Genomic DNA, 111,352 nt, shown 5'->3' on the forward strand with positions numbered 1-111,352 from the left:
ACCGCCCAGATCAAGTAACACCCAGCACCACCAGCGGGACACCACCGCAGCACCACGACGCGAAGGCGCCGCCCCCGAACCCGGGGACGGCGCCTTCCGCCGTACCCCGACCCCGCCTCCCAGCGCCTCGACGACAGGATGGAGTGGTGACCGCACCCCAGGACGTGACCCCGAGGGTCAACACACTCGCCGTCGTCGCCTTCGTCCTCGTCTTCTTCGTCGCCTTCGTCGGGTCGATCGTCGGGTTCCTGGCCCTGCGCGACATCGACAGGACGGGGGAGGGCGGTCGTGCACTCGCTCTGTGGGCGATCGTCCTCGGCTTCGTCTTCACCGCGTTCAACATCGTCGTCGGGGCCCTCGTCCTCGTCTCGATCCTCCGCCAGGGTTGAGGGGTCCGGCCGCGATGATGGTGCTGTGAACACCGCCGAACTCGTCCGCGACGCCGTCGTCGCCGAGGTCGAGCGCACCGGCTTCCGGGCGCACGGCCTGCACGTCCTCGTCGGGGACGACACCGCCGAGCACCAGTGGAGCGCCGACGTCCGCCGCGACGTCCACTCGGTGGCGAAGGGCGTGGCCGTCCTGGCCGTCGGGGTCGCCGTCGGGGACGGTGTCGTCGCGCTCGACCAGCCCGTCGGCGCACTGCTGCCCGACGTGCGACTCGGTCCGGGCGTGCAGGACGTGACCCTCCGGCACCTCCTCACCATGACGAGCGGCATCGACATGCCGTGGTCACCGACCCAGGCGACGGACTGGCCCGACCTGGCGCGGGAGTTCCTCGGACGTCCCACCCCGGGTCGCCGGTTCCAGTACGCGAACGCCAGCACGTACACCGCCGTCCGGGCACTCGCCGAGCGGGTCGGGGACGTCGGCGCCTTCGTGCAGGACCGCCTGTTCACCCCGCTCGGCATCGCCGACGTCGTGTGGGACCGCGATCCGCTCGGTCACGTCGTCGCCGGTGGGGGGTTGTGGCTCCGGACCGCCGAGGTCGCGCGCATCGGTCGACTCCTCCGCGACCGGGGGACCCTCGACGGGCGACCGCTCGTGCCCGCGGCGATCGTGGACGCGATGCACGGCGACTGGGTGACGGCCGGGTCCTCGCCCGCCTACGACCGCTACGCCCTCGCCGGGTGGGGCGGGCCCGGACGGCTCTGGCGGCTGCACGGCGCGTACGGGCAGCTCGTGGTCCTCGATCCCCTGGCCGACGCGGTGGTGACGCTCACCGCCGACGACCACGAGCGGGCGGACACCGTCGCCGCGGCGGTGGCGCGGGTGCTCGCCGACGTCGCGTCCTCGCCCTCCGGGCGATGACGGGCTGGACTGCCGGGTCCCGGTCAGTCCTCTGGGTCCACGGGGCCGAGTGCGTCGAGGAGGCGGTGGGAGACGGACCGCAGGGTGTCCGCGTCGGTCCCCACGGGCCTCCAGAACAGCTGCTCGAGCGCCGCGGTGTGCGCGCGGATGCCGGCCAGCACCGCACGGCGGCCCTCGGTCGTCATCGTGACCCAGCTGCCCCGACCGTCGGTCGGGCAGTCGGCCCGCTCGACGAGGCCGCGACCGACCATCCGGGTGACCTGGTGGCTGACCCGGGACTTCTCCCAGCCGATGCCGGCGGCGACGTCACGTACCCGGAGTCGGCGGTCCGGAGCGCGCTGGAGACCGATGAGGATCTCGAACTCGGGGATCGAGATCCCGGCTCCCTCCTGCACCGCGTGGTCGAGCGCGCGGTCGAGTCGCCGCCAGACGTCGTGGAACGCGTCCCACGTCGCCCAGTCGTGCCCTGCGCCACCGTCGTCCGCCATGACCGCCAGCGTAGCCAGCAGCGGACGTCCCGAGCACACGCTCGATCCGTCCGGCTCGCTCCGAGTCGGCACCCGGCGTACTCAGAGGTCACGTCGGGGGGCCGGAATACGATCGCTCCATGCCCTCCCCGCACCTCCGTGACTGCACCGACGACGTGGTGGCACGGGCTCAGGGGTGGATCGACGCCGGCCGCGGTGTCCGGACGGACCCCGCTGCTGCCCGCCTGGCCGAGCTGCTCGCCGACCCGCGCGGGCGCGACTTCGCGCGGGAGTTCGTCGACGTCGTCGTCCGGCCGGAGGACCCGCGGGTCGTCGCGCGGAACCTCGAACGGGCGAGCCGCTCGGTGCCGGAGGACCTCGCGTGGTGGCTCCGTGGGGCGGTGACCGTCGGCGGCGGCTTCGCGACGATGGCGCCGTGGGCCGTCGTGCCCTCGGCGCGCCGCGTCCTCCGTCGACTCGCCGGACACCTCGTCGTCGACGCGACCGTCGCCAGGACCCCGGCGGCCCTGGCGCGGGTGGGCGGACCCGACACCCGGGTCGACGTCGACCTGCTCGGCCCGGCCGTCCTCGGACCCGCCGGGCGCGACCGGCGGCTCGCGGCGATCACCGAACTCGTGCAGCAGGACGTCGGCGCCGTCTCGGTCGACCTCGACGCGGTGCTGCCGTCGACCTCGCCGTGGGACCTCGACGCGGCCGTCGCCGACGCCGTCGAGCACCTCGCACCGCTCGTGCGCACCGCCGCGGGTCGTCCGACCCCGCCGGTGGTCACGCTGCAGAGCGGACGGGCGGACGACCTCGAGCGGACCGTCGGGGTGCTCTGCGCCCTGCTCCGGCTCGACGGCACCGCCGGGGTGACCCTCGGCGTGACCCTGCCGGCCGAGCTGCCCGAGTCGCTCGACGCGCTCGACGAGGTGACAGCCCGTGCGCAGGACCGCCGTGCCGCCGGGGGAGCGCCCGTCCGGGTCCGCCTCGGCACGGGCACGCTCCTCGCGACCGAACGGGTGGACGCCGTCCTGCAGAGCCGCCCGCTCGCGGTCACCGCCGACCGCCTGGCGACGGACACCGCGTTCCTGCGACTGCTCGACCGGGCGATCGACCGCGAGCGCACCGACGCCGTGCACGTCGGGGTCGCCACCTCCGACCCGTTCGCGCTGGCAGCCGCGTCCGTCCTCGCCGAACGACGCGGCGTGCTCGACGCGGTGGAACCCGAGGTCCTCCTCGGCACGACCCGCCTCGCGGACGCCATCCGCGGTTCCTTCGGCCGGGTCGTCGTCCGCGTCCCCCTCGTCCGCCCGGACGAGTACGACGCTGCCGTGCCGTTCCTCGCCCGGCGCCTGCGCGAGGTCGCGGACGGCGTCGCCAGCACGTCCGACGGTGACGACGCAGCCGCTGACGACCGCGGGCTGGCCGCGCACGTCGATGCCGTCGCCGCACTCGTCCGTCCGGCACCGACCTCCCGTCGCACCCAGGACCGTCGCCGGCCCCCCGGCGACCCGGTGCTGCTCGACCGGTCCGGCAGCACGCCCGACACCGATCCCTCGGCACCGGGGAACCGCGAGTGGGCGGCCGAGGTCCTCGCCCGCGTGCCGGGGTCCCAGCGCGGTGCCGCCACCATCCGCGCCGCGCGCACCACCGACCGCGGGCGGCTCGAGCGGATGATCGCCCGCACGGCCTCGGCCGGGGCGAACTGGGGCCGGCAGGAACCGGAGGACCGGGCGGAGCTCTTCGACCTGATCGCCCACGCCGTCGAGCGCCACCGTGCCGACCTGGTCGAGGTGGTCGTCTCCGAGCTCGGGTTCACCCTGGCCGAGGCCGACGGCGAGGTCAGCCGCGCCGTCGACGCGGCCGTGCACGCCGCCGACCGCACCCGGCACCTGGTCGACGTCACGGGTGCGCAGCCGGCACCACCGCGACTCACCGTGGTCGTGCCGTCGTGGAGCGCCCCGCTCGTCGACGCCGCCGACGGCGTCCTGACGGCACTCGCCGCCGGGAGCGGTGTGGTGCTGCAGCCCGCGACCGCCGCGCGCCGGGCCGGTGCCGTGTTCGCCGAGGTGCTCTGGGACGCCGGGGTGCCCCACTCCCTGCTCCAGCTCGTCGACCTCGACGGCAGCGACCTCGCACGGGACCTCATCGCTCACCCCGCCGTCGACCGGGTCGTGCTCACCGGGGCACCGGAGACGGCGCGGTCCTACCGGTGGTGGCGGGCCGACCTGCCCCTCGTCGCCGAGCTGACCGGGGTCGTGACGGCGGTGGTGACCCCGTCGGCCGACCTCGACCAGGCGGCGCGCGACGTCGTGGCGTCGGCGTTCGACCGTGCCGGGCAGTCGGCGGCCGCCGTGTCGTTGCTCGTGCTCGTCGGGTCCGTCGGCGAGAGCGACCACTTCCGCGACCAGCTCGCCGATGCGGTCCGTGGGTTGCGCACGGCGTGGCCCACGGACCCCTCCGCGCAGGTCGGGCCGCTCGTCGCCGAGCCGTCCGGTCCGGTCCGCACGGCGTTGACCGAGCTGCGGCCGGGGGAGTCGTGGCTCGTCGAACCCGCCGCCCTCGACGACTCTGGGCGACTGTGGTCCCCGGGCGTCCGGGAGGGCGTGCGTCCCACTGCCGACCACTCCCGGGCCGCCGTCCCCGCTCCCGTGCTGGACGTCGTCCGCGTCGACACGCTCGAGGACGCGCTCGCCCTGCAAGAAGCCGTCGACGGCGGCTCCGTCGCGGCCCTGCACACGCTCGACCCGGACGAGGTCGCCACCTGGTCGGACCGCACCCGGGCCGGCTTGCTCGTCGTCAACCGCCCGACCACCGGCGCCCGACCCGGGCGACAGCCGGTCGGCGGGTGGCGGCGGACCGCGGTCGGACCCACCGTGCACCGCGGTGGTCCGCTCGCCGTGCTCGGTGCGGACCGCTGGCGGCCGACGGCGCGCACCGCCCAGCGCAGCATCCAGCTGCAGGGACTCGGGAACCGCGTGACGGCGGTCATCGAAGCCGCGCGCGCCGGGCTGTCGTTCGAGGAGTTCGACCGGGTCCGTGCGGGTGCCGAGAGCGACGCGGCAGCGCGTGCGGCCCTCTACGGTCGCTCACGGGACACGGCCGACCTCGTCGTCGAGCGGAACGTCATCCGGTTCCGACCGCAGTCCGTGGTCGTCCGTCAGTCGACGGGCGTCGGTGCCGGCGACCTCGTCCGCGTGCTCGTCGCGGCGACCGCGGCACGGGCGCACGTGCTCCTCAGCACCGCCCGTCCGCTGCCGGCCGAGCTGCTGCCGCTGTTCTCCGCGGCGCGGTCCCCGCTCCACGTCGTCGACCAGCTGGTCGAGGACGACGCAGCGTTCCTGGCTCGTGCCGCGTCCGGCACCCTGCTGCAGGACGACTGGTCGGACGGTGCGGAACAGGACGTGGACCCGCTCGACCTCGTCCTCGCCCAGGGTGTCGAGCGTCGACGCCACACGGCGTTCGGCGGCCCCGGCTCCCGTGTGCGGCTGCTCGGCGGCGACCCGCGTGCGCTCGAGGCGGCGCTCGGAGCCGGGACGGACACGACGATCCACGACGACCCGGTGGTCGAGTCCGGCCTGGTCGAGATGCTGCACTTCCTGCGGGAGCAGACCGTGTCCGTCGCGGCGCACCGGCACGGCGACGTCTCGACGGCGTTCAGCCGGCTGCGGCTCTGAGCGGTCGCCGCGGTGAGCGGCGTACCGTCCGGGGCATGAACGCACGAGCAAACGACGACGAGGTCCAGACCGCCCCCGTGATGGACGGTGCCACCGAGGCCACCAACGAGGAGAAGCTCTCCGGCCTGGTGGAACAGGTCGAGCACGACCACGGCGACGAGGGTGCCGGGGCCATGGCCGACCACCTGCGGGACCGCATGGACGAGACCGGTGTCGAGGACGAGGGACCGGTCACCGAGGTCGAGTAGGGGTCGGGCCGCGGCCGGCTGTCCGCCGGCCGCGGCGACCGTGTGTCACCGTCGGCCGGGGCGACGCCGTCCCGTGCCGACGAGCCCGACCTCGAGCGCCGTCAGGACGATCGCGACCACGAGCTGCCGGACGGCGAACCCGCGGGTCTGCCGGTCGAGCGCGATGAGCGGCACCATCGAGACGCCGTGCGTGGCGTCCACGGCAGCGCTGAGCACGTGCGCCTCGGGGGAGCCCGCGCGGACGAGCAGTGCCGCCTGGGCGAGCTGCCGCACGCCGAGGACCCGACCGAAGACGGCGACCCGCCCCGTCGAACCGCGCGACGCGATCAGGTGAGCGATCCCGATGCCCGCGCGGAGTCCCTCGACCCAGCGCGCACGCTCGGTGCGTGCCCGGCGGCTGCGGCGGCTCATCGGCGCTTCCCCGCGGCGATCGCGAGCGCTCCGGCGGCACCGAGTGCAGCGCCGATTATGCCGTTGCCGAGTCGGCGGTGCTCCACCCACCAGGTCTGCGGTGACCACGCGTGCGCCGAGTCGTCGAAGACACCGTGCGCGCCGTGATCGCCCGCCACCGGCTCGTAGAGGTTGGTCGGCAGGGACTCGCCGTCCTTCTGCTCGGCCTGCTGCCCGCTGACCAGGGTCTTCGCGGCGTACCAGTCGGCGAAGCGACCGCTGATCCGGTTGCCGAGGATCGTGTAGACGGTCGACTCGCCGACCCAGGTGCGGCGACGGGGCCGCTCGGCGGTGGTGGCGATCGCGCGTGCGCCGACCTCGGGCTGGTAGATCGGGGCGACCGGCTGCGGGTGGTGCGGCAGCAGCGACTTCACCCAGTTGAACTGGACCGTGTTGAGTGCGGGCATGTCCACCCGGCTCACGGCGACCTTGCTGCCCTGCGCGGAGAGCTCCGACACGACCGACTCGGTGAAGCCCACGATGGCGTGCTTCGAGCTGCAGTAGGCGGACTGCAGCGGGATGCCGCGGAAGCCCAGTGCCGACCCGACCTGGATGACGTGACCGCGGTCGCGGGGGACCATGCGCGACAGTGCCGCGCGGGTGCCGTGCACGAAGCCGAGGAAGTTCACGTCGAGGGCCCGCTCGAAGTCGTCGGCCTCGGTGTCGAGGAACCGTCCGAAGACCCCGACCATCACGCAGTTGACCCACAGGTCGATCGGGCCGAGTTCCTGCTCGGCGCGGTCGGCAGCGGCCTCGACGGCCTGACGGTCGGCGACGTCCGCGACCAGCGCGAGCCCGCGACGTCCGGCAGCCTCGACCTCCGCGACGGCGGCCGTGACCCCGTCCTCACCGCGCGCGAGCACGGCGACGTCCCACCCCCGCGCGGCCAACTCGCGGACGGTCGCCCGTCCCAGTCCAGCCGAACCACCGGTCACCACTGCCACGCGCGTCATGCTGTCCGTTGTACGCGGGCGGCGGTCACCGCCGACTCAGCGGGTGTCCCCCGGCACGGCACCACGGGGAGCATGATGGCGCGATGGAGACGCGCGACGAGGACCCGGTCGATGAGGCACCGCCCGGCTGGGTGCTGCGCACGCCCACGCGGTGGCGAGAGGTCTGGGACATCCCGGTGCTCGCGCTCGTCCTGGCCGCGGTGAGCGTCGTGGTCGGGGTGGCCTTCGGCGACGGTCTCGCCTTCGTCGCCGGGATCGTCACGGGAGCGGTCTGCGCGTCGGGCGCGGTCGTCTTGTTCGTCGTCGCCCGGCGTGCCTACGAGGAACAGACCAGGGGCGCGTCCTGGGACCTGCATCGCGGTCGCATCGTCGTGGGGGTGACGATCGGTGCGGTGGTGATGGTGGCGAGCCTCGTGGTGGGACTGCCGTTGGGGACGTCGATCGGCATCATCGCCGGTTTCTCGCAGACCGCCCGCTTCGCCAGGACGGTTCCCCGGTTCGACCTCGCCACCGTGGCGTCGGCGTTCCTCGCCGTCGTCGCGGCTTGTGCGGTGCTCGTCGTGCTGGGCGTCCTGCAGCAGCCGGTGCTCCCCGCTTGGCGGGCGGCGATGTGGGTCGACGGCGGCATCGTGTTCGCACTCCTCGCCGCCGTGCTCGCGCTCGTCCACGCACAGCGGGCAGCACGGGCCCCGCTGGAGTGAGCCCGGAGGCCGACCGTCAGTCGGCCGCCGCCCGCCTCGCCGTCGCCAGGTGCGACCGCACGTGCAGCAGCACCGGCTCCTCGTCCGGTGCCTGCGGCAGCGCTCCGAGCGAGAACGACTCCACGACGTCCGGCCCGAACAGCACGCACACCGAGGACCCGCCGAACTGGAAGTACCCCAGCTCGTCGCCCTTGCCGACCCGGGCGCCCGGCTCGATGCCGTCGCCGATCACGCAGGACGACACGTCCGACATCCCGATGAACACGACCGCGACGGTGCCGATGCCCGGGTCGTCCGCGTCGACGAGCACGATCGCCCGTGTCGCGACGTGCGCCAGGTACCCCTGGGACAGCTGGGGTTCGGCGGCCTCGGATCCCTGCGACGACGCCTCGGAGTAGTAGGTCCCCGGTTCGACCCAGGCGCGGAGGACCGTCCCGCCCACCGGGCTGTGCCAGCGGTGGTACTCGAGCGCGCTCAGGAACGCCTGCCACACCGTCCCGTCCACGAACAGGTCGGTGGCCTCGTCGCCGGCGAGCAGTTCCTCGACCGAGTACGGCTCGGCCTTCGCCCAGAACGCGTCGCGCCGGTGCACGCGGGTCGCGATCCGGTACGGCGTGGCCTCGCAGGGACTGACCACCACGGCGTCGTCGTCCGGAGCGGCCACGGGCCGCTCGCCGTCCTGCAGGCGACGGGTGAAGAAGTCGTTCCAGGAGCCGAAGCCCCCGTGCTCGTCGTCCGGGTCGTGCACGAACTGGTCCAGGCCGACCGCACGACGAGCTGCGTCGCTCAGCCAGCCCGACGGCGCGTCGACGAGCACCCCGAGCGACTTGTCGCTCGACAGGAAGTCGCACCACCCCTGCAGGATCGCCCGGAGCGCGTCGTTCACACGGGGGTCCCGGTAGAACGCGAAGCCGGCCGGGGTGGCCTTCGTCCAGTCGAGCACACCGTCGAGCGGGGTCATCACCATCTGCTCGTCGCTGTACTCCGGTGCGGACGTGATCACCTCGTCGACGAGTTCGAGCAGCTCGTCGAACGACTCGAGGTGCCGGTCCTGGTACTCGCGACCGGTGGGGACCTGTTCGATCATCTGATGCGCGTGCATCCGCAGGACCGGGTCGCCCTCGACGAGGTCCCGGAGGGCGGACACCGCGGGGTGCAGCGCGCGGTCGGGGTCGCGGTGCTGGTGGCGGTCCCGGCGACCGCGGAGCCACGCCTCGAGGCCCGACTGGTCCTGCGGGAGCCATCCGGCTCGTCGACGGACGTCCTGCTGCTGCGATGCTCCGGTCACGTCACGGACGTTACTCACGCGCGGGGGAGCCGTCCCAGCGCCGGGACGGCGGGACCCCGCCGATCGCTGCGATCGGCGGGGTCCCGCGGAGGTGGTCAGGTCACCCTTCGACGGTGACCTCCGTGGTCGTGACCCGGTTCCACAGACTGCCGTGTGGCTTTTCCTTGGCGAGGAACGTGAGCTTGTACTTGCCGGGCGTCTGGTAGATCTTCGCGGCGAAGTGCCCGTCCTTGACGGCGAACTCGCCGGCGCGCTTCCCGTTCTCGAGGACCAGCACGGACTCGCCAGGTGCCGTGCCCGTGTACGTGACGAAACCGTCCCGGTCGAGCTGCACCGAGCCGGACTGGTCGACAGAGAGCTCGGTGGCCGGCATCTCGTTGCCGTCGCCGGGCTGCTGGCTGTCGTCGCGGACGACGTACCGGAGCGTGGTCCGGGCGACGGGTGCGCCCTGTTCGGTGCCGGAGAGGGCGATGGACGCGATCCGCCCGCCGGGCTTGGTGGCGGGGACGTCGATCGACCAGTGGCCGTCTCGGACCTCGGTGGTGGTCTGGGAGCCGTTGTCGAGGTCGCGGACGGTGATCCACCCGCCGGAGGCGCGGCCGGAGAGGGTGACCTTGCCGTCCTTCGGGGTGAGCTCGGCGCCCTGCTGCTGGTCGAGGCGCAGCGACGCGGGGTCGACCTGCTCGCCGCTGCCGGAGCCGCCACCAGAGCCGCCGTCGGAGCCACCGCCCGTACCCCCGTCCGAGCCACCGAACGTGTAGTGGTCGTCGGACTCGAGCGATCGCTTCTCCCCGAGCACCTGCGAGGCCCGCACCTGGTTCTCACCCCCGCGGAACTCGACGGACACCGTGGCGACCCCGTCGTCCGATGCCCGCGCGGCCGTCGAGTGCCCGTTCGCGACGACGGTCACCTCGGCACCCGGCACTGCTTCGTACCGCATCTCGTGGATCAGTTGACCGTGCTGCACCGCACGGGAGATCTCGGTCAGGCGCCCCTCCGAGCTGAGGTCGAGCGGCGCGGACAGGGGGAGGCCGCTGAAGTCCACGTCGACGGCGCGTTCCGTCGAGGACTGCCCGGTGTCCACCGCGTAGTGCGCCGAGTCCTGACCGTTCGGCTTCACCTGGAAGACGATCGGCTTCCGCGAGTCACCGCTCTTGGCATCGTCGATCTCGCCCGACGGATCGATGAGCCGCACCACCGTGGGTGCGTCGACCGTGACGCGCACGTCGACCCACTGCAGGTCACCGACCCGCATCGGGGCCTGCTGGACGTCGGTGATGCCGGCGCGGGCGGTCGACGCGGACGACGCGGCGGCACGCGCGTGCTGCCCGGGGGCCGCGAACGCGCTCGCGCTCGTGGCGCCGACGGCGAGGCAGCTCGCGAGGACCACGGCGGATCCGACGGCGAGGGGACGGAGGTTCATGCTGTTCCTTTCACGAGGACGGAAGTCCCCGAAAGGCTACGTATACGAAATACCTCTCCTTGTGATCATCCCGCGTGTGATGGTCACCGCCCGATCCCGAACCGCGTCGTCACCCCCGGCGAGTACAGCACCGAGTCCGGCTCGAGCCCCGACAGCCCGAACGGCAGCCCGGCGGCACCGAGCAGGTCGTCCTGCAGCCGTCGGACGGTGGCCCGGTGCAGCGGCCACGGCTCGTGCTCGTTCGGCCAGAAGCGCGTCGCGCCGAGCCGTCGCACGTGCATGCCCCACCGTGCCGTGAGGAAGGTCTCGAGCGGGGTCGGCGCCGTGACCTCGTCGCCGATCGCGACCTCGACGCGCGACCGCAGGCGGGTGCCGTGCCGCCGCATCGCGTAGGCGATCCGCCCGGCTCCGCGACGCCGCTGCGCGACCGCCCACCAGTAGGGCAGCCCGGTCGCGACGCGCGCCCCGACCGTCGGCGCGAGCTTCCCCGCGTCGAGCGACAGGAACACGACCCCGTGCCGTCCACGGTCGTCGACCGTGTAGACACGCACGTTGATCTCGACGAAGTCGCCGACCCGGCCGACGGACACGGGCGGGAACCGGGTGTCCTCGAACGAGAACGCGATGAGGCCCACCCACGTGGTCACCCCGTCGTCGACGCCGTCGGCCCCGAGCGTGTCCGGCCGTACGCCCTTCGGCAGCAGCGGCGCGACGGCGGATGCGTCGACCCGCCAGTGCACGAAGACGACGTCACGCCAGGCCTGCTCGATCCAGGGGCGGCCCGGCAGGCCGGGGGCGACGGACGGGAAGCCGGGCGCACCTCCGGCGGGCTGGCTCACGGTCACGAGTCACTCCTCTCCGCGGGCTCGCCCGCCTCCGACACGTCGTCCCACCCGGTCTGCGGGGTCGCGCAGGTCCCGCGGAACACGTACTGCGACGGGCGCTTCCGTTCGTTCGACACCCAGTCGATGGCGGGTCGTCGGCGCTCCGGCGGCAGGTACCCGATCCGGTACACGGCCATGAGTTCGAGCTCCGGCGGGACGGCCAGCAGGTCCTCGACCTCGGCCCACGCCTCCTCGATCTCCATCGGGAACGACACGAACTGGATCCCGAGGCCGAGCTCGGTCGTCGCGAGCCAGACGTTCTCCATCGCCGCGCCCATGCTGAAGACGGAGTAGAAGGCGTTGCGCGCCTCCTTCCGGTACTCGTCGCGGTCGAGCATCACGCCGAGCAGGAGCGGCGAGCCGGCGACGAGCTTCCGGTTCTCCTCGCCGAGGGTCTGCGGGACGCGCAGCGTGTTCATGAGCAGCTGGCCGCGACGGGTGAAGACCTGCTTCGTGAAGGGCCTGAGCGGTCCGGGGAGCTTGTCGAACAGCATGCCGTCGCGCCGCTCGTCCATCTCGGCCTGCGAGAACCGGAAGTACGGCCGGTAGCGGCTGAAGAACGACCCCTCGGCCATGGTCCGGGTCATCGATCGTCCGCTGATGTCCGCGATCCGGTCGATCGTGTCGCGCTCCTCGACGATGACGAACCGCCACGGCTGGCTGTTGAGCTGCGACGGTGCCCGCCCGGCGAGCTCCACGAGGAGCCGCTGGTGCTCCTCGGACACCGGGTCGGGCAGGAACGCCCCGTTGGTCGTCCGTCGTCGTCGGATCGCCTCGAACAGCTCCACGGATCACCCTCCTCGCCGGCCGCGTGCGAGCAGCGCCCCCAGGTAGGACGGTGCCGCGGCGACCGCGACCTTCCAGTGTGCTCCGGCACGGGGGTCGGTGCGTGGAGCGACCGCGAGGGGGACGAGCGCGGGCAGCAGGAACAGGGCGGTCCGGTCGCGCGTCCAGAGCGGGGTCGTCGCGGCGGCACCCGTCAGGGCGGCGGTGACGACGAACAGGCCGTGGTGCACGACACGGAGCTTCCTCGTCCGGATCACCCGGACCGCGACCGCGGTGCCCCAGAGGCAGTTCGCCAGGTAGGCACCGGTCGCCGCGGTGACCAGACGTCGGGCCGCCGGCGGACGCGTGGGAGCCGTGCCGTGCCTCCCGGCCGTCCTCCTGCGTCCCACGACCGCGACCCTACGCGCGCCGCGTCAGGCGGACTCGCGGCTCACGAGCTTCGACAGGACGATCGCGCTGCGCGTGTGGTCCACCTGCGGTGCGAGGCGCACCCGGTCGAGCGCGAGCTCCAGTGCCGACAGGTCCCGCGACCGCATGTGCACGACGGCGTCGGCGCTGCCCGTGACCGTGCCGGCGTCGACGACCTCGGGCACGGTGTCGAGCAGCGTGCGGAGCTCGTCGGGGGAGACGGTGCCGCGGCAGTACAGCTCGACCCAGGCCTCGGTGCCGCGGTCCTCGACGGCGGGGTCGACCTTGATCGTGAAGCCCTGGATCACGCCGTCGGCGACGAGCCGGTCGACGCGGCGCTTGACGGCGGAGGCCGAGAGTCCGACCACCGACCCGATGTCGCCGTACCCGGCGCGGGCGTTCTCCCGGAGCTGGTCCAGGATGCGGTGGTCGAGGGTGTCCATCGCCGAACATCGTACGCGGGCTTCTTGCGAGGCAGCCGGGTCCGACGCATGAATCGTGCGTCACCCGAACGGGTGCCAGCCGAGATCCAGTCGTGACCCGACGCGGGCGCCCATCCGTGCGAGGATCGCAACGGCGTCGACCTGGTCCGCTGCGGTGAGTGAGCCTGCATCTCGCCGGAGCTCTTCACGAGTGGTGGTTCCTGGCAGGCTCGGGCCCCGGTCCCTTCCAGGAGGAACTGATGTCGAACACCGCAACCGAACCGCAGGCAGCACCGGCCCGTGTCGCCACGAAGCGCACGATCCTGATGTGCAAGCCGACGCACTACACGGTGAGCTACCGGATCAACCCGTGGATGCACCCCGAGGAGCCGACCGACACGTCGAAGGCCGTCGAGCAGTGGCAGTCGCTCGTCGACGTCTACGAGCAGCTCGGCTTCGACATCTCGTACATCGAGCCGATCGAGGGTCTGCCGGACATGGTCTACGCGGCCAACGGCGGCTTCGTGCTCGACGGCGTCGCGTACGGCGCGAAGTTCCAGTACCCCGAGCGCCAGCCCGAGGGTCCCGCCTACATGGACTGGTTCCGCAGCGCCGGCCTCACCGTCGCCGAGCCCGAGGAGACCAACGAGGGCGAGGGCGACTTCCTGCTCATCGGCGACACGATCTTCGCCGGCACCGGGTTCCGCTCCGACAGCACCTCGCACGAGGAGCTCGCCCGCATCTACGGTCGCGAGGTCGTCACCCTCAAGCTGATCAACCCGAGCTTCTACCACCTCGACACCGCCATCGCCGTGCTCGACCCCGAGCCCGACGCGTCCGGCCGTTCGAACATCGCCTACCTGGAGAGCGCGTTCGACGAGCCCTCGCTGGCGATCCTGCGCGAGCGCTTCCCGGACGCGATCATCGCGACCGAGGAGGACGCCGCGATCCTCGGCCTCAACTCGTACTCCGACGGCTACAACGTCGTGATCGCCTCGCGTGCGACGACCTTCGCCGAGCAGCTGCGCGAGAAGGGCTACAACCCGATCGGCGTCGACCTGTCCGAGCTCCTGCTCGGCGGCGGCGGCGTGAAGTGCTGCACGCTCGACCTGCACCCCGTCGGCACCGGCACCTCGGTCGCGCGGTAGCCATGGGCACCACGACCGGAGCCGGCACCCACCAGGGTGTCGGCGCGTTCGGCGACGCCGGCGCACTCGGCGACGCCAGCTCGCTCGGTGGCGCCACCGCAGCCGCCCTCGCCGTCGAGGACCGCTCCCTCGCCCACAACTACAGCCCGCTGCCGGTCGTCATCGCGTCCGGTGAGGGGGCATGGGTGACGGACGTCGACGGCAGGCGCTACCTGGACGGACTCGCCGCGTACTCCGCGGTGAACTTCGGCCACGGCAACCCCCGCCTGCTCGACGCCGCACGCGCCCAGCTCGACCGGGTGACCCTGACGAGCCGCGCGTTCGTGAACGACCGGCTCGGCCCGTTCGCGTCGGCGCTCGCCGCGCTGACCGGCACCGACCTCGTGCTGCCGATGAACACCGGTGCCGAGGCCGTCGAGTCCGCGATCAAGGTCTCGCGTGCGTGGGGCTACCGCGTCAAGGGCGTCCCGGCGGGGCAGGCCACCATCGTGGTCGCGTCGGGGAACTTCCACGGCCGCACCACGACGATCGTGTCGTTCTCGGACGACCCCTCGGCCCGCGAGGACTTCGGCCCGTACACGCCGGGCTTCCGCACGGTGCCGTACGGCGACGCCGAGGCCCTCCGGGCGGCGATGGACGAGACCGTCGTCGCCGTGCTGCTCGAGCCGATCCAGGGCGAGGGCGGGGTCGTCATCCCGCCCGCCGACTACCTGCCGGCCGTCCGCGAGGTCTGCGACGAGTTCGGCGCGCTGTTCGTCGCCGACGAGATCCAGTCCGGGCTCGGCCGCACCGGGCACACCCTCGCGGTCGAACGCGTCGGCGTCCGGCCGGACCTCATCACGCTCGGCAAGGCCCTCGGCGGTGGCATCGTCCCGGTGTCCGCGGTCGTCGGTTCGCGCGAGGTGCTCGGCGTCCTCCGCCCGGGCGAGCACGGCTCGACCTTCGGCGGCAACCCGCTCGCCGCCGCCGTCGGGGCCGAGGTCGTCGCGATGCTCGACGAGGGCACGTTCCAGCAGCGCGCGCTCGAGGGCGAACCGCTCCTGCGCGGGCTGCTCGACGAGCTCGTCGGCAGGGGCGTCGTGGCGCACCGGGTCGCCGGCCTCTGGGCGGGGATCGACATCGACCCCGCGCTCGGCACCGGCAAGGAGATCGCGCACGACCTGGCCGACCGCGGCGTGCTCGTCAAGGACACGCACGGCTCGACGATCCGCTTCGCGCCGCCGCTCGTCGTCACCGACGACGAGGTCCGTCTCGCGATCGGGACCCTCGGCGAGGTGCTGGCCGCGCGCTAGGCGCGACCACAGGACGGACGGGAGGCGCGGTGCCAGCCGGCACCGCGCCTCCCGTCCGTTGCGCTCCCCGTCAGCGCACCTGCCACCGCTCCACGAGCTGGTCCATCAGCCCGTCGAGGTGCTCGTCCGTCACCTGGCGGGACGGATCGGCGTCGAACCACGCCACGATCTCCCGCGCGCCCTGCCGGATCGACGTCGACTGCGCGAACTCCGGCACGAGCGTCTGCACCTTCGTGTTGTCGAACACCGAGGTGTTCGCCTTGTCCCCGAGCAGGCTCGCACCCCACTCGGCGTCGAGGGCGTCGATCGCGTCGGCGGGGACGTGCACGAGCTGCAGGTCCTCCACGCCGGCGGCGGCCGCGAGCTCGTGGGCGATCTGGTTCCAGGTCGGCGCCTCGTCACCCGTGATGTGGAACGCCTCGCCGATCGCCTCGGCACGGTCGAGCAGCCCGACGAACCCGACCGCGAAGTCCCGCGCGTGCGTGATCGTCCACAGCGAGCTCCCGTCGCCGGTCACCACGACCGGCTTCCCCGCGCGCATGCGACCGAGCACCGTCCACCCGCCGGAGAACGGCACGAGGGTCTCGTCGTAGGTGTGGGACGGACGGATGATCGTCATCGGGAAGTCGTCCTCCCGGTAGGCCTTCGTGAGCAGGTCCTCGCACGCGATCTTGTCGCGGGAGTACTGCCAGAACGGGTTCTTCAGCGGCGTCGACTCGGTGATCGGCAGGTGCGTCGCGGGCGTCTGGTACGCCGAGGCCGACGAGATGAAGACGTACTGGTTCGTCCGCCCCGTGAACACCTCGACGTCCCGCTGCACCTGGTCGGGCGTGAACGCCACGAAGTCGATGACGACGTCCCAGCGCTGGTCGCCGATCGCCGCCTCGAGCGCGGCGCGGTCCGACACGTCGGCCTGGAGGCGCGTGACGCTCTCCGGGATCGGCCGCTTGTCGGTCGTGCCCCGGTTGAGCACGGTGACGTCGAACCCCTGCTCGACGGCTTCGCGGACGCACGCGGCGCTGATGATGCCGCTGCCGCCGATGAACAGCACGCTCGGTCCCGACATGGATGCTCCCTTGCTCCCGGCGGTGCCGCTGTGCACCGCGCCCCTGCGATCCTGCCCCTCAGTCGCTGGGTCGGGCGTCGAGGACGGCGCGGAGCGACGTCGTGTCGGCCGCCCACTCCGCAGCGACGGGGTGGATCCAGCCGAGCAGCTCCAGCGCGGCGTCGAGGTCGCGGCGGAGGTCGCGCTGGTGGATCGGTTCGTGGTGGGCGGCGCGGTTCCGGGTCAGGTGTAGTCGGTGCATCCGTCGTTCCACCTCAGCCCGTCGGGTCCGGAGGTCGACCGGCCCGTGCGGGAACGCCCGGTGCAGGTCGGGGACCCAGAGTGATGCGTGGTACCGCGACCCGACGAGGTACCGCCAGAACCCGAAGCTCAGCTCGGCCACGAGGCGGTCGTGTCGGTCACGGGATCCGCCGCGTGCAGCCCGCTCCGCAGCCTTGGCGACGTCCTGCTTGCCCCGGGGGTCGAGCGGAGCCTCGTCGATCCAGTCACCGGCGTTCCTGCGATCCGCCCACGAGGTGAGCTCGCGGTCCAACGCGTTCCGACCGATGACCTCGACCGCGCCCACCAACTCCATCACTCCCGCTGCGGCGCATCCGTTCCACTGGTACAGCCGCAGCGCCCCAGACCGTGTCCGAGTCGCGCGAACGTAGGAAGACAGCCTCGCCTCCGTCAGCAGCCCGACCAGGACGTCCTCGCGCGCCTCGGACCCGCTTCTTCCCTCGATGACCCCTCCCCTGTAGACTTTCCGGCGAAGACCCCGGAACGATCCCTGGCTCACGCCACATCGCCGGGGTTTCGTCTTGCTCCCGGACCACTGATACTTCACCGTACCTGCTGCGCTGCGAACGGTGGAAGCGGTTCGGACTTCGCGGACTACCGTCACGTGCGGGGCGCACCGACGCGCTCCACGACAGGAGTGACACGCACATGGAGTACCGCTACCTCGGCAACTCGGGCCTCAAGGTGTCCGAGATCACCTACGGCAACTGGCTCACCCACGCCTCCCAGGTCGAGAACGACGCGGCGATCGCCTGCGTCCGTGCCGCGCTCGACGTCGGCATCTCGACGTTCGACACCGCCGACGTCTACGCGAACACCGGCGCCGAGACCGTCCTCGGCGAGGCTCTCAAGGGGGAGCGGCGTCAGTCGCTGGAGATCGCGACGAAGGTCTTCGGTCCGACCGGTCCGAAGGGCCACAACGACACCGGGCTGAGCCGGAAGCACATCCTCGAGTCGATCGACGGGTCGCTCGAGCGCCTGCAGACCGACTACGTCGACCTGTACCAGGCACACCGCTTCGACCACGAGACCCCGCTCGAGGAGACGATGCAGGCGTTCGCCGACGTCGTGCGACAGGGCAAGGTGCTGTACGTCGGCGTCTCGGAGTGGACCGCCGACCAGCTCCGCGCGGGTGCGGCCCTGGCGAAGGAGTTGGGCTTCCAGCTCGTCTCGAACCAGCCGCAGTACTCGGCGCTCTGGCGGGTCATCGAGGGCGAGGTCGTCCCCACCTCGGAGGAGCTCGGCATCTCGCAGATCGTCTGGTCCCCGATCGCCCAGGGCGTCCTGACCGGCAAGTACCAGCCCGGTCAGCCGCTGCCCGAGGGTTCCCGTGCCACGGACGACAAGGGCGGCGCGAAGATGATCGAGCGCTTCATGAACGACGAGGTGCTCACGGCCGTGCAGGAACTCAAGCCCGTCGCCGACGAGCTCAGCCTGTCGATGGCGCAGCTCGCGGTCGCGTGGGTGCTGCAGAACCAGAACGTGGCGTCGGCGATCATCGGTGCCTCGCGTCCGGAGCAGGTGCACGACAACGCCGGCGCTGCCGGGGTGCAGATCCCCGCGGAGCTGATGTCCCGCATCGACGACGCCCTCGGGTCGGTCGTCGAGCGTGACCCGGCGAAGACGAACGACAGCAGCCCGAAGACCCGCGAGGCCTAGGCCCGGTTGCGTCCCCGGGGACCGCCCGGGAACGCAAAAGAGCCCCTCACTCTCGTGAGGGGCTCTTCACCGTGGCTGGACACGGCATCGATCCGTGGACCTTTCGATTTTCAGTCGAACGCTCTACCAACTGAGCTATCCAGCCGTGGCGACCCTGACGGGACTTGAACCCGCGACCTCCGCCGTGACAGGGCGGCACGCTAACCAACTGCGCTACAGGGCCATGTTGTGTTGTGATTACTGCTTCAGTGTTGCTCGGTTGCTTGCTCACTCACGTGGAGTGACCCCAACGGGATTCGAACCCGTGCTGCCGCCGTGAAAGGGCGGTGTCCTAGGCCACTAAACGATAGGGCCGCAAGCTGCGCCGTGCGCTACCGATGGACAAGCATACGGATGCCCTGCGAGGTGTGCAAATCGAACGCCTCCGAGTGTGCATCTCCGGCGTGTCGCGCCGTCCCGTCCCGGACCGGCACGTCCCCGGTGCCACCATCGGGGCGTCCTGGCACCCTCGCTCGGGGGTGTCCGCCGTGTGACTGCTGTTGTTACTGTTGCGTCTGTTGACAGCGTCACGTGCGCGAGCCCCGCCGTGCCGTTACGAAAACGAGACAGATGTCGAAATCCCTCACCTCCCTCCGCCCCCGCCGCCGCGTGATCGCCGCCGCGGTCGCCGTCGTGCTCACCGCCGGGGCCCTCGCGGCCGTCTGTCCGGTGACCGCCGCCTCGGCCGCCGGGTACCCGAGCTGGTCCGACGTCGAGCAGGCCAAGGCGTCGAAGGACGCGCAGCAGGCGAAGGTGACGGAGATCAAGGCGCTCCTCGACGACCTCGCGTCGAAGGCGTCCGCCGCCCAGGCCTCGGCCGCAGCGGCGGGCAAGGCGTACCAGGACGCACAGACGAAGTACGACGCCGCGACCCTCGAGCAGCAGACGCTGCAGGATCAGGCGGACGAGGCCGAGCGCACCGCGAAGCAGTCGGAGGCGCAGGCGGGTCAGCTCGCCGCACAGCTCGGTCGCGCGAGCGCGAACGACGTGACGACCGACATCCTCACGCACCCGTCGGCGTCCGGCGACCTGCTCTACGAGCTCGGTGCGATGTCGAAGCTGTCCGAGCAGGCGGACGGCATCTACTCGCAGGCCTCGCAGGACCGCGGGGTCGCCCAGGGCCTCGCCGACCGTGCCGAACAGGCGAAGGAGGCCCTCGGGGCCCTCGCCGAGGCCGCCCAGACGAAGATGCAGGCCGCGCAGGACGCCGCCGACCGCGCCCAGACCGCGGTCGACGCCGAGGCCGACAACAAGGCCCGCCTCGAAGCGCAGCTCACCCTGCTCACGACGAACGCGAAGAACGTCGAGGCGGCGTACGACAAGGGCGTCGCCGCCGAGAAGGCACGGCGGGCAGCAGCCGAGGCCGCGGCGGCCCGGCAGGCGGCAGCGGCGGCGAAGGCAGCGGCCACGAGCCAGGGCGGCTCCGGCGGTGGCACGCCGAACTCCTCCGGGTGGGTCCGTCCCGCCGGCGGCTACCAGACGAGCCCCTACGGCTACCGCGTCGATCCGTACACGCACTACCGCGCCCTGCACGCCGGGGTCGACCTCGCGCCGGCCTGCTACGCCCCGATCTACGCGGCACACTCCGGCACCGTGACCTTCGCGGCGAACGGCGGCGGCTACGGCAACGAGGTCGTGCTCGACAACGGCGGCGGCATCTCCACCGCCTACGGGCACATCGTCGACGGCGGCATCCTCGTGTCCGTCGGGCAGCACGTCGAGGCCGGGCAGCAGATCGCGAAGATCGGCTCCACCGGTTGGTCGACGGGGTGCCACCTCCACTTCGAGACCCGGGTGAACGGCTCCGCCGTCGACCCGGTCCCCTTCATGGCAGCGCGGGGGATCTCGGTATGAGCAACAGCGCCGTCGAGAGGCCCTGAGCACGACATGAAGCCCTCCCCCCGCCACCGCACCGCGTGCACCGCGGTCGTCGCCGTCCTCGGCATCGGTCTGTCGGTCGTGCTGGCCGGTCCCGCGCAGGCCGCGCCGTCGGCCCCGAGCTGGGACGACGTGCGCGAGGCCAAGGCGGACACCGCCCAGGCCCAGCAGACGGCCGACGAGCTGAGCGCCCGACTGCAGACCCTGCAGGACGCCGCAGACTCGGCGCAGGTGGCGGAGCTCCAGGCGGGCCAGGACTACGCGATGGCGGCGTCCGAGCAGCAGGACGCGAAGGACACCCTCGACGACCTGACCGCGCAGGCGAAGCGCGCCGGTGCACGAGCGGACGAGTCGGCGGCGCAGGTCGCGGGGCTCGTCGTCGAGCTCTCGCGCACGGGTGGCGGGGACCTCTCGACCTCGATGCTCGTCGACGCGTCGGACGCGAAGGACCTGCTCTACCGCGTCGGCACGGTCTCGCACCTGTCCGAGCGCTCGGCCCGGGTCCTCGCCCAGGCGCAGGCCGACCAGAACACGGTCGAGTCGATCGCCGCGCAGCAGCAGGCCGCGACCACCGCCCTGGCCGAGGCGACGCGGAAGTCGGAACGCGCGCTGGACGAGGCGAACGCCCTGGCGGCTGCGGCGAGCGGCCGGGTCGAGCAGCAGCAGGCCAAGCAGTCCGAGGTGCTGGAGCAGCTCGCGTTCCTCAAGGGCACGAGCGTCGCCACCGAGACGGCGTACTGGGACGCGCAGCAGGCCGCCCGCGCCGAGCAGCAGCTCGCCGCCCGGGCCGGCGGGGGCAGCACGAGCAACGGCAACAGCAACGGCAACGCGGATGGTGGCGGCGCCACGACGACCGCGCCGAGCGCCGGCGGACAGCCGAGCGGTGGCAGCACGAGCACCGGGACCGACCCGTCGTCGCCGAGCGTCCCGTCGCGACCGGCCACGAGCACGCCGACCACGAGCACACCCAGCACGCCGACCTCGAAGCCGTCGAGCCCGAGCGCCCCGGCGCCCGCGCCCGCCCCTGCTCCGGCCCCCGCGCCCGCTCCGAAGCCCGCCCCCGCTCCGAAACCGGCGCCCGCTCCCGCCCCGGCACCCGCTCCCTCGCCGAGTGCGAGCAAGGCCGCCGGCGCCATCGCGTACGCCCGCGCGCAGATCGGCGACGCCTACGTCTTCGGCGGCGCCGGCCCGAACCAGTGGGACTGCTCGGGACTGGTGATGATGGCCTACAACTCCCAGGGCATCGCCACGGGCGGCCACAACGTCGTCTGGCAGTACAACCACTTCGCGTCGATCGGCCGCCTGGTCCCGCTGTCGCAGCGGCAGGCCGGCGACATCCTGTTCTACTCGACCAACGGCTCGGTCAGCGGGGCGTACCACGACTCGATCTACACCGGTGGCGGGATGATGGTCGAGGCCGCCAACCCCACCCGCGGTGTGCTCGAGCGGGCGATCTGGACCCCGAGCCAGCTCCTGCCCTACGTGGCCCGTCCGAGCGGCTCGATGTAGCCGGGCCACGGACACCGAGACCACGGACACGCAGAACGGCGCCCGCCCTCCGACCGGAGAGCGGGCGCCGTTCGCGTGCGCGGTGCGTCAGTGACCGGCGGGCACGTACGCGGCCTGGCCGGCCTGCACGATCGCCTCGGCCTCGGCGGCGTCGCCCCAGCCCTCGGCCTTGACCCACTTGTTCGGCTCGAGGTCCTTGTAGCGCTCGAAGAAGTGGGCGATCTCCTTCTTGGTCTGCTCGTCGACATCGGTGATGTCCTGGATGTGCTGCCAGCGCGGGTCCTTCGCGGGGACCACGAGGACCTTCGCGTCGTTGCCGGCCTCGTCGCTCATCTTGAAGACGCCGACCGGTCGGACCTTGACGCCGACACCCGGGAAGGTCGGGTACTCGAGCAGCAGCAGCGCGTCCACGGGGTCGCCGTCGTCGGCCAGGGTCTTCTCGAAGAACCCGTAGTCGGTCGGGTAGACGAACGAGGTGAACAGCACGCGGTCGAGGTACACGCGACCGGTCTCGTGGTCGACCTCGTACTTGTTGCGGCTGCCCTTGGGGATCTCGACGACGACGTCGTACGCGGTCATGGTGCGCTCCTGGTCTCATGTACGGGAAGAAAGCGCGGCTAACGTTACCGGGTGATCTCTCCGCGTCCCCGGTTGGACCCCGCCGTCGCAGCGACCCGCCTCGCGGTGCGGACGCTGCTCGCGCAGGCACTGGCCGACGGGGTCGTCCGGTCGGGCGACCTCGTGACGGTCGCGCTGAGCGGCGGACCGGACTCGCTCGCGCTCGCCGCGGCCACCGCGTTCGAGGCGCCGAAGCAGGACCTGCGTGCCGGCGCGGTCGTGGTCGACCACGCGCTCCAGGCGGGCAGCGAGGCGGTGGCGAGCCGCGCCTCCCGGCAGGCCGCGGCACTGGGACTCGACCCGGTGACCGTCCGGCGGGTGGCCGTCGGTCCGGACGGCGGTCCGGAGGGCGCCGCACGGGAGGCACGGCACGCCGCCGTCACGGACGTCGCGTCCGCCACCGGGTCACCGCTCGTGCTCTTCGGGCACACCCTCGACGACCAGGCCGAGACGGTGCTGCTGGGCCTGCTGCGCGGCAGCGGGCCGGACGCACTGTCCGGCATGCCGCCGCTCGCGCGGCGGACCGCGGGGCCGGCCTACGGCCGCCCGCTGCTCGGGCTCCGGCGGCACGTGACCCGTCAGGCGTGCGCCGCCGCGGGGCTCGTGCCGTGGGACGACCCGCAGAACGACGACCCCGCGTACGCCCGGGTGCGGGTCCGGCGCAGCCTGCTGCCGACCCTCGAGCGTGAGCTCGGCCCTGGCGTGCCCGAGGCCCTCGCGCGCACGGCCGAGCAGCTCCGCGAGGACGCCGCCGCCCTCGACCACTTCGCCGAGGAGATGGCCGAGGACCTCGCCGAGCACTCCGAGGCCGGCATCTCGCTGTCCGTGCCCGAGCTGCTCGCGAACCCGCCGGCCCTCCGGCAGCGGCTCGTCCGGCTCGCGGTCGAGAGCGAGTTCGGCGTGACGCTCTCCCGGGTGCAGACGCTCGAGGTGTGCCGGCTCGTGACGGACTGGAGCGGGCAGGGACCGATCGACCTGCCGGGCGTCCGGGCGACGCGGGAGGGCGAGCGGGTGGCCTTCACCGCCGCGTCCTGACCGTTACCCTGGACCGGTGGAACTCTCCGACGTCCAGGCAGACCTGTCCGAAGTGCTCTTCACCCCCGAGCAGATCGACGCGAAGCTCGCCGAGCTCGCCGCGGTGGTCGACCGCGACTACGCGGGCAAGGACCCGCTGCTCGTCGGTGTGCTGAAGGGCGCCGTCATGGTGATGGCGGACTTCTCGCGGCACCTCAAGATGCAGGCCCGGATGGACTGGATGGCGGTGTCGTCGTACGGCTCCGGCACGAAGTCGTCGGGCGTCGTGCGGATCCTCAAGGACCTCGACACCGACCTGCACGGCCGCGACGTCATCATCGTCGAGGACATCATCGACTCCGGCCTGACCCTGTCGTGGCTCAAGCAGAACCTGGCGTCCCGCGGTGCCGCGAGCGTCGAGATCGTCGCGCTGCTCCGCAAGCCCGAGGCGGCCAAGGTCGAGGTCGACGTGAAGTACGCCGGCTTCGAGATCCCGGACGCGTTCGTGGTCGGCTACGGCCTCGACTACGACGAGCGCTACCGGAACCTACGCGGCATCGGCGTCCTCGCACCGCACGTGTACTCCTGACGGGGGGCGGGCGTGCAGTTCGCCCGCAGAGGACACCCATTCTCGCCACAGAGTGACGGCCGTATGCTGACCACCACGCAACTCCGGCAGAGAAAGGTGTCGGGCCATCGCGCCCGGATCACATGAACTTCAAGCGCATCTTCCGCGGCCCGTACCTCTACGTGCTCATCGCGCTGGTCGGCATCTTCATCGGCTGGAGCGTCATCGCGCAGTCCGGCACGCAGCAGATCGACACCCAGAAGGGTCTCGAGCAGCTCGCCGACGGCAAGGTCTCGTCCGTGGTCGTGAACTCGACCGAGCAGCGCGTCGACCTCACCCTCAAGGACGGCAACGCGAAGGAGCAGTTCTACTACTCCACGCCGCGTGGCGAAGAGGTCATCAGCGCGGTCAACGACGCGAACCTCCCCGACGGCTACAACGACACCGTGCAGCAGGGCAACTGGTTCCTGTCCCTGCTCGGCATCATCCTGCCGTTCCTCATCATCGGTGCCCTGTTCTGGTTCCTCCTGTCGAGCGCCCAGGGCGGCGGCTCGAAGGTGATGCAGTTCGGCAAGTCGCGCGCGAAGATGAACAACAAGGAGAACCCGCAGGTCACCTTCGCCGACGTCGCCGGTTCCGACGAGGCCATCGAGGAGCTCCACGAGATCAAGGAGTTCCTGCAGGAGCCGGCCAAGTTCCAGGCCGTCGGCGCGAAGATCCCGAAGGGCGTGCTGCTGTACGGCCCTCCCGGCACCGGCAAGACCCTGCTCGCCCGCGCCGTCGCGGGTGAGGCGGGCGTGCCGTTCTACTCGATCTCCGGATCGGACTTCGTCGAGATGTTCGTCGGTGTCGGTGCGAGCCGCGTCCGCGACCTGTTCGACCAGGCCAAGCAGAACGCCCCCGCCATCGTCTTCATCGACGAGATCGACGCCGTCGGTCGTCACCGTGGTGCCGGCATCGGCGGCGGCAACGACGAGCGCGAGCAGACGCTCAACCAGCTGCTCGTCGAGATGGACGGCTTCGACGGCAAGACGAACGTCATCCTGATCGCCGCGACGAACCGTCCCGACGTGCTCGACCCCGCCCTCCTCCGCCCGGGCCGCTTCGACCGCCAGATCGGCGTGGACGCGCCGAGCCTGCAGGGCCGCAAGCAGATCCTCGAGGTGCACGCGAAGGGCAAGCCGCTCGCCGCGAGCGTCGACCTCGAGCTCCTCGCCCGCAAGACGCCGGGCTTCACCGGCGCCGACCTGGCGAACGTCCTCAACGAGGCCGCCCTGCTGACCGCGCGCTCGAACGCGCAGCTCATCGACAACCGTGCCCTCGACGAGGCGGTCGACCGCGTGATGGCCGGCCCGCAGCGCCGCACCCGGATCATGTCCGACCAGGAGAAGCTCATCACCGCGTACCACGAGGGCGGCCACGCCCTGGCGGCAGCGGCGATGCGGCACACCGACCCGGTCACGAAGATCACGATCCTGCCGCGCGGCCGTGCCCTCGGCTACACGATGGTGCTCCCGCTCGAGGACAAGTACTCGGTGACCCGCAACGAGCTGCTCGACCAGCTGACCTACGCCATGGGCGGTCGCGTGGCCGAGGAGATCGTCTTCCACGACCCGACCACGGGTGCGTCGAACGACATCGAGAAGGCCACCTCGACCGCGCGCAAGATGGTCACCGAGTACGGCATGAGCCGTGCCGTCGGTTCCGTCAAGCTCGGTTCTGGTTCGAGCGAGCCGTTCGTCGGGCGCGACATGAGCGGTGGCAGCGGCCGCGACTACTCGGAGAACATCGCCGAGACCGTCGACGCCGAGACCCGCGCCCTGCTCGAGGCCGCGCACGACGAGGCCTACGAGGTGCTCAACGCGAACCGCGACATCCTCGACCGCCTGGCCGGGGAGCTCCTCGACAAGGAGACGCTGGACGCGCCGGAGCTCGTCGAGATCTTCAAGGACGTCCGCAAGCTGCCCGAGCGCCCGCAGTGGCTCTCGAGCGACAAGCGGCCGGTCTCGAACCTGCCGGCGATCGAGTTCCCGGGCAAGGCCGCCTCGACCGCGGCGGAGCAGGGCGACCCCGAGTCGTCGTCGAAGCCCCGTCGTCGTCCGTTCGGCAACCCGGGTATCGCCCCCGCCTAGCCCGGCATGACCGACCTGCCGACGAGGCGCGCGCGCCGGCTCGCCGAGGTGCGCCGCGCCGCCCACCCCCCACAGTCGGGCACGCGTGTCATGGGCATCCTCAACGTCACGCCCGACTCGTTCAGTGACGGCGGCCTCCACCTCGCGGTGGACGCCGCCGTCGCCCACGCCCGTGACCTCGTGGCGAACGGCGCCGACCTGGTCGACGTCGGCGGTGAATCCACCCGGCCCGGCGCCGAGCGGGTCCCGCCGACGGTGGAGCAGGAGCGCGTGCTGCCCGTCGTCCGGCAGCTCGTCTCCGAGGGCATCGCGGTGAGCGTCGACACGATGAACGCCTCCACGGCGGAGCTGTCCGTGGCGGCCGGTGCGGTCGTGGTGAACGACGTCTCCGGCGGTCTGGCCGACCCCGACATGGTCCGCGTCGTCCGCGACACGGGCACCGGCTTCGTCGTCATGCACTGGCGCGGGCACAGCGACCGCATGTACCGGAACGCCGAGTACACGCACGCGGTCGAGGAGGTCCGGCGCGAGGTGGAGTTCCGGGTCGCGGAGCTCATCGTCCTCGGGGTGCGCGAGGAGCAGGTCGTCATCGACCCGGGCCTCGGCTTCGCCAAGCGGGGTGCGCAGAACTGGGAGATCCTGGCCGGCTACGAGCGGTTCGCGTCGATCGGGCTGCCGGTCCTCGTCGCGGCGTCGCGCAAGCGCTTCCTCGACGGCGTCGGCAGCCCCGCGGGAGCCCCGCCCGCCGACCGGGACCTCGCCACCGCCGCGATCAGCCTGCTCGCGGCAGAGCGCGGCGCGTGGGGCGTCCGCGTGCACGACCCGGCACCGACCCGTGCCGTGCTCGACGTCTGGGATGCCTGGAGGGCAGCACGAACATGAGGGACACCATCCGACTCACCGGGGTCCGCGCACGCGGACACCACGGCGTCTTCGACCACGAGCGGCAGGACGGCCAGGACTTCGTCGTGGACGTCGCCGTCGAGGTCGACGCCCGCACGGCCTCGGGCAGCGACGACCTCGACGACACGGTCCACTACGGGGTGCTCGCCGAGCAGGTCGTCGCCGAGATCGAGCGCGACCCGGTCGACCTCATCGAGACCGTCGCCGAGCGCATCGCCGCCGCGGTCCTGACGCACCGCGCGGCGCTGGCGACCGAGGTCACCGTGCACAAGCCGCAGGCGCCGATCACCGTGCCGTTCACGGACGTGTCGATCACGATCCGGCGCAGTCGCGGCGGCTCCTCGGTGTCCGAGGAAGAAGAGTGACCCGCGCCGTCATCGCCCTCGGCGCCAACCTCGGCGACCGCGGCAGCACCCTGCGGGCGGCCGCGCAGGCGATCGCCGCGGTGCCGGGCGTCCGACCGCTGGCGTCGAGCCGCGAGGTCGAGTCCGTCGCCCTGACGCTCGACGGGCTCGACACGACGAAGCCGCGGTACCGGAACGCCGTCGTCGTGGTCGACACCGACCTGACGCCCGAGGCGTTGCTCGACGCCCTGCACGGCATCGAGGACGACCACGGGCGCACCCGCGAGGTCCGCTGGGGCGACCGCACGCTCGACCTCGACGTCGTGGCGATCGACGACCTCCGGATCGACACCGCGACCCTGACCGTGCCGCACCCGCGCGCGGGGGAGCGGGCGTTCGTGCTCGCCCCGTGGCTCGACGCCGACCCGGACGCCGAGCTGCCCGGTGCCGGGCCCGTCGCCGACCTGCTCGCCGCTCTCGGCGACGACACGGAGCGCATCGACGAGCCGCGTCTCTTCGACGGGCAGGGGACCGAGCAGGGGCCGGAGCACACGCGGTGAAGCCGACCCGCGCATCCACCCTCGTCAGCGTCGCCGTCGTGGCCGCCGTCGCCGGGTTCGCCCTCGACGCCGTGCTCGCGTCGCGTCAGTCGCCGACCCTGCTGCTCTCGACGCCGCTCGGCGTGACCCTCGCCCTGATCGGTGTCGCCGTCGTCGCGATGGCCCGGCCCGTCCGCCGGCACGCCCGTGACGGTGCGACCCGCCAGCACGCCGTCGACCCGCTGTACGCCACCCGCGTGGTCGTGCTCGCGAAGGCCTCGAGCATCGCGGGCGCGCTCCTCGGTGCCTTCGCCGCCGGACTGCTCGTGTACCTCCTGACCCGCTCGGCCCTGCCGCCGCTAGGCTCGGTCCTGCCGAACGCCGTCGCGGTCGGGGGCGGTCTCGTGCTCGTGGTGTGCGCGCTCGTCGCCGAGCGCATGTGCATGGCGCCGCCACCGGGCGACGACGATGACGACCTGCCGAGGGGCGGGACGGCGGCGAACTGACCGACGACCGCAGGAGGCCGCGATGCCGCTCGAACGACTCGACGAGGCGGGGCTCGGCCTGACCGGTACCGAGTGGACGCGTGTCTCGACGAAGCTCGTCTGGACCGAACTCGTCAGCACCGTGGTGGTCGGGGTCGTCGTCACCGCCGGCTGCGTGCTCTTCGCGGTGCTGTTCGGCGGCTTCGGCGGGCCGGCGGGCACGGTCTGGACCCTGGTCGCGATCGCGGTGGCCCTCGTCGCCCTGGTCACCGCCGTCCTCACGCCCCGCCGCGTCCGTGCGATCGGGTACGCCCTGCGCGACGACGACCTCGTGCTCCGCCGCGGCCTGATGTGGCAGCGCTTCACCGCCGTGCCGTACGGGCGCATGCAGCTCGTCGACGTGAACCGCGGGCCGCTCGACCGGATCCTCGGGCTCAGCGAGCTGAAGTTCGTGACCGCCGCCGCGTCGACCAACGTCCGCATCCCGGGCATCCCCGCCGCGGACGCCGACGAGCTGCGCGACCGACTCGTCGAGCTCGCCGAGTCCCGCCGCGCCGGGCTCTAGGGGACGACGATGACCTTCCGACCCGGACCGCCCCCACCCGCGCCACCACGACGGGGCAACGCGGCCGCGGCAGCACCCCTGACCGACGGCGAGTGGCACCGTCTGCACCCCCTGACGCCCCTGCTGAAGGGCGGCATCTTCCTGATCGTCGTCCTCGGGTACGTCCTGAACAACCTCCGCGACCAGGTGCTGGAGTTCTTCGTGCCGGGCGAGGGGCCGCAGGACGACGGCGACCCCGTCCGCTACGTGTGGGAGCACGGGGCCGTCGGCTGGGTGGCGCTCGCGATCGTGGTGCTGCTCGTCGTGCTGATCGGGCTCTTCTACGTGTCCTGGCGGATGCACGAGTTCCGCGTGACCGGCGACGTCGTCGAGGTCCGGTCCGGCGTGCTGTTCCGGAACCACCGGAAGGCGCGGCTCGACCGCATCCAGGGCATCAACATCTCGCGACCCGTCGTCCCGCGGATCTTCGGCACCGCGAAGCTCGAGATCGCGCAAGCCGGCAACGACGCGAACGTGCAGCTCGCCTACCTCGGCGCCCGCGCGGCGGACGACCTGCGGTCGCGCATCCTCGTCCTGGCCTCGGGCGCGCAGGACGACGAGCAGACCGTGGTGCGGGGCTCGAACGGCGTGCTGCAGGACCGCGTCGACGAGCTCTTCTCGCCGGAGCTCGACCCCGCCGCCGTCCGGGCCACCCGGGTCGTGAAGGTCCACCCGGGCCGGCTCATCGCCTCGATGCTGCTCTCGTTCACGACCGTGTTCTTCGTCGTGGTCGTCGCGGCGATCGTTGTCAGCATCGCGGTCACCGGTGAGTACGGCATCCTGTTCGCCCTGTTCCCCGTGGTCATCGGTGCCGGCGGCTACACCGTCCGCAAGTTCTCGCGCTCGCTGCAGTACACGATCGCCGAGACCCGCGACGGCATCCGCATCGGCTTCGGCCTCGTCTCGACCTCGAACGAGACACTGCCGCCCGGTCGCATCCACGCCGTGAGCGTCGCGCAGCCGCTGCTGTGGCGGCCGTTCGGGTGGTGGGACGTCCGCATCAACCGTGCGACGAACGCCGGCAACGGGGCGTCGACGAACCAGCAGGCGTCGTCGATCGTGCTGCCGGTCGGTCGGGCCGAGGACGTCCGGCAGGTCCTCGACATCATCCTCCCCGGACTGGTCGGTGCCGCGGTCGTCGGCCCCACCGCCTCCCGCGAGGCACTCCGCGAGGGATCGTCCGAGGCGGTCGGTGTGGTCGACGACAGCCTCACCACGACCGGGGACCGCGGCGGCTTCGTGCACTCGCCCCGACGTGGTGCCTGGCTCCGGCCGTTCTCCTCCCGCCGCAACGGGTACCGGTTCGTCCAGGGCGCGGTCCTCCTGCGCCTCGGCGCCGTGTGGCGGTCGCTCGTGATCGTCCCGCTGCCGCGCGTGCAGAGCGTGAAGGTCGAGCAGGGGCCGCTCGAGCGCGTCCTCCGGCTCGCCTCGGCGCACGTCCACACGGTCGCCGGACCGGTGTCACCCCGCATCGGCGCGCTCGACGCGGGCGACGCGCAGCGCCTCTGGTCCGAGACGGCGCACCGCGCCGTCGAGGCTGCCGCCGCCGACACCTCCCACCGGTGGCGCGAACGGGAGGCCCGGTCCACCCCCGCCACGCACGCTCCGCACCCGCAGTGGGCGGCGACCACGGCCCCCGACGCCCCCACGGGTACGTCGCGCGCCGACGACAGGACGCGCTCCGCGCCTCCCGTCCTGTGGACCGACGTGCCGCCACCCGGAGCCGCGCGGTGAGGGCCGGACGACTCGGCGTCGGCATCGTCGGCGCCGGACGGGTCGGACCGGTCCTCGGTGCGGCACTGGCGAACGCGGAGCACGCGGTCGTCGGGGTGACCGCCGTCTCCGACGCGGGACGCGACCGCGCCGAGGCCATGCTGCCCGGCGCGCCGGTCCTCGCGACACCGGAACTGGTGGAGCGCAGCGAGCTCGTGCTGCTCGCGGTGCCGGACGACCAGCTCGCCTCGCTCGTGCAGGGCCTGGCGGACGCGGGCATCTGGCAGCCGGGACAGCTCGTCGTGCACACGAGTCCCGACCACGGCGTCGAGGTCCTGCGCCCGGCGATGTCCGCCGGCGCCATCCCGCTCGCGATCCACCCAGCGATGGCCTTCACCGGCACGAGCGTCGACCTCGTCCGACTCCGTGACGCGTACTGCGCCGTGACCGCTCCCGCGCCCGTGCTCCCGATCGCCCAGGCGCTCGTCGTCGAGATGGGCGCGGAGCCGTTCGTCGTCGCCGAGCAGGACCGCCCCGCGTACGCCGACGCCGTGCGCGCCGCGGTGTCATTCTCGACCGCGATCGTCGACCAGTCCGCGGGCACGCTCTCCGGGATCGGCGTCGAGCACCCCGGCCGGGTCCTCGGCACCCTCGTCCGCTCGGCGGTCGACAACGCCCTCGCCGCGGCCGACGGCCAGGCGACGCTGTAGCGCACCCGGGCCTGCACGGTCCGTCGGTGGCCCTCCCCACGGGCGCTCCGATCGTATGACCATCGGAGCGTCCGCGGGCTCGTCCCTCCGACCGGACCGTCTGCGTGGTCCGGCCCGATCCGGTCGCGTGCTGCCGGTCGACCGGACCGTGTCCGACCGGCCGGTACCATCGGTGCATCCCCACGACCCATCGGAGCCGCACCAGCATGACCGACGAGACCGCACCCGCCACCGAGCCCTCGGGCGACGGCCCCTCCGCCGAGGAGCTCGCCGCCGCCGAGACCAGCGAGCAGCGACAGGTGCGGCTCGACAAGCGGGCGAAGCTGCTCGACGCGGGCATCGAGGCGTACCCGGCCGAACTGCCGATCACCACGACGATCCCGGCGGTCCGCGAGCAGTACGCGCACCTCGAGACGGGCGAGGAGACGCAGGACGTCGTCGGTGTCGCCGGCCGCATCGTGTTCTCCCGCAACACCGGCAAGCTCTGCTTCGCGTCGCTGCAGTCCGGTGACGGCTCCCGCATCCAGGCGATGGTCTCCCTGGCGGAGGTGGGCGAGGAGTCGCTCGCCCGGTGGAAGGAGTACGTCGACCTGGGCGACCACGTGTTCGTGCACGGTCGCGTCATCTCCTCGCGTCGCGGCGAGCTGAGCATCATGGTCGACGAGTGGCAGATCGCGGCGAAGGCGATCCTGCCGCTGCCGAACCTGCACAACGAGCTGAACGAGGAGACCCGGGTCCGCCAGCGGTACCTCGACCTCATCGTCCGCGACCAGGCACGCGAGACCGTCCGCGCCCGCGCTGCCGTCATGGCGTCGCTCCGGCAGACGTTCACCGGGCACGAGTACCTCGAGGTCGAGACCCCGATGCTGCAGACGCAGCACGGTGGCGCCTCGGCGCGTCCGTTCGTGACGCACTCGAACGCCTTCGACACCGAGCTGTACCTGCGCATCGCGCCGGAGCTGTTCCTCAAGCGGGCGGTCGTCGGCGGCATCGACCGCGTGTTCGAGATCAACCGCAACTTCCGCAACGAGGGTGCCGACTCGTCGCACTCGCCCGAGTTCGCGATGGTCGAGGCGTACCAGGCGTACGGCAACTACGAGCAGATGGCGGACCTCACGCAGGAGCTCGTGCAGAACGCCACGAAGGCGGTGACCGGCGGTTCGCTCGTCGTCACGCTGCCGGACGGCACCGAGTACGACCTCGGTGGCGACTGGGCCCGCATGGACATGTACGAGTCCCTGTCCGAGGCGTCCGGACACGAGGTCACCCCGGAGACCCCGCTGTCCGAACTGGTGGCGCTCGCCGAGGCCGAGGGCGTCGAGGTCGCGCACGCCACGCACGGCAAGTACGTCGAGGAGCTCTGGGAGCACTTCAACTCGGACAAGCTGCACGCCCCGACGTTCGTGATGAACTTTCCGGTCGACACCTCGCCACTCACCCGGCAGCACCGCACCCGCCCGGGTGTCGTCGAGAAGTGGGACCTGTACGTGCGTGGCTTCGAGCTCGCGACCGCGTACTCCGAACTCGTCGACCCCGTCGTTCAGCGCGAGCGCTTCGTCGAGCAGGCGAAGCTCGCCGCAGGCGGTGACCCCGAGGCGATGCGTGTCGACGAGGAGTTCCTGCGGGCCCTCGAGCACGCGATGCCGCCTTCGGGTGGCATGGGCATGGGCGTCGACCGCCTGCTCATGGCGATCACCGGCCTCGGGATCCGCGAGACGATCCTGTTCCCGCTGGTCAAGTAGCGCCGTCGTCCGGCACAGCGGAGCGAGGTACGATGCTCCGGTGCCAGATGGAGTCGTGACCGGGATCATCTTCGCCGTGACGCCGACCGTCGTCGTCGGCCTGATCTTCTGGTTCGTCATGCGCGCGATCATGCGAGCGGACCGCACCGAGCGGTCCGCCTACGCCAAGGTCGAGGCCGAGGAGCGCGCACGCTTCGAGCGTGAGCACGGTCGCCCGGCCCCCGCACCGACCTCCGCGGAGTAGCGCCGCACCTCCCGGGGTGCCGGTCGCGTCACCCGCCGTCCACCGGCGGGTGGTCGACTCGTCCGTGTGGACGCAGCACGGACGGACGCACAGCCGACCGAACCGGCGGACCTCGACCCCGAGGACGCCTTCGGTCACTCCGTGCTGCCCGATCCCGCGAGCGACGCCGTCTGGTCGGACGGCGACGACGACGACATCGACGTCTGAGCGACCGCGACCGGTCACCGGCCGTTCACCGCGTCGTCGCCCTCCGGGGTGAGCATCGTCCGCATGTCCAGCACGCACGCCTTCACCGGCCGCAGCCTCGTCGGCGACTTCGAGAGCGAGTACGACGAGTTCGACCGCGACGCCGACCTCCAGACCGCCGAGCGACGGGACGGGTGGCTCGAACCCTCCTGGTGACGCCGACCGCCGCTCGGTCTTCGGGGTACGGAGTCCGGATCGCAACGATCCGGAACGCCGTACCCCGTTTTCGTGTCCGCTCCGCGCAGCGGGTCGGGGTACACCCTCTGCGGGACCGATGAAACACCGCTGTAACACCGGAGATCCGGCCCGATCGCCTTGTGCACGGGCCTGCAGCGGGGGCATGCTGTCGTTGGGCCTGTACCCCGCGGGGGACAGTTCGGGAGGCGAAGCACGGCGTTCCCTGGGAATCGATCCGATCGGTTTGTGGGGTACACCTTGCGACCGCTTTACTCATGACCACCCCCCACCGAGGCCATCACCGTCGAACCGCAGGGAGAGTCACCATGACGACCGCGACCGCAGCACCGAAGACGACGACCACCGCCACCACCGCGCGCCGCAGCAAGAAGGCAGCAGCCGCGAAGACCGCCGTCGCCGCGGTGGAGACCACCACGCTCGAGGCCGTCGAGGTCGAGGCCGACGAGCAGCTCGCGGGTGTCCGCGGCGCGTCGGTCGACCAGGTCGGCGACTACCTCCGCCACATCGGCCGCCTCTCGCTCCTCACCGCCGAGGAAGAGGCCGACATCGCCCGCCGCATCGAGGTCGGGCTGTTCGCCGAGGAGAAGCTCAACACCGAGGCCGGCATCGACAAGAAGCTGCAGCGCGAGCTGCGCTGGCTCGTCCGCGACGGTGAGCGCGCCAAGGAGCGCATGATCACCTCGAACCTCCGCCTCGTCGTCAGCATCGCGAAGCGCTACTCGCAGCGCGGCCTCCCCTTCATGGACGTCATCCAGGAGGGCAACCTCGGTCTCGTCCGCGCCGTCGAGAAGTTCGACTTCACGCAGGGCTACAAGTTCTCGACCTACGCCACCTGGTGGATCCGCCAGGCGATCTCGCGTGGTCTGGCCGACAAGGCGCGCACCATCCGCATCCCGGTCCACACCGTGGAGCTCATCAACAAGATCTCGCGCACCGAGCGCGACCTGACCGTGGACCTCGGCCGCGCGCCGATGCCCGACGAGGTCGCCGCCGAGCTCAGCATGAGCACCGAGGAACTCCTGGACCTCAAGGGCCGCTCGCACGAGCCGGTGTCGATCCACACCGTGGTCGGCGACTCGGACGACAGCGAGCTCGGTGACTTCATCGAGGACGAGGACGCCGCGAGCCCGAACGAGCTCACCGAGACGACGCTCCTGCACCGCGACATCCGCTCCATCGTCGCCGAGCTGCCGAGCGACGAGGCCAACGTCATCCGCATGCGCTACGGCCTGGACGACGACAAGCCGATGACGCTCGACGAGATCTCGAAGATCGTCCACACGACCCGTCAGGCGGTCAGCCGTGTCGAGTCGCGTGCGAAGCTGCGCCTGTTCGCGAAGGCCGTGAGCCAGGACATGCAGCTGTACCTGACCGACTGAGGTCAGCAGGCTTCGGCCGACGCGAGCGCGTCGGCTGGGGGAACCGGGTCGTCCTGTGGGAAGGCTGCCCGGTGGGGTGATGGGACGGCCCGTCCAGGCACTGCCTGGACGGGCCACTCGTCTGTCCGGGGCCGAGCTGCCCGGAGGTTGCCCGGCGGTCTCCGCTAGTCCTCGAGCTCGCGGCCGAGCTTCTGGCGCAGGTCGTGCGGGATGAGCTCGATGAGCTGGTCCGGCCGCACCGGCAGGTCGAGCAGGCTGAGCTTCACCCGGCCGGTGCGTCCGTGCCGCTCGGCGTCGAGCCGCACCACGCTCCCGGCGTCCTTCCGCAGTCGGACGTCGATCTGCGCACCGGTCGCCACCTCGCCCACGACGAGCCCGTCGACCTCGAGCGCGGCGCTCCGTGTGCCCTCGGCGATGTCGAACCGGTAGCGCTCGCGGGCGGCGAGGACCACGGACCGGTCGATGCCCGCCATCGGTGCGACCGGCGTGACGACGGAGCCGGACAGCGCGGGGGAGAGCACCGGTCCGCCCGCGGCGTAGTTGTACGCGGTGGAGCCGGCGGGCGTCGCGGCGACGATGGCGTCCGCACGGTAGTAGCCGTAGCCGAGCCCGCCGACGCTGAGGTCGGCGGACACCTGCCCGGCACCGGGTCGTCGCACCACGGTCAGGTCGTTGAAGGCCAGGTAGTCGGTGCGGGCGCCGCTCCAGGACAGCCGGGCCTCGAGCGCGTGGTGCGGTTCGAGCTGGTAGTCGCCGGCGGACAGCCGGTCGAGCGCGTGCTCGAGCTCGGGCGGCTCGATCTCGACGAGGAAGCCGACGTTGCCGTAGTTCACGCCGAGCACCGGGACCGGACGCTTGGCGACGAGCCGCATGGCGCCGAGCATCGTGCCGTCGCCGCCGAGCGCGACGACCAGGTCGACCTGGTCGGTGAAGTCGTCGTCGCCGATGACGTCGACGCCCCCACCGATGCGCTGCGCGTCGGCCCGACGGGCGACGAGCTGGCCGCGACCGGAGGCGTTCCACCGCTGCAGGGTCGCGATCGACTCCTGCACGTTCTTGGTGGGGTGGACGACGAGGCCGACGACGGGCTGCTCCATGGCCGCAGCGTACCCGCCCACTCCACCGACTCCCTCGGTCCGACTGGTGTTTCCCTCCTCGTCGCGGCCGTCACACTGTGCACCGGCATGCCGCGTCTCCGAGCCGTCCTGGACGCGCACGGCGTGACGGTCGCGGCGGTCCGGCACGAGATCGCTCCGTGCGGTGAGGTCGGCGCCACGGTGCCCCACGAGGACGACCGCATCGCGTGCACCCCCGCGGTTGTCCGCGTCCTGGCCCGGGCAGCGCAACTCGCCGGCCCGCTCGAGCGGGTGCGCCCGCACCACGTGCTGCTCGCACTCTGCGACGGTGTCGACGATCCGTCCTGGGGAGCAGCGCACGACGTGCTGGAGCGCATCGGGGTCGAACCCCGCCGCTTCCGACGGGCCGTCGGGCGCGCAGCTCGGCGTCCGTGACCGACCGCTGCCCGCGCGGCGAAGAGAGGTCACGCCCACGGCGAACAGGGGCAGCCCTGCGGGGGTCCGCTGGTTAGTCTCGATGTACGTCACCGAGCTCCCACGAGCCCGGCAAGGGAGAGCACATGTTCGAGAGATTCACCGACCGAGCCCGTCGTGTTGTCGTCCTCGCTCAAGAAGAAGCGAAGATGCTCAACCACAACTACATCGGCACCGAGCACATCCTCCTCGGCCTCATCCACGAGGGCGAGGGCGTCGCCGCCAAGGCGCTGGAGTCGCTCGGCATCTCGCTCGATGCCGTCCGCGAGCAGGTCCAGGACATCATCGGGCAGGGCCAGCAGCAGCCGACCGGGCACATCCCGTTCACGCCGCGCGCCAAGAAGGTGCTCGAGCTGTCCCTGCGCGAGGCGCTGCAGCTCGGTCACAACTACATCGGAACCGAGCACATCCTGCTCGGCCTCATCCGCGAGGGCGAGGGCGTCGCCGCCCAGGTCCTCGTGAAGCTCGGCGCGGACCTCAACCGCGTCCGCCAGCAGGTCATCCAGCTCCTGTCCGGCTACCAGGGCAAGGAAGCGGTCGCCGTCGGCGGCGAGCAGCAGCAGAACGCCCAGCAGGGTTCGCAGGTCCTCGACCAGTTCGGTCGGAACCTCACCCAGGCCGCGCGCGACGGCAAGCTCGACCCGGTCATCGGGCGCGAGAAGGAGATGGAGCGGGTCATGCAGATCCTCTCCCGCCGCTCGAAGAACAACCCCGTCCTGATCGGTGAGCCGGGCGTCGGCAAGACCGCGGTCGTCGAGGGCCTCGCCCAGGCGATCGTCAAGGGCGACGTCCCGGAGACGCTGAAGGACAAGCAGCTCTACTCGCTCGACCTCGGGTCGCTCATCGCCGGGTCCCGCTACCGCGGTGACTTCGAGGAGCGCCTCAAGAAGGTCACGAAGGAGATCCGCACCCGCGGCGACATCATCGTCTTCATCGACGAGATCCACACGCTGGTCGGTGCCGGTGCTGCCGAGGGCGCGATCGACGCCGCGTCGATCCTCAAGCCGCTCCTCGCCCGTGGTGAGCTGCAGACGGTCGGTGCGACCACGCTCGACGAGTACCGCAAGCACTTCGAGAAGGACGCCGCACTCGAGCGTCGCTTCCAGCCGGTGCAGGTCAACGAGCCGTCGCTGCCCCACGCGATCAACATCCTCAAGGGCCTCCGCGACAAGTACGAGGCGTTCCACAAGGTGTCCATCACCGACGGCGCGATCGTCGCCGCGGCGAACCTGGCGGACCGCTACGTGCAGGACCGCTTCCTGCCGGACAAGGCGATCGACCTGATCGACGAGGCCGGCGCACGCCTCCGCCTGTCGATCCTGTCGGCGCCGCCGGAGCTCCGCGAGTTCGACGAGAAGATCTCGACGGTCCGCGGGCAGAAGGAAGCCGCCATCGAGGAGCAGGACTTCGAGAAGGCCGCGAGCCTGCGCGACGAGGAGAAGAAGCTCCTCGGCGAGCGACTCCGCCTCGAGAAGCAGTGGCGTGCGGGTGACGTCGCCGCGTCCGGCACCGTCGACGAGGGCATCATCGCCGAGGTCCTGGCCCAGGCCACGGGCATCCCGGTGTTCAAGCTCACCGAGGAGGAGACCTCGCGTCTCGTCTTCATGGAGAAGGCCCTGCACGAGCGCGTCATCGGTCAGGAGGAAGCCATCTCGGCCCTCTCGAAGACCATCCGCCGCACCCGCGCCGGTCTGAAGGACCCGAACCGCCCCTCGGGCTCGTTCATCTTCGCCGGCCCCACGGGCGTCGGCAAGACCGAGCTCGCCAAGGCGCTGGCCGAGTTCCTGTTCGACGACGAGGGCGCGCTGATCTCCCTCGACATGTCGGAGTTCGGCGAGAAGCACACCGTCTCGCGACTCTTCGGTGCCCCTCCCGGGTTCGTCGGGTTCGAGGAGGGCGGCCAGCTCACCGAGAAGGTGCGCCGCAAGCCGTTCTCCGTGGTCCTGTTCGACGAGATCGAGAAGGCCCACCCGGACATCTTCAACTCGCTGCTGCAGGTCCTCGAAGAGGGTCGCCTGACCGACGGTCAGGGCCGCGTGGTCGACTTCAAGAACACCGTCATCATCATGACCACGAACCTCGGTTCGCAGGGCATCGCCGGTGGCCCGGTGGGCTTCCAGGTCGAGGGTGACTCGGCCGTCGGCTACGACCGCATGCGCTCGAAGGTGAACGAGGAGCTCAAGAAGCACTTCAAGCCGGAGTTCCTGAACCGCGTCGACGACACGATCGTGTTCCCGCAGCTCTCGCAGTCCGAGCTGCTGCAGATCGTGGACCTGTTCGTGAAGCGCCTGGCGGACCGCCTGCTCGACCGCGACATGACGGTGGAGCTCACGCTCCCCGCCAAGGAGCAGCTCATCAAGGTCGGCTTCGACCCGGCCCTCGGTGCCCGACCGCTGCGCCGCGCGATGCAGCACGAGGTCGAGGACCAGCTGTCCGAGCACATCCTGCAGGGTGAGCTCAACGCCGGCGACCACGTGAAGGTCGACTTCGCCGAGGGCAAGTTCCAGTTCGAGACCGGGCGTCAGCCGGGTCGCGAAGAGGTCCTCGCCGGGGCGGCCGCGGTCGAGTCCGCGGAGACCCCGCAGGGCGAGATCGAGTCCTAGGACGCGACCAGCCGACGGACGGGAGGCGCGGTGCCAGCTGGCACCGCGCCTCCCGTCCGTCGTGGGGGGCGTCGATCCGCTCGGCGCGTGTTCCCGGCGGCGCGCGGACGTGGCCCTCGACCGGGGGTACCGTTGGCGGAGCGAGGGGTTCCCCCCAACGCCTCGCACCCGATGTCCGACCGGTTCCCCCCAACGGGTCGGACGTCAGTGGCCCCGGTCTCCCCCGACCGGGGCCACTTCCGTGTCAGCAGGTGCGTGCGCGGCGTCAGCCGAGCGCGGCCGCGAAGTCGCGGACCGCGGTCTCCCAGCGCTCCGGGTCCTCGTTCCACTCGAGCGTGTGGCGGGCCTCGTCGAAGGCGACCGTCGTGGCACCGCGGGCACGCTGCGCGGCGACGTCGTCCGCGGCGACCAGCGGATCGGTTGCGGAGTGCAGGAGCAGCGTCGGCGTGCCCTCGTCCTGCCACCGTGTGACGGTGAGCGGGTACGGCACCCCCGCCAGGCGGCTCAGCCCGGGTGTGGTGGCGATGCGGCCGGCGACGACGCCGACGGCCGCCGGGAAGCGAGCCGCGATCACGGCGCCGCGCAGGGCCGACCGGACGTCGAGCAGCGGTGCCACCCCGACGATCCCGTCGACGGGCGTCCGAGCAGCCGCAGCCGACGCCGCGAGGGCACCGGCGGACCAGCCCTGCAGCACGACCCGCTCGGCGCCGCGGGCACGAGCGGCGTGCGCGGCGGCGGCGATGCGGTCGACGGCGACCGGGTCGAGGGAGCGCAGCGGCAGGTCGGTCGTGTCGACCACCTGGTTCGCGGCGCCGAGGGCACGCCACACCCGCAGGCCGCGGAGGACCTGCTGCGGGCCGATCGACTGCCCGTGCACGTGGACGACGTGCACGGGGGCGACTCCGTCCGGCTCGGTGCCCGGGACGTCCTGTTCGCGGGTCCAGACCAGCTCCGACTCCGCAGGGGTGAAGGGGGCGGGGTGGAGGAGCCGGCGGGCGGCAGCGGCCCCGAGGGCCACGCTTCCGGCGGTGGCGATCGCGGTCCCGGTGAGGGCGGTGCGGAGCAGCTGCATGGCCCCACTCTGCCAGCGCGGGGTGCGCGTCAGCGGGGTGACCGAAGACGGACGGGAGGCGCGGTGCCAGCTGGCACCGCGCCTCCCGTCCGTCAGTCGGTACTGGACGTCCTAGGCCTGGACGTCACCGCGCCAGCCGGAGTCGGTCGGGGCGTTCTCGACGCGCTCCTTGTAGTTGTGCAGGTCCTTCTTGACGGCGTGACCGCCGACACCCACGGCCGAGCCGAGCTTCTCGAGGAGGCCGGTCGGCTCCCAGTCGATCTGCGCGGTGACGCGGGTCTCGTTGTCGGACAGCTTGTGGAAGGTGACCACGCCCGCGTGCTCGACGTCGCCGTCCTTGACGGTCCACGCGACGCGCTCGTCCGGGTGCTGCTCGGTGATGACGGCGCGGAAGTCGCGCTCCTGGCCGGCGACCTTGACGGTCCAGTCGGTCGTCTTGTCGTCGACCTGGACGATCTTCTCGACCTCGTCGAGGAAGGTGGGGAACTCCTCGAACCGGGTCCACTGGTCGTAGGCCTGGCGGACGGGGACGTTGACGTCGACGGTCTCGATGATCTGGGGCATGCTCGCTCCTTCGTTCGTCGTGCTGCTCGGGTTCGAGGTGAACGGTAGGCCGGTGCTGCTGGGCGCGGTCCAGGGCGGTGTCCCCCTGCCCGGTGCTCGTCGGGCTGGCCTGTGCTCGTCGGGCTGGCCTGTGCTCGTCGGGCTGCGCTGTGCTCGTCGGGCTGGCCTGTGCTCGTCGGGCTGCGCTGTGCTCGTCGGGCTGGCCTATGCTCGACGGGATGAGTGGCAGCGGGACACCAACGTTCGACGAGCGCGACGAGCACGGCATCCGGGTGCGGCCAGCGTTGGCGTCCGACGTGCCGCACATCCAGCGGCTCATCGCCCCGTACGTCGACCGGCGCATCCTCCTCGGCAAGGAGAACGTCGCGCTCTACGGCTCGATCCAGCAGTTCCGGATCGCCGAGGGACCGGACGGCGTGCCGATCGGCTGCGGCGCCCTCGCCGTCTTCTGGGACGACATCGCCGAGGTCCGCACGCTCGCACTCGACGCAGACTGGATCCACAAGCGCGTGGGGCACCGGCTGCTCGAGGCCCTCGAGCACGACGCCCGCGAGCTCGCGGTCGCCCGGATCTTCTGCCTGACGTTCGAGGTCGACTTCTTCGCGAAGCACGGGTACCTGGAGATCGGCGAGCAGGTCGTCGCACCCGACGTGTACGCCGAGCTGGTCCGCTCGTCGGACGAGGGGGTCGCGGAGTTCCTGGACCTCGCCCGGGTCAAGCCGAACACCCTCGGCAACACCCGCATGCTGAAGATCCTCTGACGCTTTCAGGCGTGCTCCGGCGTCGCGCCGCGGGCGGGCGTCCGGTTCGCCCTACCCTGTGCGCATGTCGTCGTTCCGCCGCCCCGTCGGACCCGAGTCGTCCCGTGTCTACTGGCGCCGTCGGGCGCTCGTCCTCGGGGTGCTGCTGCTCATCGTCGTCGTGGTCGTCCTGATCGTCGTCGGCCGGGGGAGCGGGGCGTCGTCGGCCTCGGCTCCGGGGGCGTCTGCCTCCGCAGGGGAGTCGTCCGGAGCGGAGTCCGGTACCGGGGCGGGTTCATCGCAGACTCCGTCGTCCTCGCCGTCTGCGGCACCGTCGTCGAGCGCGGGGGCGCCGTCCGCCTCCGCCGCTCCCGGAGATGCGGCCGCCTGCTCCGACGACCAGATCGAGCTCACCCCCGTCCTCGACAAGACCGCCTACGGGCCCACCGAGGACCCGCAGATCGCGATGTCGATCAAGAACACCGGCTCCGACGCCTGCCACATGGACCTCGGCTCAGCGCAGCAGGTGCTCACCATCAGCTCCGGCGCGGAGCAGTACTGGTCGTCGAAGGACTGCCAGACCGGGGGCACCAACCAGGACGTGACGATCAAGGCGGGCCAGGAGCTCACGACGCCGGCGATCGAGTGGGATCGCACGCGGTCCTCGACGACGACGTGCGACTCGTCGCGGCCGTCGGTCACCGGTGGGGGTGCCAGCTACCACCTGCAGGTCGGGGTGGGGGACCTGGAGTCGAAGGAGTCGGCGCAGTTCATCCTGAACTGACGGACCGGCCTGGTACGATTCTGGCAAGTGGATTGGGAATGCCCGATCGGCGTCGAACCCCCGGCTGGTCCGGGGGTTTTCGCTTGCCCGTACCCTGCGCGCACCGAGCGGCGAGCTCAGGGGTAGACCTTGAGACCCCATCCGCGCACGCTGCCGTCGGGGGCCTTCGGCATGCGGTTGAGGATCCGGTCCCAAGCGCGGTTCGATCGCTCCGGATGAAGGAGATGGGTGCCGATCGGCCGGGCGACCAGATCGGCGACCTGGAGGCCGGTGCTGTTCGCTTGCTTGTGTGCGATACAGAAGCGGAAGCTGTTCGGCATCCCGCGCATCTTCGTGCGCTGCATGATTCTGTCGAACTCGTCCTCGAGCTCACGGTCCTCCGACCGTCCACGGCTCTCGAAGACCACCGTCGTCTCGAGGTGCGAGACGCCTCTCGCCTGGAGTTGCAGGAAGACACGCTCGAGGCCGTACTCGAGCGCCACATGGTACGGACTGACGTTGTTCCCGACGCGTTGCAGGAACTCGTTCTTGCGTATGGCGGTCGCGATGATCCCGAAGCGCTCGTCGAAGACCTCATCGATGCGCTGCATGAAACGCTCCCTCGTCGAAGCGTTGAGGAGGATGTCGAACGGAGGTTTCGACTGCCGGATCTCACATTCGTGGAGGACGACCATGTCGTGGTTGAAGAAGTCGAACTTCAGCCGCTGCACCAGGGGCACGACGCGCTCGACGTAGAGGTCGACCGGGAACACCGTGAAGGCGAGAACGAACATCGGGTAGTCCGGGTTGATGCTCGTCAGGCTGTGATCGCCGCTCTCGTCGACGTACACAACGAAGCCGCTCCCCATGAGCAAGCAGAACACCAATGTCGCGGGCCAGCATGCTCCGGCATGCCGAGGAGGCCCACTGATCAGCGGTGGTGCGGGTCGGCGACGTCGTCGATCCCCCGGAACTGATCGCCGGACCCGACGTCGTTCCACTCCGCGAGGCTGCCCGGCGTCGTGTCCCGGTGCAACCCGCCGTGGCCGAGCGACCGGGTGCAGGAGAACCGCCACCACACCGAGCTGCAGCGGGCGTCCTGCGTCATGGGAGCAGGGTATCCAGAACGCGCGGGCCGGTCCGCCCCGAGCGCGGTTCGGGGCTAGTGCCGGTGCTCGTCGACGGTCTCGGGGTCGAGGCCGGTGAGGAAGTCGTCGATGAACGTCTGCAGGTCGAAGGGCTGCGCGCTGTCTTCCGGCCCAGGGTGCGAGGAAGTCATGCGTCAACGGTACGGCACATCGCTAGGTTGTCTAGCAATGTGCGCCGAACGGCCCGCGGCGCGCCCGCTCGACCCCCCGGGAACAGCGAACGGGCCCGCCGTCCGAAGACGACGAGCCCGTTCCGAGCAGCTGAGGTCAGCCGATGACCGAGATGTTCTCGGCCTGCGGGCCCTTGCGGCCCTCGGTGATCTCGAACTCCACCTTCTGGTTCTCCTCGAGCGACTTGTAGCCGTTGCCAGCGATCGCGGAGAAGTGCGCGAAGACGTCAGCGCTGCCGTCGTCCGGAGCGATGAAGCCGAAGCCCTTTTCGTTGTTGAACCACTTGACGGTGCCAGTTGCCATGATGGCGTTTCCTTAACTTTCTTGCCAGGCGAACGTTCGCTGCCTGTCTTGCGGGACGGCACTTGCTGCCGCCGATCCGCCGACGAGTGTCGTCGGATCGTTGCGTTCCGCGGGCATGGGCCGGCGGCACGGGTTCGGGGCCAGGCGACCTGAGAGGGTCAGTGACCGATGGCGCTCGAAGGTGCAGAGCACCGGAAGAACGATGGACTCCCGCCGGAGCGGTTGTGACCAACCTACCGCGCCAGCGCCGCAATGGAAGAGTCCTGGGGAGAAATCGACGGCGGATCCGGGACATCGCCGGTCGCGATGCCTGAAGACGGCCGTTCGCGCCCAGCCAGCGGTGGTTCGCCTTCCTGGTCGCTCGACGCGCGAGAATCTGGTGGACTAGGGGCGATGGCAGACAAGGAACAGCGCTTCCGGAGCGAACAGCTCGAGGAGGCCCTCGCGAAGCAGGACGTCGCAGCGGTCGCGTTCGCCCTGCGCAACGACATCGTGATCGTCCCGCGGCTCGTGACCGGGAAGAAGGACATGCAGGTCCGGGTGTTCGGGCGCGAGGGCTCGGACAGGCGCATCCTGCTGCTCTTCTCGTCGGCGGACGCCTACACCGCGATGGTGCCGGACGAGAAGGTCCGGCAGGTCATGGTCTACGACGGGCCCAGGCTCGAGGAGTTCCTCGCTGCGCACCTCGACTCGCTCGAGGGCGTGTTCTTCGACATCGCCGGGCCGCACACGATGCAGGCGGCGCCGGCGGACCTGCTGGCCGCGCTGCGCGCGTAGGCCGCGGCTGCCTTCCGGGCTGCTGGGCTTGCTGCGCTTCCGGGTTCCGGCCTGGAGGCGCTGGTCACCTCCGACCGGCGACCGCGCGTCCGTCAGAACGCGCGGTCGAGCTCGCGCTCGCGGACGGACTGCGTCAGCGAGAACGCGGCGCGCAGCGCTTCGCGCAGGTGCTCCGCGTCTGCGCCGAGCACCGTGGTGAAGCCCAGCCGGGATGCCTCGCTCGCTCGCTGCTTCGCCCCGGTCGCCGGGCGGATCTCGCCCGCGAGGCTGATCTCGCCGATGGCCGCGAGCGTGTGCGGGTACGGGCGGTCACGGGCGGCGCTGGCCAGGGCCAGCGCGATCGCGAGGTCGGCGCCCGGCTCCGTGAGCTTCATGCCGCCGACCGTCGAGACGTAGACGTCGGCATCGGAGAGCTTCAGCCCCGCCCGACGTTCGAGGACCGCGAGCAGCATCGCGACGCGCGACGCGTCCACCCCGTTCACGACCCGTCGCGGCTGCGGGGCCGAGCTCGGCACGACGAGCGCCTGCACCTCGACCGGCAGTGCGCGGCGACCCTCGAGGGCCACGGTCACGCAGGTCCCGGACACGGGCGTGCCGTTCCGCGACATGAAGAGCCCGCTCGGGTCGGGGACCTCGTGGATGCCGTCGCCGGCCATGTCGAAGCAGCCGACCTCGTCCGTCGGGCCGAACCGGTTCTTCAGCGCCCGGACGAAGCGCAGGGCCGTCTGCCGGTCGCCCTCGAAGTGGCAGACCACGTCGACGAGGTGTTCGAGCAGCCGCGGTCCGGCGATCGTGCCGTCCTTCGTGACGTGTCCGACGATCAGGACGGGGAGGCCCCGCTCCTTCGCCACGCGGATCAGGGTCGAGGCGACCTCACGCACCTGCGACGTGCCGCCCGCGATGCCGTCGATCGTGCTCGACGAGATCGTCTGCACCGAGTCGGCGATCACGAGGTCGGGCTGCACCTGGTCGATCTGGCCGAGGATGACACCGAGATCGACCTCGCTCGCCAGGTAGAGCTGGTCGTGCATGGCGTTTGTGCGCTCGGCACGGAGCCGGACCTGGTCGACGGACTCCTCGGCGCTGACGTAGAGGACGCGCTTGCCCGTCGCCGCGGCGCGTGAGGCGACCTCGAGCAGCAGCGTCGACTTGCCGACACCCGGCTCACCGGAGAGCAGCACGGCGGCCCCGGGGACGATCCCGCCGCCGAGCACGCGGTCGAACTCACCGATGCCGGTGTTCCACCGCTGCACCGCGGTGCCGCGTGCCTCGGTGATGGGGCGGGCCACGCGGGTGCCAGCGACGGCGACCGGAGCGGTGCCGCGCGAGCTCGCCGATGCGGCGGTCGTGTCCTCGACGGTGCCCCACGCCTGGCACTCGCCGCAGCGGCCGACCCACTTGATGCTGGTCCACCCGCACTCCGTGCAGCGGTAGAGGGACTGGGTGCGCGCCATGGATCGAGGCTATGCCGCTCCGCCGACACCGCCGTGCTGTCCGTCCGGCTCTGCGCGGTGTGCGGGGGCGTGCGGTCGGTCGTGTCCGGTGCCGGTGCCGGTGCCGTTGCCGGGTTAGTCGGTGTCGGGTGCTGGAGCGCCCTGCGCCTGCACGTGCTTGTTCGCGTGCGGCTGCTGGTCGTCGTGCTCGTCGTCGTCGTGGTCGTGGTCGTGCTCGGGCTCGCCGCTCCGCACGGGCAGCGGGATCGCGCCGGTCACGCGCTGGCGCAGGCGCTCGACCCGACCCGGACGCTCGCCGTGCTCGAGCTCCTCCGCGTGCTCGTTGTCCTGCTCCGCCCGTGCGCTCGCGACGGCGCCGGCCTCGCTGCCGAGGTCCTCGGCCTCGCGAGCGGACAGGTAGTGACGGATCGCAGCCACCGTGTCGACCCGCGCGTCGACCGCCGGCTCGAAGGCGCTCGCCCAGATCTCGTACCCCCGGTCGTTCGGGTGGAACAGGTCGCCGTAGCTGTTGAAGAACGTCCGGCGCAGCCCGACGCGCTTCGTGATGACGTGCAGGGGGGCCACCGTCAGCCCGAACTCACCCGCGACGCGGTGCACGATCTCGTTGGCGACCGCGACCTTGCGCTCCCGGTCCGGCACGAACATGCACGGCAGCTCGGCGACGATCGCGTGCGACGGCACGGCCCCGTAGATCGCGCGGATGTTGCGCTCGAACTTGTCCGGGTGGAAGTCGGCGATGTCGTTCGCCCCGATCGACACCGTGCACACGTCCGGCGTGTAGTTGCGGAGCTTCGGGAGCTGGTCCTGCTTCGCGCCCCACGTCGTCGATCCCGAGACGCTGAGGTTCACCACGCGGACCGACATGCGCGACCGGTGGCGGATGCGCCGTGCGAGGAGCCCGACGTACCCGCGACCGGGGGCGGTGGCGCCGACCCCCTGTGCCGCGGAGTCGCCGATCGCCAGGTAGGTCAGCTGCCCCTCGTGCTGCAGGCGCTCCCGCCACCAGTCGGCGTGCACGGGCAGCATGTCGACCACGCGCTGCGAGGCCGCTCGTTGCCCGCGGATCCCGGCCCTGGCGCCGAACGCCCCGCCGCCGACGACGGCCAGGCCACCGATGACGGACGTGAGCAGTGCGACGAGGGTGCGGGTTCTCATGCCGGAGACCGTACGCGGGCTGCCTCGTCGGTGACCCTGTTGCGCCGGGTCGGTGAGCGCGGATCTCGACCGGACCGCCTGTGGAGGGGAGGCGACGTGCGGTGGTCGAACGGCCCTCCCGAATCGTGTAGGATCTTTCCCGGTACCGTGTCCGAGCGGCCGAAGGATCATGTCTCGAAAACATGTGTGGGGGCAACTCCACCGTGGGTTCAAATCCCACCGGTACCGCCACGTGAACACAGAAGAGCCCCCTGCTTCGGCCGGGGGCTCTTCTGTGTTCCGGGCTTCTGTGTACTGGTGAGCGCCACACGTCCCGAGGCCACGAGGAACGAGTTCGTGTGAGCGCTCCTCCTGAGCTCCACGAGCGGACGTCACCCGAGTCGATCTCGATCGCTGACTGAGCTGCGAAAGCGATCGGAGAGGACCGCGAGCGGGTCATGACGATGTCTTGCGAATGAACCGGGCCGCTCTCGGCCGGCGGCTCACCTGCGAACAGCGCCACGGTTCGACGTAGCGTCGCTCCTCCAGTCGAGTGCTGTGACCACTACCCAATTTCGAATTGCGCTGCCTGGGTAGAACCTGGCAAAGTTCTCCCGATCGACCTTTGGTGTAACACGCAACTTCGCTCATCGTGCTGCACGGTCGGTTGACGGCGCTCCTACCCGAGGCGGCGCCCACTGGGGGAGAACCGATGTCCCGATCCGTCGCGCGCACGCGTACCGTCCTGGCTCTGATCGTCGCGTTCATCGTCGCGCTGACAAGCCTCTCACTGTCACCGCAAGCCGCGTTCGCGGCCGGGAACCTACCGTTCACCGTCACGAACAACTCAGGGTTGAGCGACGCCACGTACGTGTACGTGATGGCGCGCGATCAGGCATCGAACAAGCAGGGCTACGTCGACCAGGCCGGCACCTGGCATGCGTTCGACCTCCCGAGCTCCGTTCCGGACGGGACGCCGCCCCCCGCTGCACCCGACACGTCGATCCCGGGGCCGCGAAGCGGTGGGACGAGCACGATCCAGCTCCGTCAGGGGCTCGTCGCGGGTCGGATCTACATGTCGTTCCACGACAAGCTGAACTTCTTCCTCACCCCGGATGGACTCGTCGAGCCCGCCGGTTGGGTCGCCAGCGACCCCAACCACGGCACCATCTACGACTGGGTCGAGTTCGCACGCGACGGCGGCAACATCTTCATCAACACGACGATGGTCGACATGTTCAGCGTGCCGATCTCGGTGAGCGTGCACAACGCCGACGGCTCGAACGAGACGCAGGGCCGCCTCGTCGCGGGTGGTCGCAACAAGATCTTCCAGGCGTTGAAGAGCTACGGGTGGGGTGACCTCATCCAGTACCGCGACGGCAGCAAGCTCCCCGTCCGGGCTATGGCGCCGATCCACGGAGTCGAGCAGGGGTCGATCTCCGCCGGGTACTTCGACAAGTACGTGGGCGCGGCCTGGAGCTACTACACCAGCCATGACCTGACCGTGACGACTGCGCTGGGGGACTTCACCGGCCGCGTCAGCGGTTCGACGTTCACCTTCAAGGACAAGACCGGCGCCGTCGTGGGCCGCTTCAGCCCGCCCAGCACCACCGACATCTTCGCGTGCGAGAAGTCCGTTCAGCCTGCCGGTCAGCCCAACGAGACCGCAGCGCTCGCGATCGGTGCTCGCATCTGCGCCGCGCTGAACCGCGGCACCCTCTCCACGAGCAGCCACCAGGGCTCCGACACCCAGGCCACCCACAACGCGGCGGACTTCTACGGCCCCGGCGTCGACTCGAACCTGTACTCCAAGGCCATGCACCTCGCCGAAGCGAACGGCAATGCGTACGGCTTCGCATTCGACGACGTCGCGGAGTTCAGCCCGAGCATCAACTCCGGCAACCCGACCACGGCGAACATGACCGTCGCCCCGTTCACGGGCGGCTCCAGCGGGGACCCCGGCCAGAAGGTCACCGCGTCCGTGGATTCGCTGTTCGGTCATCCGACCTGGAGCGGCTTCTCGGACGACCCGGTCAACGTCGCGACCGGCAACTACACCGACGACGAAGCACCGCTCGCCTACTCGAGTGTCTGGGCGCCGTCCGTGTCGATGACCTACAACTCGATGGACACTCGCGCCGGTCCGTTCGGCACCGGCTGGTCGTCCATGCTGCAAGAAGCGGTCACCAGCGCCAGCAACGGCGACGCCACCGTCCGCTGGCCCGACGGATCGACGCTGAAGTACACGCGACGCTCCGACGGGACGTTCGCAGCGCCGTCCGCAGCAGTCGCGCAGCTGACCCGCTCCAGCACGGGATGGGCGACGACGCGGAAGGACGGCAGCGGCGAGACCTTCGACACGGCCGGCCGGATCACCGCGTTGCACGATCAGAATGCTCACACCGTCACGCTTGCTCGGAACTCCAGTAACCAGGTGACCACCATCACCGGTGACAACCACGCGCAGACCATCACACTGACGTGGGCCGGCTCGCACATCACCCGCGCGACGACCGCCGACAAGCGCTCCGCGACCTTCACCTACAACGGCGCCTCGCTCTCCGCGATCACGGATCCCGCCGGGAAGACGAAGCGCTTCGGTGCTGACTCCAACGGACGCCTCACCACCATCACCGACGCGGACAGCACCCTCCTCGTCACAAACCGCTACGACGCGAACGGCCGCGTCATCGAACAGGCCCGACCAGGCAGCCCCACCGAGCAGTTCGCGTACGACACCGCCAACGGCACCACGGACGTCACAACTGCCGACAAATCGGCCTCCATGCACTACACGTTCAACGCCGACGGTCGACTGCTCTCCACGACCTCCGCCGACGGCACGACGTCGATGGTGGCGTACGACGCCAACGGCAACCCGTCGAAGACGACCGACCGCGCCGGCGTGGAGTCCGACTCCACCTACACCGCAGACGGGCAGCTGCAGTCGCAGACGACCGACGGCGTCACGACGACCTACGAGCACGACAGCCGCGGCCGGACGACCAAGGTCACGAAGGACGGCAAGACCGTCGCGTACACCTACGGGACGTCGACCATCCCGACCGGTGCCACCATGCCCGACGGCTCTAAGGCCTCGTTCGCGGTCAGCGGGTCGCAGCTGACCAGCAGCACCGACGCCGACGGCAAGACCAGCCGGTACACCTACACCGCCAGCGGGAAGGTTGCATCCATTACCACGCCCACGGGCGACACCACCAGCTACACCTACGACGCAGCCGGGAACACCACTGTCGTCACCGCTCCGGGCAATCGGGTGACGAAGTACGAGTACGACGCCGCCGGCCGCCAGACCAAGGCGACCGCGCCCAGCGGCGGTGTGACGGGTACCTCCTACACCGCCGCAGGCCGCGTTGCCTCGACCACGGACCCCGACGGCGCGACCACCGCCTACACCTACGACAACGCCGGCCGGCTGAGCATCGCCACCGCGGCCGACGGCGGCAAGACGAAGTACGCGTACGACACAGCAGGCGACCTCACCACCGTTACCGACCCCGCCGGCACCGCCACGAACTACAGCTACGACGGCTTCGGCCGCGTTGCCAAGAGCACGACCGGGACGCAGTCCACCAGCTACACCTACGACGCCAACGGCCGCGCCACACTTACCGCAACCGGTGCGCAGAGCACGTCCCAGCAGTACGACGCCGCCGGGAACGTCATCTCCTTCACCGACGCCAACGGCGCAATGACCCGGTACGGCTACGACAGCCTGGGCAACCAGACCCGAGCCATCGCAGCGGACGGCACCGTGACCGCCTCCCAGTACGACGCTGTCGGCAACCAGACCAGCGTCCGCGACCCGCTCGGATTCACCTCCACCGCGACCTACTCCGCGGCAGGACTCCTCACCGCCTCCACTGACCCCATGGGCTTCACCACCCACTACGGCTACGACGACGCTGGCCGGAACACCTCGGTGGAAAAGGCCGGCGGACACACCTGGGCATACGCGTACAACGCAGCCGGGCAGGTCTCGACCGCGACCAGCCCGACAGGCCTCGTCACCACCTACGGCTACGACGCGGACGGCAACACCACCAGCGTCACCACGCCCGGCCGTGGGACCACGAAGACGACCTACAGCCCCGCCGGTAAGGTGCTCACCCGCACCGACGCGAACGGAGCGAAGTCCTCCTTCACCTACGACACCGCCGGGCGCCTGCACACCGCCACCGACGCCAACGGCGACACCACCACGTACGCCTACGACGCCTCCGGGCAGCTGACGAAGCAGACCGACCCGCGAGGTGGCGACACCAGCTACACGTACGACGCCGCCGGGCAGCTGACCAAGAAGACCGACCCGCTGGGCCGCGCTACCACGTACACGTACGACGCTGCCGGCAACGTCCTCAAGGAGACGGACCCGGACGGGAAGGCGACGAGCTTCGGCTACGACGCGACCGGGCAGCTCCTCGAGCGCACTGATCCGTCGGGTGCGAAGACGACCTGGGCGTACAACGTCACCGGGCAGCGGACGTCCATGACCGACGCCACCGGCACGACGAAGTACCTCTACGACGCCGACGCCCGACTCACCAAGCTCGACAACCCCAACGGCCACACGTTCAACTTCACCTACGACGGTGACGGACGCCCCGCCACCATCACCTACCCCGACGGCACCGTCCTCTCCTACGGCCGTGACGCCGACGGCAACCTCGCCGCAGTCAGCGACAACCACGGCAACGCCGTCTACTACACAGTCGACGCGGACGGCCGCGTCACCCGTGAAGGGTCCGCAGCCGGCACCGTCCGCACGTTCACCTACCTCGACGGCGAACTGTCGAAGTACACCGAGCAGCTCACCACCACCGCACCGACCGTCACCACCGAGATCGGCCGAGGGGCCACTGGGCAGGTCACCTCAACCCTCCGCGACGGTCAGAACACGCGGTACGGCTACGACGCCGGAGGCCAGCTGACCTCCGTCGACGCCCCCGGCACCGACGACGACCAGACCTACACCTACGACGACGCCGGCAACCGCGCGACGAAAGTGCAGGCCGGCACAACCGATAGTTACGTCTACGACGCCGCGAACGAACTCACGAAGATCAACCGCGGCAGCAGCACCCGCAGCACCTTCACCTACGACGGCGCCGGTCGACTCGCGTCGCAAGACGACGCGGACGGCAGCAGCCTCAAGCTGACCTACGACGGAGCAGCCGCACCGACCAAGGTCAGCCGGGGAACCGCAGGCGGCAGGACGGACACTGACCTCGCGCGCGACGGCGACGGCGTCCTGACCGGTATCGACACCACCGGCCCGGACGGAAGCGCCTCGACGAGCCTCGACTGGTTCGAGACCCAAGGGCAGCTGCAGCCCCTCACCAGCACGTCCGATGGAACGACGACCGACTTCTACTACGGAAGTGGGAGCACCCGCCTGCAGTCAGCGGCGGGAGCAGCAGCGACGGACCTGTCCCGGGACTACCTCGGGTCGGCGCTCAACCCCGGCACCGATGGTGCTGCATCCACCAGCTACGACGCATACGGCACCGGGACCAAGGCACCGACCGGCGGCTTCGGCTACCGGGGAGCGCTGAACGTCGACGGGCTGCTCATGCTCGGCGCCCGCGCCTACGACCCGAGCACCGGACGCTTCACGGCCACCGACCCGCTCGGACCAGTCGCCGGCAGTGCCGCCACGACGACCCCGTACCCGTACGCCAACAACGATCCGCTGAACCTCATCGACCCGCTCGGCCTCCGAGCGACAAGCGACGACGCATTCAACAACGCGGCCGCGGGCTTCTTCGACGGCGTCACCTTCGGTCTCACCCGCTACGGGCGCCAGGCAGCACAGAAGTACTGGGGCTGGGAAGACAACGTCAACTACACCTCCGGGTCGTACAAGGCAGGCAACGTCACCGGAGCTGTCACGGGCATCGTCGTCGTCTCCGTGGCTACTGGCGGCACAGGCGGTGCAGTCATCGCGGGAGCGTACGTCAGTGCCACCATCACTAACTCCGAAGCAGCAGTCCTCGAGAACCGTCAGGCGAGCCTTCAGGAGCTCGGGACCAACGCAACTCTTGGAGCCGTTACCTTCGGTGCGGCTAGCGAGATCAGAACTGCTTCGTCGACGGTGCTCGCTGCGGGTCGTCTCAGCGGTAGCGCCGAGTCCATCGCATCCAACATTGCGAAGGTGCCTGCTGTCGGAGGGGAAAGTGCGGCCGCCAGCATCGGTCGGGCGATGCACAGCCGTTTCGACCGCTGGATCGAAGAGCAGGCGGCCCTAGACCCGAAGTGGCGGCCGGGGCTGAGATCCGGTCCGAATCGACCGGACGGCTTCTATGGATCGGTGCCGGTGGAGCTGAAGCCGAACACGCCAAGCGGTCTGAGTAAGGGGCGCACTCAGCTGCGTCGGTATATGAATGCCTTCGACTCGGAGGTCGGCTACCTCTACGTCTACGACGACTACGGCAACTTCACCCTCAAGGAGACTCTGAAATGACGAGGCGGGAGCAACTCGGTCGCCTGTACGACGAGGTCGGCATGGCATTCGAAAGTCATACCTTCAGCAGGATCGCGTCGAACCGCTGGAAGCGGAGCAAGGAAGGGTTCGAGGAGATCATCGAAGTTTCGGCTCTTCGTGGGCGCTATAATCTTGCGTGGTCTTTGACCGCGCCAGCGGCGGCGGACGTGTGGTGGGGGGAAGCTCCGAAACGGAACGACGATAGCGTCGAGTGGGGGCTGTTAGCGAGTGACATCAACACGACTCTTTGGCCGTCGCGGCAGCCGGAGGTGACAGATGAGATTCTCCGCTCGGACGAGGTGCCGGATCTTCTCCCGATCGCTCAAGCCCTATGCAAGCGGTTGGATCCACTCGAATCGCCGTCGGACGTGCAACGGCTCCTCGAAGCCGGTCCGGAGAACGACTCGATTCCGTTCGTGCATCCAACCTCAGCGAATGCGCGGAAGATGTTGGCTGCGGTTTTTTCGCCCTCTAGTGAGTGGAGCAGCGACGATGACGGGATTTTCTTATCAGCGGCCGCGGCATTGCGCGACTCGGCCTCAGAGCCTTGGGTCGGGCGGATCGCCCGATATCGAAGCCGCGCCATCGCCGGGGCGTAGAACGAAAGTCCCTCATCGCGCGGCTGCTGTCCTTCGGTCGTCGTGCCGATGTGTAGCGAACGTCGTTCAGACGTTCACCTACAACGGTGCGCAGCAGATGGGTTGCCGGGTTGGAGCCGTGGCTTGAGCACTGGCACGACGCAGAACAAGTGGCCGGAGCTGACTTGGAAGGCCTCGGCCGCAAACCGGGAGGGTGCATTGAGGTCCTTGTGTTCACCGCGAGTTCCCGGGTACATATCGCATGAGGCCTTCTGACCTGGGCTTCGGGCGGTGAGGGGAAAACGAGGGTGAACCCAGGGGAAACACAGGCTGAGGCAGTCGCCGAGGGTCCCTCGATCCGCACCACCGTGCTGGCCCACGAGACCTGCAAATGACCCGCCACAGAAAGCCCCCGTGCAAGCGGGGGTTTTCTCGTTCCCGGGAGTGTTCTTGGTGCGGATCTCTCCCCGGACGCACCGGGCTCTGGTGACAGGCGATCAGCCCAAACGGGGAAGCGAACGTCGTTCAGCGACGCGCCTGGTTGCGGGATCGACCGGCTGACCCGGGGACCAGGCCGTGTGCCGCTGGTTCGCTCCGGTTCGGTGGACCGACGGCGCGACGGTGAATCCGTCGCTCACCGCTCCTCGAGCGCTGCGAGCAGGCGACGGAGCGACTCCTGCCAGTCGCTCGACCCGGTCTCGGCCCACAGTTCGGCGAGCTCCCCGTCTGGACGCGCAGCGTCGTGCACCGCCTGGATCGCTCGGTCCGCGAGACGGCGACTCGGTCTGCGTGCGCGGCCGACGAACTGCTGGATGCTCTCGGTGTAGGCGTCGGTCTGCGTGGGACGACCGAGTCCGTGGGCGACGACCTCCGCCGCTGCGATGGCTGTGGCAGCGGTGTCGCTGTCGAGGGTGTCGCCGAGCTTCGCCGCGGTCGAGAAGGCGGCCTTGACGACCGTCCACCGTCGCTCGCCGTCGAGTTCTGCGACGAAGTCGGCGGCTGCATCGTTGCCGATCGGCTCGGCGCTCCAGGTCCCCATGCCGCGAGCGTAGGACGCTCCCCGTCCCGTAGTCTCCGAGCATGCGGACCGCGCCCGACGACCGACCACGGTTGGGGTCCCGACGACGCCCCGCGGGACAGCGGAGCCGGAGCTGGTCGGCCGGTGGGCTGGTCGCCGTCGCGCTCCTCCTGACGGGCTGCAGTACGACGCCACAGCCGGTCGAGCGGGACACGGTCGTCGACCTCCTGCACCAGGACTGGCAGCACGTGCCCGGCATCGCCCCCGACGGCGACGCGCTCCGGGTGACGCAGACCGCCCGCCGGATCGTCGAGCAGGACGGCGGCGGAGGGCAGCCGGACCCGCCCGTGAACCTCTTCGGCACACACCTGTCGGCCGACGGGGACTTCTCGCTCACCACGACCCTGCGGGACGTGACGGCCGACGCGACCCTGGCCGTGTTCGACAGCCCGCCGATCATCGCCGACGAGTTCCGCATCGAACCGGCCGGCATCCACCTCACGCTCCGCGGGGACGACCTCGAGGTCGTGGTCTTCGACGGCTCGCCGCAGCGCGACGTCGCTCACCCTCGGCCGGCGCGCGACGAGCACGTGCGGGTGGACGACCCCGAGGCGGAGCTGTCCGTGCAGCGTTCCGGCGACGACCTCGCGGTGACGAGCGGTGGCGACACCGTGATCTCGCTGCCGCTCGGGGACGCGTTCGACTCGGGCGAGCTCTGGCTGGGGTTGTCGAGCGACGAGGGATCGTTCACGGTGTCCTCGCTCACCGCTGCGGCGCCGGCGGGGGACTCCCTGGCCGTCGAGGGGCCCGTCGCCGCGGACGCGGACCGGTCTCCGGACGGACTCCAGTCGCTCGCGGCACGGGTGCGGCCGGGCTTCCGGATCGGTGCGGCGGTGGCGCTCGGGCCGCTCGCCGCGGACCGGCAGTACGCGCGCCACTTCGTGGGGAACTTCGGGGCCCTGACCCCGGAGAACGCGATGAAGCCGCAGGCGCTCGCTCCGCGCCAGGGCGTGTACACGTTCGAGGAGGCGGACGCCCTGCTCGACCTCGCGGCGAGCGAGGACATCTCGGTGCACGGCCACACCATCGCCTTCACGGAGGCGATGCCGCGGTGGATGCGGGACCTCCCCACCGACTCCGCGGAGGACCGTCGTGCCAGTGCGGACGCCCTGCTCGACTACGTGCGGACGGTGGTCACCCACTTCCGGGGCCGGCTCGACTCGCTCGACGTGGTGAACGAGCCGTTCGACGTCGACCAGGGGACCGACCTGCAGGAGAACGTCTGGTACCGGGTGTTCGGTGCCTCCTACCCGGTGGTCGTGTCGAAGGCGGTGCACGACGCGGACCCGGACGTCCGGCAGTTCATCAACGAGAACGGGGCCGACGTGCCCGGGCCCCGCCAGGACGCCCTCCGCCGACTCGCGCTCGACACGAACGCGCAGGGCGGGCACATCGCCGGTGTCGGTCTGCAGGCGCACGTCTACGACCTCGACACCGACACCGTGTCGGCCGACGACCTCACCACGACGCTCGAACGGTTCGCCGACGCCGGTCTGCTCGTCCGGATCTCCGAGAACGACGTCACCGACAGCGAGGGCCAGGACGCCCAGGCCGAGCAGTACGCCACGATCCTGGCGACGTGCCTCCGCTCCGAGGCCTGCGTCTCGTACACGACGTGGGGCGTCGACGACCGGTACGACTGGTTCACCGACGAGGACGGCCGCCTGCAGCAGGGACACGACCTGCTCTTCGACGACGGCAGCCCGACGCCCGCGTACGACGCACTACGGGAGGCGCTCGCCGGCTGAGCGTCAGCCGGTCCGCACCGCCGGGTCCGCCGCGGCCGCGCGCAGGTGCGCGAGCTCCTCGGCCACCAGCGGTCGGAGGTCCGCGCCCGGCGCCGCGACGGTCCACCGGTCGAAGCCGTCGTAGTAGGCGCGGACGGCGGCCCAGGCGAGGACCGCGGCCCGGGCGTCGTCCTGCAGTCGGCTCCGGAGCGCGTGCTCGAGCGCCTCGGTGATGACGAAGCGCTTGTGCACGGCGCGCTCACGCAGGGCCTCGCTCGACGCCGTCAGCTCGGCGATGGCGGCTCCGACGGCCTGCTGCTCGGGCACGTGCTCAGCGACGAGTGCATCGAGCACCGCCTCGACGAGCGCGGCGCCGTCGAGGTCGTCCGGGGCGTCGCCGACCACGCGTCGGACCGTGTCGACGGTGGCCGCCTGCCCCTGGAACAGGATCTCCCGCTTGTCCGCGAAGAGCCGGAAGAGCGTCGCCTTCGTCAGCCCGGCGCGCTCGGCGATCTGTGCGGCGGTGGTCCGGTCGTAGCCCTGCTCGCCGAAGAGCGCGAGCGCCGCGTCGAGCAGCCGCCCGCGCGGGTCCGGTTCCCAGCGCGCCACGCTCCGATCCTAGTCGATGCGACTCGGTCTCGTCGGGTGTACGGTGACGAGACCAAGTCTCATCACGAAGGAGTACTCATGCGCATCTTCATCACCGGCGCCACCGGATGGATCGGGAGCGCCCTCGTCGGCGACCTGCTCGCTCGCGGACACGACGTCGTGGGCCTCGCCCGGTCGGACGCCTCGGAGGAACGGCTCCACACCATGGGCGCGCGGTCGGTCCGCGGGGACATGACCGACCACGACCGCATCGTCGAGCAGGTCCGGCTTGCGGACGCCACGGCGCACCTGGCCTTCACCCTCGACTTCGGCGCGTTCGAGGAGACGATCGACAACGAGGTCGCCCTGCTGGCCGCCGTCGGTGACGCCCTCGCGGACAGCGGCAGGGCCTTCTTCGCCGCTTCCGGGACGCCCACGAACGCCGCGGGGACGGCCACCGAGGACGACCCGCTCGACCCGGACGGACCGGCGGGAGCCCGGGCGCGGACCGCCTCGGCGGTGCTCGGCCTCGCCGACCGCGGGATCCGGGCCGGGCTCGTGCGGATGCCGCGGACGGTGCACGGAGAGGGCGACCGCAACGGACTCATCGCGGCGCTCGTCGGCCTCGATCGGCAGCTCGGCGTGGCGGCGTACGTCGGTGACGGTCGGAACCGGTGGCCGGCGGTGCACGTCGGCGATGCCGCGCGGCTCGTCCGCGCGGCCCTCGAGGGCGCCCCCGCCGGTGCCGTCCTGCACGCCGTCGCCGAGGAGGGCGTCCGGATGCGCGACGTCGCCGAGGTGATCGGACGGCGGACCGGCCTGCCGGTGGGAGCCGTCGACCCGACGGACCTCGGCGTGTTCGGCGCGCTGCTCGGCGGGGACCAGCCGGCGTCGAGTGTGCGGACGCGGGGGCTCGTCGACTGGCGTCCGACGGGGCCGACCCTGCTCGAGGACCTCGAGGCGGGGTACTACACGGACGGACGCGCCTGATCGGGAGCGGTCAGCGACCGGCCGGACGGAACCAGCGGATGAGTTCGCGGAGGGCCGGCAGGGAGCTGAACTGCGTGCCGTCCCCGGCGTCGAGGTCCTCGAAGGTCGTCCGGTAGCCCGGCGCCTGCTCGACGTCGGTGTCCTCGGCCGGGTAGCCCATCGTCCACTCCGGGAACTGCCGCTCCTCGATGAGCTCCTCGGTCAGCACGGTGACCTTCGTGTGGCGCTCGTCGTGCTTGATCGTGGCCATCTTGTCGCGGACGGCCTGGTCCGGCCCCTCGAGCAGCTGCAGGAAGTAGCCGTTGCGGAAGAGCAGGACACCGGTGATGTCGTTCCGTTCGTTGGCGCGCCGGCTCTGCGCGAGCAGCCCGGCGAGGTCGTCGTCGTCCAGCGATCGGGTGGCGACGCTCGAGTAGATGAGGGACAGCATCGGGTCTCCTTGGTGGGGGAGTGGTCAGTCAACTCCGTGTGCCCCGTGTGTCCCGCTGGCCGTCGGGGGACGACCGGACAGGCGGTGTCAGGCCGACGGGTGCGCCGCCAGGAACGCGTCGGTCTCCGCCGCGGTCGGTGCCGTCGCCGGACCGTGCCGCGTCACGGCGAGGGCCGCCGCCGCGTTCGCCCGTCGGACGGCGTCCACCAGCGAGGCACCGCGGGACAGGGCCGCGACGAGCACGCCGCCGTGGGCGTCGCCCGCGCCGTTCGAGTCCACCGCGTCGACGGCGAAGCCGGGCACCAGCACCGGGGCGGCCCCGGGCTCGGCGACCCAGCAGCCCGCTGCGCCGTCGCGGACCAGGGCGGTGCCGCGGGCGGACGCGGCGATCGTGGTGACCGCCTCGGGGAGTCCTGCGGCCGTCGGGGCCAGGAGCCGCGCCTCCCGGCCGTTCGCACTGACCACGTCCGCACGCGCGGTGACGGGGCCGAGGACCGCCGGGTCGAGTGTGTCGACCAGTGGTGACGGGTCGAGCACGACGCGGACGGAGGGCGGCACGGTGCCGATCCAGTCCGCGATCGCCGGGCCGTTCACAGCGTGCGCGAGGCCGTAGCCGGAGACGAACACGGTGTCGTCGGAGCGGAGCTCCACGCGGTCGAGGTCCGACCGGTCGAGGCGACCCTCGGCGCCGACGCTCGTGACGAACGTGCGCTCGGTCGAGGCGTCGACCAGGGCGACGCAGTAGCCGCTGTCGACGTCGTCGCGGCCGGGCTGCAGGACCTCGACGCCGGACGATGCGAGTGCTGCGCGGACGACGTCACCGAACGGTCCGGTGCCGTACTGGCCGGCGAAGGCCACGTCGATGCCGTCCCGGACGGCGGCGACCATCGTGTTCAGGCCGCCGCCCGCGGTGACCGTCGATGCCGAGGCGATGACGTCCCCGCCGGGCTCCGGGATCGCGTCGACCCGCATGACGATGTCGACGATCACGTTGCCGACCGAGACGAGCCGGGGCATCAGCGGCCCTGCTCGGGAGCGAGCACCTGGCCGCTTGCGCCGCCGGTGAGCAGGTACACGGCTGCGGCGACGACGAAGGTGACGATCCAGCCGAGGCCGTTCGCGCCGATCCAGCTCGCCGAGAACGCCCCGACGAACACGGGCTCGGCGTCGCCCACCTGCACCGCGGTGAACAGGAACCCGACGATGATCGCGACGACCCACGCGGCCAGGGCTCCCCACGCGACCCCGCCGCGGTACCAGTAGCGGCCACCGGCACGGAGGTCGAGGAGCGCGACCGGGTCGTACCAGCGGCGCCGCAGCATGTCGGCGGTGAAGACGCCGAGCCAGGCGGTGATCGGGACGGCGAGCACCGAGATGAAGGTGATGAACGGCGCGTAGAAGCCGTCGGCGACGAGCATGAAGTACATCGCGCCGAGCGTCGTCACGACGACGTCGACCGCGACCGCCCACACGCGGGGGACCGCGATGCCGAGGGTGAGCGTGGTGAGGCTGGCCGAGTACACGGACAGGTGGTTCGACAGCAGCAGGCCGCCGAACGCGGCGACGAGGTACGGGATCGCCATCCAGCCGGGCAGCAGGTCGCGGATCGCGGCGACCGGGTCGCCGGCCTGGGCGAGGATCGGGTCGCCGGCGGACACGAGCGCGCCGAGCCCGACGAGGACGACGAGGGGGATGCCGGCGCCCGCGGCGCTCGCCGCGATCAGGGCCCCCGCCCGGACGGACGTCCGGGTGTAGCGGGCGATGTCCGCGCCGGCGGTCGCCCAGCCGATGCCGGTGCCGGCGGCGATCGTGCCGATGCCGATCACCATCGCGCTGACCGGGCCGGCGGGCTGCGACCCGACGACGTCCCAGTCGACGCGGAGCACCAGGAAGACCGCGACGAAGACGTTGAGGGCACCGAACACCCACGTCGCCCACTTCTGCACGGCGACGATGAACGCGTGGCCGAGGCCCGAGACGAGCACCGTGGCGACGACGAACACCAGGATCGCGACGATCGTCAGCACCGGGTGGGCCTTCGCGTCACCGTCGGTGCCGAAGAGGATCGCGAAGAGCGAGAGCAGCACGAACGCGGCGGTGGTGGTGTTCACGGTCTCCCAGCCCAGGCGGGAGAGCAGCGACACCGCGGTCGGCCCGACGTTGCCGCGCACGCCGAACACCGCACGGCTCAGGGTCAGGCCGGGAGCGCCGCCGCGACGGCCGGCCACGGAGATCACGCCGACGACCGCGAAGGACCCGGCCGCGCCGATCACGGCGACGAGGAGGGCCTGCCAGATGGTCAGCCCCTGGAACGCCACGAGGGTCGCGCCGAGCGGCAGCCCGAGGATCGAGATGTTCGCGGCGAACCAGACCCAGAAGAGCGCGCCGGGTCGGCCGTTCCGCTCGTCGGCGGGCACGGGCTCGATGCCGCGCTGTTCGATGCTCGTCAGCGTGCCGCTGGAGAGCGTGGTGGTGGCGTCGGCCATGGGGTCCTCTTGCGTCGTCGGAAGGGGTGGTGCGGGAGGGGGACCGAGCGGTGGCGAGGGGGGACGCCACCGCTCGGCGTCGGGGTCAGCCGCGGTGGCGGAGCGTGAGCAGTCCGTCGACCAGCGGGCCGAGGTCGAGGTGGTTGACGGTCGTCACGGTGGCGACGGCGTCGGCGGGCCAGGCGTCCGCACCGTGGACGGCGCCGAGCACGGCCCCGGCCATCGCGGCGATCGTGTCGGTGTCGCCGCCGATCGACGCAGCGGTGCAGAGCGTCTCCCACGGGTCGAGGTCGAGTGCGACGAGGGCGAGGGCGGCGACGACGGACTCCTGGCTGGCGACGCTCGTGCCGATGAGCCGCGAGACCGTGTCGATCCGGTCCGCCGCGGGCACGGTCGGCAGGTACCCGCGTGCCCAGGCGGTCTTCGCCGCGATGTCGGCACCCGCGACCCAGTGGCCGCGCTCGGCGCCGATGGTGGCGGCCGCGACGGCGGCGTCGAGTGCCTCGGTGCGGGATGCCCCGTCGATGCCCGCGCTGACCGCAGCGGCGACGGCACTCGCGCCGGCCACGCCGAGTCCGGTGTCGTGCGTGACGCGGCAGGCGTCCTGCACGGCGTCGACCAGCCGGACGAGGTCGCCGGACGGCACGGCGATGCCGACGGGGGCGATGCGCATCGCGGCGCCGTTCGTCGTGCCGGTCGACCCGGCCTCGGACGCCGGGACGCCGTCGAGGATCCGCTGCACGGCCGTCTTGGTGCTCGGCCCGAGCAGGTCGAGCGAGCCCTTCGCCTCCATCGCGCGCTCCCACGCGATGAGCGCCTCGGCGAAGCGGGTCGGGTCGATGCGCCCGTCGCCCTCCAGGAGCAGCTCGGCGACCATCACGGCCTGCTCGGTGTCGTCGGTGATCGTGCCCGCGGGCATGCCGGCGGCGATCCGCTGGTGCGGCCCGGCGTCCACGAAGCCCGTCAGGACACCGTGGTCGGCGCGGATCTGTGCGAGCGACATCGACTGGGTCGGCATGCCGAGGGCGTCGCCGATCGCGAGTCCGGTGAGGGCGGCGAGGGCTGCGGTCTGGTCGTCCACGGGGTCCTGTCGGGTCGTCATCGTGCCGTCCCGAAGCGCATGTGCAGCCGGAAGCGGTCGGGGTCGAGGAGGCTGTCGACGCGCTCGACGAACGCGCCGTCGGCGGTCCGGGAGACGCGGCGGCTCCGGAGGAACGGGGTGCCCGCGGGCCGGTCGAGCAGGGCTGCGTCGTCGACGTCGAGCGGGACGACGTCGACCCACTGCTCGGCCTCCGCGGGGACGAGGCCGGCCTCGGCGATGGTCGCGGTGAGCGAGTCGTCGACCAGGCCGTCGGTCGTCGCGGCCGCCAGGCGCCCGACGTGCGGCAGCACGCTGCGCTCGAGCGACACGGGTCGCCCGCCGACGACGGTGCGGAGCCGGTCGACGGCGACGAAGGTCGCCTCCGCCGCGTCCACCTCGGCCTGGAGGCGCGGGTCGTCCAGCCGGACGAGCCGCAGGATGCGCGTGGTCACCTCGGTGCCCGACGCGGCGATCGACCGGGCCCAGCCACCGCGCGGGTCGAGCGTGGCGCCGTCGAACGTGACGACGGAGCCGATGCCCCCGCGGATTGCGATGTACTCGTCGTCGGCCAGGTCGGCGAGGGCGGCCCGGACGGTCCCGCGGCTCACCGCGAACCGTTCGGCGAGGTCGTGCTCGCCGGGCAGGCGCTCACCCGATCGGTACCGGCCTGACGCGATCGCATCGCGGAGGGCGTCGGCGACGAGACGTCGCTTCGATGAGACCGGCATGAACAGGAGTGTACATGTACAACTCCTGTCCAGTCATCGAGACGCCCACACGACGGACGGGAGGCGCGGGGGCCGCTGGCACCGCGCCTCCCGTCCGTGTGTCCGTGCGACCGAGGACTACACCAGCGCCGTGAAGGACGCGTCGCGCACGAGCAGCGACGTCGCGTCACCCTCGACCGCCTGGTCCGGGTCGCTCGACAGGCCGAGCGACCACGTGCCGCCGCCCGGCTTCTCCGGCAGCGTGAACTCGACGGTCGTGTCCGAGGCGTTCATGAGCACCGCGACGGTGTCGTCGCCCTGCTGCAGCACCAGGATCACGGCACGGTTGCCCGCGTCGGCCCAGTCGCCGTCCTCGAAGCCCTGCGCGTCGGCGCGGAGCACCTGCACGGTCGACTCGGAGTCGCCGGGTGCCGTGCGGTACCAGATCGGGCGGAGCGCCGCGTGCTGCTTGCGGAACGCGATCGCCGCGGTCGTGAAGGCGAGCAGGTCCTGGTCGGCGGCCTCCCAGTCGAACCACGAGATCTCGTCGTCCTGGCAGTAGGCGTTGTTGTTGCCGCCCTGCGAGCGGGCGATCTCGTCACCGCCGAGCATCATCGGGATGCCCGCCGAGAGCATGAGCGTGCCGAGGAAGTTCCGGCGCTGGCGGTCGCGGTAGTCGTTCACCGCGCCGTCGTCGGTCGGGCCCTCGATGCCGCCGTTGAACGAGGTGTTGTTGCTCTCGCCGTCGTTGTTGTCCTCGCCGTTCGCCTCGTTGTGCTTCTCGGCGTACATCGTGAGGTCAGCCAGGGTGAAGCCGTCGTGCGCGGTGACGAAGTTCACCGAGCAGAGCGGGGAGCGACGCGAACCCTCGTAGACGTCCGGGCTGCCGAGGGTGCGCTGCACGGCGTCACCGAGGGTGCCCTCGTCACCACGCCAGAACGAGCGCAGGTCGTCGCGGTACTTGCCGTTCCACTCCGACCAGTCGGCCGGGAAGCCGCCCACCTGGTAGCCGGCGGTGTCCCACGGCTCGGCGATCATCTTGACCTCGCGGAGCACCGGGTCCTGGTGGATGATGTCGAGGAACGCGGAGTGCTTCTCGGCCTCGCCGTCCTGACGGGTCAGGGTCGTCGCGAGGTCGAAGCGGAAGCCGTCGACGTGCATCTCCTCGACCCAGTAGCGGAGCGAGTCGGTGATGAGCCCGAGCGCGGAGGGATGCGAGACGTTGAGGCTGTTGCCCGTGCCGGTCGTGTCGAAGTAGTTGCCCTCGTCGCCCTCGACCAGGCGGTAGTACGACGCGTTGTCGATGCCCTTGAAGGACAGCGTCGGGCCCATGTGGTTGCCCTCGGCGGTGTGGTTGTAGACGACGTCCATGATGACCTCGAGCCCCGCGGCGTGCAGGGCCTTGACCATCTCCTTGAACTCGGTGACCTGCTGGCCGGCCGTGCCGGAGGACGAGTACTCGTCGTGCGGGGCGAAGAAGCCGATGCTGTTGTAGCCCCAGTAGTTCCGGAGGCCCTTGTCGGCGAGGGTCGAGTCCTGCACGAACTGGTGCGTCGGCAGCAGCTCGACGGCGGTCACGCCCAGGTCGGTCAGGTGCTTGATCGCGGCGGGGTGTGCGAGGCCCGCGTAGGTGCCGCGGATCTCCTCGGGCACGTCCGGGTGCTGCTTCGTGAAGCCCTTGACGTGCACCTCGTAGACGACCGTGTCGGCGTACGGGGTGTGGAGCAGCTGGTCGCCGTCCCAGTCGAACGCGCGGTCGGCGACGACGGACTTCGGCATGGCGCTCGCCGAGTCGGTCTCGTCGATCTGCTCCGGGTCCTCCATGTCGTGGCCGAACAGGGCCTGGCCCCACTCGTACGAGCCGTCGACGGCCGTGGCGTACGGGTCGAGCAGGAGCTTCGCGGCGTTGTGGCGCAGGCCGTTCGCCGGGTCCCAGGCGCCGTGCACGCGGAAGCCGTACCGGGTGCCGACGGTCACGTCCGGCACGACGTCGTGGAAGGTGTAGCCGGTGCGGTTGCGCAGCTCGGTGCGGTGCTCGGTGCCGTCCTCGTCGAAGCGGCAGAACTCGACACGCTCGGCGGTGCTGGAGAAGAGCGCGACGTTGGCGCCGCCGTCGACGAGCGTCACGCCGAGCGGGGTGCGGGAGGAAGTGGTCATAGTGCACTTCTAGCGGGCGGCGACTGTGTCCTCACGTCGCCTGCGTACCCCGTGACGGACGGGAGGCGCGGTCCCAGCTGGCACCGCGCCTCCCGTCCGTCGGATCGAACGTCAGACCGTGGCGGTCGCCTCGTCACGGTGCGGGAGCTTCCAGCCCGGACGCACGAAGTGGCAGGTGTACCCCGCCGGGTACTTCTCGAGGTAGTCCTGGTGCTCCTCCTCGGCCTCCCAGAAGTCGCCCGCGGGCTCGACCTCGGTGACGACCTTGCCCGGCCAGATGCCGGAGGCGTCCACGTCCGCGATGGTGTCGAGTGCGACCTGGCGCTGCTCGTCGTTGATGAAGTAGATCGCCGAGCGGTAGCTGCGACCGACGTCGTTGCCCTGCCGGTCCTTGGTGGACGGGTCGTGGATCTGGAAGAAGAACTCGAGCAGGTCGCGGTACGAGATCTGCGACGGGTCGAAGACGATCTCGACGGCCTCGGCGTGGTCGCCGTGGTTCCGGTACGTGGCGTTCGGGGTGTCCCCGCCGGAGTAGCCGACGCGCGTGCTGATGACGCCGGGTCGGCGGCGGAGGAGCTGCTGCGCTCCCCAGAAACACCCGCCGGCGAGGATGGCGGTCTCGGTCGTGGTCATGCTGGCCTCCTGGGCGTCGTCGTTGCCGCTGGCTGCGGCATCACCGGGTGCAACCGGCGACCCCGGGCGCGTGTTCCCGGGTCGTGGTCCATGGTGCGCCTCAGTCGTGGCAGCACGGACGGCCCACGTCCAGCCGAGCGGGTACCGCGGGTGCGTCAGGCCCCGGCGCCGCCGTCCACGGGGATGCTCGCACCGGTCACCATCGAGGCCCGGTCGCTGAGCAGCCAGGCGGCGACCTCGGCGACCTCCTCGGGGCGGGCCATCCTGCCGAGCGGCACCGAGGCGTCGATCTGCTCCGTGATCCCCGGGGTCGCCGCCTCCCATGCGGCGATCATGTCCGTCGCGGTGCCGCCCGGGGTGATGCCGTTGACCCGGATGCCCTCGGGAGCCCACGTCACCGCTGCGGTCTCGGTGATGCTGTTCAGGGCGCGCTTCATCGCCCCGTAGGCCGGCAGTGCCGGGTTGGCCCGGCGGCTGCCGATGCTCGAGGTGTTCACGATCGCCCCGCCGCCGGAGTGGCGCATCAGGGCGGCCTCCGCGGTCATCGCGACCCAGTGCCCGCGGAAGTTGACCGCGAACTGGGTGTCGATGTCCTCGTCGCTCGTGGTGTCAAGCGGACCGGGCTGCTGGATCGCGGCACCGTTGTTGAAGGCGCCGTCGAGTCGTCCGTGCAACTCGCCGACGCGGTCGACGGCGGCACGGATGCTCGCCGGGTCGGCGAGGTCGAGCGCGACGGCGTCGGCGGTGCCGCCAGCGTCGCGGATTCCGGAGACGACGGTCTGGAGGGACCCGGTGCTCCGCGCGGCGAGGACGACTGCGGCGCCCTCGTCGGCGAAGAGGCGGGCGGCGGCAGCACCGATGCCGCGGCTGGCGCCGGAGACGAAGACGACCTTGCCGGAGAGCAGGCCGTTCGGACGTGTGGTGGTGTGATCGGTCATGCCGTCAGCGTCCGTCCCGCGTTGGCCGCGCAGCCAGGTACACCCGGTACCAGGACGGCGTCGCGCTCGCGGGGGAGGATCGGCGCATGGACAAGCACGAGCTCGCCGCGTTCCTCCGCGCCCGGCGCGAGCGGCTGCGCCCGGAGGACGTCGGGCTGCCGTCGGGGACGCGTCGGCGCACGCCTGGGCTGCGCCGCGAGGAGGTCGCGGTCCTCGCCCACATCTCCACCGAGTACTACGTCCGGCTCGAGCAGGCACGAGCCCCGCGCCCCTCGGCCGAGGTGCTCGCCGGCATCGCTGGGACGCTCCGGCTCACCGATGCCGAGTCCGACCACCTCCACCTGCTCGCCGGGACCGCGCGGACCCGGACCGCGAGCATCCGGCGTGAGGTGCGGCCGAGCATCCTGGCGGTCGTCGACCGTCTGCCGCTGACCGCGGCGATCGTGCTCGCCGCCGACTTCGAGGTCCTCGCGTGGAACCCCCTCGCCGCCGCGCTCATGGAGGACTTCGCCCTGCGGGACCGTCGGGACCGCAACCTCGCCCGGCAGGCCTTCCCCGTCGGCGGGACGGGCGGGGCGTCCGAGCCGCCGTACGGCATCGCCGACGGCGCCGAGTTCCGGCACCAGGTGGTGAAACAGCTGCGGACGACGCTCGCGCAGCACCCGTCGGACCCGGAGGTCGTCGCGCTCGTCGACGAACTCCGGACGGGCAACGCGGAGTTCGAGCGGCTGTGGTCGCGGCACGACGTGCAGCCGGCCCCGGTGCTCACGAAGACCTTCCACCACCCGTCGGTCGGGCCGGTCACGGTCGACTGCGACAGCCTCGCGCTCGTCGACGGCGACCAGTTCCTCGTGCTCTACACCGCGCCGCAGGGTTCCCCCGACGCGGATGCCCTGGCGCTCCTCGGGATGCTCACCGCGCGGGCTGCCGCGAGCGACTGAACCGCCGAGGGCCTGCGTCGGTGCGCGTCGATGGACGCCGTGCGCACCCGTCCATCCCGCGCGTGCGTGTCGTCCGGACATCACCTACCATTCGAACACACGTTCGAACGGGAGGTCGGGATGATGCTGACGCACGAGGTCGCCACGGTGTGGTGGGAGCGCGGGGTACCGGACCGCATGGTGTGGCGGGACCGCCGGTGGCGGGTGAGCGACAGCCCGACACGGTTGACCGCCACGGCGGAGTTCCTGCCGTCGGCGATGACGCACGCGCCGGAGCGCACGGTCGGGTGGCGCTTCCAGGTGAGTGCCGACGAGGACGCGGTCGTCGTCGACATCGTCCCCGAGGGTGACGGTTGGGTGGTCGCGCGGACCTGGCGCTGATCGAGCGAGACCGGCGTGGCGCCTCCCGCGCATCGACGGGCGCTCGTCCTGAGGCCCTCCGATGGTCACACCATCGGAGGGCCTCAGCACCGGTGCCGAGCTCAGCTGTCGGTGTCGTGCAGCCCGTCGAGCGTCGCGACGTCCTCGTCGGACAGCGTGAAGTCGACGTCCGCGTTCTCCGCGATGCGGGACGGCGTGGTCGACTTCGGCAGGGGGAGGACGTCCTTGTCGAGCAGGTAGCGGATCGCGACCTGGGCCACCGACCTGTCGTACTTGTCGGCGATGTCGCGGATGGCCGTGTTCTCGAGCAGGCCGCCCGTCGCGAGCGGCGAGTAGCCCTCGGTGAGGATGTCGTGCTCGCGGTCGAACGCGGTGGTCTCGTCCTGCGTGTTGCCGATGAACCAGCGGATCTGGTTGGCGTGCGGGACGACGTCGGTGCGACCGAGCAGGTCCTGCAGGTCGGCGACGTCGAAGTTCGAGACACCGATGCTCTTCGTGCGGCCGGCCTCGTACAGCTCCTCGAAGACCTTCCACACCTCGACGTTGCCGTCACGGTGGTCGGAGCCCATGTCGCTCCAGGGCCACGGCGCGTGGATCAGGTACAGGTCGACGTGTCCGAGGTCGAGGTTGCGGGACGACTCCTCGAAGGCGCTGCGGGCGCCGTCGGCGGTCTTCACCTCGGCGGGCAGCTTCGTGGTGACGAAGACCTCGTCGCGCGGGATGCCGCTGTCGCGGATCGCCTCGCCCACGCTGGCCTCGTTGCCGTACGCCAGCGCGGTGTCGATGTGCCGGTAGCCGGCCTCGAGGGCGGTCTTCGTGGCGTCGTACGCCTCGGAGCCGGTGGGGATCTGCCACGTCCCGAAGCCGATCTTCGGGATGTGCAGGCCGTTGGACAGGGTGAACGTGTCGGTGAGAGCGGGCATGTCGCGGACAGTACGCCGTCAGGCGACCGCGATCTCGTTCGGGACGCCCGGCAGTTCGTCGCTCGACGCTACGACCTTCCCGGTGGTGAGGTCCACGGCGTGGACCTTCCGCTCGGCCGGGTCGGTGACGTAGGCGACGTCGCCGACGACCTCGAGCGCGGGGTGGGCGTCCTGCCACTCGGTCGGACCCTCCCACGCGTCGATGACGTCGAAGGAGTCGATCGGCTCGCCCGTCTGCTCGTCGAAGGTGTGCAGTGCGCCGTCGGAGCCGAGGACCACGGCTTCGTCGCCCGGGCCCCGGGCCAGGTCGCGGAACGTGAAGCCGACGCCCTCGGGCATGTCCGCCACGCGGTACTCGCCGGAGGCCGCGTCGATGAGGGCGACCTGGTCGAGCAGGTAGCCCTCGCTGTCCGGGTCGTCGTTGAAGTCGCCGACGGCCACGGACGAGTCCTCGGTGGTGAACAGGTTGCCGGTGCGGCCGTACTCGGTCGGGGCGTCGATCTTCGTGAACGCGCCGTCCTGGTACACGAGGGCGCCGTCGGTGCAGCCGAAGACCGCGACCTCGCCCTGCACCGCCCCCTCGCCGTGCACGTTCGGGCACGCCTCGGAGCGGGCCAGCTCCTCGCCGTCCTCGTCGAGCGCGCGGACGCCGGTGCGCTCCTCCTCGGTGCCGATCGTGCTGAGGAGCGTGCCGTCCTCCAGCACGATCGCGACACCGTGGTGGGCGGCCTCGGACTCCGTGGTCTCGACGTCGGGCAGACGGTCGCCGTCGAGCTCGTCGTGGTCGAACACGGTCACGTCGCCGGAACCGTCGGCGAACAGGGCGGTCTTCTCGCCGTGGACGACGGCGTGGCCGCCGGTGTCCGCGGGGAAGACCGCGTCGGTCAGGGCGGGCGCCGCGGCGGTGTCGAGGACCCGGAAGCCCTCGGGCACCGTGACGAGCACGTGGCGGCCGTCCCCGGCGGGGTTCACGCGGGTGAAGCCGTCGATCGCGTCGTCGGCGACGACCTGCAGGTCCTGGTCGAGGGTGAGCAGGCCGCCGTCGTAGGTGAGGACGATGCGGTCGCCTCCGGCTGATGCGGCCTTCGTGGTGCGGGTGCCCTCGGCCTCGGCAGCGGGGCCGGTCGAGCAGCCGGTCAGGACGAGGGCGGCGGCGCCGAGCAGGGCAGCGGGCGCAAGCGTGGTGCGGAGTGGTGTCATGACGTTCACTGTAATGATTCTCATTCTCAATAGGAAACGGACAGGCCCGCGACGATCGCGTCCGTGTTGGAGCGCATCATCCCGAGGTAGGTGGAGGCGTCGCCGTCCTCGGTCAGGGACTCGGTCGCGAGGGACCGGATCCGGACGTGCACGTCCACCTCGTCGGCGAGCACCTCGGCCAGCCGTGCGGGCTGCGAGAGGTCGGCGAAGATCGTCGGGACGCCCGCCTCGTCGATCGCGGCGGCCAGGTCGCGCAGGTCGGCAGCGCTCGGCGACGCGAGCGTGGTGCCGCTCGGGATCACGGCGCCGACGACGCGGAAGCCGTACCGGTCGGCCAGGTACCCGAACACGTGGTGGTTCGTGACGAGCGCCCTCCGCTCCTCGGGGATGCCCGCGAACGCCTCGGTCATCTCGCCGTCCAGCGTCGTCAGCTCGTCGAGGTACGCGTCGGTGCCGGTCGGTTCGACACCGGCGTCGCGCAGGTCGGCGTCGAGCGCCTCGACGACGTCGACCATGCGCTCGGGGTCGGTCCAGAGGTGCGGGTCGGGCCCGCTGTCGTCCTCGGTCGTCCACTCGAGCGCGTCGACGTGGTCGCCGGCGGTGAACACCGGGACGCCGTCGGAGGCGGCTGCCTCGACGTGACGGGCGACCCCCTCCTCGAGCCCCAGGCCGTTCTCGACGACCAGGTCGGCGGTCCGGAGCTGTGCGGCCTCCTTCGCGGAGACCTCGAACGAGTGCGGGTCGGCGCCCGCGGGCATGAGCACCATGACGTCGGCGGCGTCCCCGACCACCTCGGTCACGACGTCCCCGAGGATGTTCGTCGTGACCGCGACGAGGGGTCGGTCCGACCCGGCGGACGAGCAGCCCGCCGTGGTCACGACGAGTCCGGCGGCCACGGCCAGTGCGGCGGCAGCCCGGAGGCGGCGCGTCACAGCCCGACCTCGGCGAAGGCCACCGGGGCCTCGGGCAGCTCGATCGACCGGGCGACCCGGGCGCCGTCGGCGAAGTCGACCTCGTGCACCTGCTCCCCGGACGCGTCCGTGACGTAGGCGCGCTGCGCGTCGAGCTGCAGGAGCGGCTCGGCGGCGGGGTCCAGGAGCGGCTGCGTGGTGGCGACGGCCCCGGTCGACGCCGTGACGACCACGACCCGCCCCTGGTCGTCGACGCCCACCACGTGCTCGTCCTCGTCGTCGACCGCCGTCACCGCGCGCAGCGGCCGCTCGGTCTCGACCAGGCGCCAGGTGCCTTCACGGACGTCGAGCAGCCACGCGCCCCGGTCCCCGGCGAGTCCGGCGACCGTCGGGCGTCCGGAGCGTGCCGAGAACGCCGTCGGCCGGTCCGCGCCGGCCGGCAGCGCGACGACGGAGGTCCCGCCGTCGTCGCCGACGACGACCGCGCCGTCCGCGCAACCGACGACCGCCCCGGCCCGGGTCACGATGCCGCCCGCGGGGTCGGCGCACGCCTGCTCGGTGCCGGTGGGCTCGCCGTCGGCGTCGAGCAGGCGGACGACGTCACCGTCCCCGGCCACGAACTGCTCGCCGAACGGCAGCAGGACGGTCGCGTCGACCCGGGTCGTCTCCTCGACCTCGCCCTGCCCGAGGGCCGCGCGGTCGAGGACGACCGCCTCGCCGCGCTCCGGCCAGGTGATGGTCGTCATGGTCTCCGAGGAGTGCACCTCGACCGGACCGCCGCCGTCGATCGTGTCGACGACCCGCGGCTGCGCGGCGTAGTAGTGCGTGTGGTCGCCGTGGTCGACCGTCCAGGAGCCGCCGTCGACGATCGTCGTCCGGTCGTCGATGCTCGTCACGAGGAACCGGCCGTCGGTGGCGGCGTGCTCGGGGGCGTCGACCCTGTCCAGGTCGGTGGTCTCCCCGGTGAGCAGGTCGTGGACCGCGGTCGCGCCGGTGGCGGACACGGCCAGGAGGCGCACCTGCGGCTCCTGTGCCTCGCTCGCGCCCGCGACGTAGCCGTGGGGCTTCGCGGTGCCGGTCGGTCCGTCGGCCGCCGGCCCGGTGGACCCGCCCGTCGAGCAGGCGGTGGCGGTGATCGCCAGGGCGGCGGCGATCGCGGTGGTGGCCAGGCGCGCGGGTGCGCGTCGCTTCGTGGGCTGGTTCATGCTGCCTCTCGTGGTGCTGGTGCTGGTGCTGGTGCTGGTGCTGGTGCTGGTGCTGGTGCTGGTGCTGGTGTGCGTGTGGTCGGTCGCGGGCCGGACACCCGCGGGCGGAGGGCCGCGAGGGCGCGGGAGACGGCGACCGAGCCGACGGCGACGGCCGCGATGCTCGCTCCGGCGGCGGTGCCGAGGTGCCAGGACACGAGCAGGCCGACCGCGACCGCGACGGTGCCGATGCCCGCGGCGAGGAGCATCGTCGAGCCGACGTGCTTCGTCCACGCGCGGGCAGCCGCGGCTGGGGCGAGCAGGAGCCCGACGACGAGCAGCGTGCCGACCGCCCGGTAGGACGCGACGACGGCGAGCGTCACGAGGCCGATGAGTACGACCTCGGCCAGTCGGGGGCGGAGCCCGAGGGTCGTGGCCTTCCGGACGTCGAACGCCGCCGCGGTGAAGGGCCGGTGGAACACGGCGGCGAGCACGAGCGCGACGACGACGGCGATCGCGAGTCCGCCGAGGTCCGCGCCGGTCACGGCGAGCACGTCCCCGAACAGGATCGCCGTCACGTCGGTGGCGAAGGACCGCGACGACGACACGATGATGACCCCGAGCGCGAGCATGCCGACGAAGAGCAGCCCGATCGAGGTGTCGTACGACAGCCGTGCCCGGCGGCGGAGCGCCCCGACGCCGAGCACCATCACGCCCGCGCTCACCGCGGCGCCGAGGACCGCCGGGATGCCGGTCAGGGTGGCGACCGCGACGCCGGGGAGCATGCCGTGCGCCAGTGCCTCGCCGAGGAACGCCATGCCACGGACGAGCACCCACGTGCCGACGACCGCGCAGAGGACCGCCGCGAGGGTGCCGCCCGCGAGCGCGCGCAGCATGAAGTCGACGGAGAACGGATCGGTCAGCCAGGTCACGCTGCGAGACGCTATATGAAAACGACTATCGATACTGATAGCGTGCTCAGGTGCTCACCACCGCGGTCCCCCCTGCCCTCGAGGTCGCGCACCTCGTCGTCCGACGCGGCGACCGGACGGTGCTCGACGGCCTCGACGCGACGTTCCCCGCGGGGGTCGTCACGGCGCTCACCGGGCCCAACGGGTCCGGCAAGTCGACGCTGCTCGACGCGCTCGCCGGGGTGGTGACGCCGGTCGGCGGAGCCGTGTCGGGCCTCCCGTCCGGCGGTGTGGCGTACGTGACCCAGGCCGTCCCGCCGACCGCGCTCCCGCTGACCGTGCGGTCGACCGTCGCGATGGGGCGGTGGCGGGCACGGCCCTGGTGGCGACCGCTCGGACGGGCGGACCACGCGGTGGTCGACGTCCAGCTGGAGCGGATGGGCATCACCGACCTCGCCGACCGGCCGCTCGACGAGCTGTCCGGCGGGCAGCGGCAGCGCACGCTCGTCGCCCTCGGTCTGGCGCAGCGCGCGCCGGTCCTGCTCGTCGACGAGCCGACCGCGGGGGTGGACGCCGGGTCGGCGGCACTCGTGACGGCGGCGCTCGCCGACGAGGCGTCCGCCGGGGTCGTCGTCGTGCACGCCGCCCACGATCCCGTGGCCATCACGGCGGCCGACCGGGTCGTGACACTCGACTGACCCGGCTGCTCCGGGCTGACCCTTGCTGCTCCGGGTTGCTCCGGCGTCAGCCGTCGGTGTCGAGCGCGGCCCGCGCCGCGGCGACCACCCGGGGGTCGGTCACCGTGTACGTCGAACCGTCGTCCCCGCTGCCCATCGGCACACCGCCGTGCTCCGGCGCGCCGACCGGGCGCTTCGCGGAGAGGTGCACCGCGGCGACACCGGTCGCGACCAGGGCCCGGACGTCCTCGGGCCGCACGCCCGCACCGGCCATGACCTGCACCGGACCGGCTGCCTCGACCATCCGGGCGATCGTCGCCGCCCCCGCCGGGGCACTGGCGGCTCCGCCCGACGTCAGCACCCGGGTCAGCCCGAGGTCCGCCACCCGAGCGGCGGTCGCGACCGGGTCGGCGGCGTGGTCGACCGCCCGGTGCAGCGTGACCTCGGCGTGCGCGGAGACCGAGCGGGCGGCCTCCACGAACCGGCGGAGGGCGTCCTCGTCGAGGGTCCGGTCCGGGCGCAGGGCGCCGACCACCACCCCGGCCGCTCCCGAGCGCAGGACCGTGCGGACCTCCCGCGCCATGAGCGCGAGCTCGTCGTCGTCGTACGTGAAGCCCCCGGGGCGGCAGCGCACCAGGGCGTGCGCCGGGATCCCGGTCTCGTGCGTGGCCTCGACCAGGGCCTGCGAGGGCGTCAGTCCGCCCAGCTCCAGGCCGACGCAGAGCTCGACCCGGTCGGCGCCCCCGTCACGGGCGACCAGGGCCCCGGTGGGCGAGGTCACGGCGATCTCGAGGGCGACGGACATCAGGCGGCTCCGAGGGGTTCGTTCGACGGTGGCACGATCCGCGCGGACAGGTCCGGCGGCGTCGCGAACTCCCGATCGTAGGGGAACACCGGTCGCTCGATCCGGTGGTGCCCGAGGCGCAGCAGGTCCTGGTCGACGCCGCCGGGGGTGAGCGCCAGCATCCAGTCCGCCGCCATGTCGAACAGCTCCGGCTCGAGGTACCCGATCTTCACCACGACGACGTCGGCGTCCCGCGGGGCGAGGTCGAGGTCGGTGAAGTCGTGCTCGTGGTGGTACGGCTTGCGGAGCGTCGTCAGGATCGCGAAGACGCTGCCGACCTGCAGCACGACCTCGGTCTCGGCGTCCCGGTCGCCGTGCCGCACCGCGTGCACCCGACCGGTCATCGTGATCGGCCCCGCGTGCACGTCGTCGACCTCGGCGCCCGCGGTCACCGTGACGGTCGCCCCGACGCCGGCGGCCACGGCCTCGGCGACGGCGGCCGGACCGGGGACGCTCGCGTAGATCAGCGTGGGGCCGTCCGGCGCGGCGAACGCCGGGTGCGCGAGCACCTGCGTCAACCCCCACGTCATGTCGCCGGAACCACCGGCGGTCGGGTTGTCGCCGGAGTCCGAGACGAAGAACGGGCGCGCGCCGCCGGGTGCGACCGCGGCGGCGAGGCACTCGTCGAAGGAGCCCGTCGGTGCCACGAACGCGAAGTCCTCGCGGGCGTCCCAGAACGCCCGGGCCAGGCGCTCGGCGCCGGCGGCCACGACGTCGCGGTCCCACCCGGTGACGACGGTGACGGCACGGTCGCGGGGCTGGTCCGCCCAGGCGTACCCGACCCAGATCGCGGCGTCGAGCACGCCGTCCTCCTGTTCGACCTCCGGTACCTGCGCGTAGATCGACGCCGCGGGTTCGATGCGGGTCGACGTCTGCTCGCCGGGCAGCAGCACCGGGATCGGGATCCACGCCTTCACCGGGCGTTGTCGACCGACCGGCCTGGTGGCGAGCACGTCGACCAGGTTCCGGACCGCGCGCTCCTTCGTCTCGAGGGCGTCCTCGTGCGGCGCCATCCGGTAGCAGGTGACGAGGTCCACCTGGTGCGCGAGCTCCCGCGTGACGTTGCCGTGCAGGTCCATCGACGCCGACACGATGACGTCCGGCCCGACGACCGCGCGGATGCGGCCGAGCAGGTCGGTCTCGGCGTCGTCGAGCCCCTCGACCACCATCGCGCCGTGGATGTCGTACCAGAGGCCGTCGACCGGCCCGATCTCCGTCAGGCGCGCGACGATCTCGTCGGCGAGTTCCTCGTACGCCGGCCGGGCGACGACCCCGCCGGGGAGTGCGTGGCCGATCAGCGCCCCGCGGAAGTCGGCGGCGTCCGCGTACGACGCCAGGAACGGGTACCGCGCCACGACCTCGTCGCCGCGGTCCGGGTGGAAGGCGGGCGCGAGGGTGCGGGTCGGCGTGAACGTCGACGTCTCGATCGCGAGTCCGGCGATCGCGATGACCGGGCGACGTGCGGCGGGCGCGGCGGTGGCGGTGACGGCTGGGTCGGACACGGGATCAGCATAGGGAGCGGTCACGGAGCCCCGGTGTCGGTGGAAGTGCGGACTGGTACGACCCTCGGACGAGGGTCAGGATGGCCACCTGGTTGCACCCTGCAACGTCGCAGGGTCCTGATCGAGGAGTCCACATGAAGCACACCCTCGCAGCGGCGCTCGCCGCCGTCGCCGTCGTCGCCGGCGGCGTGTTCGCCGCCACCCCCGCCTCCGCGCTGCCCGCGCACATCGAGGTCGTCGGCGGCGAGCAGGCCCCCACCACGAGCTGGGCGGTCCAGCTCGAGGCCTCCGGCGGGACGATCCCGTCCGGCTACGTGAGCAACTGCACGGGGGAGCAGATCAACGCCTCGTGGATCCTCACCGCGCGGCACTGCATCGACGGCATCGGTGCGATGAACGTCTACCACTCGAACTCCACCACGAACCGCGGGTCCGCCGTCGCCGTGGACCGGGTCAGTGCCGCACCGGCCGGGGACATCGCGCTCGTGCACCTGCGCAGTGCGTACGCGCTCTCCACCTACGCGCCCCTCGACCTGACGGCGGCGGCGAAGTCGAGCGGGACCGGCGTCATCCAGGGCTACGGTCTGCGGGCGAACGCGCAGCAGTCGGACGGGCTGTACCAGGCGACGGTGTCCCTGACCGGCTCGACGCGGGACGCCTACAGCGGTCGCGCCCAGCACGTCACGGGTGTCACCGGCGCCTCGAACCACGGGGACTCGGGCGGCCCGCTCCTCGTCAACGGCAAGGTGGTCGCCGTCTGCTCCACCGGCGACAGCGCCGACCCGGGTGCGAACACCCAGGCGGGGTCCAACTACGCGCTGCTGTCGCAGTCGTCCTCGTGGATCCGCTCCACGGCGGGCGTCTGACCAGCGCGACCCACGGACGGACGGGAGGCGCGGTGCCAGCCAGCACCGCGCCTCCCGTCCGTCAACGGTCGCTTCAGGCGCCGTGCGCCTCCTCGGCGACCGGCTGCCACTCGCGCCACGTCGCGAGACGCGACTCGTAGTCCTGCTCGGCGATGCCGAGCGGCGCCTTGCCGAAGAAGACCCGCAGCGGCGGCTGCTCGGCGTCGACGACCTTGAGGATCGCCGACCGCGTGGCCTCGGGCTTGCCCGGGTCCGACGCGGACGGGCGCTTCGAGGCGGCCTCGCGGACGTCCGCGTAGGCGTCGAGCTCCTCGCTGTGCTTCGAGGACGGACCCGACCAGTCGGTCGAGAACCCGCCCGGCTCGACGAGCGTGACGGAGATGCCGAAGCCCGCGACCTCCTGCGACAGCGACTGCGACAGGCCCTCGAGCGCCCACTTCGACGCGTGGTAGGCGCCGACCGTGGGGAACGCGCTGATCCCGCCGATGCTCGAGACCTGCACGATGTGGCCCGAGCCCTGCTCACGCATGATCGGCAGTGCCGCCTGCGTGACCCAGAGGGCGCCGAAGAAGTTCGTCTCGAGCTGCGCGCGGACCTCGTCCTCGGTCAGCTCCTCGACCATGCCGAAGTGGCCGAACCCCGCGTTGTTCACGACGACGTCGAGCCGACCGAAGTGCTCGGCGGCCTGCTGCACCGCGGCGGTGTCGGCGGCCTTGTCGGTCACGTCGAGCCGGATCGCCAGGAAGGTGTCCGGGTACTGCTCGACGAGTGCCTGCACGTCGTCGGTGTTCCGCGCGGTGCCGGCGACGGAGTCCCCGCGCTCCAGGGCGGCTTCCGCCCACTCGCGGCCGAAGCCCTTCGACGCTCCGGTGATGAACCAGGTCTTGGCCATTCGCTGCCTCCAGTTGCTGTTCGGGTGACGGCGAGCAGGCAACCCCCGTCGCCCTGGCGCCACCTGGGCGTCCGGGTGACAGCCGGACGACTGGACCGATGCGGAGGCACGTGCGAGCACCATGGCCCCATGAGCCAGTACGAGAAGCGCGATCCGAACAGCCTCTACCCGAAGCCCCCGTTCCCGGAGCAGGAGCAGTCGCTGCCGGGTGCCGCCTGGAAGATGGACCCCCAGCCCGACCACGGCGAGCAGAGCTACGTCGGCAAGGAGCGCCTGACCGGCTACCGCGGCATCGTCACCGGTGCGGACTCCGGCATCGGGCGTGCCGCCGCGATCGCGCTCTCCCGCGAGGGCGCCGACCTCGTCCTCTCCTACCTGCCCGACGAGCAGGAGGACGCCGAGCAGGTCCGTGACCTCCTCGAGTCCGAGGGGCGCAAGGCCGTCCTCGTCCCCGGGGACATCTCCGACGAGCAGTACTGCAAGGACCTCGTCCAGAAGGCCGTCGACGAGCTCGGCGGACTCGACACCCTCGTCATGGTCGCCGGTCGCATGGACAGCAACGACGACATCCTGTCGCTCACCACCGAGCACTTCGACTCGACGTTCAAGACGAACATCTACTCGCTGTTCTGGCTGACCCAGGCCGCGGTCCCGCACCTCGAGCCCGGCTCGACGATCGTCACCACCGGCTCGATCCAGGCCGCGACGCCGTCGCCGGACAAGATCGACTACGCGATCTCGAAGAGCGCCGTGAAGACCTTCACCGAAGCCGTCGCGCAGCAGCTCGCACCGAAGGGCATCCGCGTGAACTCGGTCGCGCCGGGTCCGGTGTGGACGCCGCTGCAGCCCGGCTCGGACGACGCGGAGACCGTCGCGCACTTCGGCGAGCAGTCGCCGTTCGGACGCCCGGGCCAGCCCGCCGAGCTCGGTGCCGCGTACGTGCACCTGGTGAGCCCGGAGTCGAGCTACCAGTCCGGTTCGACCGTCACGATCGCCGGTGGGACGCCCGCGTTCTAGACAGGACCTGCAGACGGGAGGCGCGGTGCCAGCTGGCACCGCGCCTCCCGTCTGCAGGTCGTCGCCTCAGCCCTGCGGCGGCGAGTACAGCTGCAGGTCGTTGCCCTCGCTGTCCTTGAACGGGATGATCTTGCCCCACGGGTGCTCGCTGACGTCGCCCGCGAAGTCGACGCCCTTCGCCTTGAGATCGGCGACCTCGTCCTCGATGCTGCCGTCCGGCTGGAACGACACGACCGCGCCGCCGTCGCTCGACGGACCCGCCGACTCTCGTCCGTTCAGGCCGATGAGCAGCCCGTTCGCGTCGATCTCGCTCCAGTCGTCGTCCTCGCTCTTGACCGTCAGGCCGAGCGCGTCGCGGTAGAACGCGACCGCGCGCTGCATGTCACTGACCGGTACCCAGACCGCTGCCACTCCACTTGCCATGGTGATGCCTCTCGTCGTCGTTGCGTACGGGGGAGACGGTAGGTCGCCGGGTTGCGTGCGGACACAGGTGGAGTGGTGTCCCAGTACCCCGGTGGCAGGCTGTGCGGGGACGACGGGAGCAGCGGATGGCTGGCGTGACGCACGTGGTGCTGGTGGCACTGACCGATGAGGGGCAGGGCGTCACCGAGCGCCTCGACGCGCTGTGCCGTGAGCACCTGCAGCGCATCGACGGGGTGGAGTCGGTGCGCTCGGGGACGAGCATCAGCACGGAGGGGCTCGAGGCGGACTTCGGGTGGATGCTGACGGTGCGCTTCCGCGACGCCGACGCGCTCGCCGCCTACCTGCCGCACCCGGAGCACCGCCCGGTCGCCGACGCGATCGGCGCGGCAGCCGGACGGGTCGTGGTGTTCGACGTCGCCGACTGACGCGGGGGTCAGCCGCGCTTCGGTCGGGGACGGGCGGAGCGCGGCGGGACGGTCCGCATGTGGTCGCGGACCCGTCCGAGCACGTCGGCGAGGGCGTGGACGTCGTCGGCCGACAGCGGCTCGAGGAACAGCTGCCGGAGCACCTCGACGTGGCCGGGGAAGACCCGGCCGAGCACGTCGCGCCCGGCGTCGGTGAGCGCGACCGTCGTGCTCCGCTCGTCCTCGGTCGAGGGGGCGCGCACGACGAGCCCGTCGCGCTCGAGGAGTCCGACCTGGTAGGTCAGGCCGCTCCGGCTGTAGACGACGCCGTCGGCGAGGTCGGTCATGCGCAGGCTGCCGTCGGGGGCGTCGCCCAGGGTCGCGAGCAGCTGGAACTGCACGTAGCTCAGGCCGCCGGCGTCCTTGAGCTGCTGCTCGACGGTGTGCCGGAGCAGGCTGCTGACCTCGATGAGCGAGAAGTACGCGCCGAGCTCGGCGGGGTCGAGCGGCGGGACGGGAGCGGGCACCCATCCATCCTAGGTGTTGCGAAGTCGAAGCACTGCCCGGACTGCACGCGAGCGAGCGGTCGACTACCCTTGGATGCACGACGGGCCGGTTCCCGGGACGTCGCCAGCCGAAGGCCCCGCTCGCGGGGCCTTCGTTCTGCCCGGGTCGTCCCGCTCACGGCACCCAGGTCTGCTCGTGTGCCACTGCGGGCGCGATCGCTGCCCACTGCCGGGCCAGCGTCCGGCGGGCGGCGGGGTGCGGGTTGTGGATGCGCTGACGTCGGAAGTGGACGTACACGGCGAGGTCGACGACCTGCAGCCCGTCCGAGAACCGGGAGCAGGCGAAGTTGATCGGCGAGGAGATGTGCCGGAGCATCGACGATCCGGCGCCGCCCGTCCCGAACTCCTGGTACCCGGCGAAGGCGCGTTGGTGTTCTGCCTGTGTCGCGATCTCGTCCGCGACCACGATCGCCTGCTCCTCGTCGCCGTGCGCGGCGGTGTACTGGTCGATCTGTTCGAGGACGTGACCGAAGACGACGGCGTGCGGAGGCGCCGGGTACCGGAATCGCGCATGGAGTCGAGCCACGTCGACGCCGCGGAAGAGGTACCGGACGCCACAGTCCCGGGCGGCGTCGAGGACGGCGAGTGAGACGCCGGCGGCTTCGCGGTGCTTGCCGCGCAGTGGCGACCACGGGCCGCTGCCGCCCATGAGCTCGTGCCCGTGGAACTCGATCTCGGGATCGGTCCCGTGTTCACGAGCAGTTCGCTGCCGGACCGCCGCGAGACGCGATGAGACCGCTTCCCACCCCTCCAGCGTCGCGATCGCGGCACCGATGAAGTAGCGGTCGCGGTCGTACGATTCATCGACGTAGGCGACGAGCATCCCGTCAGCCTCGCACGGGGCGGAGTCGCCCGGAGGGACCTGTGGATGCGCGACGGGTGGCAACGCAGCCACGGGGCTGAACGGTCTCTGATGCGGAGCGGGGCCGGCACGCCGGGCGGTCGGACGATCCCCTGGGACGATGGACGGATGAGCACCGACCCCGAGCGCCGCCGCAGGAGGGCCGACGTCGTCGGCATCCTCGAGCCGAACCCCCGTCCGCTGTCGACGATCGCGATCGCCGTCGTCGCCGTGCTCGTGCTCACCGTGGTCGGGTTCTTCCTCGGCACGGTCGACCTGGGGCTCGCGAAGGCGTTCAACACACTGCACGTCGGCGCCCTCGGGGCGTTCACCACGGCGGTCTACCACGTCATCAGTCCGGTGCCGGCGATCGCGATCACGTTCGTCGTCGCGGGGATCATCTGGTGGCGGGCACGCGACGTCCGCCCTGCGCTCGGCTTCGGCATGACGATCGCGATCACCTGGCTGCCGTCGGCGGCGGTGAAGGAGCTCGTGCACCGGGCCCGGCCGGACGTCGCACTGCTGCCGCACCCGTTCCCCGTGCAGCCGGACCCCGGCTACCCGAGCGGGCACACCGTGTACATCACCGCGTTCGTCATCGCCCTGGTCTGGGTCGTCCGCGAGACGCGGTGGCACCAGGTGGCACGGGTCGTCGGCGTCGTCGCGATCGTGGTCGTCTTCCTGTCGGTGTCGATCGACGCCGTGCACTACCCGACCGACGCGGCCGCGTCGATCCTCTGGGCGGTCGCCGTGGCACCGGCCGCGCGCGTGGTGTGGGTGGACTGGGCGATGCCGCGCATCCCGGTCCTCCGGCCGCGCGACGGAGCGGCCGTCCCGCTGCGCGTCCGTCGCTGAGGAACCTGCGCGCAGCCGCGCCGACGGCGTCCTACGCCCGGCTGCGCCGCGCCACGACGAGCGCGACGACGGCGACGACCGCGGCGGCGAGCATGACGATCGCGAGCGGTGCCGCCGTGCCCTCGCCGCCGATGCTCACGAGGGGTGACACGAGCGCCGCGAGCCCGAACTGCAGCGCTCCGAGCACGGCGGAGGCGCTCCCGGCCACGCCGGGCACCGCGCCGAGCGCCATCGCCGTGGCGTTGCCGAGCACGAGGCCCAGCGAACCGACGGCGGTGAACAGCGGGACGGCGAGCCAGAGGACCGGCGCACCGGTGACGACGAGCAGCGCGAACGCGACGGTCGACGCCGTCACCAGGACGATCCCGAGGGTCAGGACACCCTCGACGGAGCGGGTCGCGGTGAGCTTCGCGGACAGGATGCTGACGCCCATCAGCGCGAGCGCGTTCAGGCCGAAGGCGAGTCCGTAGCCGACCGTGTCGAGGCCGAGCATGCCCTGGTACAGGAAGGGCGACGCCGAGATGTACGCCATCATCACCGCGAACGCGAAGCCGAACACTGCGGTCCAGCCGACGAACGTCCGCGAGCGCAGCGCTCGGAGCGGAGAACCGGAGGCGGTGCGTTCGGCCCGCAGCGCGTCGCGACGGGCGCGCAGGTGCGTCTCGCGGACCACCGCCAGCACGGACACGAGCATCACGACCGACAGGCCGAGGACGATCGCGAGCAGCCCGCGCCACCCGATCGGGCCGGTGAGCAACCCGCCGAGCAGCGGTGCGACCACCGGGGCGACCCCGCCGACGATCATCATGAGCGAGAACGCCCGGGCCGCGGGCCTGCCGGTCGCGAGGTCCGAGATGACGGCGCGTCCGATCACCATGCCGGCCGCGCCGCCGAGGCCCTGCAGCAGGCGTGCCACGACGAGCACGCCGACGTTGGGTGCCAGCACCGCGGCCGCGCTCGCGAGCACGCACAGCGCGGCACCCGCGAGCAGCGGCGGCACGCGGCCGAAGCGGTCGGACAGCGGCCCGAAGACGAGCTGCCCCGCGGTCACGCCGACCAGGAAGGCGGTCAGGGTCAGCTGCACGGTGGTCGCGGACGCCGAGAGCTCGGTCGTCATCTGCGGGAACGCCGGCAGGTAGAGGTCGGTCGCGAACGGCGCGACCGCGCTGAGCAGGCCGAGCACGAGCAGGAGCGGCGTCGTGATGCCCGTCGGCCGGGTGGAGGGGTTCGCCGTCGCGGCGCGGATGGATCCGGTGTCGGTCGTCATGGTTATGAAACCATAACTCATCCGTCGGCAGCGGTACAGTGACGGCATGGCACCAGCGGTCTCCGACGACGCCCTCGCCGAGTTCGCCGACGTCGTCCTGCGCATCGGCCGCGAGGTCGACCCGCACGGCCCGCACGCCCCCGACATCGTGCCGCTCACCGGGACCGAGGCGCTCGTGATGCGCTGGGTGCACCGGAACCCCGGCGCCTCGCCGAGCGCTGTGGCCGACGCCACCGCACTCCAGCGCAGCAACTGCAGCGTCGCGCTCCGCTCGCTCGTCGCGAAGGGCATGGTCGAGCGCCGCACCGACCCGGACGACGCCCGCACGGTGCAGCTGCACCCCACGTCCCGCGCGAACGGGAGCATCGAACGGTTGCACGCGCACTGGGCCGGGCGGCTCCGTGCCGCCCTCGCGGGCGACGAGGAGGGGCTCGCCGCAGCGGCGACCCTGCTGGCGCGCATCGACGACGGCCTGCGCCGACGGGACTGACGGCGGACGGGAGGCGCGTGGCGGGACCGGCACGCGCCTCCCGTCCGCCGCCCGGTCACGCTTGCTACCCTGGTCGGGCACCACCAGTACGCAGTGTGTACCTACCGGCCGTCGGCACCCCCGGCGGATCAACGGCGGCACCCCGACGGGCCCGTCGACCGACCAGGCCGGGCCCCAGAAGGCACACCCCTCATGCTCCACGAACGTCGCGCCGACGCGCCCCTCGTCTCCCTCGCCGGTCGGTGGTACTTCCCGATCGCGTTCATCGCCCGGCTGCCCTTCGCGATGATGGTCGTCGGCGTCCTCACCCTCGTCGTCGCCTCCCGTGACTCCGTCGCGCTGGGCGGCATCAACTCCGCGTCCGTCGGCATCGGCTCGGCGGTCTTCGGCCCGCTCGTCGGCGTCGCCGCCGACCGCTTCGGCCAGCGCGCCGTGCTCGTGCCCGTCGGACTCGCGAACGCCGTCCTCCTCGGCGTCCTGCCCCTCGTCGTCGCGGGGACCGCGCCCGACCTCGCGGTCCTCACGATGTCGTTCTGCATCGGCGCGACCGCCCCGCAGGTCGCCCCGATGTCCCGGACGCGACTCGTCGCGCTCATCCGACGCCACACCTCGCCCGCCCGTCGCGACAGGGTCTTCAGCGGCACGATGGCCTACGAGTCCGCCGCCGACGAGACCGTGTTCATCATCGGCCCGTTCCTGGTCGGCCTGCTCGCGAGTGCGATCGCGCCGTGGGTGGCCGTCGCGGGGGCCGCCGCGCTGACGCTCGTGTTCGTCACCGCCTTCGCGCTGCACCCCACCGGCAGGCTCGTCGTCGGTGGGCCGGCGCAGGAGACCCGGGCGCCCGCCCGGCAGCTCCTCCGCCCCCGGTTGCTCGTCGTGGTCGTCGGCATCCTCGGCGTCGGTCTGTTCTTCGGCTCGACGCTGACCACGCTGACCGCCTTCGTGGAAGGTCACGGCGAGGCGTCCCAGGCGGGCCTGCTCTACGGCGTCATGGGCATCGGCTCCGCGGCGCTCGCGCTCGGCTCGGCGGCCTTCCCGCGGTCCTTCGGGGTCACGTGGCGCTGGCTCGTGTTCGGCCTCGTGCTGCTCGGCGGGGCGATCGCGTTCAGCCGTGCCGACTCGATCGGGTCCGTCGTGCTCGTCCTCGGGATCCTGGGGATCGGCATCGGCCCGACGCTCGTCGCGCAGTACAGCCTCGGGTCGGACCGCTCCCCGGTCGGCCGCTCGGCGACGACGATGACGATCCTCGGTTCGGCGGTCATCGTCGGGCAGTCGGTCGCGTCCGCGGTCGTCGGCGAGGTCGCCGAGCGGGCGGGGACGGGCGCCGCGATGCTCTTCCCGGCGTTCGCGGCGGGGCTGGTGGTGCTCGCCGCCGTGGCCGACCTGCTGCTCGCGCGGCGGGACACCCGCTCGCCGGCGCCCGAGCCGTCCGAGGCCGCCGCGGCGGGCTGAGTCGGACCTCGGGGTCAGTCCTCGGTGTCGTCCACCAGCAGGTCCTCGTGCCGGTAGTCGTTCGACCGCAGACCGGCTCGCGCGATCATGTGCGTCGACACCGGCACCAGGAACAGCTGGAACACGAGGACCGGCACGACGACCCAGAACGCCGTCCACGTCCACACCGCGACGACGACCGCCGCGAGGGCGAGCGCCAACCCCAGGACCTGCGGCTTCGCCATCGCGTGCAGGCGCACGAGCGGGTCGGGGAACCGCACGATGCCGATCGCCGCGGCCAGCGAGAGCGCGGAGGCGACCAGCAGCAGCGCGAGGGCGATCCAGGCGCGGACACCGGCCCCGTCGACGAAGGACTCCAGGATCGCGATCACTTCGACTCCTCCTCCACGGCGTGCTCCGGCGTGGTCGCGTCGGTGCCCTCGTCGGACGGGTCCGAGGACGGCGTCACGATCCGGGCGACGGCGATCGTGGCGAACACGCTCGTCGCCGCGATCACCACGAGCACGGGGACGGCGGTCAGGTCCTGCCGGACGACCATCGCCGCGGCGATCACCACGAGCGCGGTGGTCAGCACGATGTCCGAGCCGATCATGCGGTCGAGGATGGTCGGACCGCGGACGATCCGGCCGACGGCCAGGGCGAGGGTCGCCCCGAGCAGGGCGAGCACGAGCAGGACGCCGATGCCCATGACGACCACGGCGGCGCTCACCGGGTCACCGCCGGCAGCGGCTCGGCGAGTTCGGACACGTCCTGCTTCGACCCGATGGCGCGGATGACGAGCTCCTCGATGCGGTGGGCCTCGTGCGCGGCGGCCTCGACCTGCTCGGTGTGCTCGGTGTCGAGCACGTGCAGCAGCAGGCGACGGCGCGGCAGGTCGACGTCGGCGACGAACGACCCGGGCACGAGGGAGATCGCCAGGGTGGCGAGCGTGAAGGTCATCTCGGACGTGGTGTGCATCTGCACGAGCACGATCGAGCTGCGGCGGACACCGCGCGGACGCACGGCGACCCAGGCGACCCGGAAGGACGCCACGACGACGAGCCCCGCCCAGACCACGAGGAACCAGAGCAGCCGCGGCACCGACAGGCGCTTCGAGAGCGGGACCGGCGGGAGCGGCAGCAGCTGCGTCACGAGGAGTGCGACCACGACGCCGCACAGCAGCGTCAGCACGGTCCACGAACCCCAGAGCAGCGCCCACAGCACGGTCAGCCCGGCGACGAGCGGGACGTCGTAGCGCCACGCGAGCGCGATGCGGCGGGCGTTCGACGTGCGGCGGAGGTCGCTCATCGTGTACCTCCCAGGACGGCCTGCACGTAGCGGTCGGGTGACTCCAGCGACTCGGCGGCGCGGGTCGCGTACCCGTAGAGCGGTCCGGCGACGACGGTCAGGGCGACCGAACCGAGGACCGCCACCGTCGTGACCGCCACCAGCATGCGCGGCAGCGGCGCGTGCGCTGACGGCTCGACCGCGGCGGTCTGCCCGGTGGCCGGACTGGAGGCGCTGCTCGCGTGGGGTGCGTCGGTGACGGTGGTCGAGCCTCCCGGGTGGTACGCCTCGCCGGTCTCCTCGGACACGGTGAGGGGCGCCGGTTCCGGCGACCGCAGGTGCGCGTGCGGTTCCGCCGTGCTGGCGTGCGGTGCCGCCGCCTCGGCGGCCGGCTTCGGCCGCCAGAAGGCGGCGTCCCAGACGCGCATCAGCGCGTACAGGGTGAGGAGGCTCGTCACGACCCCGGCGCCGATCGTCACCCATGCCATGGGGGAGCCGTCCTCGGCTGCGGCCCGGAAGAGGCCGAGCTTGCCGATGAAGCCGGAGAACGGCGGGATGCCTCCGAGGTTGAACGCCGGCACGAGGTACAGCGCCGCGAGGAGTGGCGCGGCCTTGAGCAGGCCACCGAGCGACCGCGTCGAGGTGGTGCCGCCGATGCGCTCCATGACGCCGGACACCAGGAACAGCGTGGTCTGCACGACGATGTGGTGCACGGTGTAGAACACCGCGGCGGCGGTCCCCACGACCGAGCCGAGGCCGATGCCCATCACCATGAAGCCGATGTGGCTGATGAGGGTGAAGGACAGCAGTCGCTTGACGTCGGTCTGCGAGACGGCGCCGAGCACGCCGACCACCATCGTCAGGACCGCGACGACGAGCAGGACGTCGTTGAGCTGCGGCCCCGGGAAGATGATGGTCTCGAGCCGGATGATCGCGTAGATGCCGACCTTCGTCAGCAGGCCCGCGAACACCGCCGTGACCGGTGCCGGTGCGGTCGGGTACGAGTCCGGCAGCCAGAACGCCAGGGGGAACACGGCGGCCTTGATACCGAAGCCGATGAGCAGCATCGTGTGGAGCAGGAGCTGCACGTGCTCCGGCAGACCGGCGACCCGCTCGGAGATCTGCGCGATGTTCACGGTTCCGGTCGCGCCGTAGACCAGGCCGATGGCGGCCAGGAAGATCGCCGACGCGATGAGGCTGGTGACGATGTACGTCGTGCCGGCCCGGACGCGCTGCTCGCTGCCGCCGAGGGTGATGAGCACGTAGCTCGCCACGAGCAGCATCTCGAACGCGACGTAGAGGTTGAAGAGGTCGCCGGCCATGAAGGCGTCGAGCACGCCGGCGGCGAGCACGAGGTACGTCGGGTAGAAGATCGTGACCGGGGCGTCCTCGTCGTCGGGCGCGAGGTCCTGGCCGATGGAGAACAGCAGGACGAGCAGGAGCACGCTCGCGCTGACGGTGAGGAGCAGGGCGCTCAGCCGGTCGACCACGAGCGAGATGCCGTACGGGGCCTGCCAACCGCCGACCTGCACGACGATGGTGCCGTGCTGGTCGACGAGCACCATGAGCGTCGCCGCGACGGCCACCGCGACGGCGAGGACCGCGACGGTGATCGCGCGCTGGAGCTTGCGATGGCGCAGGAGGCCGAGGGCGACGGCGGCCCCGAGCAGCGGGACCAGGACGAGGAGCGGGACGAGCCAGGTCATCGTGCGGCCTCCTCGCGCTGTGCGGCCTCGGGGTCGGTGTCGATCTCGGGGTCCTCGTCGGCCGGGTCGTCGCGGTCGCGGCCGATCGCGGCGTCCGCCTCGTCGACCTCGACCTCGTCGGCGCGGGAGAGCTTCCACGACCGGTGGATGAGCGCGAGCAGGAAGGCGCTGACGGCGAAGGTGATGACGATGGCGGTCAGGGCGAACGCCTGCGGCAGCGGGTCGGTGATCCCCTCGGCGGACTTGCCGACCGGGGGCTTGCCGGCGGCGCCGGACATGATGAGCAGGAGCAGGTTGAGCGCGTTGCCGAGCAGCAGGAAGCCGAGCAGCATGCGGGTCAGGGACCGTTCGAGCAGCAGGTACACCCCGCACGAGAACAGCACCGCCATCGCGATGACGAGGACCAGCGTGATGGTCATGTGGCACTCCCTTCCGGGGTGGTGGCTGCGACGTTGTCGGCGGGGTCGCCCTCGGTGGTGTCCGCGACCGGGGCACGCGAGTCCTCGAGGCGCTGCCGGTCGACCTCGGCGCCCAGGCTCCGGAGCACGTCGAGCACGAGCCCGACGACGACCAGGTACACCCCGATGTCGAAGAAGGTGGCGGTGACGAACTCGACGTGGCCGAGGACGGGGACGGTCGCCTCGAAGAACTCGGAGTAGAGCGCCTCCTTGCCGAAGAACAGCGGCACGATGGCGGTGGTCGCGGCGACCGCGACGCCGAGCCCGAGCAGGCGACCGGCGCGCACCGGGGCAGCGGCACCGAGCTCGGCGGGGCCGCCGGCCAGGTAGCGGGCGGCGAGGGCGATGCCGGCGACCAGTCCGCCGGCGAACCCGCCGCCGGCCGCGTTGTGCCCGGCGAACAGCAGGTAGAGCGAGAGCACCACGAGGCCGTGGAACAGCAGCCGCACGACGACGTCGAGCAGTGCGGAGCGCCCGGTCGGGATCGCGGCGCTCGTCGGCAGCCATGCGCGGGGCTCGCCGTCGGGTCGGTGCTTGTCCTCGGCCACGCTGGCGGGCATGTCCCGCAGGCGGGGGAGCGTGTCCTCGCGCGAGTCGAGGAAGATGAGGCTCGCGACACCGGTGGCCGCGGCGACGACGACCGTCAGCTCGCCGAGGGTGTCCCAGCCGCGCAGGTCGACGAGCGCGACGTTCACGACGTTCAGGCCGTGGCCGAACGAGCTCGTCAGGGCGGGCAGGTCCGGCCAGATCGGTGCGGCGTTCCGCGCGGAGGCGGCGACGATCACGACGATCGCCAGGGTCACGCCGGCCAGCGCGGCGAACAGCGCACGCGCGATCCGGAAGCGCGAGGGGTTCGCCGTCGCGATCCGCGGGGGGAGCCGCCGGAGCACGAGCACGAAGGCGATGAGCGTGACGGTCTCGACGACGAGCTGCGTGAGCGCGAGGTCGACCGCGCCGTGCAGGACGAAGAGCACGGACATGCCGTAGCCGGTCACCCCGACGAGGACGGCGGCGGCGAACCGGGTCTTGGCGGTGAGCACCGCGATCGCGGCGACCGCCATGACGATCACGACCGGTACCTGGCCCCACGAGTCGGCGAAGCGGACGTGGAACTCCCACGGCCCGCCGAGCACGAGGTTGGCGAGGGCCCCGGCGACGAACACCGAGAGGATCACGGTCAGGTAGTAGGGGAGCGATCCGCGCTGCACGCCCGCGGTCAGACCGGTGGCGACGCGGTCGAGCCCGCGCATGATCGCGCGGTAGGTGCCGGAGGCGCTCGGCGAGCCGGCGAGGCGGTGCTGCAGGGCCTCGACGGGACGCCGGAGCAGGAACAGGGCGACGCCGCCGACGAGCGTGATCGCGGACAGGCCGAGCGCCGGCTCGAGGCCGTGCCAGAGCGCCAGGTGCGGGACCTCGCCCTCGGGGAGCGCCGCCGCGGTGGCCGCGGGCTCGACACCGTGCGCGACGACCGGGGTGAGCAGTCCGAGTGCGAGGCCCGTGACCGCGAGGACCGACGGCACGACGCCGAGACCGTGCAGCCCGTGCGGTGCGGTCTCCTGCACGCCGGGCTTCCGGGCGAAGGCGCCCCAGAGGAAGCGGAGCGAGTACGCGACGGTGAGGAGCGAGCCGAGCGTGACGCCGACGAGCGCGACCCATGCCCAGCCGGCCTGCGGTCCGTGCAGCTCCTCGACGAAGCCGGTCAGCACGGCCTCCTTCGCGACGAACCCGATGGTCGGCGGGATCCCCGCCATCGAGGCCAGCGCGAGGACGGCCACCACCACGAGCCACGGCATCCGACGTCCGAGACCGCTCAGCCTGCCGAGGTCACGGGTGCCGGTGACGTGGTCGATCGATCCCACGACCAGGAAGAGCGTCGACTTGAACGTGGCGTGTGCGACGAGCAGCGCCACGCCGCCCAGCGCCACGGCGGGGGCGCCCCAGCCGGCGGCGAGCACGAGGAAGCCGAGCTGCGCGACGGTGCCGTAGGCGAGCAGGAGCTTGAGGTCGGTCTGCCGGAGCGCGCGGTACCCGCCGACGAGCATGCCGGCCACCCCGAGCACCGTGACCGTCTCGCGCCAGCCGGTCATCAGCGCGAACGCGGGGGCGAGGCGCGCGACGAGGTAGATGCCGGCCTTCACCATCGCGGCGGCGTGCAGGTACGCGCTGACCGGGGTCGGTGCCGCCATGGCGGCCGGGAGCCAGAAGTGGAAGGGGACGATCGCCGACTTCGTCAGGGCGCCGAGCAGCACGAGCACGACGGACACCGGCACGAGCGGACCCGGACGGTCGACCAGCTCCGGAGCCTGCGCGATGATCCCGGACAGGCTCGTGGTGCCCGCGGTGACCGAGAGCGCGACGAGGCCCGCGAGCATCGCCAGACCGCCGGCGGTGGTGACGACGAGCGCCTGCATCGCGGCCGCCCGACTGGCCCGCTTCGCGGCGTCGTGGCCGATGAGCAGGTAGGAGAAGACCGTCGTGGCCTCCCACAGCACGAAGAGCACGATGACGTCGTCGGCGACCACCAGCCCGTACATCGACCCGGCGAAGGCGGTGAGGACGCCGGCGAACCGGCCGAGTCCCGGCTCGTCGCGGCCGAAGTACGACGCGCAGTAGACGAGCACGAGGGCACCGACGACCGAGACCACGAGGGCGAGGACCCACGACAGGGCGTCCATCCGCAGCGACAGCGCGAGGTCGAGCTGCGGGATCCACTGCCACCGGCTCGTCACCCCGCCGTGCAGCGCCCGGTCGGTCTGTGCGATCGTCAGCACCGCGGCGGCCGCGGGAGCGAGCGCGGCCACGTAGAACACGCGGCGGCCGATCAGGGGGGTCAGGGCGGGGACGATCAGGGCGACGATCGCGAACGCGATGAGGACGGAGACCATCGGGCACCTCCTCGGGGTCGGGCAGCAGTCCGGCTCACTGGGTCCTCACAGCTTACGGAACGCCGGATGGCAACTTCCTGAACGGCCGGACAGTCCCGTTCTCAGCGCCCGTACGCCCGCGCCGGGATCTGCGTCGCCAACTTCCCGCCCGACACGTCGACGAGCGTGCCGGTGATGTAGCCCGCGGCGTCGCTCGCCAGGAACACGAGCAGGTCGGCGACGTCGTCCGGGGTCTCCCACCGACGCAGCGACAGCGTGTCGAGCAGCCGGTCCTGCTCGGCGGTCGGCATCTCGGCGAAGCCGTTCATCGCCGTCGGGACCATCCCGGGGGCATAGGCGTTGACGGTGATGCCCCACGGGCCGAGCTCGGACGCGAGCACGCGCGTGAACGCCACGACCGCCGACTTCGACGCTGCGTACGCCGCACTGCCGACGCTCGGCACGATCGCCGCGAAGGACGCCGCGTTGACGATGCGTCCGCGCCCCGCCGCCTGCATCACCGGCGCCACCGCCTGGCTGACGAGGAACGTGCCGCCCAGGTTGACGTCCATGCACCGGCGCCAGGCGTCCCAGTCCAGCTCCGCGACGGTCCCGGTGACGTTGATGCCGGCGTTGTTGACGAGCACGTCGATCGTGCCGTGCCGGGCGACGACCTCGTCGATCGCGGCGCTGACCGACGCCGGGTCGGCCACGTTGCACACCACCTCGTCGACGCCGGGGGATGCCGCATCGTCGAAGGCGAGGTCGAGGGCGACCACGCGGCAGCCCTCGGCGACGAAGCGTGCGGCGAGGGTCCGGCCGATGCCGCGGGCGGCTCCGGTCACGACGACCACGCGGTCGGTCAGGTCGAGGTGCATCGTCGCTCCCGTTCACCGGGCCGGTTCGTCGGTCCCGTTCTCCGGAGGCCGGGTGCCGTGGGCGCCCGTGCCTCGAATGGTCCTACTATTCGAGCATGACGGCGAAGGTGCTCTGGACCACGGGTGGCGGCAGCGGGATGGGTGCGGCCAGCGCGCTCGCCGCGGCCCGGGACGGCTGGACGGTCGTGCTCAGCGGCCGTCGCCCCGACCGGCTCGAGCAGGTCGCCGACGCCGTGCGTGCCGCCGGCGGGAACGCGGCGGTGCTGCCGCTCGACGTCACCGACGCCGACGCCGTGGTGGCCGCCCGGGACCGGGTGCTCGAACACCACGGGCGGATCGACGGCCTCGTGCTGGCCGCGGGCCTGAACACCCCGGCCCGGCGGTGGGCCGACCAGTCGCTCGCCGACGTCCGCGCGGTCCTCGACACGAACACCACCGCGGTCGTGACCGTCGTCGACGCCGCGCTGCCCGCGCTCCGGGCGTCCGGCGGTGTCGTCGTCGTGGTGTCCTCCTACGCCGGGTGGTCCTTCCAGCCGGGCGCCGGTGTGGCGTACTCGGCGAGCAAGACCGCGCTCGGGTCGGTCGTCCGGACGCTCAACCAGCAGGAGGCCGAGCACGGCGTCCGTGCGACGCACCTCTGCCCGGGCGACGTGGCGACCGACTTCCTCGACCAGCGCCCCGAGGTTCCCGACGCAGCGGCGCGGCAGCGCATGCTCCAACCGGAGGACGTCGGCCGGACCGTCGCGTTCGTGCTGGGGTCGCCGGCGCACGTGCGGATCGACGAACTCGTGCTCTCACCCGTCTCGCAGCGGTGACGAGCACCTACGACCGGGTCCTCGACGCGATCGGCACGGCGGTCGTCTCCGGGGAGTTCGCCCGCGGGAGCCGACGCAGCACGGACGAGCTGGTCGCCTGGACCGGTGCGAGCCGCAGCATCGTCCGCGAGGCCGTCCGGGTCCTGGTCTCCCTCGGGCTGCTGCACGCCGGTCGTCGGGTCGGCATCACCGTCCTCGGTGCCGTGGAGTGGGACGTCCTCGACCCGCGGGTGGTGCGGTGGCGGCTGCAGGGCCCGGACCGCGAGCGGGCATCGGCCGAGCTGCGCGAGCTCCGCGCCGCCGTGGAACCGCTCGCGGCCGCCGCGGCGGCTCGACGCGCGTCGCTCGACGAGTGCGCGGCCGGACGGGAGGCGCTGCTCGCCACCGCGGACGAGCTCGCCGCCGCCGCGATCCAGGACCGCCGCCTCGACTTCACGAGCGCGGACGTCCGGTTCCACGCGCGCGTGCTCGACCTGTCCGGCAACGTCCTCTACCGCCGACTGCACCGGGTCGTCGGCGAGGCCCTCCGGGAGCGCGGGAGCATCCGACCCGACCGCCACGACGTCGGGCTCCACCTCGCGCTCGCGCGGGCGGTCGCCGCGGGGGACGCGGACGGCGCAGCCGACACCATGCGCGACATCGTGCACCGGACGGAGCACGGACCCCGCACCGACCTGGGATGATGGGTGCCGGCGTGCCTCCCCGCGCCCGTGGAGGTGGACCGGTGGACGCAGCGCAGGACGTGGTGGTCCAGCTCGTCGGCACCCCCTGGGCGTTCCTCGCCGTCGGCCTCGTGCTCGCCGTCGGCAGTGTCGCGGTGTTCCTGCCGAGCCAGGCGATGGTCGTCGCGATCGGCACCCTGCTCGTCGGGGGCGACGGTGGTCTGTTGCCCGTGCTGTTCCTCGTCGTCGCCGCGACGGTCGGCATGGTGCTCGGCGACCTCGTGCTCTGGCGCCTGGCCCGTTCGGTAGACCTCGGCTCCCGGTCCTGGTTCACGCGACCGAAGATCCGGAAGGCCCGCGAGGCCATCGACGGTCGCTACCGCAAGGCTCCCGGCCGGATCGCGGTCCTCGGCCGCTTCATCCCGATGGGCCGACTGACGACGAACCTCGTCGGTGCCGACAGCGGCCTCGACCTCCGCCGGTTCCTGCTGAGCTGCGCGCTCGCCGACGTCGTCTGGGCCGCGTACTGCGTCGGGATCGCCGCCGCCACCGGGCACTGGAGCCGCGAGCAGCCGTTCCTCGTCACGACGCTCGCGGTCGTGGCGTCGATCCTGCTCGGTCTCGCGATCTCGGCGATCGAGAAGGCCGTGCACCGACGCAGCGAGGCCGCTGCCGCAGCCTGACCCCGCTCGCCGTTCGAAGGAGAACCCGTGCAGCTGACCGACCTCGTCCCCGACCCGGGCGCCCTCGACCGGATCGCGACCGGCAGCACGTGGGCCGAGGGGCCGTGCTGGATCCCGTCCTCGAGCACGCTCCGGTGGTCGGACATCCCGGGTGACCGCATCCTCCAGTGGCACCAGGACACCGGCGAGACCTCGACGTACGCCGCCGGGGTCGAGTTCACGAACGGCCGCACCCGCGACCGCGACGGGTCGGTCGTGCAGTGCTCGCACGGACGCCGACGGGTCGAGCGCGACCGCGACGGGGTCGTCACGCCGATCGTCGACGGGTGGGGCGGTGGCCGGCTGAACTCCCCGAACGACGTCGTCGTCGCGGGGGACGGCGGCATCTGGTTCACCGATCCCGCCTACGGCATCACGCAGCCGCGCGAGGGCCACCCCGGCGAGCGGGAGTACGGCGACCACTGGGTGTTCCGGTGCGGTCCCGACGGCGAGGACCTCCGCCCGGTCGTCCTCGACGCCGACGAGCCGAACGGGCTGGCGTTCTCGCCGGACGAGCGCGTGCTCTACGTCGCGAGCTCGTCGTCCGACGAGCCGGTCGTCCGGGCGTACGACGTCGACGGCGCCCGGGTGAAGAACGGCCGGGTCGTCGTCCGGCTCGGTGCGGGCGAGGGCGTGCCGGACGGCATCCGCGTGGACGAGCACGGCAACGTCTGGTCCTCCACACACCGCGGTGTCTCGGTCTTCACCCCGGACGGCACCCGCATCGGCGACGTCCCCGTGCCCGAGGTGGTCGCCAACCTCTGCTTCGGCGGCGACGACGGCACGACCCTGTTCGTCACGGCGACGACGTCGGTGTACCGCATCGCGACGACGACCCGGGACGCCGCTGCCGTATCCTGACCCGGCCATGCAGTGCGACTACTTCGACCGCGGGGTGTGCCGGTCCTGCACCCTGATGGGCCAGCCCTACGCCGACCAGGTGCTCGACAAGGAGATCCGCACGCGCGAACTCCTGCGCGACGCGGTCGAGGCGTCCGGGGGGCCGGGGGCCGTCGAGTGGCTCCCGGCGATCACCAGCCCCGAGGCCGGCTACCGGAACAAGGCGAAGATGGTCGTCGGTGGGACCGTGCAGCGGCCGACGGTGGGCATCCTCGACCACCGGCAGCGCGGGGTGGACCTGCGGCACTGCGGGATCTGCACGCCGGGCATCCGGCGCGCGCTGCCGATCCTGGCGGACTTCGTCGCCGACGCCGGGCTCATCCCCTACGACGTGGCCGCCCGCCGTGGCGAGCTGAAGTTCGTGCTCGTGACGGAGTCGCCCGACGGTGACCTGATGGTGCGCTTCGTGCTGCGCTCGGAGGGCCAGCTGCCCCGGCTCCGTGACCACCTCGGTGCCCTGCGGCGGGTGCTGCCGGAGGCCGTCGTGGTGACCGCGAACCTGCTGCCCGAGCACAAGGCCGTCACCGAGGGGGACCGCGAGGTGGTGCTCACGGAGCAGGAGACGCTGCCGATGCGCTTCGACGCGGTCACCATGCACCTGCGCCCGCAGAGCTTCTTCCAGACGAACACGGCCGTGGCCGCCCAGCTCTACGACCAGGCGTCCGCGTGGATCGACGAGGTCGCGCCCGCGTCGATGTGGGACCTGTACTGCGGCGTCGGCGGGTTCGCCCTGCACGCCGCTCGACCCGACCGCGCGGTCACGGGCATCGAGACGAGTCGTGAGGCGATCCGGTCCGCGAAGCAGTCGGCGCGTGAGGCCGGCCTGACCGACGTCCGCTTCGCCGCCGACGACGCCACCGAGCACGCGCTCCGTGCACGCCCCGACGCCGTGCCGGGACTCGTCGTGGTGAACCCGCCGCGACGGGGCATCGGCGAGACGCTCGCGGGCTGGCTGGAGGACTCCTCGGTCGAGCACGTCGTCTACTCGAGCTGCAACCCGGTGACGCTCGCGAAGGACCTCGCCCGCATGCCCTCGCTGCGCCTGCGGCGCGCGCGTGTGCTCGACATGTTCCCGCAGACCGGCCACCTGGAAGCCGTGACGCTGCTGTCCAGGGCGTGAACAGGCGGTGACCAGGAGGCGGGCGGGAGGCTCCCGGCCAGGCCGCCACGGGCCTCCCGTCCGCCGCATTGCCAGGGAACTGCCAAGGTCGCGTACCCGGGTACGTCCCGATCGCCGCAGCCGTACCGATGCGGACGTACAGGAACACTGTCGGGGTACATAGCATCTACCGGTAGAACCCATTGTCTCGGTTTGATAACAGTGACGAATTTCCTATGGTTGCCGACCAGACGCCGCCGGCACCAGTCCACTGCCCCCGGAGGCGCACCCCACAACTCGACCGCGATCGGTCGGGACGGGCAGTGGCGACCGAGACCGCTCCGGCGGTCCGTCGGTCAGTGGTCCCGGTGGAGCGATCAACCATGAAGAAGCTTTCCCGTACCCGCACCATCGTCGGTGGCCTGGCCTTCGCCGGCATCGCCGCGACCGGTGTCGGCCTCGCGGCAGCGCCCGCGAACGCAGCGTCCGGCTCGACCTGGGACGCCCTCGCGCAGTGCGAGTCCGGCGGCAACTGGGCCATCAACACCGGCAACGGCTACTACGGCGGCCTGCAGTTCAACCTCGGCACCTGGCAGGCCAACGGCGGCGCGGGCAACCCCGCCTCGGCGAGCCGCGCGACCCAGATCGCCGTGGCCGAGCGCGTCCTCGCGTCCCAGGGTTGGGGCGCATGGCCCGCCTGCTCCGCGAAGCTCGGCCTGAGCGGTACCGCCGGAGCCGCCCCGCAGGCTGCTGCGCCGCAGCAGGCCGCACCCCAGCAGGCCGCGCCGCAGCAGCAGGCCGCCCCGCAGCAGGCCGCTCCCCAGCGTCAGGCCGCGCCGCAGCAGCAGGCCGCCCCGAAGGCGACCACCCCGGCCGCGCCCGCGGTCTCCGCGCCGAGCAAGCCGGCCGCCGTGCCGACCAGCGGCAAGACCTACACGATCAAGTCGGGCGACACGCTCGACAAGATCGCGACGCAGCTGGGCATCGACGGTGGCTACATGAAGCTGTGGGCCGCGAACACGTCGACCGTGGACGACGCGAACCTGATCTACGCCGGCCAGGAGCTCCAGCTCCCGGCCTGATCGACCTCCCGATCCAGCACGAGGCCCCGTGGCACGACGCCACGGGGCCTCGTGCGTCGTGGCGCCGCTCGCGCGTCAGCGCCCGTGCGAATCAACCCACCGCTGCAGGTCGTCGGACCGCAGGGACTGCGAGAGTGCACGACGCTCGAGTTCGTTGAGCCGGACGAAGGACTGTCCGTCCGGTGACGTCCCGCTCCCGTCGATCGGCATCGTGACCGTGACGAGGTCGTCCGCGTCGAGGTGCCGGAGCGACCACCCGAGGCGCGCGATCGTCGGGACGTCGAGGCCCGGGTCGACCGCGAGGTGTTCGCTCATCGCGGTCACGAGGTCCCCGATCCGTCCGGGATCCGTCAGGGTGCCCCGGGACAGCGCCTGCTGGAACACCCCCCGCAGGAACGCCTGCTGGTTGCGCACACGCGCCTGGTCGCCGTCGGAGAAGGCGTACCGTTCGCGCACGAAGGCCAGCGCCTGCTGGCCGTCGAGGTGGTTCGGTCCCTGCGTGAAGTGGTGACCCCGCGCCGTGAAGTCGGTGGAGGACTGCACCGTGACGCCGCCGAGGGCGTCCGTCATGCTGGCGAACCCGGCGAAGTCGATCTCGGCGACGTGGTCGATCCGCACGTCGAGCAGCTGCTCGACGGTCTGCACGGTCAGGGGGATGCCGCCCCAGGAGTACGCCGCGTTGATCTTCGCGGTGCCGTGCCCCGGGATCTCCACCCACGAGTCGCGCATGATCGACACGAGGTAGACGTGGCGACGGTCCGCGGGGACGTGCGCGAGCATCAGGGTGTCCGACCGTCCGCCGGCCGTGTGGTCGCCGTCCGGGTCGAGGGCGGCCCGCGAGTCCGACCCGATGAGCAGGATGTCCTCGGCGCTCCCGGTGGGCGACGGACGCGCCCCGGTGGGGAACGGTTCGGTCAGGACCTCGGTGTGCTCGTCGAAGCTCCGGGCGAGACCGCCCACGAAGGTCGCCGCCACGACCGCGACGACCGTGGCGATGCCGAGGAGCGACCCGACCGTGGCGATCAGTGCGACGAGGACCGGACGCCGTCGCCGCTGCCGTCGCACGGGCGCGGCTGTTGCGGCCGCTGCTCGGTCGGCGCGACGTTCGGGCATGCGGGACTCCTGCCGGTCGGGTCGGCCCTGCGCCGACCGGAGCAGCCTACTACATGCAGTATTTCAGACGCTACTGTTGTGGAGGAGGGCGGTCAGCCGCTTCCGCAGGCCCTCGTCCTCGGGCAGGACCTCGCGCTCGATGTGCTGCGCGGTCTCCCACGCGCGCCGGCCGTCCGCGGTGACCGAGACCACCCGCCGACGACGGTCCTCCGGGTGTGCGGTGCGGGCCACGAGGCCGTCGCGTTCGGCCCGTTCGAGCGTCCGGGACATCGTCTGGGGCTGCACGCGCGCGGTCCGGGCGATGGTGTCGGCGCCGGTCGGCCCGGTGCGCAGCAGGATGTCGATGGCGACGAGGGCCGCGTGGGACAGTCCGACCGCGCGGAGGCGCTCGTCCCACTCGCGCTCGACGGCACGGGCTGCGGCCGAGAGCAGGCGTCCGAGGGGCCACTGCTCGGTGGGATCGTGCATGGTGGGATCCTACGACCGGGGCCGCGGACGCGAGATGGTCAGCATGCTGACGATCCATGTACGCTCACCCACGTGAAGCGCTCCCTCCGCATCGTCCTGCCGGCCCTCGTCATCCTCGTGTGGCTCGTCGTCGCCGGTGTCGGCGGCCCCGTGTTCGGGAAGATCGGCGAGGTGGCGACCAACGACCAGGCCTCGTTCCTGCCGGCCTCGGCGGACGCGACGACCGTGCAGGAGCGCGCGGCCGACTTCCGGCAGCCGTCGGGCGCCCCGGCGATCGTCGTGCTCGAGCGCGACGGCGGCCTGACCCGCGACGACCTGGCGGACGCCCGGCAGCTCGCGGCCGCGCTCACCGACCGGGACGACGTGCAGGGCGTCAGTCCGGTCATCCCGAGCGAGGACGGCGAGGCCGCCGAGATCGTGGCCACCCTCACCGAGGCCGCCGACCCCGGCGACGCCGTCGCAGCGATCCGGGCCGACGTGGACGCGGCGCTCCCGACCGGGGTGGCCGGGTACGTCACCGGCCCGGCGGGTTTCACGGCCGACCTCACGGCGGCGTTCGCGGGGATCGACGGGCTGCTCCTCGGCGTCGCGCTCGCCGCGGTGTTCGTCATCCTCGTGGTCGTCTACCGGTCGCCCCTGCTGCCGTTCCTCGTGCTCGGGACGGCCACGTTCGCGCTGTGCGCCTCGATCCTCGTCGTGTACGCGCTGGCGGAGGCGGGCGTCGTCACCGTGAACGGCCAGGTGCAGGGCATCCTGTCGATCCTCGTGATCGGTGCCGCGACCGACTACGCACTCCTCTACACCGCGCGGTTCCGCGAGGCCCTGCGGGACCACCGCACGGGCTGGGGTGCGACCCGGGCGGCGCTCCGCGGGTCCGTCGAACCGATCCTCGCCTCGGGCGGCACCGTCATCGTCGGCGTCCTGTGCCTGCTCTTCTCGGACCTGAACTCGAACAAGGCGCTCGGTCCGGTGGCTGCGATCGGCATCGCGTTCAGCCTCCTCGCGTCCCTGACCCTGCTCCCCGCGCTCCTGATGGCCTTCGGGCGTGCCGCGTTCTGGCCGCGGCGCCCGGCGCACGGCAGCGCGCACCCGGTGCTGACCGGGGCCGACGCCCGCGGCGTGTGGGCCCGCGTCGGGCGCCTGGTCGCCCGTCGCGCCCGGACGGTGTGGATCGTCTGCACGGTGGCGCTGCTCGCGATGGGTGCCGGACTCGTCGGACTCCGCGCGGACGGGGTGCCGCAGAGCGACCTCGTCATCGGGGCGTCCCAGGCGCGCGACGGGCAGGACGTGCTCGCCGACCACTTCCCGGGCGGCTCGGGCAGCCCGGCGCAGGTCATCGGCCCGGAGCGCGACCTCGACCGGCTCGTCGCGGCGGTCCGTGGGGTCGACGGCGTGGACGACGTGGTCGCGGCGGCGGCGGACAGCCCGTCCGGCACGACGGCGGTCGGCGACACGGCCGGAGCCGCGAGCGGCCCCACCGCCCGACCGACCGTGTCCGACGGGGACGTCCTGCTCGAGGCGACGCTGCGCGCACCGGCGGACTCGTCGGCAGCCGAGCAGACCGTCCGCGACCTCCGTACGGCTGTGGAGCGGGTGTCGCCGGACGCGCTCGTCGGTGGTGTCACCGCGACGGCGCTCGACACCGACGACACCGGGATCCGCGACCGCACGGTGATCATCCCGATCGTGCTCCTGGTGATCCTCGGCATCCTGATGCTCCTGCTGCGGAGCGTCGTGGCGCCGCTCGTGCTCATCGGCAGCGTGGTGGTGTCCTTCGCGGCCGCCCTCGGGGTCGGCGCGCTCGTGTTCGACCAGGTGCTGCACCTGCCGGGAGCGGACCCGTCGGTCCCGCTGTTCTCGTTCGTGTTCCTCGTCGCGCTCGGGGTGGACTACAACATCTTCCTCATGACCCGGGTGCGCGAGGAGAGCCTGCGCCACGGGCCGCGCGAGGGCGTGCTGCGCGGGCTCGGGGCGACCGGCGGCGTCATCACCTCCGCCGGGGTCGTCCTGGCGGCGACCTTCGCGGCGCTCGGGGTGATCCCGATCCTGTTCCTCGTGCAGATCGCGTTCGTCGTCGCGTTCGGTGTGCTGCTCGACACCGTCGTGGTGCGGTCGCTGCTCGTCCCGGCGGTGGTGCACGACCTCGGCCGACGCGCGTGGTGGCCCTCGCGCCTCTCGCGGACCGGCCGTCACATGTGACACGCTGGTCCCATGCCAGTCCCCTCGACGCAGCCTGCCGCCGAACGCAAGCTCCTCCGTGACACCGTGCAGGACAAGATCCGTGCGGCGATCATGGACGGCACGCTCGAGCCGGGCGAACGCCTGAACGACGACGACCTGATCGCGTGGCTCGGGGTGTCCCGGACCCCGATCCGCGAGGCCCTGGCGGAGCTGGCGCGGGCCGGGCTCATCGAGATGGCACCGAACCGCTACACCCGCGTCGCTGCGCCGACGAAGGACGAACTCCTCGACGCCTACCGCACGCTGGGCGTCATCTACGGCGGTGTCGTGCGGCTCGCGGTGCCCCGGTTCACGGCCGCGCAGCGGAAGAAGATCGTCGCGGTGCTCGACGACGTCGCCGCGCGGGTGGACGGCGAGCACATGGACGACGTGGCCCGCGAGGGGTCCGACATCTACGCCATGTGGGTCGAGGCGTGCGGCAACGCCTCGCTCGCGCAGCTGTGCCGGGCGACCACCGACGGCCTGGCGTTCAAGCTGCGCGTGCCCGAGCTGACCGAGCTCGTGCCGGCCGACGTGGTCCGTCCCGAGATCGACAAGCTCCGCGCGGCCGTGCTCGCACAGGACCCGATCGCGGCCGAGCTGGCGATGGAGGCCATCCACCTCCTGCCCACGCGCAGCGCGGACTGACCGCGCTCAGGGTCCGCGCACGACCCTCAGCGGATTCCCTGTCCGTTCCACGCTGTGCGGTTATGGTTTCCGGGTGAGCATCGAACCCGAGCAGACGACGCGCCGTGCACGCCGCGGCCACGTGCCGCCGCGCCACGGGCGCCAGAAGCGCGGGGGCGGGATCGTCCTCCCCGCGATCGCCGGCGTGCTGACGATGGGCCTGGTCCTGATGGGCGGCTACGCCGCGGCGGCCTTCACGAGCCTGAACAACGGCGTCACGAAGATCGACGCGATCGCTCCGCGGTCGCAGGGCGACCACGACGTGGACGGCACGGCCCAGAACATCCTGCTCGTCGGTGACGACCACCGGCCGGACAACGCGACGCCCGAGCAGATGGCGGAGCTGAGCACGACCAGCGACGGCGGTGCGACCAACACCGACACGATGATCGTCCTGCACATCAACGCCGACGGCACGCAGGCGACGATGATCTCCTTCCCGCGCGACTCGTACGTCGACATCCCCGGCGTCGGCAAGGGCAAGCTCAACAGCGCCTTCTACTACGGCACCCTCAACGGCGGTGGCGACACCGGCGGCGCGAAGCTGCTCATCCAGACGATCCAAGACCTCAGCGGCCTGTCGATCGACCACTACGTGCGGGTGTCGCTGCTCGGCTTCTACCAGGTGGTCAAGGAGCTCGGGCCGGTCGAGGTGTGCCTGAACGAGGCGGTGAACGATCCGTACTCCGGCGTCGACCTGCCCGCCGGCACCTCGCAGCTCGACGCCAAGCAGGCGCTCTCGTTCGTCCGCCAGCGGCACGGCCTGCCGAACGGCGACCTCGACCGCAACGTCCGCCAGCAGTACTTCCTGTCGCAGGAGGCCCGCAAGGTGCTCTCGGCGGGCACCCTCCTCAACCCGATCAAGATGAACGCGATCCTCAGCGCGGTCGGCGGGTCGATCCAGACCGACACCGACCTGGTGTCCCTGGCGACGCAGATGCGCGACCTGCGTCCGGGCAACATCCAGTCGGCGACGATCCCCACCCTCGGGACGCCGACCATCACCGTGAACGGCTCCGCGCTGTCCATCGTCCAGGTCGACACGGTCGGCATCCCCGCGTTCGTGCAGGGCCTGGTCGGTGAGCCCGAGGAGTACACGAAGGCCACCGCCGCCGCGCCGGCGTCCACGACCGTGACGGTGCTGAACGGCAGCGGGGTCGAGGGTGCCGCGGCCACCGCGAGCGCGAACCTGACCGCGCGGGGCTTCCAGGCCGGTGCCCCCGGCTCCTCGGAGACGACGAAGACCACCCAGGTGCAGTACCCGGCGGGGCAGGAGGCACAGGCCAAGGCCGTCGCCGCCGTCCTGCCCGGTGCGGTCGCGGTCCGGTCGACGACGGTCACCGGCGTGACCCTGGTGCTCGGGTCGGACGGGAAGACCGTGAGCGCTCCGGCCCCCGCCGGCGGTGCCTCGTCGGCACCGGCGGACGGCGGGACGCAGGACGCGGCACCCGCGACGCCGAAGGACGACGGGTCGAAGTCGTCCGAGCCGAAGCCGAGCTCGACCGACGTGAAGACGTACGGCAAGGAAGGCGTCTGCATCAACTGACGGGGCTCGACGGGTAGGTTCGACCGGTGAGCCACGTCGCGCGTCCGATCACCCTGATGACCTACAACGTGAAGAACCCGGATCCCCGCCACGACTGGCCCGCACGGCTGCCGCTGGTCCTGGACATCATCCGGCGACACGACCCGGACGTGCTGTGCGTCCAGGAGGCGTTCGACCACCAGATGGACGCGCTGCGCGCCGGGCTGCCGGACCACGGCGACGTCGGCCAGGGGCGCGAGGGCGGCACCGCCGGCGAGCACGCGGCCGTCTTCTTCCGCCGCGACCGCCTGCGCCCCGTCGACACGGGCACGTTCTGGCTGTCGGACACCCCGGACGAGCCGGTGTCGAACACCTGGGGCAGCCTGTACCCCCGCGTCGCGAACCACGCGCACTTCGTCGACGTCGACGGCGGGGCCTTCACGCTCCTGACGTCGCACTTCGACCACGAGGAGAACGACCACGGCGACGAGGTGCGTCGACGCAGCGCGGCCCTGGTCGTCGAGCGGCTGCGGTCGGTCGAGGGTCCGGTGGTGTTCGCGGGCGACTGCAACGAGCCGGCTGGACAGGGGCCGGCGTGGCAGGTCTTCGCCGACGCCGGGTACGAGGACGCCTGGGCCGTCGCGGGCGATCCCGACGACCGCACCGCGTCCTTCAACGGCTGGCAGGCGCCGGTCGACTCCGGGGAGCGCATCGACTGGGTGCTGACCCGCGGTGGCGTCGAGGTGGAACGGGTCGTGATCGACCACGACGGTCCCGAGACCTGGGCCGCGAGCGACCACTTCCCCGTGGTCGCCACCCTGCGCGTCTGAGAGCGGTCAGCAGGAGCGACGGGCGTGCACGGGCATCGGAGCGCCGATGACCGTGACCTCGGTGTCGTCCGTCAGCGCGGACACGCCGTTCGAGCCCTGCTCGTCGTCGCCGTCGCCGTGGCGCTCGTCGGCGTGGGTGTCGGCGTCGGCGTCGTGCTCGGACCGGGGCCCGTCGTCGTCCGACGCCTCCCACCCGGGCTCGAGCAGCAGCTGCCACGCGCGCGCGTCGCCGGAGCCGTAGGACTCCTTGTCGGCGGCCGGGGCGTCGTGCAGCTCGTCCGCGACGTCGTCGCCCACCTGCACGCCGCCGGGCCCGGTGAGCTCGACGCGGCTCCCGATGCGGGTGCGCACCGAGGACTTCAGCACGCGGATCTCGACGGCGTTGCCCACCGCGGCCGGGGTCCGCAGCGCGGCGACCCGGATCGCGCCGCCCCACGTCGAGGTGGTGCCGGCAGGGAAGCACGCGCCCCCGTCTCCGGCGGCGGTCTGCGTGCGGGACGGTGTGCCGAGCAGGCGGCCGAGCAGGTCCACCGTCGACCGCGAGTCGCGCATGGAGACGTCGGCGACGGTGTCGTCACCGTCGCGGAAGACGAGGGACTCCGCGTCGAGCTCGATCGAGTCGACCCGTCGGAGTTCGCGGTTGGTGACCTGCACGGCGGGTCGAGACGACACGAGGTCGCTGCGGTCCTCGGCCGCGGACGCCGGCGACGCGGCGACGATCCCGCTCGCGTCCGCACCTACGGTGCCGACGACGGCGGTGAGCACGGCGGTGCCGATCGCGAGCGCAGGACGGAGGTTCACCACTCGACCGTACGACCTCCCGACTGCTCGGACGACAGGTGTTACCGAATCGCAGCCCGGTCGTCACGTGTTCGTGACCTCGGGGACACGTCAGGACGGCACCGCGGGGGACACCCGGCTGGACGGCGGGAACGAACGGGGTGCGTACCGTCCAGGCCATGACGGAGCAGCAGAACGACCAGGGCGGCATCGACCAGTACACGATGCAGGACCCCACGAAGATGTACGCCGACAAGAAGCCCGACGAGCAGTACCTGCCGGGTGCCGGTACCGACGAGGAGATGGCGGAGAACGTCCCCGCGGACCACGGTGAGGACACCTACCGCGGCTCGGGTCGCCTGACCGGCCGCAAGGCACTCGTCACCGGTGGCGACTCCGGCATCGGTGCCGCCGTGGCGATCGCCTACGCCCGCGAGGGCGCCGACGTCGCGATCGTCTACCTCCCCGAGGAGCAGGAGGACGCCGACCGCATCGTCGGGCTCATCGAGGCCGCCGGCCGCACGGCCGTCGCGATCCCGGGTGACATCAAGGACCTCGCGTTCTGCGAGCAGGCCGTCCAGCAGGCCGTCGACGGCCTCGGCGGGCTCGACATCCTCGTGAACAACGCCGGCAAGCAGCAGAACGTCGACGACATCACGAAGATCTCCGACGAGGAGTTCGACGAGACCTTCAAGACGAACGCGTACGCCACGTTCCGCATCACGAAGGCCGCGGTCCCGCACCTGCAGCCCGGCTCGACGATCATCAACACGACGTCCATCCAGGCCTACGCGCCGTCCCCGCACCTCGTGCACTACGCCGCCACCAAGGCGACCGTGAACAACATGGCGAAGGGCCTCGCCGCGCAGCTCGCGCCGAAGGGCATCCGCGTCAACGCCGTCGCGCCGGGGCCGATCTGGACCCCGCTGCAGCCGGCCGGTGGCCAGCCGCCGGAGGCGCTGCCGTCCGCGGGCGAGGAGACCTACCTCGGCCGCTGGGGCCAGCCCGCCGAGCTCGCGCCGGCGTTCGTGTTCCTGGCGAGCGGCGAGTCGTCCTACGTGGTCGGTGAGACCCTCCACGTCGACGGCGGCATGCCGACCCCGTGAGCCGGGTCGCCTGACGCGCGCACGCCGCAGACGGACGGGAGGCACGGTGCCAGCTGGCACCGTGCCTCCCGTCCGTCGTCTCAGCAGGCGACGGACCGCGCCATCCGCTCGAGCAGCTCCCGCGCCGACATGGCTGCGGTGAGCTCGACCTCGACCGGGTTGATCCCGACCGCGCGCTCGAAGGCCCGCCGCCGGGCCTGGTCGGCGACGGGGACCTCCGGGCGCTGCGGCAACCCGGCGATCGCCCGAGCCGCGGCGTCGAAGGCGCCCTCGGGCGCGCCGAGTTGCTGCCACATCGTCCGGACGTCGTGCGCGACCTGTTCGTCGTCGCCGCCGAACTCGTAGCCCGCCGACGCCATGGTGGCGAGTCCCTGTGCGATGGGGTCCTCCGGGTGCATCCCGGCATGGTCGCACGGAACCCCGACGAGGTGCTGCGGGGACGGTCGTTGTCCCCCGACATGCTGACACCCGGACCGGGGCTGCTGTGTCCCCCGTGTCTGCGGTTTGATGGGGGAGCGGACAGGACGTCCGCAGCACGACGGAGGGCACGATGCTCGAACACACCAGTGCGGACACGCAGGCGGCAGCCGCCGCGGCCGCCACCCTGCACCTGCGGATCACGATCGTCGGGGCGACCGTCGACCTGCTGCGTGACGTGCCCTTCCACGAGGCGCACGCCGGCATGGTCGCCGACCGGATGGACATCACCGTCGACGAGCTGCACCAGCACTTCCCCTCGTGGGACGGTCTCGTGCTCGCGGCCCTCGACCGGTGGAACGGCAACCGGATGGACGAGGTCACCCGCGAGGTCGGCGGCGGCCCCACGGTCGACCTGCTCCGGGCGATCGTGGCCTCGAACGCCGAGGACCCGGCGCTCATGCGGCTCCTCGTCGCCCTGCTGTCCGTCGCCGGGAACCCCGCGCACCCGATGGCCACGTACCTGCGCTCGCGCTACCAGCTCTTCACGTCGCAGATCCGTCGCGGCCTCGAGCACGACATCGCCGTCGGACGGGCGCCCCACACGATGGACCCGCGCCGGGGTGCCGAGCAGCTCATCGCGCTCTACGAGGGGCTGCAGCTGCAGGCCATGCTCCGCTCGGACCTCGACCTCGTGCCCGCCTTCGACCGTGCGGTGGCGCGGCTCGAGCGCGGGTGGATGGAGCGGTACGAGCCGCAGGCCGCAGCCCGCTTCTCGCGGTGGAGCGACGGCGGCAGCTGGGAGATCTGAGCCGGGGGACGCACTCGCCCGGCCGGTGCGCAGGACCTCCGGCGTACTGCTGGACGCTCCGAGCGAAGGAGCCGACATGGCAGCACCGAACCCGATCCAGGTCCAGAAGTACCTCAGCGGCATCGACTACCCCGCGTCGAAGGACGACATCGTCGCGACCGCCGAGAAGGAGAGCGCACCGGACGACGTCCTCGAGGCCCTCAAGGGCATCCCGGACGGCGACTACGACGCGCCGACCGCGGTGACGAAGGCCGTCTCCGACGCGAACTGACCCGCGGAGCCCCGCGCCCTGTGGGGCGCGAGCGATCCGAGACTCGGGCTGAGCGACGTTCCTCGTGCCGATCCGGCCGAGGGCGGTCGCCCAGCCCGAGTCTCGTGTCCGGTCCTTCGGCCGCTAGCGCGGGCGGTGTCCGCGCGGGACGGTGCCGTTGCCCGGGTCGTAGCCGGTCCCGCGCAGCACCGGGATCGCGGTCGTGTCGTTGTGGACCGAGTGCACCGTGACCCGCCGTGCCCGCCGCAGTGCCCGTCGGGCCCCCGGGGTCGCGACGAGGCCGCCGAGCACGAGCCCCGCGCCGATCCCCAGGGCGACGGACACGGCCGCCACGAAGTCGAGCGCGGCACCGGACGAGCCGGACATGAAGTTGAGCAGGGCGTTCGACACGGCGACACCGGGCAGCAGGGCACCGCAGAACGCCGGCACCGCGATCGCCGCCACCGCCGTCCGCATCCGCGCCGCCGCGATGGTGGACAGGACGCCGAGCAGCACCGACGCCACGAAGGTCGCCCCGAGGAGCGGCATGCCGAGGTGCCGGAGCTCCCACAGGAACGCACCCGCCGCGACCGAGAAGACCACCGCCACGGGGATGACCCGCGCGCTCGCCTGCTGCACGAAGCAGTTCGCCGCCGCGGACACGACGGTCAGCGACAGCGACGCCCAGAGCGGCAGCGGGCGCAGGACGATCCCGGTCGGGTCGACCTCGATGCTGAGCCAGTGCAGCACCGCGATGCCGGCCGGGACACCGACCACGATCGCGGCGATCACGAGCACGATGTAGAACGCCCGGGCCACCGCCATCGACCGGAACCCGGAGATCGCGTCCTGGGCCCAGGTGACGAGGGACACGTGCGGCAGGAGCAGGACGACCAGGGCCGCCACCATGGTCGCCGCACCGGTCGCCGTGAGCACGTCGCCCCAGATGGCCAGCGTGCCGAGTGCCGAGGCGACCGCCGCCTGGGCGCCGGAGACGAAGAACTGCGGGAAGCCCCGCCCGGTCAGCCAGCGGCCCGACACGATGATGCCGAGCATGAGCACGAACGCGCCGACACCCGCGCGCCAGCCGCCGCCGGCCTGCATCGCGATCGAGGTGCCGAGCACGGACAGCCCGACGTCGGCGAGCCACGTCGGCCACCGTGGCGGCATCCGGAGCACCGCGACCAGGGCGCTCACCGCGCTGGTCATGTCCCGGACGCCGTGCACGAGGTCGTCCACGATCTGGTTCGCCCGTGCCAGGCGGTCGAGGTCGGAGCCGTCGGACTGCACCGTGCGGACCTTCACCAGCGGTGGGTGGTCGGACGGGGCGTACTGGATCGTCACCGAGCTGCCCGAGAAGTCGAGGTCGAGCGGGGCGAGGTTCCACTTCGTCGACACGGCGACGACGGCGGTCTCGACGCTGCGGGTGTCCGCGCCCGAGGCCAGCATCACCTCGGCCAGGTCGAGGCAGAAGTCGACGATCTGCACGGGCGAGTACTGCTCGCGCGACCGGGTGTCGGGGGTCACGTCCTCGTAGATCGTGCCGCGGAGCCGCGCTCGGGCGTCGCGGATGTCGTGCTGTGCGAGGTTGCGGACGCCTGGCCGCGGGGGGCGTCCGGGCCGTGGGACACCCGGGAGGAACTGCTCGGCCATCCGTCCATGGTGCCAGCCGCTCGGCCGTGATCCCGGACGTCGGCTGGACGCGTCCGGTGGTCGTCCCGAGCGGTCAGCGGCGGCGGACGCTGAGCCGGCCGCCGGCGAACGCGGCGACCACGGCGCCGACCAGCACGAGGACCGGGCCGACGACGAGCTGCCACGGACGCGTGCCCGGGACGAAGGCGTCGTGGGACAGTGGTGCGTACGCGAACCAGCCGAACGAGGGCGCCGGGGCGGTCACGACGAGCAGGACGCCGACGACGGCCACGAGGACCCCCGTCCACAGGACGACGTGGGTCGGTGTGCGGAAGGGGCGGCGCATGTGCCCACGGTACCGACGGACGGCCGGGAGGCGCGGTGCCAGCCGGCACCGCGCCTCCCGTCCGTCTGCTGGTGACGACTACTGCTCGAAGGTCGCCTTGAGCTCGATGTCGACGCCGGTGAGGGCCTTCGAGACCGGGCAGGTGGCCTTGGCCTCGTCGGCGGCCTTGAGGAAGGCGGCCTCGTCGATGCCGGAGACCTCGCCGTTGACGGTGAGGGTGATGCCGGTCAGCTTGAAGCCGCCGTTGTCCTTGTCCGGGCCGAGCGAGACGTCGGCCTTGACGTCGAGGGCCTCGACGGTGCCGCCGGCCTCGCCGAGGATCGCGGAGAACTGCATCGCGTAGCAGGCCGAGTGGGCTGCGGCGATGAGCTCCTCGGGGCTGGTGGCGCCGCCGGCCTCGTCGGCCGCGCGCTTCGGGAAGGAGACGTCGTAGGTGCCGACCTTGGAGCTGGACAGTTCGACCTGGCCGGAACCGTCGTTGAGGCCGCCGTTCCAGGCGGTGCGTGCGGTGCGCGTGGGCATGGCCGCTCCTTTCGTGTGGGGGTCCGGCCCGCTGCGGGCCGACGTGTCGTAGTCAATCGGAGAACGCTCGTTCTCGCAACCGGCTCACGGGGAAGACGCAGGTCTGCCCTACGATCGGGCACGTGGGGGACAGGGGCGAGGT

General features: G+C 71.9%; 113 protein-coding genes and 4 tRNA genes (1 of these 117 cut by a window edge). 58 read left to right on the forward strand and 59 right to left on the reverse strand.

Translation table 11 applies throughout. The features are described 5' to 3' along the window. Window positions 1-146: 146 nt before the first annotated feature. Both QUG92_RS12210 and QUG92_RS12215 read left to right on the forward strand, forming a co-directional pair. A complete protein-coding gene (locus tag QUG92_RS12210; protein WP_182046960.1) occupies window positions 147-389 on the forward strand; it encodes a DUF4190 domain-containing protein in 243 nt (80 codons plus the stop codon). A gap of 25 nt (window positions 390-414) precedes the next feature. Then, window positions 415-1,308, forward strand: a complete 894-nt coding sequence (locus QUG92_RS12215) for a serine hydrolase domain-containing protein (protein ID WP_182046959.1) — start codon at window positions 415-417, stop codon at window positions 1,306-1,308. A 23-nt stretch (window positions 1,309-1,331) separates the two neighbouring features. Here the strand turns inward: QUG92_RS12215 and QUG92_RS12220 are convergent, their stop codons facing one another. Further along, window positions 1,332-1,796, reverse strand: a complete 465-nt coding sequence (locus QUG92_RS12220) for a MarR family winged helix-turn-helix transcriptional regulator (protein ID WP_182046958.1) — start codon at window positions 1,794-1,796, stop codon at window positions 1,332-1,334. A 119-nt stretch (window positions 1,797-1,915) separates the two neighbouring features. On the opposite strand from QUG92_RS12220, the gene QUG92_RS12225 reads away from it, so the two are divergent. Next, window positions 1,916-5,455, forward strand: a complete 3,540-nt coding sequence (locus QUG92_RS12225) for a proline dehydrogenase family protein (RefSeq protein WP_289459253.1) — start codon at window positions 1,916-1,918, stop codon at window positions 5,453-5,455. A 35-nt stretch (window positions 5,456-5,490) separates the two neighbouring features. Beyond that, a complete protein-coding gene (locus QUG92_RS12230) occupies window positions 5,491-5,703 on the forward strand; it encodes a hypothetical protein (protein WP_069711812.1) in 213 nt (70 codons plus the stop codon). Between the two features lie 45 nt (window positions 5,704-5,748). Here QUG92_RS12230 and QUG92_RS12235 read toward each other — a convergent pair whose 3' ends face one another. Further along, window positions 5,749-6,114 carry a hypothetical protein gene (locus QUG92_RS12235; protein WP_289459254.1) on the reverse strand — a complete coding sequence of 122 codons (366 nt, stop codon included), beginning with the start codon at window positions 6,112-6,114 and terminating at the stop codon, window positions 5,749-5,751. Further along, window positions 6,111-7,106, reverse strand: a complete 996-nt coding sequence (locus tag QUG92_RS12240; RefSeq protein WP_289459255.1) for an SDR family oxidoreductase — start codon at window positions 7,104-7,106, stop codon at window positions 6,111-6,113. Before QUG92_RS12240 ends, QUG92_RS12235 begins: the two co-directional genes overlap by 4 nt. An 83-nt stretch (window positions 7,107-7,189) precedes the next feature. On the opposite strand from QUG92_RS12240, the gene QUG92_RS12245 reads away from it, so the two are divergent. Further along, window positions 7,190-7,807 (forward strand): hypothetical protein, encoded by a 618-nt coding sequence (locus tag QUG92_RS12245; protein WP_289459256.1) that lies wholly within the window; start codon window positions 7,190-7,192, stop codon window positions 7,805-7,807. Window positions 7,808-7,823: 16 nt separating this feature from the next. Here QUG92_RS12245 and QUG92_RS12250 read toward each other — a convergent pair whose 3' ends face one another. The 6 genes from QUG92_RS12250 to QUG92_RS12275 all read right to left on the reverse strand — a co-directional run bounded on the left by QUG92_RS12250 (window position 7,824) and on the right by QUG92_RS12275 (window position 13,039). Next, complete coding sequence (locus tag QUG92_RS12250) at window positions 7,824-9,095, reverse strand: phosphatidylserine decarboxylase family protein (protein ID WP_289459257.1); 1,272 nt, start codon at window positions 9,093-9,095, stop codon at window positions 7,824-7,826. 100 nt (window positions 9,096-9,195) lie between these two features. Further along, window positions 9,196-10,518: a hypothetical protein gene (locus tag QUG92_RS12255; RefSeq protein ID WP_289459258.1), complete on the reverse strand. Its 1,323-nt coding sequence runs from the start codon at window positions 10,516-10,518 to the stop codon at window positions 9,196-9,198. Window positions 10,519-10,601: 83 nt separating this feature from the next. Further along, a complete protein-coding gene (locus QUG92_RS12260; RefSeq protein WP_289459259.1) occupies window positions 10,602-11,363 on the reverse strand; it encodes a YqjF family protein in 762 nt (253 codons plus the stop codon). Continuing rightward, entirely contained in the window at window positions 11,360-12,190 is an 831-nt protein-coding gene (locus QUG92_RS12265) for a nitroreductase family protein (protein ID WP_289459260.1), read from the reverse strand. Before QUG92_RS12265 ends, QUG92_RS12260 begins: the two co-directional genes overlap by 4 nt. A 3-nt stretch (window positions 12,191-12,193) precedes the next feature. Then, window positions 12,194-12,577: a hypothetical protein gene (locus tag QUG92_RS12270; protein WP_182046950.1), complete on the reverse strand. Its 384-nt coding sequence runs from the start codon at window positions 12,575-12,577 to the stop codon at window positions 12,194-12,196. Between the two features lie 24 nt (window positions 12,578-12,601). Then, window positions 12,602-13,039, reverse strand: a complete 438-nt coding sequence (locus tag QUG92_RS12275; RefSeq protein WP_058741615.1) for an Lrp/AsnC family transcriptional regulator — start codon at window positions 13,037-13,039, stop codon at window positions 12,602-12,604. Between the two features lie 239 nt (window positions 13,040-13,278). Here QUG92_RS12275 and ddaH point away from each other — a divergent pair, with 239 nt between their 5' ends. Next, a complete protein-coding gene (gene ddaH, locus QUG92_RS12280) occupies window positions 13,279-14,166 on the forward strand; it encodes a dimethylargininase (RefSeq protein ID WP_289459261.1) in 888 nt (295 codons plus the stop codon). A 2-nt stretch (window positions 14,167-14,168) separates the two neighbouring features. Beyond that, the gene (rocD, locus tag QUG92_RS12285; protein ID WP_289459262.1) at window positions 14,169-15,458 is read left to right on the forward strand and encodes an ornithine--oxo-acid transaminase; all 1,290 of its coding nucleotides are present in this window, start codon (window positions 14,169-14,171) and stop codon (window positions 15,456-15,458) included. A 70-nt stretch (window positions 15,459-15,528) separates the two neighbouring features. Here rocD and QUG92_RS12290 read toward each other — a convergent pair whose 3' ends face one another. Both QUG92_RS12290 and QUG92_RS12295 read right to left on the reverse strand, forming a co-directional pair. Then, window positions 15,529-16,524, reverse strand: coding sequence for an SDR family oxidoreductase (locus tag QUG92_RS12290; RefSeq protein WP_289459263.1), 996 nt, complete (start codon window positions 16,522-16,524; stop codon window positions 15,529-15,531). Between the two features lie 58 nt (window positions 16,525-16,582). Then, on the reverse strand, window positions 16,583-17,098 hold the full coding sequence (locus QUG92_RS12295) for a hypothetical protein (protein ID WP_289459264.1): 516 nt from the start codon (window positions 17,096-17,098) through the stop codon (window positions 16,583-16,585). Window positions 17,099-17,451: 353 nt separating this feature from the next. Here QUG92_RS12295 and QUG92_RS12300 point away from each other — a divergent pair, with 353 nt between their 5' ends. Next, window positions 17,452-18,462, forward strand: coding sequence for an aldo/keto reductase family protein (locus tag QUG92_RS12300; protein ID WP_289459265.1), 1,011 nt, complete (start codon window positions 17,452-17,454; stop codon window positions 18,460-18,462). Between the two features lie 72 nt (window positions 18,463-18,534). Here QUG92_RS12300 and QUG92_RS12305 read toward each other — a convergent pair. The 3 genes from QUG92_RS12305 to QUG92_RS12315 all read right to left on the reverse strand — a co-directional run bounded on the left by QUG92_RS12305 (window position 18,535) and on the right by QUG92_RS12315 (window position 18,816). Further along, a tRNA-Phe gene (locus QUG92_RS12305) sits at window positions 18,535-18,607 on the reverse strand. A 1-nt stretch (window position 18,608) separates the two neighbouring features. Further along, window positions 18,609-18,685 (reverse strand) — tRNA-Asp (locus QUG92_RS12310). A 58-nt stretch (window positions 18,686-18,743) separates the two neighbouring features. Then, a tRNA-Glu gene (locus QUG92_RS12315) sits at window positions 18,744-18,816 on the reverse strand. Between the two features lie 255 nt (window positions 18,817-19,071). Between QUG92_RS12315 and QUG92_RS12320 the strand changes: the two genes are divergently transcribed. Continuing rightward, window positions 19,072-20,355, forward strand: coding sequence for a M23 family metallopeptidase (locus QUG92_RS12320; RefSeq protein ID WP_289459266.1), 1,284 nt, complete (start codon window positions 19,072-19,074; stop codon window positions 20,353-20,355). Between the two features lie 33 nt (window positions 20,356-20,388). Then, a complete protein-coding gene (locus QUG92_RS12325; RefSeq protein ID WP_289459267.1) occupies window positions 20,389-21,888 on the forward strand; it encodes a C40 family peptidase in 1,500 nt (499 codons plus the stop codon). Between the two features lie 87 nt (window positions 21,889-21,975). Here the strand turns inward: QUG92_RS12325 and QUG92_RS12330 are convergent, their stop codons facing one another. After that, window positions 21,976-22,467, reverse strand: a complete 492-nt coding sequence (locus tag QUG92_RS12330; RefSeq protein ID WP_289459268.1) for an inorganic diphosphatase — start codon at window positions 22,465-22,467, stop codon at window positions 21,976-21,978. Between the two features lie 51 nt (window positions 22,468-22,518). On the opposite strand from QUG92_RS12330, the gene tilS reads away from it, so the two are divergent. From tilS to QUG92_RS12405, 15 genes are all read left to right on the forward strand, one after another. Then, a complete protein-coding gene (gene tilS, locus QUG92_RS12335; protein ID WP_289459269.1) occupies window positions 22,519-23,541 on the forward strand; it encodes a tRNA lysidine(34) synthetase TilS in 1,023 nt (340 codons plus the stop codon). A gap of 16 nt (window positions 23,542-23,557) precedes the next feature. Beyond that, on the forward strand, window positions 23,558-24,109 hold the full coding sequence (gene hpt, locus QUG92_RS12340) for a hypoxanthine phosphoribosyltransferase (RefSeq protein ID WP_069711827.1): 552 nt from the start codon (window positions 23,558-23,560) through the stop codon (window positions 24,107-24,109). A 122-nt stretch (window positions 24,110-24,231) separates the two neighbouring features. Then, on the forward strand, window positions 24,232-26,220 hold the full coding sequence (gene ftsH / locus QUG92_RS12345) for an ATP-dependent zinc metalloprotease FtsH (protein WP_069711828.1): 1,989 nt from the start codon (window positions 24,232-24,234) through the stop codon (window positions 26,218-26,220). Between the two features lie 90 nt (window positions 26,221-26,310). Further along, window positions 26,311-27,102 (forward strand): dihydropteroate synthase, encoded by a 792-nt coding sequence (gene folP / locus QUG92_RS12350; protein ID WP_069712044.1) that lies wholly within the window; start codon window positions 26,311-26,313, stop codon window positions 27,100-27,102. Then, entirely contained in the window at window positions 27,099-27,488 is a 390-nt protein-coding gene (gene folB / locus QUG92_RS12355; protein ID WP_182046939.1) for a dihydroneopterin aldolase, read from the forward strand. The genes folP and folB overlap by 4 nt, the downstream gene beginning before the upstream one ends. Next, window positions 27,485-28,027: a 2-amino-4-hydroxy-6-hydroxymethyldihydropteridine diphosphokinase gene (folK, locus tag QUG92_RS12360; protein WP_289459270.1), complete on the forward strand. Its 543-nt coding sequence runs from the start codon at window positions 27,485-27,487 to the stop codon at window positions 28,025-28,027. The genes folB and folK overlap by 4 nt, the downstream gene beginning before the upstream one ends. Then, window positions 28,024-28,512, forward strand: a complete 489-nt coding sequence (locus QUG92_RS12365; protein WP_289459271.1) for a DUF3180 domain-containing protein — start codon at window positions 28,024-28,026, stop codon at window positions 28,510-28,512. The genes folK and QUG92_RS12365 overlap by 4 nt, the downstream gene beginning before the upstream one ends. A gap of 22 nt (window positions 28,513-28,534) precedes the next feature. Further along, a complete protein-coding gene (locus tag QUG92_RS12370) occupies window positions 28,535-29,056 on the forward strand; it encodes a PH domain-containing protein (RefSeq protein WP_182046937.1) in 522 nt (173 codons plus the stop codon). 9 nt (window positions 29,057-29,065) lie between these two features. Next, complete coding sequence (locus tag QUG92_RS12375; protein ID WP_289459272.1) at window positions 29,066-30,829, forward strand: PH domain-containing protein; 1,764 nt, start codon at window positions 29,066-29,068, stop codon at window positions 30,827-30,829. Further along, entirely contained in the window at window positions 30,826-31,518 is a 693-nt protein-coding gene (locus QUG92_RS12380; RefSeq protein WP_289459273.1) for a Rossmann-like and DUF2520 domain-containing protein, read from the forward strand. Before QUG92_RS12375 ends, QUG92_RS12380 begins: the two co-directional genes overlap by 4 nt. 206 nt (window positions 31,519-31,724) lie before the next feature. Then, window positions 31,725-33,260 (forward strand): lysine--tRNA ligase, encoded by a 1,536-nt coding sequence (gene lysS / locus QUG92_RS12385; RefSeq protein ID WP_289459274.1) that lies wholly within the window; start codon window positions 31,725-31,727, stop codon window positions 33,258-33,260. 40 nt (window positions 33,261-33,300) lie between these two features. Then, on the forward strand, window positions 33,301-33,504 hold the full coding sequence (locus QUG92_RS12390) for a hypothetical protein (protein WP_069711836.1): 204 nt from the start codon (window positions 33,301-33,303) through the stop codon (window positions 33,502-33,504). Between the two features lie 66 nt (window positions 33,505-33,570). Further along, on the forward strand, window positions 33,571-33,711 hold the full coding sequence (locus QUG92_RS12395; protein WP_289459275.1) for a hypothetical protein: 141 nt from the start codon (window positions 33,571-33,573) through the stop codon (window positions 33,709-33,711). Window positions 33,712-33,774: 63 nt separating this feature from the next. Continuing rightward, window positions 33,775-33,906 carry a hypothetical protein gene (locus tag QUG92_RS12400; protein WP_259346175.1) on the forward strand — a complete coding sequence of 44 codons (132 nt, stop codon included), beginning with the start codon at window positions 33,775-33,777 and terminating at the stop codon, window positions 33,904-33,906. Window positions 33,907-34,253: 347 nt separating this feature from the next. Then, window positions 34,254-35,327: a sigma-70 family RNA polymerase sigma factor gene (locus QUG92_RS12405; protein WP_069711837.1), complete on the forward strand. Its 1,074-nt coding sequence runs from the start codon at window positions 34,254-34,256 to the stop codon at window positions 35,325-35,327. Window positions 35,328-35,491: 164 nt separating this feature from the next. On the opposite strand, the gene QUG92_RS12410 is transcribed toward QUG92_RS12405, so the two are convergent. Next, on the reverse strand, window positions 35,492-36,424 hold the full coding sequence (locus tag QUG92_RS12410) for an NAD(+)/NADH kinase (RefSeq protein WP_069711838.1): 933 nt from the start codon (window positions 36,422-36,424) through the stop codon (window positions 35,492-35,494). A gap of 87 nt (window positions 36,425-36,511) precedes the next feature. On the opposite strand from QUG92_RS12410, the gene QUG92_RS12415 reads away from it, so the two are divergent. Then, entirely contained in the window at window positions 36,512-36,838 is a 327-nt protein-coding gene (locus QUG92_RS12415; protein WP_289459276.1) for a hypothetical protein, read from the forward strand. Window positions 36,839-36,963: 125 nt separating this feature from the next. Next, window positions 36,964-39,480 (forward strand): ATP-dependent Clp protease ATP-binding subunit, encoded by a 2,517-nt coding sequence (locus QUG92_RS12420; RefSeq protein ID WP_069711840.1) that lies wholly within the window; start codon window positions 36,964-36,966, stop codon window positions 39,478-39,480. Window positions 39,481-39,745: 265 nt separating this feature from the next. Here QUG92_RS12420 and QUG92_RS12425 read toward each other — a convergent pair whose 3' ends face one another. Together QUG92_RS12425 and QUG92_RS12430 are read right to left on the reverse strand one after the other, a co-directional pair. Next, on the reverse strand, window positions 39,746-40,552 hold the full coding sequence (locus QUG92_RS12425; RefSeq protein ID WP_289459277.1) for a hypothetical protein: 807 nt from the start codon (window positions 40,550-40,552) through the stop codon (window positions 39,746-39,748). Between the two features lie 111 nt (window positions 40,553-40,663). Then, complete coding sequence (locus QUG92_RS12430; RefSeq protein ID WP_069711842.1) at window positions 40,664-41,116, reverse strand: SRPBCC family protein; 453 nt, start codon at window positions 41,114-41,116, stop codon at window positions 40,664-40,666. 218 nt (window positions 41,117-41,334) lie between these two features. On the opposite strand from QUG92_RS12430, the gene QUG92_RS12435 reads away from it, so the two are divergent. Further along, window positions 41,335-41,877 carry an amino-acid N-acetyltransferase gene (locus tag QUG92_RS12435; RefSeq protein ID WP_069712045.1) on the forward strand — a complete coding sequence of 181 codons (543 nt, stop codon included), beginning with the start codon at window positions 41,335-41,337 and terminating at the stop codon, window positions 41,875-41,877. A 64-nt stretch (window positions 41,878-41,941) separates the two neighbouring features. Further along, entirely contained in the window at window positions 41,942-42,640 is a 699-nt protein-coding gene (locus QUG92_RS12440; RefSeq protein ID WP_289459278.1) for a hypothetical protein, read from the forward strand. A gap of 116 nt (window positions 42,641-42,756) precedes the next feature. On the opposite strand, the gene QUG92_RS12445 is transcribed toward QUG92_RS12440, so the two are convergent. The 3 genes from QUG92_RS12445 to cspE form a co-directional block, all read right to left on the reverse strand. After that, window positions 42,757-43,470, reverse strand: a complete 714-nt coding sequence (locus tag QUG92_RS12445) for a DUF3800 domain-containing protein (protein ID WP_289459279.1) — start codon at window positions 43,468-43,470, stop codon at window positions 42,757-42,759. Between the two features lie 80 nt (window positions 43,471-43,550). Then, window positions 43,551-43,727, reverse strand: a complete 177-nt coding sequence (locus QUG92_RS12450) for a hypothetical protein (protein ID WP_289459280.1) — start codon at window positions 43,725-43,727, stop codon at window positions 43,551-43,553. Between the two features lie 307 nt (window positions 43,728-44,034). Then, window positions 44,035-44,241: a transcription antiterminator/RNA stability regulator CspE gene (gene cspE, locus QUG92_RS12455; RefSeq protein WP_022904520.1), complete on the reverse strand. Its 207-nt coding sequence runs from the start codon at window positions 44,239-44,241 to the stop codon at window positions 44,035-44,037. A 393-nt stretch (window positions 44,242-44,634) separates the two neighbouring features. Between cspE and QUG92_RS12460 the strand changes: the two genes are divergently transcribed. Next, window positions 44,635-45,018, forward strand: a complete 384-nt coding sequence (locus QUG92_RS12460; RefSeq protein ID WP_069711843.1) for an SseB family protein — start codon at window positions 44,635-44,637, stop codon at window positions 45,016-45,018. A gap of 92 nt (window positions 45,019-45,110) precedes the next feature. On the opposite strand, the gene radA is transcribed toward QUG92_RS12460, so the two are convergent. Continuing rightward, window positions 45,111-46,472, reverse strand: coding sequence for a DNA repair protein RadA (gene radA, locus QUG92_RS12465; protein ID WP_289459281.1), 1,362 nt, complete (start codon window positions 46,470-46,472; stop codon window positions 45,111-45,113). 114 nt (window positions 46,473-46,586) lie between these two features. Then, window positions 46,587-47,627: an SGNH/GDSL hydrolase family protein gene (locus tag QUG92_RS12470; RefSeq protein WP_289459282.1), complete on the reverse strand. Its 1,041-nt coding sequence runs from the start codon at window positions 47,625-47,627 to the stop codon at window positions 46,587-46,589. A gap of 141 nt (window positions 47,628-47,768) precedes the next feature. On the opposite strand from QUG92_RS12470, the gene QUG92_RS12475 reads away from it, so the two are divergent. The 3 genes from QUG92_RS12475 (at window position 47,769) to QUG92_RS12485 (ending at window position 54,710) form a co-directional block, all read left to right on the forward strand. Further along, a tRNA-Ser gene (locus tag QUG92_RS12475) sits at window positions 47,769-47,858 on the forward strand. A gap of 460 nt (window positions 47,859-48,318) precedes the next feature. After that, complete coding sequence (locus QUG92_RS12480) at window positions 48,319-54,090, forward strand: beta-1,3-glucanase family protein (protein WP_289459283.1); 5,772 nt, start codon at window positions 48,319-48,321, stop codon at window positions 54,088-54,090. Window positions 54,091-54,131: 41 nt separating this feature from the next. Further along, complete coding sequence (locus QUG92_RS12485; protein ID WP_289459284.1) at window positions 54,132-54,710, forward strand: hypothetical protein; 579 nt, start codon at window positions 54,132-54,134, stop codon at window positions 54,708-54,710. Window positions 54,711-55,323: 613 nt separating this feature from the next. On the opposite strand, the gene QUG92_RS12490 is transcribed toward QUG92_RS12485, so the two are convergent. Then, complete coding sequence (locus QUG92_RS12490) at window positions 55,324-55,728, reverse strand: DUF4259 domain-containing protein (RefSeq protein WP_289459285.1); 405 nt, start codon at window positions 55,726-55,728, stop codon at window positions 55,324-55,326. A 41-nt stretch (window positions 55,729-55,769) separates the two neighbouring features. Here QUG92_RS12490 and QUG92_RS12495 point away from each other — a divergent pair, with 41 nt between their 5' ends. Beyond that, entirely contained in the window at window positions 55,770-57,515 is a 1,746-nt protein-coding gene (locus QUG92_RS12495; protein ID WP_289459286.1) for an endo-1,4-beta-xylanase, read from the forward strand. A gap of 3 nt (window positions 57,516-57,518) precedes the next feature. Here the strand turns inward: QUG92_RS12495 and QUG92_RS12500 are convergent, their stop codons facing one another. Then, window positions 57,519-58,103: a TetR/AcrR family transcriptional regulator gene (locus QUG92_RS12500; RefSeq protein ID WP_289459287.1), complete on the reverse strand. Its 585-nt coding sequence runs from the start codon at window positions 58,101-58,103 to the stop codon at window positions 57,519-57,521. A gap of 78 nt (window positions 58,104-58,181) precedes the next feature. Between QUG92_RS12500 and QUG92_RS12505 the strand changes: the two genes are divergently transcribed. Next, complete coding sequence (locus tag QUG92_RS12505; protein ID WP_289459288.1) at window positions 58,182-59,072, forward strand: NAD-dependent epimerase/dehydratase family protein; 891 nt, start codon at window positions 58,182-58,184, stop codon at window positions 59,070-59,072. Window positions 59,073-59,082: 10 nt separating this feature from the next. Here QUG92_RS12505 and QUG92_RS12510 read toward each other — a convergent pair whose 3' ends face one another. The 8 genes from QUG92_RS12510 to QUG92_RS12545 form a co-directional block, all read right to left on the reverse strand. Then, entirely contained in the window at window positions 59,083-59,502 is a 420-nt protein-coding gene (locus QUG92_RS12510; protein WP_289459289.1) for a BLUF domain-containing protein, read from the reverse strand. 87 nt (window positions 59,503-59,589) lie between these two features. Beyond that, complete coding sequence (locus QUG92_RS12515) at window positions 59,590-60,519, reverse strand: PfkB family carbohydrate kinase (RefSeq protein ID WP_289459290.1); 930 nt, start codon at window positions 60,517-60,519, stop codon at window positions 59,590-59,592. Then, the gene (locus QUG92_RS12520; protein WP_289459291.1) at window positions 60,519-61,988 is read right to left on the reverse strand and encodes a purine-cytosine permease family protein; all 1,470 of its coding nucleotides are present in this window, start codon (window positions 61,986-61,988) and stop codon (window positions 60,519-60,521) included. Before QUG92_RS12520 ends, QUG92_RS12515 begins: the two co-directional genes overlap by 1 nt. Before the next feature lie 85 nt (window positions 61,989-62,073). Beyond that, on the reverse strand, window positions 62,074-63,090 hold the full coding sequence (locus tag QUG92_RS12525; protein ID WP_289459292.1) for an ADP-ribosylglycohydrolase family protein: 1,017 nt from the start codon (window positions 63,088-63,090) through the stop codon (window positions 62,074-62,076). Beyond that, on the reverse strand, window positions 63,087-63,797 hold the full coding sequence (locus tag QUG92_RS12530) for a GntR family transcriptional regulator (RefSeq protein ID WP_289459293.1): 711 nt from the start codon (window positions 63,795-63,797) through the stop codon (window positions 63,087-63,089). The genes QUG92_RS12525 and QUG92_RS12530 overlap by 4 nt, the downstream gene beginning before the upstream one ends. A gap of 117 nt (window positions 63,798-63,914) precedes the next feature. After that, window positions 63,915-65,933 carry a glycogen debranching protein GlgX gene (gene glgX, locus QUG92_RS12535; RefSeq protein WP_289459294.1) on the reverse strand — a complete coding sequence of 673 codons (2,019 nt, stop codon included), beginning with the start codon at window positions 65,931-65,933 and terminating at the stop codon, window positions 63,915-63,917. 111 nt (window positions 65,934-66,044) lie between these two features. Beyond that, window positions 66,045-66,566 carry a peptide-methionine (S)-S-oxide reductase MsrA gene (gene msrA, locus QUG92_RS12540; protein ID WP_289459295.1) on the reverse strand — a complete coding sequence of 174 codons (522 nt, stop codon included), beginning with the start codon at window positions 66,564-66,566 and terminating at the stop codon, window positions 66,045-66,047. 155 nt (window positions 66,567-66,721) lie between these two features. Next, the gene (locus QUG92_RS12545; protein ID WP_289459296.1) at window positions 66,722-67,504 is read right to left on the reverse strand and encodes an SDR family NAD(P)-dependent oxidoreductase; all 783 of its coding nucleotides are present in this window, start codon (window positions 67,502-67,504) and stop codon (window positions 66,722-66,724) included. 86 nt (window positions 67,505-67,590) lie between these two features. Here QUG92_RS12545 and QUG92_RS12550 point away from each other — a divergent pair, with 86 nt between their 5' ends. Beyond that, on the forward strand, window positions 67,591-68,445 hold the full coding sequence (locus QUG92_RS12550) for a helix-turn-helix transcriptional regulator (RefSeq protein ID WP_289459297.1): 855 nt from the start codon (window positions 67,591-67,593) through the stop codon (window positions 68,443-68,445). 120 nt (window positions 68,446-68,565) lie between these two features. Further along, entirely contained in the window at window positions 68,566-68,826 is a 261-nt protein-coding gene (locus tag QUG92_RS12555) for a hypothetical protein (RefSeq protein ID WP_069711858.1), read from the forward strand. Window positions 68,827-68,927: 101 nt separating this feature from the next. On the opposite strand, the gene QUG92_RS12560 is transcribed toward QUG92_RS12555, so the two are convergent. From QUG92_RS12560 to aztB, 5 genes are read right to left on the reverse strand one after another with little or no spacing between them, the layout of a single operon-like run. Beyond that, window positions 68,928-69,749, reverse strand: coding sequence for an aldo/keto reductase (locus QUG92_RS12560; protein WP_289459298.1), 822 nt, complete (start codon window positions 69,747-69,749; stop codon window positions 68,928-68,930). Between the two features lie 18 nt (window positions 69,750-69,767). Next, complete coding sequence (locus QUG92_RS12565; RefSeq protein ID WP_289459299.1) at window positions 69,768-70,949, reverse strand: hypothetical protein; 1,182 nt, start codon at window positions 70,947-70,949, stop codon at window positions 69,768-69,770. A 26-nt stretch (window positions 70,950-70,975) separates the two neighbouring features. Continuing rightward, window positions 70,976-71,881 carry a metal ABC transporter substrate-binding protein gene (locus tag QUG92_RS12570; protein ID WP_289459300.1) on the reverse strand — a complete coding sequence of 302 codons (906 nt, stop codon included), beginning with the start codon at window positions 71,879-71,881 and terminating at the stop codon, window positions 70,976-70,978. Beyond that, window positions 71,878-73,065: a YncE family protein gene (locus QUG92_RS12575; RefSeq protein WP_289459301.1), complete on the reverse strand. Its 1,188-nt coding sequence runs from the start codon at window positions 73,063-73,065 to the stop codon at window positions 71,878-71,880. The genes QUG92_RS12570 and QUG92_RS12575 overlap by 4 nt, the downstream gene beginning before the upstream one ends. Then, entirely contained in the window at window positions 73,062-73,976 is a 915-nt protein-coding gene (gene aztB, locus QUG92_RS12580) for a zinc ABC transporter permease AztB (RefSeq protein WP_289459302.1), read from the reverse strand. The genes QUG92_RS12575 and aztB overlap by 4 nt, the downstream gene beginning before the upstream one ends. 50 nt (window positions 73,977-74,026) lie before the next feature. On the opposite strand from aztB, the gene QUG92_RS12585 reads away from it, so the two are divergent. Beyond that, the gene (locus tag QUG92_RS12585; RefSeq protein WP_289459303.1) at window positions 74,027-74,653 is read left to right on the forward strand and encodes a metal ABC transporter ATP-binding protein; all 627 of its coding nucleotides are present in this window, start codon (window positions 74,027-74,029) and stop codon (window positions 74,651-74,653) included. 46 nt (window positions 74,654-74,699) lie between these two features. On the opposite strand, the gene QUG92_RS12590 is transcribed toward QUG92_RS12585, so the two are convergent. Together QUG92_RS12590 and QUG92_RS12595 are read right to left on the reverse strand one after the other, a co-directional pair. Beyond that, window positions 74,700-75,437 (reverse strand): copper homeostasis protein CutC, encoded by a 738-nt coding sequence (locus tag QUG92_RS12590; RefSeq protein WP_289459304.1) that lies wholly within the window; start codon window positions 75,435-75,437, stop codon window positions 74,700-74,702. Then, complete coding sequence (locus tag QUG92_RS12595; protein ID WP_289459305.1) at window positions 75,437-76,978, reverse strand: M81 family metallopeptidase; 1,542 nt, start codon at window positions 76,976-76,978, stop codon at window positions 75,437-75,439. Before QUG92_RS12595 ends, QUG92_RS12590 begins: the two co-directional genes overlap by 1 nt. Window positions 76,979-77,112: 134 nt before the next feature. Between QUG92_RS12595 and QUG92_RS12600 the strand changes: the two genes are divergently transcribed. After that, on the forward strand, window positions 77,113-77,844 hold the full coding sequence (locus tag QUG92_RS12600; RefSeq protein WP_069711865.1) for a S1 family peptidase: 732 nt from the start codon (window positions 77,113-77,115) through the stop codon (window positions 77,842-77,844). 73 nt (window positions 77,845-77,917) lie between these two features. Here the strand turns inward: QUG92_RS12600 and QUG92_RS12605 are convergent, their stop codons facing one another. Beyond that, window positions 77,918-78,736: an SDR family oxidoreductase gene (locus QUG92_RS12605; RefSeq protein WP_069711866.1), complete on the reverse strand. Its 819-nt coding sequence runs from the start codon at window positions 78,734-78,736 to the stop codon at window positions 77,918-77,920. A gap of 129 nt (window positions 78,737-78,865) precedes the next feature. Here QUG92_RS12605 and QUG92_RS12610 point away from each other — a divergent pair, with 129 nt between their 5' ends. Then, window positions 78,866-79,753: an SDR family oxidoreductase gene (locus QUG92_RS12610; RefSeq protein WP_182046906.1), complete on the forward strand. Its 888-nt coding sequence runs from the start codon at window positions 78,866-78,868 to the stop codon at window positions 79,751-79,753. 66 nt (window positions 79,754-79,819) lie between these two features. Here QUG92_RS12610 and QUG92_RS12615 read toward each other — a convergent pair whose 3' ends face one another. After that, entirely contained in the window at window positions 79,820-80,176 is a 357-nt protein-coding gene (locus QUG92_RS12615; protein ID WP_182046905.1) for a VOC family protein, read from the reverse strand. 134 nt (window positions 80,177-80,310) lie between these two features. On the opposite strand from QUG92_RS12615, the gene QUG92_RS12620 reads away from it, so the two are divergent. Next, window positions 80,311-80,601: a Dabb family protein gene (locus QUG92_RS12620; RefSeq protein WP_289459306.1), complete on the forward strand. Its 291-nt coding sequence runs from the start codon at window positions 80,311-80,313 to the stop codon at window positions 80,599-80,601. An 8-nt stretch (window positions 80,602-80,609) separates the two neighbouring features. On the opposite strand, the gene QUG92_RS12625 is transcribed toward QUG92_RS12620, so the two are convergent. Beyond that, the gene (locus QUG92_RS12625; RefSeq protein ID WP_182046903.1) at window positions 80,610-81,107 is read right to left on the reverse strand and encodes a MarR family winged helix-turn-helix transcriptional regulator; all 498 of its coding nucleotides are present in this window, start codon (window positions 81,105-81,107) and stop codon (window positions 80,610-80,612) included. Between the two features lie 154 nt (window positions 81,108-81,261). After that, a complete protein-coding gene (locus QUG92_RS12630) occupies window positions 81,262-81,969 on the reverse strand; it encodes a DUF3800 domain-containing protein (RefSeq protein ID WP_069711871.1) in 708 nt (235 codons plus the stop codon). 147 nt (window positions 81,970-82,116) lie between these two features. Here QUG92_RS12630 and QUG92_RS12635 point away from each other — a divergent pair, with 147 nt between their 5' ends. Beyond that, a complete protein-coding gene (locus tag QUG92_RS12635; RefSeq protein ID WP_182046902.1) occupies window positions 82,117-82,842 on the forward strand; it encodes a phosphatase PAP2 family protein in 726 nt (241 codons plus the stop codon). Between the two features lie 31 nt (window positions 82,843-82,873). Here QUG92_RS12635 and QUG92_RS12640 read toward each other — a convergent pair whose 3' ends face one another. Then, window positions 82,874-84,109: a multidrug effflux MFS transporter gene (locus QUG92_RS12640; RefSeq protein ID WP_182046901.1), complete on the reverse strand. Its 1,236-nt coding sequence runs from the start codon at window positions 84,107-84,109 to the stop codon at window positions 82,874-82,876. A gap of 46 nt (window positions 84,110-84,155) precedes the next feature. Here QUG92_RS12640 and QUG92_RS12645 point away from each other — a divergent pair, with 46 nt between their 5' ends. Next, window positions 84,156-84,599 carry a MarR family winged helix-turn-helix transcriptional regulator gene (locus QUG92_RS12645; RefSeq protein WP_289459307.1) on the forward strand — a complete coding sequence of 148 codons (444 nt, stop codon included), beginning with the start codon at window positions 84,156-84,158 and terminating at the stop codon, window positions 84,597-84,599. A 192-nt stretch (window positions 84,600-84,791) separates the two neighbouring features. Next, a complete protein-coding gene (locus QUG92_RS12650) occupies window positions 84,792-86,051 on the forward strand; it encodes an MFS transporter (protein WP_289459308.1) in 1,260 nt (419 codons plus the stop codon). Window positions 86,052-86,065: 14 nt separating this feature from the next. Here the strand turns inward: QUG92_RS12650 and mnhG are convergent, their stop codons facing one another. The 7 genes from mnhG to QUG92_RS12685 all read right to left on the reverse strand — a co-directional run bounded on the left by mnhG (window position 86,066) and on the right by QUG92_RS12685 (window position 93,223). Further along, window positions 86,066-86,422, reverse strand: a complete 357-nt coding sequence (gene mnhG / locus QUG92_RS12655) for a monovalent cation/H(+) antiporter subunit G (protein WP_083263777.1) — start codon at window positions 86,420-86,422, stop codon at window positions 86,066-86,068. After that, window positions 86,419-86,760, reverse strand: a complete 342-nt coding sequence (locus tag QUG92_RS12660) for an MrpF/PhaF family protein (RefSeq protein WP_182046898.1) — start codon at window positions 86,758-86,760, stop codon at window positions 86,419-86,421. Before QUG92_RS12660 ends, mnhG begins: the two co-directional genes overlap by 4 nt. After that, window positions 86,757-87,338: a Na+/H+ antiporter subunit E gene (locus QUG92_RS12665; protein WP_182046897.1), complete on the reverse strand. Its 582-nt coding sequence runs from the start codon at window positions 87,336-87,338 to the stop codon at window positions 86,757-86,759. The genes QUG92_RS12660 and QUG92_RS12665 overlap by 4 nt, the downstream gene beginning before the upstream one ends. Further along, window positions 87,335-89,023 (reverse strand): Na+/H+ antiporter subunit D, encoded by a 1,689-nt coding sequence (locus tag QUG92_RS12670; RefSeq protein ID WP_182046896.1) that lies wholly within the window; start codon window positions 89,021-89,023, stop codon window positions 87,335-87,337. Before QUG92_RS12670 ends, QUG92_RS12665 begins: the two co-directional genes overlap by 4 nt. Continuing rightward, a complete protein-coding gene (locus QUG92_RS12675) occupies window positions 89,020-89,442 on the reverse strand; it encodes a Na(+)/H(+) antiporter subunit C (protein WP_289459309.1) in 423 nt (140 codons plus the stop codon). The genes QUG92_RS12670 and QUG92_RS12675 overlap by 4 nt, the downstream gene beginning before the upstream one ends. Then, complete coding sequence (locus QUG92_RS12680; protein ID WP_289459310.1) at window positions 89,439-92,366, reverse strand: Na+/H+ antiporter subunit A; 2,928 nt, start codon at window positions 92,364-92,366, stop codon at window positions 89,439-89,441. Before QUG92_RS12680 ends, QUG92_RS12675 begins: the two co-directional genes overlap by 4 nt. 101 nt (window positions 92,367-92,467) lie before the next feature. After that, complete coding sequence (locus QUG92_RS12685; RefSeq protein WP_289459311.1) at window positions 92,468-93,223, reverse strand: SDR family NAD(P)-dependent oxidoreductase; 756 nt, start codon at window positions 93,221-93,223, stop codon at window positions 92,468-92,470. A 95-nt stretch (window positions 93,224-93,318) separates the two neighbouring features. Between QUG92_RS12685 and QUG92_RS12690 the strand changes: the two genes are divergently transcribed. The 6 genes from QUG92_RS12690 (at window position 93,319) to QUG92_RS12715 (ending at window position 98,503) form a co-directional block, all read left to right on the forward strand. After that, window positions 93,319-94,038: an SDR family oxidoreductase gene (locus tag QUG92_RS12690; protein ID WP_289459312.1), complete on the forward strand. Its 720-nt coding sequence runs from the start codon at window positions 93,319-93,321 to the stop codon at window positions 94,036-94,038. Beyond that, window positions 94,035-94,721: a FadR/GntR family transcriptional regulator gene (locus QUG92_RS12695; protein WP_289459313.1), complete on the forward strand. Its 687-nt coding sequence runs from the start codon at window positions 94,035-94,037 to the stop codon at window positions 94,719-94,721. Before QUG92_RS12690 ends, QUG92_RS12695 begins: the two co-directional genes overlap by 4 nt. Before the next feature lie 41 nt (window positions 94,722-94,762). Further along, a complete protein-coding gene (locus QUG92_RS12700; protein WP_182046890.1) occupies window positions 94,763-95,383 on the forward strand; it encodes a DedA family protein in 621 nt (206 codons plus the stop codon). Between the two features lie 33 nt (window positions 95,384-95,416). After that, complete coding sequence (locus QUG92_RS12705) at window positions 95,417-96,283, forward strand: SMP-30/gluconolactonase/LRE family protein (RefSeq protein ID WP_289459352.1); 867 nt, start codon at window positions 95,417-95,419, stop codon at window positions 96,281-96,283. Window positions 96,284-96,290: 7 nt separating this feature from the next. Further along, window positions 96,291-97,442 (forward strand): 23S rRNA (uracil(747)-C(5))-methyltransferase RlmC, encoded by a 1,152-nt coding sequence (gene rlmC, locus QUG92_RS12710; RefSeq protein ID WP_289459314.1) that lies wholly within the window; start codon window positions 96,291-96,293, stop codon window positions 97,440-97,442. Window positions 97,443-97,804: 362 nt separating this feature from the next. After that, window positions 97,805-98,503, forward strand: a complete 699-nt coding sequence (locus QUG92_RS12715; protein ID WP_069712052.1) for a LysM peptidoglycan-binding domain-containing protein — start codon at window positions 97,805-97,807, stop codon at window positions 98,501-98,503. 75 nt (window positions 98,504-98,578) lie between these two features. On the opposite strand, the gene QUG92_RS12720 is transcribed toward QUG92_RS12715, so the two are convergent. Both QUG92_RS12720 and QUG92_RS12725 read right to left on the reverse strand, forming a co-directional pair. Next, window positions 98,579-99,616 (reverse strand): LCP family protein, encoded by a 1,038-nt coding sequence (locus QUG92_RS12720; protein ID WP_289459315.1) that lies wholly within the window; start codon window positions 99,614-99,616, stop codon window positions 98,579-98,581. A gap of 63 nt (window positions 99,617-99,679) precedes the next feature. Next, window positions 99,680-100,084, reverse strand: a complete 405-nt coding sequence (locus tag QUG92_RS12725; protein ID WP_289459316.1) for a MarR family winged helix-turn-helix transcriptional regulator — start codon at window positions 100,082-100,084, stop codon at window positions 99,680-99,682. Between the two features lie 72 nt (window positions 100,085-100,156). On the opposite strand from QUG92_RS12725, the gene QUG92_RS12730 reads away from it, so the two are divergent. From QUG92_RS12730 to QUG92_RS12745, 4 genes are all read left to right on the forward strand, one after another. Then, window positions 100,157-102,283 (forward strand): MMPL family transporter, encoded by a 2,127-nt coding sequence (locus tag QUG92_RS12730; RefSeq protein ID WP_289459317.1) that lies wholly within the window; start codon window positions 100,157-100,159, stop codon window positions 102,281-102,283. Window positions 102,284-102,295: 12 nt separating this feature from the next. Continuing rightward, entirely contained in the window at window positions 102,296-102,952 is a 657-nt protein-coding gene (locus tag QUG92_RS12735; protein WP_289459318.1) for a GntR family transcriptional regulator, read from the forward strand. Window positions 102,953-103,025: 73 nt separating this feature from the next. Further along, window positions 103,026-104,537 carry an LCP family protein gene (locus QUG92_RS12740; protein ID WP_289459319.1) on the forward strand — a complete coding sequence of 504 codons (1,512 nt, stop codon included), beginning with the start codon at window positions 103,026-103,028 and terminating at the stop codon, window positions 104,535-104,537. Window positions 104,538-104,563: 26 nt separating this feature from the next. Further along, entirely contained in the window at window positions 104,564-105,346 is a 783-nt protein-coding gene (locus tag QUG92_RS12745) for an endonuclease/exonuclease/phosphatase family protein (protein ID WP_182046882.1), read from the forward strand. Between the two features lie 6 nt (window positions 105,347-105,352). Here QUG92_RS12745 and QUG92_RS12750 read toward each other — a convergent pair whose 3' ends face one another. Continuing rightward, window positions 105,353-106,147 (reverse strand): hypothetical protein, encoded by a 795-nt coding sequence (locus QUG92_RS12750; protein ID WP_289459320.1) that lies wholly within the window; start codon window positions 106,145-106,147, stop codon window positions 105,353-105,355. 158 nt (window positions 106,148-106,305) lie between these two features. On the opposite strand from QUG92_RS12750, the gene QUG92_RS12755 reads away from it, so the two are divergent. Further along, window positions 106,306-107,232 carry an SDR family oxidoreductase gene (locus QUG92_RS12755; RefSeq protein WP_411469362.1) on the forward strand — a complete coding sequence of 309 codons (927 nt, stop codon included), beginning with the start codon at window positions 106,306-106,308 and terminating at the stop codon, window positions 107,230-107,232. 80 nt (window positions 107,233-107,312) lie between these two features. Here QUG92_RS12755 and QUG92_RS12760 read toward each other — a convergent pair whose 3' ends face one another. Beyond that, complete coding sequence (locus tag QUG92_RS12760; RefSeq protein WP_069711893.1) at window positions 107,313-107,630, reverse strand: hypothetical protein; 318 nt, start codon at window positions 107,628-107,630, stop codon at window positions 107,313-107,315. 152 nt (window positions 107,631-107,782) lie between these two features. On the opposite strand from QUG92_RS12760, the gene QUG92_RS12765 reads away from it, so the two are divergent. Together QUG92_RS12765 and QUG92_RS12770 are read left to right on the forward strand one after the other, a co-directional pair. Then, window positions 107,783-108,460: a TetR/AcrR family transcriptional regulator gene (locus tag QUG92_RS12765; protein ID WP_069711894.1), complete on the forward strand. Its 678-nt coding sequence runs from the start codon at window positions 107,783-107,785 to the stop codon at window positions 108,458-108,460. A gap of 76 nt (window positions 108,461-108,536) precedes the next feature. Next, window positions 108,537-108,731, forward strand: coding sequence for a DUF2795 domain-containing protein (locus tag QUG92_RS12770; protein WP_069711895.1), 195 nt, complete (start codon window positions 108,537-108,539; stop codon window positions 108,729-108,731). A 123-nt stretch (window positions 108,732-108,854) separates the two neighbouring features. Here QUG92_RS12770 and QUG92_RS12775 read toward each other — a convergent pair whose 3' ends face one another. The 3 genes from QUG92_RS12775 to QUG92_RS12785 form a co-directional block, all read right to left on the reverse strand. Further along, a complete protein-coding gene (locus tag QUG92_RS12775) occupies window positions 108,855-110,363 on the reverse strand; it encodes a threonine/serine exporter family protein (RefSeq protein ID WP_182046880.1) in 1,509 nt (502 codons plus the stop codon). A 73-nt stretch (window positions 110,364-110,436) separates the two neighbouring features. Then, window positions 110,437-110,688, reverse strand: a complete 252-nt coding sequence (locus tag QUG92_RS12780; protein ID WP_182046879.1) for a hypothetical protein — start codon at window positions 110,686-110,688, stop codon at window positions 110,437-110,439. 78 nt (window positions 110,689-110,766) lie between these two features. Further along, window positions 110,767-111,210, reverse strand: coding sequence for an OsmC family protein (locus tag QUG92_RS12785; RefSeq protein WP_069711898.1), 444 nt, complete (start codon window positions 111,208-111,210; stop codon window positions 110,767-110,769). 122 nt (window positions 111,211-111,332) lie between these two features. On the opposite strand from QUG92_RS12785, the gene QUG92_RS12790 reads away from it, so the two are divergent. After that, a protein-coding gene (locus QUG92_RS12790; protein WP_289459321.1) for a DUF805 domain-containing protein crosses the window boundary here: on the forward strand, window positions 111,333-111,352 show its beginning. It continues 595 nt past the right edge of the window; 20 of the gene's 615 nt are visible here — the first part of the coding sequence; its start codon is at window positions 111,333-111,335; the stop codon falls past the right edge of the window.

Origin of the sequence: Curtobacterium citri (assembly GCF_030362955.1) — a bacterium.
GTDB classification, from domain to species: Bacteria; Actinomycetota; Actinomycetes; order Actinomycetales; family Microbacteriaceae; genus Curtobacterium; species Curtobacterium citri.

Bases quoted from the DNA above. Each gene is read 5' to 3' on its own strand.
- QUG92_RS12220 (WP_182046958.1), bottom strand. From the start codon at position 1,796: ATGGCGGACGACGGTGGCGCAGGGCACGACTGGGCGACGTGGGACGCG.
- QUG92_RS12225 (WP_289459253.1), top strand. From the start codon at position 1,916: ATGCCCTCCCCGCACCTCCGTGACTGCACCGACGACGTGGTGGCACGG.
- QUG92_RS12230 (WP_069711812.1), top strand. From the start codon at position 5,491: ATGAACGCACGAGCAAACGACGACGAGGTCCAGACCGCCCCCGTGATG.
- QUG92_RS12235 (WP_289459254.1), bottom strand. From the start codon at position 6,114: ATGAGCCGCCGCAGCCGCCGGGCACGCACCGAGCGTGCGCGCTGGGTC.
- QUG92_RS12240 (WP_289459255.1), bottom strand. From the start codon at position 7,106: ATGACGCGCGTGGCAGTGGTGACCGGTGGTTCGGCTGGACTGGGACGG.
- QUG92_RS12245 (WP_289459256.1), top strand. From the start codon at position 7,190: ATGGAGACGCGCGACGAGGACCCGGTCGATGAGGCACCGCCCGGCTGG.
- QUG92_RS12255 (WP_289459258.1), bottom strand. From the start codon at position 10,518: ATGAACCTCCGTCCCCTCGCCGTCGGATCCGCCGTGGTCCTCGCGAGC.
- QUG92_RS12275 (WP_058741615.1), bottom strand. From the start codon at position 13,039: ATGGACACCCTCGACCACCGCATCCTGGACCAGCTCCGGGAGAACGCC.
- ddaH (WP_289459261.1), top strand. From the start codon at position 13,279: ATGTCGAACACCGCAACCGAACCGCAGGCAGCACCGGCCCGTGTCGCC.
- rocD (WP_289459262.1), top strand. From the start codon at position 14,169: ATGGGCACCACGACCGGAGCCGGCACCCACCAGGGTGTCGGCGCGTTC.
- QUG92_RS12290 (WP_289459263.1), bottom strand. From the start codon at position 16,524: ATGTCGGGACCGAGCGTGCTGTTCATCGGCGGCAGCGGCATCATCAGC.
- QUG92_RS12295 (WP_289459264.1), bottom strand. From the start codon at position 17,098: ATGGAGTTGGTGGGCGCGGTCGAGGTCATCGGTCGGAACGCGTTGGAC.
- QUG92_RS12300 (WP_289459265.1), top strand. From the start codon at position 17,452: ATGGAGTACCGCTACCTCGGCAACTCGGGCCTCAAGGTGTCCGAGATC.
- QUG92_RS12320 (WP_289459266.1), top strand. From the start codon at position 19,072: ATGTCGAAATCCCTCACCTCCCTCCGCCCCCGCCGCCGCGTGATCGCC.
- QUG92_RS12325 (WP_289459267.1), top strand. From the start codon at position 20,389: ATGAAGCCCTCCCCCCGCCACCGCACCGCGTGCACCGCGGTCGTCGCC.
- QUG92_RS12330 (WP_289459268.1), bottom strand. From the start codon at position 22,467: ATGACCGCGTACGACGTCGTCGTCGAGATCCCCAAGGGCAGCCGCAAC.
- ftsH (WP_069711828.1), top strand. From the start codon at position 24,232: ATGAACTTCAAGCGCATCTTCCGCGGCCCGTACCTCTACGTGCTCATC.
- folP (WP_069712044.1), top strand. From the start codon at position 26,311: ATGGGCATCCTCAACGTCACGCCCGACTCGTTCAGTGACGGCGGCCTC.
- folB (WP_182046939.1), top strand. From the start codon at position 27,099: ATGAGGGACACCATCCGACTCACCGGGGTCCGCGCACGCGGACACCAC.
- QUG92_RS12370 (WP_182046937.1), top strand. From the start codon at position 28,535: ATGCCGCTCGAACGACTCGACGAGGCGGGGCTCGGCCTGACCGGTACC.
- QUG92_RS12375 (WP_289459272.1), top strand. From the start codon at position 29,066: ATGACCTTCCGACCCGGACCGCCCCCACCCGCGCCACCACGACGGGGC.
- lysS (WP_289459274.1), top strand. From the start codon at position 31,725: ATGACCGACGAGACCGCACCCGCCACCGAGCCCTCGGGCGACGGCCCC.
- QUG92_RS12400 (WP_259346175.1), top strand. From the start codon at position 33,775: ATGTCCAGCACGCACGCCTTCACCGGCCGCAGCCTCGTCGGCGACTTC.
- QUG92_RS12405 (WP_069711837.1), top strand. From the start codon at position 34,254: ATGACGACCGCGACCGCAGCACCGAAGACGACGACCACCGCCACCACC.
- QUG92_RS12410 (WP_069711838.1), bottom strand. From the start codon at position 36,424: ATGGAGCAGCCCGTCGTCGGCCTCGTCGTCCACCCCACCAAGAACGTG.
- QUG92_RS12415 (WP_289459276.1), top strand. From the start codon at position 36,512: ATGCCGCGTCTCCGAGCCGTCCTGGACGCGCACGGCGTGACGGTCGCG.
- QUG92_RS12420 (WP_069711840.1), top strand. From the start codon at position 36,964: ATGTTCGAGAGATTCACCGACCGAGCCCGTCGTGTTGTCGTCCTCGCT.
- QUG92_RS12425 (WP_289459277.1), bottom strand. From the start codon at position 40,552: ATGCAGCTGCTCCGCACCGCCCTCACCGGGACCGCGATCGCCACCGCC.
- QUG92_RS12430 (WP_069711842.1), bottom strand. From the start codon at position 41,116: ATGCCCCAGATCATCGAGACCGTCGACGTCAACGTCCCCGTCCGCCAG.
- QUG92_RS12435 (WP_069712045.1), top strand. From the start codon at position 41,335: ATGAGTGGCAGCGGGACACCAACGTTCGACGAGCGCGACGAGCACGGC.
- QUG92_RS12440 (WP_289459278.1), top strand. From the start codon at position 41,942: ATGTCGTCGTTCCGCCGCCCCGTCGGACCCGAGTCGTCCCGTGTCTAC.
- QUG92_RS12450 (WP_289459280.1), bottom strand. From the start codon at position 43,727: ATGACGCAGGACGCCCGCTGCAGCTCGGTGTGGTGGCGGTTCTCCTGC.
- cspE (WP_022904520.1), bottom strand. From the start codon at position 44,241: ATGGCAACTGGCACCGTCAAGTGGTTCAACAACGAAAAGGGCTTCGGC.
- QUG92_RS12460 (WP_069711843.1), top strand. From the start codon at position 44,635: ATGGCAGACAAGGAACAGCGCTTCCGGAGCGAACAGCTCGAGGAGGCC.
- radA (WP_289459281.1), bottom strand. From the start codon at position 46,472: ATGGCGCGCACCCAGTCCCTCTACCGCTGCACGGAGTGCGGGTGGACC.
- QUG92_RS12470 (WP_289459282.1), bottom strand. From the start codon at position 47,627: ATGAGAACCCGCACCCTCGTCGCACTGCTCACGTCCGTCATCGGTGGC.
- QUG92_RS12480 (WP_289459283.1), top strand. From the start codon at position 48,319: ATGTCCCGATCCGTCGCGCGCACGCGTACCGTCCTGGCTCTGATCGTC.
- QUG92_RS12485 (WP_289459284.1), top strand. From the start codon at position 54,132: ATGGCATTCGAAAGTCATACCTTCAGCAGGATCGCGTCGAACCGCTGG.
- QUG92_RS12490 (WP_289459285.1), bottom strand. From the start codon at position 55,728: ATGGGGACCTGGAGCGCCGAGCCGATCGGCAACGATGCAGCCGCCGAC.
- QUG92_RS12495 (WP_289459286.1), top strand. From the start codon at position 55,770: ATGCGGACCGCGCCCGACGACCGACCACGGTTGGGGTCCCGACGACGC.
- QUG92_RS12505 (WP_289459288.1), top strand. From the start codon at position 58,182: ATGCGCATCTTCATCACCGGCGCCACCGGATGGATCGGGAGCGCCCTC.
- QUG92_RS12510 (WP_289459289.1), bottom strand. From the start codon at position 59,502: ATGCTGTCCCTCATCTACTCGAGCGTCGCCACCCGATCGCTGGACGAC.
- QUG92_RS12515 (WP_289459290.1), bottom strand. From the start codon at position 60,519: ATGCCCCGGCTCGTCTCGGTCGGCAACGTGATCGTCGACATCGTCATG.
- QUG92_RS12520 (WP_289459291.1), bottom strand. From the start codon at position 61,988: ATGGCCGACGCCACCACCACGCTCTCCAGCGGCACGCTGACGAGCATC.
- QUG92_RS12525 (WP_289459292.1), bottom strand. From the start codon at position 63,090: ATGACGACCCGACAGGACCCCGTGGACGACCAGACCGCAGCCCTCGCC.
- QUG92_RS12530 (WP_289459293.1), bottom strand. From the start codon at position 63,797: ATGCCGGTCTCATCGAAGCGACGTCTCGTCGCCGACGCCCTCCGCGAT.
- glgX (WP_289459294.1), bottom strand. From the start codon at position 65,933: ATGACCACTTCCTCCCGCACCCCGCTCGGCGTGACGCTCGTCGACGGC.
- msrA (WP_289459295.1), bottom strand. From the start codon at position 66,566: ATGACCACGACCGAGACCGCCATCCTCGCCGGCGGGTGTTTCTGGGGA.
- QUG92_RS12545 (WP_289459296.1), bottom strand. From the start codon at position 67,504: ATGACCGATCACACCACCACACGTCCGAACGGCCTGCTCTCCGGCAAG.
- QUG92_RS12550 (WP_289459297.1), top strand. From the start codon at position 67,591: ATGGACAAGCACGAGCTCGCCGCGTTCCTCCGCGCCCGGCGCGAGCGG.
- QUG92_RS12555 (WP_069711858.1), top strand. From the start codon at position 68,566: ATGATGCTGACGCACGAGGTCGCCACGGTGTGGTGGGAGCGCGGGGTA.
- QUG92_RS12560 (WP_289459298.1), bottom strand. From the start codon at position 69,749: ATGCCCGCTCTCACCGACACGTTCACCCTGTCCAACGGCCTGCACATC.
- QUG92_RS12565 (WP_289459299.1), bottom strand. From the start codon at position 70,949: ATGACACCACTCCGCACCACGCTTGCGCCCGCTGCCCTGCTCGGCGCC.
- QUG92_RS12575 (WP_289459301.1), bottom strand. From the start codon at position 73,065: ATGAACCAGCCCACGAAGCGACGCGCACCCGCGCGCCTGGCCACCACC.
- QUG92_RS12590 (WP_289459304.1), bottom strand. From the start codon at position 75,437: ATGTCCGTCGCCCTCGAGATCGCCGTGACCTCGCCCACCGGGGCCCTG.
- QUG92_RS12600 (WP_069711865.1), top strand. From the start codon at position 77,113: ATGAAGCACACCCTCGCAGCGGCGCTCGCCGCCGTCGCCGTCGTCGCC.
- QUG92_RS12605 (WP_069711866.1), bottom strand. From the start codon at position 78,736: ATGGCCAAGACCTGGTTCATCACCGGAGCGTCGAAGGGCTTCGGCCGC.
- QUG92_RS12610 (WP_182046906.1), top strand. From the start codon at position 78,866: ATGAGCCAGTACGAGAAGCGCGATCCGAACAGCCTCTACCCGAAGCCC.
- QUG92_RS12615 (WP_182046905.1), bottom strand. From the start codon at position 80,176: ATGGCAAGTGGAGTGGCAGCGGTCTGGGTACCGGTCAGTGACATGCAG.
- QUG92_RS12630 (WP_069711871.1), bottom strand. From the start codon at position 81,969: ATGCTCGTCGCCTACGTCGATGAATCGTACGACCGCGACCGCTACTTC.
- QUG92_RS12635 (WP_182046902.1), top strand. From the start codon at position 82,117: ATGAGCACCGACCCCGAGCGCCGCCGCAGGAGGGCCGACGTCGTCGGC.
- QUG92_RS12640 (WP_182046901.1), bottom strand. From the start codon at position 84,109: ATGACGACCGACACCGGATCCATCCGCGCCGCGACGGCGAACCCCTCC.
- QUG92_RS12645 (WP_289459307.1), top strand. From the start codon at position 84,156: ATGGCACCAGCGGTCTCCGACGACGCCCTCGCCGAGTTCGCCGACGTC.
- QUG92_RS12650 (WP_289459308.1), top strand. From the start codon at position 84,792: ATGCTCCACGAACGTCGCGCCGACGCGCCCCTCGTCTCCCTCGCCGGT.
- QUG92_RS12665 (WP_182046897.1), bottom strand. From the start codon at position 87,338: ATGAGCGACCTCCGCCGCACGTCGAACGCCCGCCGCATCGCGCTCGCG.
- QUG92_RS12670 (WP_182046896.1), bottom strand. From the start codon at position 89,023: ATGACCTGGCTCGTCCCGCTCCTCGTCCTGGTCCCGCTGCTCGGGGCC.
- QUG92_RS12675 (WP_289459309.1), bottom strand. From the start codon at position 89,442: ATGACCATCACGCTGGTCCTCGTCATCGCGATGGCGGTGCTGTTCTCG.
- QUG92_RS12680 (WP_289459310.1), bottom strand. From the start codon at position 92,366: ATGGTCTCCGTCCTCATCGCGTTCGCGATCGTCGCCCTGATCGTCCCC.
- QUG92_RS12685 (WP_289459311.1), bottom strand. From the start codon at position 93,223: ATGCACCTCGACCTGACCGACCGCGTGGTCGTCGTGACCGGAGCCGCC.
- QUG92_RS12690 (WP_289459312.1), top strand. From the start codon at position 93,319: ATGACGGCGAAGGTGCTCTGGACCACGGGTGGCGGCAGCGGGATGGGT.
- rlmC (WP_289459314.1), top strand. From the start codon at position 96,291: ATGCAGTGCGACTACTTCGACCGCGGGGTGTGCCGGTCCTGCACCCTG.
- QUG92_RS12715 (WP_069712052.1), top strand. From the start codon at position 97,805: ATGAAGAAGCTTTCCCGTACCCGCACCATCGTCGGTGGCCTGGCCTTC.
- QUG92_RS12720 (WP_289459315.1), bottom strand. From the start codon at position 99,616: ATGCCCGAACGTCGCGCCGACCGAGCAGCGGCCGCAACAGCCGCGCCC.
- QUG92_RS12725 (WP_289459316.1), bottom strand. From the start codon at position 100,084: ATGCACGATCCCACCGAGCAGTGGCCCCTCGGACGCCTGCTCTCGGCC.
- QUG92_RS12735 (WP_289459318.1), top strand. From the start codon at position 102,296: ATGCCAGTCCCCTCGACGCAGCCTGCCGCCGAACGCAAGCTCCTCCGT.
- QUG92_RS12755 (WP_411469362.1), top strand. From the start codon at position 106,306: ATGACGGAGCAGCAGAACGACCAGGGCGGCATCGACCAGTACACGATG.
- QUG92_RS12760 (WP_069711893.1), bottom strand. From the start codon at position 107,630: ATGCACCCGGAGGACCCCATCGCACAGGGACTCGCCACCATGGCGTCG.
- QUG92_RS12765 (WP_069711894.1), top strand. From the start codon at position 107,783: ATGCTCGAACACACCAGTGCGGACACGCAGGCGGCAGCCGCCGCGGCC.
- QUG92_RS12770 (WP_069711895.1), top strand. From the start codon at position 108,537: ATGGCAGCACCGAACCCGATCCAGGTCCAGAAGTACCTCAGCGGCATC.
- QUG92_RS12775 (WP_182046880.1), bottom strand. From the start codon at position 110,363: ATGGCCGAGCAGTTCCTCCCGGGTGTCCCACGGCCCGGACGCCCCCCG.
- QUG92_RS12780 (WP_182046879.1), bottom strand. From the start codon at position 110,688: ATGCGCCGCCCCTTCCGCACACCGACCCACGTCGTCCTGTGGACGGGG.
- QUG92_RS12785 (WP_069711898.1), bottom strand. From the start codon at position 111,210: ATGCCCACGCGCACCGCACGCACCGCCTGGAACGGCGGCCTCAACGAC.